At 39.8% G+C, this 115343-nt stretch carries 128 protein-coding genes (2 of these 128 cut by a window edge); 67 read left to right on the top strand and 61 right to left on the bottom strand.

What is annotated here, in order from left to right; all coding sequences use genetic code 11:
- From MKZ10_RS11470 to MKZ10_RS11440, 7 genes are all read left to right on the top strand, one after another.
- Window positions 1-125, top strand: partial view of an HAD-IIIA family hydrolase gene (locus MKZ10_RS11470; RefSeq protein ID WP_342505089.1) — the final stretch only. Its footprint begins 316 nt before the window's first position; only the last 125 of its 441 coding nucleotides appear in the window; the start codon falls outside the window, past its left edge; the stop codon is at window positions 123-125.
- Between the two features lie 701 nt (window positions 126-826).
- Window positions 827-1261 carry an NUDIX domain-containing protein gene (locus MKZ10_RS11465; RefSeq protein WP_342505088.1) on the top strand — a complete coding sequence of 145 codons (435 nt, stop codon included), beginning with the start codon at window positions 827-829 and terminating at the stop codon, window positions 1259-1261.
- A 125-nt stretch (window positions 1262-1386) separates the two neighbouring features.
- Window positions 1387-1833, top strand: a complete 447-nt coding sequence (locus MKZ10_RS11460) for a histidine phosphatase family protein (protein ID WP_342505087.1) — start codon at window positions 1387-1389, stop codon at window positions 1831-1833.
- Window positions 1834-1897: 64 nt separating this feature from the next.
- Window positions 1898-2407 (top strand): GNAT family N-acetyltransferase, encoded by a 510-nt coding sequence (locus MKZ10_RS11455; protein WP_342505086.1) that lies wholly within the window; start codon window positions 1898-1900, stop codon window positions 2405-2407.
- A gap of 43 nt (window positions 2408-2450) precedes the next feature.
- A complete protein-coding gene (locus MKZ10_RS11450) occupies window positions 2451-2726 on the top strand; it encodes a histidine kinase (protein ID WP_342505085.1) in 276 nt (91 codons plus the stop codon).
- A 148-nt stretch (window positions 2727-2874) separates the two neighbouring features.
- Complete coding sequence (locus MKZ10_RS11445; protein ID WP_342505084.1) at window positions 2875-3429, top strand: YdcF family protein; 555 nt, start codon at window positions 2875-2877, stop codon at window positions 3427-3429.
- Window positions 3430-3545: 116 nt separating this feature from the next.
- The gene (locus MKZ10_RS11440) at window positions 3546-4022 is read left to right on the top strand and encodes a DinB family protein (RefSeq protein ID WP_342505083.1); all 477 of its coding nucleotides are present in this window, start codon (window positions 3546-3548) and stop codon (window positions 4020-4022) included.
- A 47-nt stretch (window positions 4023-4069) separates the two neighbouring features.
- Here the strand turns inward: MKZ10_RS11440 and MKZ10_RS11435 are convergent, their stop codons facing one another.
- Window positions 4070-4489 carry a DUF3888 domain-containing protein gene (locus MKZ10_RS11435; protein WP_342505082.1) on the bottom strand — a complete coding sequence of 140 codons (420 nt, stop codon included), beginning with the start codon at window positions 4487-4489 and terminating at the stop codon, window positions 4070-4072.
- 169 nt (window positions 4490-4658) lie between these two features.
- Here MKZ10_RS11435 and MKZ10_RS11430 point away from each other — a divergent pair, with 169 nt between their 5' ends.
- On the top strand, window positions 4659-5015 hold the full coding sequence (locus MKZ10_RS11430) for a DUF3139 domain-containing protein (protein ID WP_342505081.1): 357 nt from the start codon (window positions 4659-4661) through the stop codon (window positions 5013-5015).
- Window positions 5016-5019: 4 nt separating this feature from the next.
- On the opposite strand, the gene MKZ10_RS11425 is transcribed toward MKZ10_RS11430, so the two are convergent.
- The gene (locus MKZ10_RS11425; RefSeq protein ID WP_342505080.1) at window positions 5020-5349 is read right to left on the bottom strand and encodes a DUF3889 domain-containing protein; all 330 of its coding nucleotides are present in this window, start codon (window positions 5347-5349) and stop codon (window positions 5020-5022) included.
- Window positions 5350-5456: 107 nt separating this feature from the next.
- Here MKZ10_RS11425 and MKZ10_RS11420 point away from each other — a divergent pair, with 107 nt between their 5' ends.
- The 7 genes from MKZ10_RS11420 (at window position 5457) to MKZ10_RS11390 (ending at window position 11584) form a co-directional block, all read left to right on the top strand.
- On the top strand, window positions 5457-5963 hold the full coding sequence (locus MKZ10_RS11420) for a DUF4275 family protein (RefSeq protein WP_342510167.1): 507 nt from the start codon (window positions 5457-5459) through the stop codon (window positions 5961-5963).
- A 198-nt stretch (window positions 5964-6161) separates the two neighbouring features.
- Window positions 6162-6488 carry a hypothetical protein gene (locus tag MKZ10_RS11415; protein ID WP_342505079.1) on the top strand — a complete coding sequence of 109 codons (327 nt, stop codon included), beginning with the start codon at window positions 6162-6164 and terminating at the stop codon, window positions 6486-6488.
- Between the two features lie 700 nt (window positions 6489-7188).
- Window positions 7189-7644, top strand: coding sequence for a GNAT family N-acetyltransferase (locus MKZ10_RS11410; RefSeq protein ID WP_342505078.1), 456 nt, complete (start codon window positions 7189-7191; stop codon window positions 7642-7644).
- Between the two features lie 138 nt (window positions 7645-7782).
- Window positions 7783-8337, top strand: coding sequence for a GNAT family protein (locus MKZ10_RS11405; RefSeq protein WP_342505077.1), 555 nt, complete (start codon window positions 7783-7785; stop codon window positions 8335-8337).
- A gap of 84 nt (window positions 8338-8421) precedes the next feature.
- Window positions 8422-9129 carry a DNA alkylation repair protein gene (locus MKZ10_RS11400; RefSeq protein WP_342505076.1) on the top strand — a complete coding sequence of 236 codons (708 nt, stop codon included), beginning with the start codon at window positions 8422-8424 and terminating at the stop codon, window positions 9127-9129.
- Window positions 9130-9488: 359 nt separating this feature from the next.
- Window positions 9489-10967 (top strand): serine hydrolase domain-containing protein, encoded by a 1479-nt coding sequence (locus MKZ10_RS11395; protein WP_342505075.1) that lies wholly within the window; start codon window positions 9489-9491, stop codon window positions 10965-10967.
- A gap of 110 nt (window positions 10968-11077) precedes the next feature.
- Complete coding sequence (locus MKZ10_RS11390) at window positions 11078-11584, top strand: GNAT family N-acetyltransferase (RefSeq protein WP_342505074.1); 507 nt, start codon at window positions 11078-11080, stop codon at window positions 11582-11584.
- Between the two features lie 146 nt (window positions 11585-11730).
- Here the strand turns inward: MKZ10_RS11390 and MKZ10_RS11385 are convergent, their stop codons facing one another.
- A complete protein-coding gene (locus MKZ10_RS11385; RefSeq protein WP_342505073.1) occupies window positions 11731-12366 on the bottom strand; it encodes a pentapeptide repeat-containing protein in 636 nt (211 codons plus the stop codon).
- A 174-nt stretch (window positions 12367-12540) separates the two neighbouring features.
- Between MKZ10_RS11385 and MKZ10_RS11380 the strand changes: the two genes are divergently transcribed.
- From MKZ10_RS11380 to MKZ10_RS11360, 5 genes are all read left to right on the top strand, one after another.
- Window positions 12541-13359 (top strand): sugar nucleotide-binding protein, encoded by an 819-nt coding sequence (locus MKZ10_RS11380; RefSeq protein ID WP_342505072.1) that lies wholly within the window; start codon window positions 12541-12543, stop codon window positions 13357-13359.
- 40 nt (window positions 13360-13399) lie between these two features.
- Window positions 13400-13723, top strand: a complete 324-nt coding sequence (locus tag MKZ10_RS11375) for a hypothetical protein (RefSeq protein ID WP_342505071.1) — start codon at window positions 13400-13402, stop codon at window positions 13721-13723.
- Between the two features lie 160 nt (window positions 13724-13883).
- Window positions 13884-14417, top strand: a complete 534-nt coding sequence (locus tag MKZ10_RS11370; RefSeq protein ID WP_342505070.1) for a sigma-70 family RNA polymerase sigma factor — start codon at window positions 13884-13886, stop codon at window positions 14415-14417.
- Window positions 14418-14420: 3 nt separating this feature from the next.
- On the top strand, window positions 14421-14840 hold the full coding sequence (locus tag MKZ10_RS11365) for a PadR family transcriptional regulator (RefSeq protein ID WP_342505069.1): 420 nt from the start codon (window positions 14421-14423) through the stop codon (window positions 14838-14840).
- A complete protein-coding gene (locus MKZ10_RS11360) occupies window positions 14827-16128 on the top strand; it encodes an FtsW/RodA/SpoVE family cell cycle protein (protein WP_342505068.1) in 1302 nt (433 codons plus the stop codon). Before MKZ10_RS11365 ends, MKZ10_RS11360 begins: the two co-directional genes overlap by 14 nt.
- A gap of 324 nt (window positions 16129-16452) precedes the next feature.
- Here MKZ10_RS11360 and proC read toward each other — a convergent pair whose 3' ends face one another.
- The 3 genes from proC to MKZ10_RS11345 all read right to left on the bottom strand — a co-directional run bounded on the left by proC (window position 16453) and on the right by MKZ10_RS11345 (window position 19860).
- The gene (gene proC / locus MKZ10_RS11355; RefSeq protein ID WP_342505067.1) at window positions 16453-17262 is read right to left on the bottom strand and encodes a pyrroline-5-carboxylate reductase; all 810 of its coding nucleotides are present in this window, start codon (window positions 17260-17262) and stop codon (window positions 16453-16455) included.
- A gap of 327 nt (window positions 17263-17589) precedes the next feature.
- Complete coding sequence (locus MKZ10_RS11350) at window positions 17590-18702, bottom strand: hypothetical protein (protein ID WP_342505066.1); 1113 nt, start codon at window positions 18700-18702, stop codon at window positions 17590-17592.
- A gap of 24 nt (window positions 18703-18726) precedes the next feature.
- Complete coding sequence (locus MKZ10_RS11345; protein WP_342505065.1) at window positions 18727-19860, bottom strand: SPFH domain-containing protein; 1134 nt, start codon at window positions 19858-19860, stop codon at window positions 18727-18729.
- Between the two features lie 145 nt (window positions 19861-20005).
- Between MKZ10_RS11345 and MKZ10_RS11340 the strand changes: the two genes are divergently transcribed.
- From MKZ10_RS11340 to MKZ10_RS11310, 7 genes are all read left to right on the top strand, one after another.
- Window positions 20006-20950 carry an MBL fold metallo-hydrolase gene (locus MKZ10_RS11340; RefSeq protein WP_342505064.1) on the top strand — a complete coding sequence of 315 codons (945 nt, stop codon included), beginning with the start codon at window positions 20006-20008 and terminating at the stop codon, window positions 20948-20950.
- Window positions 20937-21689 carry an SDR family NAD(P)-dependent oxidoreductase gene (locus tag MKZ10_RS11335; protein ID WP_342505063.1) on the top strand — a complete coding sequence of 251 codons (753 nt, stop codon included), beginning with the start codon at window positions 20937-20939 and terminating at the stop codon, window positions 21687-21689. The genes MKZ10_RS11340 and MKZ10_RS11335 overlap by 14 nt, the downstream gene beginning before the upstream one ends.
- Window positions 21690-21710: 21 nt before the next feature.
- Complete coding sequence (locus tag MKZ10_RS11330) at window positions 21711-21875, top strand: DUF6440 family protein (protein WP_342510164.1); 165 nt, start codon at window positions 21711-21713, stop codon at window positions 21873-21875.
- 195 nt (window positions 21876-22070) lie between these two features.
- Window positions 22071-23324 carry a UV damage repair protein UvrX gene (locus MKZ10_RS11325; RefSeq protein ID WP_342505062.1) on the top strand — a complete coding sequence of 418 codons (1254 nt, stop codon included), beginning with the start codon at window positions 22071-22073 and terminating at the stop codon, window positions 23322-23324.
- Window positions 23325-23506: 182 nt separating this feature from the next.
- Complete coding sequence (locus MKZ10_RS11320) at window positions 23507-24496, top strand: phosphotransferase (RefSeq protein WP_342505061.1); 990 nt, start codon at window positions 23507-23509, stop codon at window positions 24494-24496.
- Window positions 24497-24580: 84 nt separating this feature from the next.
- On the top strand, window positions 24581-25129 hold the full coding sequence (locus tag MKZ10_RS11315) for a MepB family protein (protein WP_342505060.1): 549 nt from the start codon (window positions 24581-24583) through the stop codon (window positions 25127-25129).
- A gap of 29 nt (window positions 25130-25158) precedes the next feature.
- Window positions 25159-26151: a S66 peptidase family protein gene (locus MKZ10_RS11310; protein ID WP_342505059.1), complete on the top strand. Its 993-nt coding sequence runs from the start codon at window positions 25159-25161 to the stop codon at window positions 26149-26151.
- 633 nt (window positions 26152-26784) lie between these two features.
- Here MKZ10_RS11310 and MKZ10_RS11305 read toward each other — a convergent pair.
- On the bottom strand, window positions 26785-27408 hold the full coding sequence (locus MKZ10_RS11305; protein WP_342505058.1) for a cupin domain-containing protein: 624 nt from the start codon (window positions 27406-27408) through the stop codon (window positions 26785-26787).
- A 173-nt stretch (window positions 27409-27581) separates the two neighbouring features.
- Here MKZ10_RS11305 and MKZ10_RS11300 point away from each other — a divergent pair, with 173 nt between their 5' ends.
- Window positions 27582-27917 carry a YolD-like family protein gene (locus MKZ10_RS11300; RefSeq protein WP_342505057.1) on the top strand — a complete coding sequence of 112 codons (336 nt, stop codon included), beginning with the start codon at window positions 27582-27584 and terminating at the stop codon, window positions 27915-27917.
- 6 nt (window positions 27918-27923) lie between these two features.
- On the opposite strand, the gene MKZ10_RS11295 is transcribed toward MKZ10_RS11300, so the two are convergent.
- A complete protein-coding gene (locus MKZ10_RS11295) occupies window positions 27924-28373 on the bottom strand; it encodes a DUF4362 domain-containing protein (RefSeq protein WP_342505056.1) in 450 nt (149 codons plus the stop codon).
- A gap of 248 nt (window positions 28374-28621) precedes the next feature.
- On the opposite strand from MKZ10_RS11295, the gene MKZ10_RS11290 reads away from it, so the two are divergent.
- From MKZ10_RS11290 to MKZ10_RS11270, 5 genes are all read left to right on the top strand, one after another.
- Window positions 28622-30376 (top strand): ABC transporter transmembrane domain-containing protein, encoded by a 1755-nt coding sequence (locus MKZ10_RS11290; protein WP_342505055.1) that lies wholly within the window; start codon window positions 28622-28624, stop codon window positions 30374-30376.
- The gene (locus MKZ10_RS11285) at window positions 30376-32163 is read left to right on the top strand and encodes an ABC transporter ATP-binding protein (protein WP_342505054.1); all 1788 of its coding nucleotides are present in this window, start codon (window positions 30376-30378) and stop codon (window positions 32161-32163) included. The genes MKZ10_RS11290 and MKZ10_RS11285 overlap by 1 nt, the downstream gene beginning before the upstream one ends.
- 275 nt (window positions 32164-32438) lie before the next feature.
- The gene (locus MKZ10_RS11280; protein ID WP_342505053.1) at window positions 32439-33149 is read left to right on the top strand and encodes a cytochrome c biogenesis protein CcdA; all 711 of its coding nucleotides are present in this window, start codon (window positions 32439-32441) and stop codon (window positions 33147-33149) included.
- A gap of 23 nt (window positions 33150-33172) precedes the next feature.
- The gene (locus MKZ10_RS11275) at window positions 33173-33499 is read left to right on the top strand and encodes a thioredoxin family protein (protein ID WP_342505052.1); all 327 of its coding nucleotides are present in this window, start codon (window positions 33173-33175) and stop codon (window positions 33497-33499) included.
- Between the two features lie 17 nt (window positions 33500-33516).
- On the top strand, window positions 33517-34011 hold the full coding sequence (locus MKZ10_RS11270) for a cytochrome c biogenesis protein CcdC (RefSeq protein WP_342510163.1): 495 nt from the start codon (window positions 33517-33519) through the stop codon (window positions 34009-34011).
- A gap of 182 nt (window positions 34012-34193) precedes the next feature.
- Here the strand turns inward: MKZ10_RS11270 and MKZ10_RS11265 are convergent, their stop codons facing one another.
- Entirely contained in the window at window positions 34194-34601 is a 408-nt protein-coding gene (locus MKZ10_RS11265) for a DUF2621 family protein (protein WP_342510161.1), read from the bottom strand.
- 237 nt (window positions 34602-34838) lie between these two features.
- Here MKZ10_RS11265 and MKZ10_RS11260 point away from each other — a divergent pair, with 237 nt between their 5' ends.
- On the top strand, window positions 34839-35435 hold the full coding sequence (locus tag MKZ10_RS11260; protein ID WP_342505051.1) for an SCO family protein: 597 nt from the start codon (window positions 34839-34841) through the stop codon (window positions 35433-35435).
- Between the two features lie 41 nt (window positions 35436-35476).
- Complete coding sequence (locus tag MKZ10_RS11255; RefSeq protein ID WP_342505050.1) at window positions 35477-36145, top strand: lytic transglycosylase domain-containing protein; 669 nt, start codon at window positions 35477-35479, stop codon at window positions 36143-36145.
- A 45-nt stretch (window positions 36146-36190) separates the two neighbouring features.
- Here MKZ10_RS11255 and MKZ10_RS11250 read toward each other — a convergent pair whose 3' ends face one another.
- A complete protein-coding gene (locus MKZ10_RS11250; RefSeq protein ID WP_342505049.1) occupies window positions 36191-36445 on the bottom strand; it encodes a GlsB/YeaQ/YmgE family stress response membrane protein in 255 nt (84 codons plus the stop codon).
- Window positions 36446-36562: 117 nt separating this feature from the next.
- Window positions 36563-37108: an isochorismatase family cysteine hydrolase gene (locus MKZ10_RS11245; RefSeq protein WP_342505048.1), complete on the bottom strand. Its 546-nt coding sequence runs from the start codon at window positions 37106-37108 to the stop codon at window positions 36563-36565.
- Window positions 37109-37276: 168 nt separating this feature from the next.
- Here MKZ10_RS11245 and MKZ10_RS11240 point away from each other — a divergent pair, with 168 nt between their 5' ends.
- The 5 genes from MKZ10_RS11240 (at window position 37277) to MKZ10_RS11220 (ending at window position 43574) form a co-directional block, all read left to right on the top strand.
- Window positions 37277-38449, top strand: a complete 1173-nt coding sequence (locus MKZ10_RS11240) for an amino acid deaminase/aldolase (RefSeq protein ID WP_342505047.1) — start codon at window positions 37277-37279, stop codon at window positions 38447-38449.
- Window positions 38437-39759, top strand: a complete 1323-nt coding sequence (locus MKZ10_RS11235) for a D-arabinono-1,4-lactone oxidase (RefSeq protein ID WP_342505046.1) — start codon at window positions 38437-38439, stop codon at window positions 39757-39759. The genes MKZ10_RS11240 and MKZ10_RS11235 overlap by 13 nt, the downstream gene beginning before the upstream one ends.
- Window positions 39760-40033: 274 nt before the next feature.
- Window positions 40034-42748 (top strand): aconitate hydratase AcnA, encoded by a 2715-nt coding sequence (acnA, locus tag MKZ10_RS11230; protein WP_342505045.1) that lies wholly within the window; start codon window positions 40034-40036, stop codon window positions 42746-42748.
- Between the two features lie 80 nt (window positions 42749-42828).
- Window positions 42829-43254: a thioesterase family protein gene (locus MKZ10_RS11225; protein ID WP_342505044.1), complete on the top strand. Its 426-nt coding sequence runs from the start codon at window positions 42829-42831 to the stop codon at window positions 43252-43254.
- Window positions 43254-43574 carry a hypothetical protein gene (locus MKZ10_RS11220; RefSeq protein ID WP_342505043.1) on the top strand — a complete coding sequence of 107 codons (321 nt, stop codon included), beginning with the start codon at window positions 43254-43256 and terminating at the stop codon, window positions 43572-43574. The genes MKZ10_RS11225 and MKZ10_RS11220 overlap by 1 nt, the downstream gene beginning before the upstream one ends.
- A 12-nt stretch (window positions 43575-43586) precedes the next feature.
- On the opposite strand, the gene MKZ10_RS11215 is transcribed toward MKZ10_RS11220, so the two are convergent.
- A complete protein-coding gene (locus MKZ10_RS11215) occupies window positions 43587-43880 on the bottom strand; it encodes a hypothetical protein (RefSeq protein ID WP_342505042.1) in 294 nt (97 codons plus the stop codon).
- Between the two features lie 38 nt (window positions 43881-43918).
- The gene (plsY, locus tag MKZ10_RS11210; RefSeq protein ID WP_342505041.1) at window positions 43919-44521 is read right to left on the bottom strand and encodes a glycerol-3-phosphate 1-O-acyltransferase PlsY; all 603 of its coding nucleotides are present in this window, start codon (window positions 44519-44521) and stop codon (window positions 43919-43921) included.
- Between the two features lie 287 nt (window positions 44522-44808).
- Here plsY and parE point away from each other — a divergent pair, with 287 nt between their 5' ends.
- The 3 genes from parE to MKZ10_RS11195 all read left to right on the top strand — a co-directional run bounded on the left by parE (window position 44809) and on the right by MKZ10_RS11195 (window position 50766).
- A complete protein-coding gene (parE, locus tag MKZ10_RS11205; protein WP_342505040.1) occupies window positions 44809-46782 on the top strand; it encodes a DNA topoisomerase IV subunit B in 1974 nt (657 codons plus the stop codon).
- Window positions 46779-49208 carry a DNA topoisomerase IV subunit A gene (gene parC, locus MKZ10_RS11200; RefSeq protein ID WP_342505039.1) on the top strand — a complete coding sequence of 810 codons (2430 nt, stop codon included), beginning with the start codon at window positions 46779-46781 and terminating at the stop codon, window positions 49206-49208. Before parE ends, parC begins: the two co-directional genes overlap by 4 nt.
- A gap of 340 nt (window positions 49209-49548) precedes the next feature.
- Window positions 49549-50766, top strand: coding sequence for an MFS transporter (locus MKZ10_RS11195; protein WP_342505038.1), 1218 nt, complete (start codon window positions 49549-49551; stop codon window positions 50764-50766).
- Window positions 50767-50781: 15 nt separating this feature from the next.
- Here MKZ10_RS11195 and MKZ10_RS11190 read toward each other — a convergent pair whose 3' ends face one another.
- Window positions 50782-50955, bottom strand: a complete 174-nt coding sequence (locus tag MKZ10_RS11190) for a Zn-dependent hydrolase (RefSeq protein ID WP_342505037.1) — start codon at window positions 50953-50955, stop codon at window positions 50782-50784.
- Window positions 50956-51192: 237 nt separating this feature from the next.
- On the opposite strand from MKZ10_RS11190, the gene MKZ10_RS11185 reads away from it, so the two are divergent.
- From MKZ10_RS11185 to MKZ10_RS11160, 6 genes are all read left to right on the top strand, one after another.
- Window positions 51193-51627, top strand: coding sequence for a GNAT family N-acetyltransferase (locus tag MKZ10_RS11185; RefSeq protein ID WP_342505036.1), 435 nt, complete (start codon window positions 51193-51195; stop codon window positions 51625-51627).
- 395 nt (window positions 51628-52022) lie between these two features.
- Complete coding sequence (locus MKZ10_RS11180; RefSeq protein ID WP_342505035.1) at window positions 52023-52613, top strand: PBECR4 domain-containing protein; 591 nt, start codon at window positions 52023-52025, stop codon at window positions 52611-52613.
- 350 nt (window positions 52614-52963) lie between these two features.
- Complete coding sequence (locus tag MKZ10_RS11175; protein WP_342505034.1) at window positions 52964-53188, top strand: hypothetical protein; 225 nt, start codon at window positions 52964-52966, stop codon at window positions 53186-53188.
- Between the two features lie 144 nt (window positions 53189-53332).
- Window positions 53333-53719: a hypothetical protein gene (locus tag MKZ10_RS11170; RefSeq protein ID WP_342505033.1), complete on the top strand. Its 387-nt coding sequence runs from the start codon at window positions 53333-53335 to the stop codon at window positions 53717-53719.
- Between the two features lie 38 nt (window positions 53720-53757).
- Window positions 53758-54144 carry a hypothetical protein gene (locus MKZ10_RS11165; RefSeq protein WP_342505032.1) on the top strand — a complete coding sequence of 129 codons (387 nt, stop codon included), beginning with the start codon at window positions 53758-53760 and terminating at the stop codon, window positions 54142-54144.
- 21 nt (window positions 54145-54165) lie between these two features.
- Entirely contained in the window at window positions 54166-54645 is a 480-nt protein-coding gene (locus MKZ10_RS11160) for a hypothetical protein (RefSeq protein WP_342505031.1), read from the top strand.
- A gap of 421 nt (window positions 54646-55066) precedes the next feature.
- On the opposite strand, the gene MKZ10_RS11155 is transcribed toward MKZ10_RS11160, so the two are convergent.
- From MKZ10_RS11155 to MKZ10_RS11145, 3 genes are all read right to left on the bottom strand, one after another.
- On the bottom strand, window positions 55067-55342 hold the full coding sequence (locus tag MKZ10_RS11155; RefSeq protein WP_342505030.1) for a hypothetical protein: 276 nt from the start codon (window positions 55340-55342) through the stop codon (window positions 55067-55069).
- Between the two features lie 53 nt (window positions 55343-55395).
- Entirely contained in the window at window positions 55396-55614 is a 219-nt protein-coding gene (locus tag MKZ10_RS11150; RefSeq protein ID WP_342505029.1) for a hypothetical protein, read from the bottom strand.
- A gap of 417 nt (window positions 55615-56031) precedes the next feature.
- A complete protein-coding gene (locus tag MKZ10_RS11145; RefSeq protein WP_342505028.1) occupies window positions 56032-56463 on the bottom strand; it encodes a hypothetical protein in 432 nt (143 codons plus the stop codon).
- Between the two features lie 276 nt (window positions 56464-56739).
- Between MKZ10_RS11145 and MKZ10_RS11140 the strand changes: the two genes are divergently transcribed.
- Together MKZ10_RS11140 and MKZ10_RS11135 are read left to right on the top strand one after the other, a co-directional pair.
- Window positions 56740-57525: a hypothetical protein gene (locus tag MKZ10_RS11140; RefSeq protein WP_342505027.1), complete on the top strand. Its 786-nt coding sequence runs from the start codon at window positions 56740-56742 to the stop codon at window positions 57523-57525.
- Between the two features lie 18 nt (window positions 57526-57543).
- Entirely contained in the window at window positions 57544-58428 is an 885-nt protein-coding gene (locus tag MKZ10_RS11135; RefSeq protein ID WP_342505026.1) for a DUF3307 domain-containing protein, read from the top strand.
- 70 nt (window positions 58429-58498) lie between these two features.
- Here the strand turns inward: MKZ10_RS11135 and MKZ10_RS11130 are convergent, their stop codons facing one another.
- The 12 genes from MKZ10_RS11130 to MKZ10_RS11075 form a co-directional block, all read right to left on the bottom strand.
- Window positions 58499-59845 carry an amino acid permease gene (locus tag MKZ10_RS11130; protein ID WP_342505025.1) on the bottom strand — a complete coding sequence of 449 codons (1347 nt, stop codon included), beginning with the start codon at window positions 59843-59845 and terminating at the stop codon, window positions 58499-58501.
- A gap of 142 nt (window positions 59846-59987) precedes the next feature.
- The gene (locus MKZ10_RS11125) at window positions 59988-60161 is read right to left on the bottom strand and encodes a PspC domain-containing protein (RefSeq protein WP_342505024.1); all 174 of its coding nucleotides are present in this window, start codon (window positions 60159-60161) and stop codon (window positions 59988-59990) included.
- A gap of 191 nt (window positions 60162-60352) precedes the next feature.
- Window positions 60353-61054, bottom strand: coding sequence for a DUF3221 domain-containing protein (locus MKZ10_RS11120; RefSeq protein WP_342505023.1), 702 nt, complete (start codon window positions 61052-61054; stop codon window positions 60353-60355).
- Between the two features lie 113 nt (window positions 61055-61167).
- Window positions 61168-61605: a GNAT family N-acetyltransferase gene (locus MKZ10_RS11115; RefSeq protein WP_342505022.1), complete on the bottom strand. Its 438-nt coding sequence runs from the start codon at window positions 61603-61605 to the stop codon at window positions 61168-61170.
- A 21-nt stretch (window positions 61606-61626) separates the two neighbouring features.
- Window positions 61627-62178, bottom strand: a complete 552-nt coding sequence (locus MKZ10_RS11110; protein WP_342505021.1) for a GNAT family protein — start codon at window positions 62176-62178, stop codon at window positions 61627-61629.
- A 21-nt stretch (window positions 62179-62199) separates the two neighbouring features.
- Window positions 62200-63006, bottom strand: coding sequence for a GNAT family N-acetyltransferase (locus MKZ10_RS11105; protein ID WP_342510158.1), 807 nt, complete (start codon window positions 63004-63006; stop codon window positions 62200-62202).
- 317 nt (window positions 63007-63323) lie between these two features.
- Entirely contained in the window at window positions 63324-63419 is a 96-nt protein-coding gene (locus tag MKZ10_RS11100) for a putative holin-like toxin (RefSeq protein ID WP_342505020.1), read from the bottom strand.
- Window positions 63420-63507: 88 nt separating this feature from the next.
- Window positions 63508-64269: a DUF4184 family protein gene (locus MKZ10_RS11095; protein ID WP_342505019.1), complete on the bottom strand. Its 762-nt coding sequence runs from the start codon at window positions 64267-64269 to the stop codon at window positions 63508-63510.
- 233 nt (window positions 64270-64502) lie between these two features.
- Window positions 64503-67673: an ATP-binding cassette domain-containing protein gene (locus MKZ10_RS11090; protein WP_342505018.1), complete on the bottom strand. Its 3171-nt coding sequence runs from the start codon at window positions 67671-67673 to the stop codon at window positions 64503-64505.
- Window positions 67674-67763: 90 nt separating this feature from the next.
- On the bottom strand, window positions 67764-68777 hold the full coding sequence (locus tag MKZ10_RS11085) for a DUF1835 domain-containing protein (RefSeq protein WP_342505017.1): 1014 nt from the start codon (window positions 68775-68777) through the stop codon (window positions 67764-67766).
- Window positions 68778-68810: 33 nt separating this feature from the next.
- Complete coding sequence (locus MKZ10_RS11080) at window positions 68811-69308, bottom strand: GNAT family N-acetyltransferase (RefSeq protein ID WP_342505016.1); 498 nt, start codon at window positions 69306-69308, stop codon at window positions 68811-68813.
- Window positions 69305-69973 (bottom strand): HAD hydrolase-like protein, encoded by a 669-nt coding sequence (locus MKZ10_RS11075; RefSeq protein WP_342505015.1) that lies wholly within the window; start codon window positions 69971-69973, stop codon window positions 69305-69307. Before MKZ10_RS11075 ends, MKZ10_RS11080 begins: the two co-directional genes overlap by 4 nt.
- A 1114-nt stretch (window positions 69974-71087) precedes the next feature.
- Here MKZ10_RS11075 and MKZ10_RS11070 point away from each other — a divergent pair.
- Complete coding sequence (locus MKZ10_RS11070) at window positions 71088-71300, top strand: cysteine-rich CWC family protein (protein WP_342505014.1); 213 nt, start codon at window positions 71088-71090, stop codon at window positions 71298-71300.
- 384 nt (window positions 71301-71684) lie between these two features.
- Here MKZ10_RS11070 and MKZ10_RS11065 read toward each other — a convergent pair whose 3' ends face one another.
- On the bottom strand, window positions 71685-71780 hold the full coding sequence (locus tag MKZ10_RS11065; RefSeq protein WP_340737902.1) for a putative holin-like toxin: 96 nt from the start codon (window positions 71778-71780) through the stop codon (window positions 71685-71687).
- Window positions 71781-72325: 545 nt separating this feature from the next.
- On the opposite strand from MKZ10_RS11065, the gene MKZ10_RS11060 reads away from it, so the two are divergent.
- Window positions 72326-73597, top strand: a complete 1272-nt coding sequence (locus MKZ10_RS11060; RefSeq protein ID WP_342505013.1) for a LysM peptidoglycan-binding domain-containing protein — start codon at window positions 72326-72328, stop codon at window positions 73595-73597.
- A 93-nt stretch (window positions 73598-73690) separates the two neighbouring features.
- On the top strand, window positions 73691-74383 hold the full coding sequence (locus MKZ10_RS11055; RefSeq protein WP_342505012.1) for an aspartate/glutamate racemase family protein: 693 nt from the start codon (window positions 73691-73693) through the stop codon (window positions 74381-74383).
- A gap of 448 nt (window positions 74384-74831) precedes the next feature.
- Here the strand turns inward: MKZ10_RS11055 and MKZ10_RS11050 are convergent, their stop codons facing one another.
- Window positions 74832-75500 carry an HAD family hydrolase gene (locus MKZ10_RS11050; RefSeq protein ID WP_342505011.1) on the bottom strand — a complete coding sequence of 223 codons (669 nt, stop codon included), beginning with the start codon at window positions 75498-75500 and terminating at the stop codon, window positions 74832-74834.
- 177 nt (window positions 75501-75677) lie between these two features.
- Here MKZ10_RS11050 and MKZ10_RS11045 point away from each other — a divergent pair, with 177 nt between their 5' ends.
- Window positions 75678-76007 (top strand): hypothetical protein, encoded by a 330-nt coding sequence (locus tag MKZ10_RS11045; protein WP_342505010.1) that lies wholly within the window; start codon window positions 75678-75680, stop codon window positions 76005-76007.
- A gap of 23 nt (window positions 76008-76030) precedes the next feature.
- Here the strand turns inward: MKZ10_RS11045 and MKZ10_RS11040 are convergent, their stop codons facing one another.
- The 4 genes from MKZ10_RS11040 to MKZ10_RS11025 are packed head-to-tail and all read right to left on the bottom strand — an operon-like array spanning window position 76031 to window position 79881.
- Complete coding sequence (locus tag MKZ10_RS11040; protein ID WP_342505009.1) at window positions 76031-76525, bottom strand: (2Fe-2S)-binding protein; 495 nt, start codon at window positions 76523-76525, stop codon at window positions 76031-76033.
- Window positions 76522-77352: an FAD binding domain-containing protein gene (locus tag MKZ10_RS11035; protein ID WP_342505008.1), complete on the bottom strand. Its 831-nt coding sequence runs from the start codon at window positions 77350-77352 to the stop codon at window positions 76522-76524. Before MKZ10_RS11035 ends, MKZ10_RS11040 begins: the two co-directional genes overlap by 4 nt.
- A complete protein-coding gene (locus MKZ10_RS11030) occupies window positions 77349-79670 on the bottom strand; it encodes a xanthine dehydrogenase family protein molybdopterin-binding subunit (RefSeq protein ID WP_342505007.1) in 2322 nt (773 codons plus the stop codon). Before MKZ10_RS11030 ends, MKZ10_RS11035 begins: the two co-directional genes overlap by 4 nt.
- Window positions 79671-79689: 19 nt before the next feature.
- Window positions 79690-79881 (bottom strand): hypothetical protein, encoded by a 192-nt coding sequence (locus tag MKZ10_RS11025; protein WP_342505006.1) that lies wholly within the window; start codon window positions 79879-79881, stop codon window positions 79690-79692.
- 161 nt (window positions 79882-80042) lie between these two features.
- Here MKZ10_RS11025 and MKZ10_RS11020 point away from each other — a divergent pair, with 161 nt between their 5' ends.
- Window positions 80043-80384 (top strand): hypothetical protein, encoded by a 342-nt coding sequence (locus MKZ10_RS11020; RefSeq protein WP_342505005.1) that lies wholly within the window; start codon window positions 80043-80045, stop codon window positions 80382-80384.
- Window positions 80385-80404: 20 nt separating this feature from the next.
- On the opposite strand, the gene MKZ10_RS11015 is transcribed toward MKZ10_RS11020, so the two are convergent.
- Window positions 80405-81283, bottom strand: a complete 879-nt coding sequence (locus MKZ10_RS11015; protein ID WP_342505004.1) for a YIEGIA family protein — start codon at window positions 81281-81283, stop codon at window positions 80405-80407.
- A gap of 152 nt (window positions 81284-81435) precedes the next feature.
- Here MKZ10_RS11015 and MKZ10_RS11010 point away from each other — a divergent pair, with 152 nt between their 5' ends.
- Both MKZ10_RS11010 and MKZ10_RS11005 read left to right on the top strand, forming a co-directional pair.
- On the top strand, window positions 81436-82434 hold the full coding sequence (locus tag MKZ10_RS11010; protein ID WP_342505003.1) for an XdhC family protein: 999 nt from the start codon (window positions 81436-81438) through the stop codon (window positions 82432-82434).
- On the top strand, window positions 82431-83048 hold the full coding sequence (locus MKZ10_RS11005; RefSeq protein WP_342505002.1) for a nucleotidyltransferase family protein: 618 nt from the start codon (window positions 82431-82433) through the stop codon (window positions 83046-83048). Before MKZ10_RS11010 ends, MKZ10_RS11005 begins: the two co-directional genes overlap by 4 nt.
- A gap of 14 nt (window positions 83049-83062) precedes the next feature.
- Here MKZ10_RS11005 and MKZ10_RS11000 read toward each other — a convergent pair whose 3' ends face one another.
- The 4 genes from MKZ10_RS11000 to MKZ10_RS10985 form a co-directional block, all read right to left on the bottom strand.
- Window positions 83063-83863 (bottom strand): DUF4097 family beta strand repeat-containing protein, encoded by an 801-nt coding sequence (locus MKZ10_RS11000; RefSeq protein ID WP_342510156.1) that lies wholly within the window; start codon window positions 83861-83863, stop codon window positions 83063-83065.
- Window positions 83847-84587: an EcsC family protein gene (locus MKZ10_RS10995; protein WP_342505001.1), complete on the bottom strand. Its 741-nt coding sequence runs from the start codon at window positions 84585-84587 to the stop codon at window positions 83847-83849. The genes MKZ10_RS11000 and MKZ10_RS10995 overlap by 17 nt, the downstream gene beginning before the upstream one ends.
- Window positions 84588-84668: 81 nt before the next feature.
- Window positions 84669-85355: a TIGR02206 family membrane protein gene (locus MKZ10_RS10990; RefSeq protein ID WP_342505000.1), complete on the bottom strand. Its 687-nt coding sequence runs from the start codon at window positions 85353-85355 to the stop codon at window positions 84669-84671.
- A 17-nt stretch (window positions 85356-85372) separates the two neighbouring features.
- On the bottom strand, window positions 85373-85768 hold the full coding sequence (locus MKZ10_RS10985) for a DUF5412 family protein (protein WP_342504999.1): 396 nt from the start codon (window positions 85766-85768) through the stop codon (window positions 85373-85375).
- Between the two features lie 341 nt (window positions 85769-86109).
- Between MKZ10_RS10985 and MKZ10_RS10980 the strand changes: the two genes are divergently transcribed.
- Window positions 86110-87275 (top strand): IS3 family transposase gene (locus MKZ10_RS10980; protein WP_342504998.1). Its coding sequence is split into 2 segments (ribosomal slippage): window positions 86110-86386 and window positions 86386-87275, totalling 1167 coding nucleotides; the frame shifts between segments, so codons are not numbered across the junction.
- A 93-nt stretch (window positions 87276-87368) separates the two neighbouring features.
- On the opposite strand, the gene MKZ10_RS10975 is transcribed toward MKZ10_RS10980, so the two are convergent.
- The 13 genes from MKZ10_RS10975 to MKZ10_RS10915 all read right to left on the bottom strand — a co-directional run bounded on the left by MKZ10_RS10975 (window position 87369) and on the right by MKZ10_RS10915 (window position 101665).
- Window positions 87369-88946, bottom strand: a complete 1578-nt coding sequence (locus tag MKZ10_RS10975) for an FAD-dependent oxidoreductase (protein ID WP_342504997.1) — start codon at window positions 88944-88946, stop codon at window positions 87369-87371.
- A gap of 86 nt (window positions 88947-89032) precedes the next feature.
- Window positions 89033-90337 carry a DUF4179 domain-containing protein gene (locus MKZ10_RS10970; RefSeq protein ID WP_342504996.1) on the bottom strand — a complete coding sequence of 435 codons (1305 nt, stop codon included), beginning with the start codon at window positions 90335-90337 and terminating at the stop codon, window positions 89033-89035.
- Complete coding sequence (locus MKZ10_RS10965) at window positions 90338-90835, bottom strand: sigma-70 family RNA polymerase sigma factor (RefSeq protein ID WP_342504995.1); 498 nt, start codon at window positions 90833-90835, stop codon at window positions 90338-90340.
- Between the two features lie 175 nt (window positions 90836-91010).
- The gene (locus MKZ10_RS10960) at window positions 91011-91508 is read right to left on the bottom strand and encodes an HAD-IA family hydrolase (protein ID WP_342504994.1); all 498 of its coding nucleotides are present in this window, start codon (window positions 91506-91508) and stop codon (window positions 91011-91013) included.
- Window positions 91509-91536: 28 nt separating this feature from the next.
- Window positions 91537-92145: a transglutaminase family protein gene (locus MKZ10_RS10955; protein ID WP_342504993.1), complete on the bottom strand. Its 609-nt coding sequence runs from the start codon at window positions 92143-92145 to the stop codon at window positions 91537-91539.
- A 158-nt stretch (window positions 92146-92303) separates the two neighbouring features.
- On the bottom strand, window positions 92304-93434 hold the full coding sequence (gene yfkAB, locus MKZ10_RS10950; RefSeq protein WP_342504992.1) for a radical SAM/CxCxxxxC motif protein YfkAB: 1131 nt from the start codon (window positions 93432-93434) through the stop codon (window positions 92304-92306).
- Between the two features lie 126 nt (window positions 93435-93560).
- Entirely contained in the window at window positions 93561-95423 is a 1863-nt protein-coding gene (locus tag MKZ10_RS10945; RefSeq protein WP_342504991.1) for an ABC transporter ATP-binding protein, read from the bottom strand.
- Window positions 95420-97144: an ABC transporter ATP-binding protein gene (locus MKZ10_RS10940; protein WP_342504990.1), complete on the bottom strand. Its 1725-nt coding sequence runs from the start codon at window positions 97142-97144 to the stop codon at window positions 95420-95422. Before MKZ10_RS10940 ends, MKZ10_RS10945 begins: the two co-directional genes overlap by 4 nt.
- A 38-nt stretch (window positions 97145-97182) precedes the next feature.
- Window positions 97183-98202: a HAMP domain-containing sensor histidine kinase gene (locus MKZ10_RS10935; protein ID WP_342504989.1), complete on the bottom strand. Its 1020-nt coding sequence runs from the start codon at window positions 98200-98202 to the stop codon at window positions 97183-97185.
- Window positions 98199-98873 carry a response regulator transcription factor gene (locus MKZ10_RS10930; protein ID WP_342504988.1) on the bottom strand — a complete coding sequence of 225 codons (675 nt, stop codon included), beginning with the start codon at window positions 98871-98873 and terminating at the stop codon, window positions 98199-98201. Before MKZ10_RS10930 ends, MKZ10_RS10935 begins: the two co-directional genes overlap by 4 nt.
- A 183-nt stretch (window positions 98874-99056) precedes the next feature.
- Entirely contained in the window at window positions 99057-99434 is a 378-nt protein-coding gene (locus MKZ10_RS10925) for a sporulation protein (RefSeq protein ID WP_342504987.1), read from the bottom strand.
- Window positions 99435-99437: 3 nt separating this feature from the next.
- Window positions 99438-100673 (bottom strand): AI-2E family transporter, encoded by a 1236-nt coding sequence (locus MKZ10_RS10920; RefSeq protein ID WP_342504986.1) that lies wholly within the window; start codon window positions 100671-100673, stop codon window positions 99438-99440.
- 32 nt (window positions 100674-100705) lie between these two features.
- Complete coding sequence (locus tag MKZ10_RS10915) at window positions 100706-101665, bottom strand: LCP family protein (RefSeq protein WP_342504985.1); 960 nt, start codon at window positions 101663-101665, stop codon at window positions 100706-100708.
- Window positions 101666-101891: 226 nt separating this feature from the next.
- Between MKZ10_RS10915 and MKZ10_RS10910 the strand changes: the two genes are divergently transcribed.
- Both MKZ10_RS10910 and msrA read left to right on the top strand, forming a co-directional pair.
- Complete coding sequence (locus tag MKZ10_RS10910; protein WP_342504984.1) at window positions 101892-101990, top strand: YjcZ family sporulation protein; 99 nt, start codon at window positions 101892-101894, stop codon at window positions 101988-101990.
- Window positions 101991-102128: 138 nt separating this feature from the next.
- The gene (gene msrA, locus MKZ10_RS10905) at window positions 102129-102659 is read left to right on the top strand and encodes a peptide-methionine (S)-S-oxide reductase MsrA (RefSeq protein ID WP_342504983.1); all 531 of its coding nucleotides are present in this window, start codon (window positions 102129-102131) and stop codon (window positions 102657-102659) included.
- A 72-nt stretch (window positions 102660-102731) separates the two neighbouring features.
- On the opposite strand, the gene MKZ10_RS10900 is transcribed toward msrA, so the two are convergent.
- The 7 genes from MKZ10_RS10900 to MKZ10_RS10870 all read right to left on the bottom strand — a co-directional run bounded on the left by MKZ10_RS10900 (window position 102732) and on the right by MKZ10_RS10870 (window position 109194).
- Window positions 102732-103196, bottom strand: coding sequence for an NUDIX hydrolase (locus MKZ10_RS10900; RefSeq protein WP_342504982.1), 465 nt, complete (start codon window positions 103194-103196; stop codon window positions 102732-102734).
- A gap of 134 nt (window positions 103197-103330) precedes the next feature.
- On the bottom strand, window positions 103331-103852 hold the full coding sequence (locus MKZ10_RS10895) for a nitroreductase family protein (protein WP_342504981.1): 522 nt from the start codon (window positions 103850-103852) through the stop codon (window positions 103331-103333).
- 91 nt (window positions 103853-103943) lie between these two features.
- Window positions 103944-105863, bottom strand: a complete 1920-nt coding sequence (thrS, locus tag MKZ10_RS10890) for a threonine--tRNA ligase (protein WP_342504980.1) — start codon at window positions 105861-105863, stop codon at window positions 103944-103946.
- A 628-nt stretch (window positions 105864-106491) separates the two neighbouring features.
- Window positions 106492-106995 (bottom strand): GNAT family N-acetyltransferase, encoded by a 504-nt coding sequence (locus MKZ10_RS10885; protein WP_342504979.1) that lies wholly within the window; start codon window positions 106993-106995, stop codon window positions 106492-106494.
- A 151-nt stretch (window positions 106996-107146) separates the two neighbouring features.
- Window positions 107147-107563, bottom strand: a complete 417-nt coding sequence (locus MKZ10_RS10880) for a hypothetical protein (protein WP_342504978.1) — start codon at window positions 107561-107563, stop codon at window positions 107147-107149.
- A gap of 193 nt (window positions 107564-107756) precedes the next feature.
- Window positions 107757-107927, bottom strand: coding sequence for a hypothetical protein (locus tag MKZ10_RS10875; protein WP_342504977.1), 171 nt, complete (start codon window positions 107925-107927; stop codon window positions 107757-107759).
- Between the two features lie 67 nt (window positions 107928-107994).
- Complete coding sequence (locus tag MKZ10_RS10870; RefSeq protein WP_342504976.1) at window positions 107995-109194, bottom strand: MFS transporter; 1200 nt, start codon at window positions 109192-109194, stop codon at window positions 107995-107997.
- Window positions 109195-109846: 652 nt separating this feature from the next.
- On the opposite strand from MKZ10_RS10870, the gene MKZ10_RS10865 reads away from it, so the two are divergent.
- From MKZ10_RS10865 to MKZ10_RS10850, 4 genes are all read left to right on the top strand, one after another.
- On the top strand, window positions 109847-110035 hold the full coding sequence (locus MKZ10_RS10865) for a hypothetical protein (protein ID WP_342504975.1): 189 nt from the start codon (window positions 109847-109849) through the stop codon (window positions 110033-110035).
- A gap of 31 nt (window positions 110036-110066) precedes the next feature.
- Window positions 110067-110501 (top strand): DUF2383 domain-containing protein, encoded by a 435-nt coding sequence (locus MKZ10_RS10860; protein ID WP_342504974.1) that lies wholly within the window; start codon window positions 110067-110069, stop codon window positions 110499-110501.
- 274 nt (window positions 110502-110775) lie between these two features.
- Window positions 110776-112383: an ABC-F family ATP-binding cassette domain-containing protein gene (locus MKZ10_RS10855; protein ID WP_342504973.1), complete on the top strand. Its 1608-nt coding sequence runs from the start codon at window positions 110776-110778 to the stop codon at window positions 112381-112383.
- A gap of 314 nt (window positions 112384-112697) precedes the next feature.
- Window positions 112698-113369: a hypothetical protein gene (locus MKZ10_RS10850; RefSeq protein ID WP_342504972.1), complete on the top strand. Its 672-nt coding sequence runs from the start codon at window positions 112698-112700 to the stop codon at window positions 113367-113369.
- Window positions 113370-113481: 112 nt separating this feature from the next.
- On the opposite strand, the gene MKZ10_RS10845 is transcribed toward MKZ10_RS10850, so the two are convergent.
- Window positions 113482-113781 carry a DUF1033 family protein gene (locus MKZ10_RS10845; RefSeq protein ID WP_342510154.1) on the bottom strand — a complete coding sequence of 100 codons (300 nt, stop codon included), beginning with the start codon at window positions 113779-113781 and terminating at the stop codon, window positions 113482-113484.
- A 213-nt stretch (window positions 113782-113994) separates the two neighbouring features.
- Here MKZ10_RS10845 and MKZ10_RS10840 point away from each other — a divergent pair, with 213 nt between their 5' ends.
- Both MKZ10_RS10840 and MKZ10_RS10835 read left to right on the top strand, forming a co-directional pair.
- The gene (locus MKZ10_RS10840; RefSeq protein ID WP_342504971.1) at window positions 113995-114657 is read left to right on the top strand and encodes a 5-bromo-4-chloroindolyl phosphate hydrolysis family protein; all 663 of its coding nucleotides are present in this window, start codon (window positions 113995-113997) and stop codon (window positions 114655-114657) included.
- Window positions 114644-115343, top strand: partial view of a toxic anion resistance protein gene (locus MKZ10_RS10835; RefSeq protein ID WP_342504970.1) — the 5' portion only. It continues 485 nt past the right edge of the window; 700 of the gene's 1185 nt are visible here — the first part of the coding sequence; its start codon is at window positions 114644-114646; the stop codon falls past the right edge of the window. Before MKZ10_RS10840 ends, MKZ10_RS10835 begins: the two co-directional genes overlap by 14 nt.

The raw sequence follows: 115343 nt of genomic DNA, 5'->3' as shown, positions 1-115343 counted from the left end.
TAAAAGCAAAGGAAGTGCACAATTTAAACCTTGAAGAATGTTATGTTGTGGGTGATACGGGTGGTTCAGATATGTTAGCTGCAAACAAAGCAGGAGCGAAAAAAGTATTAGTGAAAACAGGATAGGGAGAAGGTTCATTGACTGAATTTCGGCATGAATGGCAAGAAATTGAACCTGATTATATTGCGGATAATCTAGTAAACGCAGTTAGCTGGATTTTAAATGATTTAAACAAAAGTTAAAAATAAATGCTTATTGAACTCCCACGAAAATTAAACGCCAAACTTCGCAAAAATGACAACACTAAAGGAGCCGCAGCTCATTTATTTTTTTTAAAAGAGTGCAGCGTCTAGTTCCTGACTCAGATTATTTGTTGGATTAGGAGACAGTCTTAGTGGAAAACGTTCGAATCTACTTTCCTTTTGGAGTCATAATACACGCAGTAATCGAATCTTTATGAACGTCCATACCGCATGCATGCTCAATGATTACTTCCATTGTAAACATCCTTTCTACGGCGAATAGTATTGGAGGCCGGTGCAACAACCAGAGTAGGATTAATCTCCCATGAGTGCTTCCCGTAAGGGAGCGACATTCTGTGATGCAACGTGGTCGTTGGAGCTAGATTACCGGATGGGCTCTATGGCACCATAGTTGATCGACCTTCCTCTCCCAGCCGCAGTATACAATACCCGTTCGGCATACTTTTCATCCTCTGTGGTGTAGCGCTGATTTTGTGCTACATGTATGGCTAACGGAACGGGATGATGGAATAAGTAGGTTTTGAAGAAGCAGGAAAAACGAATTTATTGGGGGTAATTCACAAATGTTTATTGTAAATGTTGAAGGTGCCATAAGGAAAAATGATAAGTGGCTAATAATTGAAAGAAGTAAAAGAGAAGAACACGCTGGTGGTATGCTTTCACTTGTTGGAGGCAAGGTAGATATAGAAGGGAACTCCTCCGATATATTCGAAAGAACAGTGAAGCGTGAAATTTTAGAAGAAGTCGGTGTGAAAGTAAAAGACAGGTTAAATTATGTACATAGTACGTCCTTTGTTATTGATACGGGTGAAAATGTAGTTAATATTGTTTTTCTTTGCGAACATTATTCTGGGGAGGCATTTCCAAAAAGTCCTGATGAGGTAGAAAAAGTATTATGGTTAACTACTGAAGAGATATTAAGCGATCCAAAAGCACCTGTTTATTTGAAAGAAAGTATTAAACGTGCTGAATCGTTAAATCTAACTTGTTCGTCATAATAACGTCATTATACATAATATTGGAGTGGTTAAGGTGAAAAAAGTTTATATTATAAGGCATTGTGAGGCTGAAGGGCAGCCATCTGAAGCACAACTTACAGCTAGAGGTTTTAAACAAGCATTAGATGTATCTGAATTTTAAAATCGACCGTATTATTTCAAGTCCTTATAAGCGTGCTATTCAATCTATACAACCACTTGCAGAGCAACTGAGTGTTGAAATAGAGATTGATAGACAATTAACAGAACGTGTACTAAGTACTGAAAATCTTACTGACTGGTTGGAAAAACTAAGCACATCCTTTGAGAACATGGCATTGAAATTTGAAGGCGGGGAGTCCAGTCAAGAAGCAATGAAACGAATAGTAGAAGTTGTAGAGGATATTTTTAAAGGTGAATCTGAAAATACAATCATCGTTACACATGGAAATATAATGTCATTACTTTTAAATTATTATAATGAAAATTTCGGATTTGAAGATTGGCAAAAACTTAGTAACCCTGACATATTTCTATTAATAAATACAGGTAAAAAAGTAACTTATGAACGATTATGGAGAGACGAAATGTGAAGAAATGTACCTGAAATAGTGAATTTAACCAGTAGTGATAAATTGTACGGAAGAGGAGTTAGTTATGATACATATTATAAAAGCCAATGCTAATCACGTTGAAGGAATAGCAAAAGTTTGTAGCGATGGTTATTGGGCAACATACAAAGAAACACATTCTGAAGCATACATTGAAGGAATAATTAAGGATTTTTATAATCATGATAGAATTCTAAAAGAGGTTACAGAAACGAGTAAGGAATGGGGAGGCTATTTTGTTGCAGTAGAAGAGAATGAAGTAATTGGGGCTGGTGGAGGTGGACTGGTTGGGGACAGATCTGGAGAAATTTTTGTTTTGTATTTAAATCCCGGCAGACGCAACGAAGGTATTGGCACAAAGATAGTAGACGCTATTACCAAACAACAAAAGGAAGAGTTTAACGCAACGGAGCAATGGGTTTCTGTCGCGAAAGGAAATCAAAAAGGAATTCCTTTCTATGAGGCAAGAGGGTTCGTTCTTGATCACGAACGGGATGGACATGGAAACGTTGATGGAGAAAGTTATATTTCATTAAGGTATTACCGTAAGATTTAATGTTTTTTACGGCTATGTCAAATGTGGAAGGGAGGTTAATACGATGAAGAAACATTTGAGCATGATTTCATTAGTGTTAATGTTGATGTTTATCATCTTGGGTTTTATTATCCCGCAAGTATTGAATCTCTTACCTGATTCATGGGACATATTGATAGTCATATCATTACTATTTGGTTCGTTTTTCACTGCGCTATTTAGTATGAAGGGGCATTTGAAAACAATTGCTGTACTTATTTCTTCACTTGGTATGTTAGCTTTATTGGTTCTAACTTTATTCAGTGTTGGTATCATGTTTTTTGGTGATTTTGGGACATAGACATTTTATACTACGGATATCTTTATTCCGATTGCAACTACTCATGTTGTTCTTTTTACTTCTTAAACAAACGGCAGGTAAGTTGTTTTTCGCAGCAGGCTTTAATAGCCTTAGCCAGCGTGTAAGAAAGGGAAGGGAAGAATGATTAGTGACTTATCCATTTGATTGCATTACTGACTTTGTTTTTGTGGAAACTGAAATTACTTCAGCAGATGTCATTTTAGTACCTGGCGCCAATCATCCCCAATTAATGGAGAAAGCTGCCTCTTTATATCAGCAAGGATTTGCACCATACATATTACCATCTGGTGGATATAAGCCACATGTAGGGACTACTGAGTGGAATTACTTACGGAATATTGGTATTGACAACGGAGTGCCAGAAGAAGCCATTTTAAGAGAAAATCAAGCACAGCATACGTTGGAAAACGCTCGTTTTTCGTTGGAGGTTCTAAAAAAAGCAGGCATCCATCCGAACAAAGTAATAATTGTTTGTAAAGCAGGTCATTCTCGTCGAGCACTATTATGTTATCAATCTGAATTTCCAAAAGAAACCGATTTTCTAGTATCACCTGTTATAGATAGGTATGGAATAACCAAAGAAAATTGGTTTTTATCCGAAGTGGGGATTAGTCGTATCATGACCGAGGTTGAAAAGATTGGTAAATACTTTGGTGATATTATTCCGAATTGGGTTAAGTGATACATGGAATTTCTTCATGATATTTCACTACCAAGGCAATTTGTTTTACATAAGAGGTTTTAGTAGAAAAAGCTAATTATTATTGTCATAAACAATTATTTATAGGAGTGTTTACATTGATAAAGTTATTTGAATTTAACTGGCAAGTAAGAGATGAATGGTTTGAATGGTGTTATCAACTATCAAAAGAGGAGTTGATAAAAGAACGAACAGGAGGAGTACGAAGTATTTTATATACTCTTTTTCACATTATTGAGGTTGAATACAGTTGGCTTCGCGGTATTCAAGGTAAAGAAGATTTAGTAGTTCAGTTTGCTGATTATAATACACTTGATAAAATCAAATCACTATCAGATACATTCCGGAAAGAAATAGTTGAATTTTTGAAATTGGGTTTAGATGAATTAAAAAAGGAAATTGTGAGTGTTTCTTGGGATGAAGATAAATATATTGTAGATGAAATATTACACCATATAGTTATTCATGAAATTCATCATATTGGTCAACTTTCTGTTTGGGCAAGGGAATTAGAACTTTGCCCTGTGTCCGCTAACTTTATTGGAATAAAGTTCAAACCAATTCATTCTTATTAAATGAGAGTACACATTTTTACTAACTGGGCAGTTTAGTGGAGGCTTATTTATAATTCGGGAGGGTATTCATACGTCTTTAGATGCGTGTGATTTATCAATTTAACCTCGGGTCCAGGAACAATTTCATAGGTCATTCGGTCTTTCCCTACTGGAATCCAGTGTCCACCATCGGTAGGTTCAATTTCAAATGTGATTTCCAATAGAAAGCCACGGAAATCATTGACTCTTCTTGTTTCAATTACTTCAATTTCCCATGGAGTGACTTGAGGTGAAAAATCCTTTAAAATCTCCGGGTAATAATAGTTATTCAAATCCTTTGAAATATAAGGAGTAAGCATGTTCATAAGCATATCCTGTAACTTAAGCTCTTCAGAGTCTGGTGTTGGTTCAGCTGGTGAGAGGATTGTTTTTTGAAAAGAAGTAACAAGAGTAAGGGATAGTATAAAAACGATTAACATCTTTTTCATTTTTTTGCAATACACTTCCTTACGATTTTATCTAATTTATTATATTATTACCTTTTCTGAATAAATTATGTACTTATTGAAACTAACAGCGGGTTAGTTGTTTTTGAAGGTAGGCCTTAATACCCGTAGTAAATAACCTTTGCAGGCGTATTAAAAAGGGAAAGCATCTATGAATGGAGTTGGAATGATGAGTAGAGCTAAAAGGGTCATGATAATCAGCCTATTCGTTATTCTTATCGTACTAGTCCTTACACCAATAATAGCGATTCAAGCGAATAAGTATATTTACAAAAATAGGGTGTCTACTTATCTAATTGAAGAAAAGGGCTTTGTAAACGAGGATATTGAATCGATTGTGGGAAAGTGGGGGAAGCTTCCAACTTTCTATGTAATTGTCACTTTCAAAAATGAACCAAATGTCAAGTATACCTATTTTGCTCATGGCAATGATGTAATTCAATTTAGCCATGAAATTTCTAAAGGTATTACAGAAGAAAACCTAAAGAATTATGATCCACGTTTTTAATGAATTATCTCGGGGTTTCTTGAAAAGAAATAGTGATCACTCTTTCAGTAACGGTAGCATACTCAATTCTTACAAAAACGCCGAATTCGTGGTCATCCTCCCTTAGCCAGAGCTTAAACTTTTCAATTGTCGAATACTCCTTCAATTCGCTGCCTTCATGCAGGTAGTCAATAATAGTTGCATGGGGATACTTTAATTGTGTTTCTTGCATAGCGAGCCTTCCCCATTTGGCGTAGGATGGAATTTCTTGCTGAGCATGAGCAATCGTTGGGATAGGCGTTGGTCCAGCGTTAATAATTGTAAAAATTCCAAGTGCAAGAAACGTTTTTCGCATAATGCATGCCATCTCCTTTTCCGTAGGATGCGTAATTTGTTTGAAATTATTCTATAGCGAACTTGCTGAAAGATGTAAGGTGTTTTTTAGAGGAAATAGTGGAGGTTATGATGATGAGAAACAAAATTGATGAAATAGTAGATAGATTACCAAAAGATGAGATGGAAAATGTGTATTGGTCCATTAAGTTTATAGAAGATGAGTACCTGTTCAAGAAGAATTTACTTGATAAAGGCGTAATCATTACAGAGTTATTTGAAGAAGCAGAAGAAATTAAAGATTTATGGGATAACACATTTGCTAAAAGTATCAATGAAGAAATGCGGGAATCCATTCATTATAACCAACACAAATGGCATGTTTTTAGCTATGAAAAACAAAAATGTTTGAAGGAAGTAGCAGCAAGAAAAGCTTTTGATGTTGTCCCAAAGGATGAACTCTATGTTATGTATCAAGATTTGCCCTATGTTATACAATACAGCGAAGCACACAAAGTCATTGCAGCTGATTTTGATTCTCGGCAAGATATTTATATTTTTGACAAAAACTTTACTTGGACGTATGTACACACCCACGAATCTACGTGTGGGCCGTATTTTCACAAAGTGAAATGATTATTGTGAGTTTTAATAAAATCGGATCTTGGATATTACGGTTAAATAGCAATGATTGGTTGATTGTAGGAGTGTAAAATGTTCTGTTAACCGGTATTTTTATTAAAGAATATAGGCTGCTTTTTTTCTTATTGTACTAATAGCAGGTCAGTTGGGCCAAATTTATTACAAAAATTTAACTGAATGCGGAGGAGTCTTATGCCGTTAGAAAAGGAAGTAGTAAATCTGTTAACAGGCGGTTTCATAATTGTAATCGGCATGGCGATATTAACTACGCTATTACTTTGGTTGAAAACTAGAAATAATAGTTTTGCATACACCTGTACATTATTATATTTCCTTTTATTTTCAGTTTCTATATATTTTTTCTTAAAGGCTATTTCGTTTGATTATAACCACCCAATGGCATCTGAAGAGATTTCACTTCGGATTGGGATTTCCGGGGTTGTTTGGGCGTTGGGCATTTTATGTTTAATGATGGGTATAGTTAATTTTTCTAAGACTAAAAGTAGTACAGTTTCTTGAATTAACGTGGATTATGGAAAATCATTTGATTAGACATGGTAAATAAAAGTGTGAGGAACTTGAAAGAATATCATAAATGATTAAGAGAAAGATTTTTGCTGGTGCATCGTTAATAATCATCTGAAAAGAAATGGGTGAGTTTATGGGTTTTTGGTACTTGCTTTTACTTCTAATCGGTGTTGCCATTTCAGCTAAGGGCTTCGTTAAAATAAAGACTGTGGGAGGAGCTAAAGCTTTTGTTCCCCTGTTTACAGGGGTACTATTTATTGCCGTTTCGGTATTTTTATTAACGCCCAATAGTTCTGAGATTATTGCATACCTTCTAAAACTGCAATAAGCGATTCAAACCATTTAGTTTAAAGCAATCAGGCGCTTTTCTTGAAGAAAGATCAGCGCTCAATTTTCGTGAACGGGCCAGATTACAGAATAAGGTTATGGGGGAAGTAGTTTTATGAGATTTATTATCATTATGTTTATTGCTATGATTGTGGGAGGAGCAATAGGGGTGTACGTAGATGGTAAACTACTTCGCTCAATTCTAATAGGGTTAGTAGTCTTCTTTGCGCTTTCAATATATTTTAACAAACGAAAATGAAAAATCATTCACAATCTAGCGCGATAGTTCGCTAAGTATTCGCCGTAATCGGGCCATTTAATTGCATCAAACAAATGGACTAACAAGGAGCAGGTGATATAGCTTATGAATTTCGAAATAAGAAATCTGGAAAAACATGATATCTCCTTCTTGTGGGATATGGTATATGAGTCCGCGTTTGTACCTGAAGGGCAAAAACCTTTTCCACGAGACATACTAGACGATCCATCTGTTTCAAAATATGTGGACGGATGGGGAAACCAGAGCGGTGATATTGGATTGATTGCGGAAATAAACAACCAACCCATTGGTGCCATTTGGTTACGTCTGTTTGATGAAGCACCGGAAATAGGAATGGCAGTCCTGAAGGGATTCCGAGGTAGAGGAATTGGAAAATCTTTAATGCGTGTTCTTGAAATTGAAGCGAAGACTTATGGGTATCAGAAATTATGTTTAAGCGTAGACCCGAGAAATCCAGCTCGTCATTTATACGAACAATTCGGATATGTACACGTTGGTTGGTTTGAGACTTACTGGACAATGGAAAAGGAATTAGTTTAATACAGACAGGACGTGTATTTATGATATTCATTAATCGGACCATTTGAGGGTCATATGAGTGAGTTGAATGAGTATGACGTTGTTTACCTTCTGAATGCGGAGTTTAAAAAGTGAAGGCAAGTATAGGGAGTGAAACCGATGTTTTATTATAACGTTGATAAGGATCTTACACTACAATTATTAACCCTGCAGAATGCTACTGGTCTATTTACGATTATAGACAAAAATCGTGATTTTTTGAGAGAATGGCTTCCGTGGATTGATAGTAAAAAAACTGTTGAAGATGTTCAAGATTCAATTGAAAGATGGGGACATAAATACATAGCCAATACGGCAATAAATGCCGGAATTTTCTTTAAAGGGCAGCTGGTAGGAATGGTGGCTTTTCCTGACATCGATTGGCAAGGAAAGAAGACAAGCCTTGGCTATTGGCTTTCGCCTGAGTTCGAAGGAAAAGGTACTGTCATAAGATGTGTTAATGAATTAATACAATATGCTTTCGATAGATTAGACCTAAATCGCATTGAAATTAGTTGTGCAGAAGATAATGTTAGAAGTAGAGCCTTACCTGAAAAGCTGGGATTTGTTAAGGAAGGCATTTTGCGTGATCATCACTATTTGAATGGGGATGTACATAACTTGGTTGTCTATAGCTTGTTGAAAAGTGACAGGGGAAAGGACAAAGGAAGTTAGGTTTATACTATATGGGTATTTGTGGTAATGTGCTCGATAAGCAAAATATTATGGGGGAACCCCACAAAAAGGAAGTGCTAAACGATGAATGTAGAAACGGTTATGGAGGAGCTTGAAACTCTTGGTAAGGAACGAATGAAAAAAATGTACATGTCCAATGGTGCGCATGAGCCGCTTTTCGGCGTGGCTACAGGTGCTATGAAACCAATGGTAAAAACCATAAAAATAAACCAGCCTTTAGCTGAAGAGCTTTATGCGACTGGGAACTACGATGCCATGTACTTTGCAGGTGTTATTGCAGACCCCAAAGCCATGACAGAGTCGGATTATGATCGTTGGATGGACGCAGCGTATTTTTATATGCTGTCCGATTATGTAGTGTCCGTAACGTTATCGGAGTCAGATATTGCACAAGAAGTTGCCGATAAATGGATCGCAAGTGGGGACGAGCTAAGAATGTCGGCGGGCTGGAGCTGCTACTGTTGGCTATTAGGGAGTCGGAAAGATGTGGAGTTTTCGGAAAGTAAGATGTCCGATATGCTTGATTTTGTGGAAAATACGATTCATGATTCACCTGAGCGGACGAAATCCGCTATGAATAATTTTGTATACACGGTGGGAACTTCCTATTTGCCGCTCCACGAAAAGGCAGTCGAGACCGCAAAAGCGATTGGAGTAGTAGAAATTAAAAAAGATAATAAAAAGAGCAGTTTTATAAATGTGGGTGAAAATATCGATAAAATGGTTGATAAAGGGAAGATTGGTTTTAAGCGTAGGCATGTGAGGTGTTAAAAGTAGCCTCACCCTTTAGAGAATAAAAGCAAGGAAGGGGGGGATTAAGTGCTAACCGTACTGGGTGCGAATGGCTGTGATGCATTGTGTTTGTTTGAGTCAGGATCGATGGACACATAGTCGATTGACCTTTTTCGTGAGCTGTAGCATCCAATATCGTTCTGCACCGATTTTTATCCCCCACGATGTAGCGTTGATTTTGCGCTACATGTATGGTTAACGGTAGATAGGCTTTACTGTTCTTCAACTAAATGATGGTTAGTTGAAAAGGTGACTATCAGGAAATTTGTTCGCGCGCTATTTTATGTAATAGATTATAAGATCTTGTGAAAAAGCAGCAGATAAAGAAAGGTGAAATTATGTCGAAAAAACAATTTGTAATCGTTAAAATGTTAATAATCGCCATACTACTAATGCTAAAGACAAGCACTAATGGAGTAGTATTCGCAAACGAAAATGAATTCACAAATGGTAATCGAGATATTGCTAAGATTGATGAATTTATGAAAAATGAAATTGAGAGACTGAACATTCCAGGTGCTGCATTAGCCATCGTAAAGGGAAATCAGGTTGAATACATGCGAGGATATGGTGTTTCGAACCCAGAGGGGGCAGAAATGACATCGCAAACGCCAATTGTTCTTGGATCGACTACTAAATCGTTCACAGCTCTTGCAATAATGCAGCTAGTAGAACAAGGAAAAATCAATTTAGAAGAACCGGTGCTATCATACATACCTTGGTTTCGAGTTGTAGATGAAGCAGCATCTAAAAAAATCACCATTCAACACTTACTGAACCAAACAAGTGGTCTTTCTACATATGATGGTCAAGTAGCTATATCACAAGGGGATCAAACATTAAAAGAGCATGTTCAAAGCTTGGAAATTATAGAATTGACATATCCTGTTGGTGATCAATATCAATATTCGAATTTAAATTATAACATTTTAGGTTTAGTCATTGAAGAAGTTACGAAAAAGTCATATAAAGAGTATATAAGAGAATATATATTTAAGCCACTTGAAATGAACAATAGCTATACTGACCCGAATGATGTTGAAAATAATACTATTGTGGAAGGATATCAAACTGTATTTGGATTCAAGGTGCCAACACAGCAATTAGTCCATGAAGGAACTGTTTCTTCTGGTTACATTATCTCTAGTGCGGAAGATATGGCAAATTGTATGATTGCACAATTGAATCAGGGAGAATTCAAAGGGAAAAATATTTTAGCAGCGAATGCCATGAGTGTAGTGCATCATCCATCATCATTTATCGGGAATGATACCTATTATGCTATGGGATGGGAAGTGAATAACGAAATAATCTCCCATAATGGGTGGACAGAAAACACATATTCAAAAGTATTGTTAGATGGCGAGTATGGTATCAGCCTGCAGATCAATTCAATGGATTATTTTAATCTTAATGAATACGATGCCATCGTAAGTGGGATAAACAAGCTGGTACATAATGAAGAACCTTCTCTATCTAATAGCAATCCTTTTATGAAATATGTAATTATTGATTTGGTTTTACTGATAATTGTTTCTTTAATTGTTTGGTCGGCTTTTAGAACTTTCAAACCCGGAAAACGTAAAATAACAACATCCCGTAAGATTCTAACTGGATTATCTATAGTAGTATTTAACTGGCTGCTGCCATTGATTACTTTAATTGGATTCCCTACATTATTTGGCCCTCTGTCTACGGTAAAATTATTTGCTCCTGGAATAGGGCATCTGGTATTTTTAATACCTTTACTCCTTTTAATTGTGGGATTCGTTAAATTAGGTAAAGTAATACTAAAGAAAAATACTTTGGATGCATAAGCTGAAAATCGCAAGCTGATACCTAGCAAACAAGGTGTTGAATTTTCCGAATTAAGATACTGTAAAATAAGAAGTGCTATTAAACAAAAGGGTGATCTAGGGGAGATACAGTGCACACACTAAATTTACTAAAATTTACCTTAATCGATTTCGCTGAATATTTTAGTCTCGTATCTAATGAAAGTGTTATGGCGCAAATTACAGAGTATGCTATTCCTTTTGAAGAGGCCCAAATCAATTTTCAAAAGTTATTAATACGTAATGAACAATATGAACACTTTGGTTCCTATAAAATCTACGATAATTCAATCAATGAATTTATTGGACTTGGCCATTTAACTTTGGATGAAGAAAACAGTGAAGTAGCTGAAATAGGTTATATGATAAAGCCAGAACATTGGGGTAAAGGGTATGGAGGTGAGATAGCGAAAGTATTAATTGAAAGAGCTAGGAAATCAGATGTAAAGAAAATCAAAGCCATTATTGACCCAGATAATATTGCCTCTAGAAAAATATTAATTAAGCAAGGATTTGTCTCTGAAGTAATTTGTGAAATTGGTGGGTTACCGGGGGAAATACTTTGTAAAAAACTATTCTTTTCAGATATTTACTATTGAAGATGTCACATATGTATAGCTAGCAGGGAAATTTAGTTAAAAAGATAGAATCAAAGCAGTAGCTGTTGTTAAATGTGCGAGCATACTACTTTGATACAATGTGGGAAAAGCAGATGTACAACTCTTCTACTTTTACTTTTCAGTATTTAATCAGTAACTATCAAGCCTAATAAAGAAGCGATTTGAACTGCCTGATAAGAATTTATTTTACAGCCATTAAGGTCCTCAAAAGATACGATAAGCGACTCAAAAGTAGAGTTACTTAGGTCAACCCCTTTAAGTCGCGTTTTTTCAAAGTTTGAACCATCAATTTTGCATGAGTTAAACTCGATATTTTTGAAGATGCAATCATAAAAATCAGCACTGATTAATGAGCTCTCCTGAAATTTAACTTTTTCGAGTTTTGAATTGCCAAATCCGGTTAAGTTTAATACAGAATTATCAAATTCTACATTGCCGAAGCGAGACTCTGTCAAATCTAGCCCTAATAATTTGCAATTTTTAAATACGACCCTATGTATGGATGAGTTACTTAAATTCGCATTTGAAAAATCACAATTCTCAAAAATAACGTCAGTCATTTCGATATGGCTAAAATCCGTATTGTTAAACTTACAATTTTTCACAAACATTTGAGATAATCGTGGCCTATCCAATACTTCATTTGTAAAAACGGAATCATTAATGACGCACAATTCAAGTTCTGGATCTTCTTGATAAAAAATATCTTGGAAATTCATTACAGGTAAATCGTTAGGGATTTTGGGCGAATCAATTTTCATATGAACTACCTCTTTCAAATATATAGTAAGTGAATTTGTTCAAGGAATGAACTTTACACCTTGACTCATAACTGTAAGCCATAAGAGATTATTATAAAAGACTATATTTTTGTCAGGGTTTGTGTGCACTGTTCATAAAGTGTTTGATTGGATAAACTTCGAGGGGGTTGTTTCATGAAAAAAGTACTGATACTTGGTGCTAGTGGATTGGTTGGAAAAGCGATTGTGAAGGAATGCGTAGAGGATTTTGATGTATATGGTACATATTTTTCAACAGAAACGGATCTTGCGGACGACAAACAATTTCAATTAAACATTCAGGATGAGGGAGCGATGAAAGAAATATTTCAAGTAGTTCAGCCCGATATTATTCTTTCAAGTTTACGAGGAGATTTTGAAGAGCAGTTCACATTCCATCAAAACTTGTCCGAGGCAATAACAAATAAAACAACAAGGCTTTATTATTTTTCAACGACAAATGTTTTTGATGGTGATTTGTCTAGGCATCATTGTGAATCAGATGCACCGATTGCTGAATCGGATTACGGACGTTTTAAAATAAACTGTGAAAATATGCTAACGCAATCACTGGGAAATCGTGCGACGATTATTAGAATTCCTGGTATTTGGGGAAAAAGCTCATCTCGCATGGATAATCTGAAAAAGAATCTTGAAGCAGCTGAGCCTATTCAAGCTTATTGTAATTTAGAGTGTAGCTTTCTATCGGATGTCCAGTTAGCGCGCCAAGTACGCTTCATTTTTGAAAATGAATTGACTGGAATAGTCCATTTAGCTGCAGTAGACAAAGTGAAAGAAAACACGTTCGTCGAAAGGGTAGCGAGTAGATTAACAACTCAGGACATAAGTATGCAATATAAAGCTTATGAAGATAAAGAGGCTACTTATTATTTTGGCCTTGTGTCAAATCGTGAGGACTTACCGGATAATCTTAACATCACGACCGAGGATATTATTTCTTATTTGGTTGGATGAGTTATTCACTTAGTCATATTTGGACGAGGAGGGTTTACGTATGCCGTTAGAAGAAGGTGTTCTAGAGTTATTTATTATAGGATTCTCTGTTGTAATGGGGATTGCAATTGCAGCTCTATTGTTACTTTGGCTACGAAAGAAAAATAATAATGCTGCCTATGCCTGGACGGTATTGCATTTTCTATTTTTGGGGGTTGCAGTTTATTTTTTGATAAAGGCTATTTCTTTTGATTATGAACATGTAATGGCTTCTGAAGAAAATTCATTTCAACTAGGGGTTGCCGGGGTCATTTGGTTTTTTAGTATGGTTTGTTTGGTGATGGGTATTTTTAAGTTTTCTAACTCTGGAAAATCGATGAGATAATGGACTGGAAATAATGCAGTTAGTTGTAAAAAGGATAGAGCAGGCAGAAAATTTCTGCTTGTTTCTATCTTTTTTTGCGATATATATGTTGTTTTCCGTGCCTTTAACAAAAACCTTCTACGAGGGCATGTCGTCTATTGATTAGGAGGAGGGATATTAAGTGGAGGAAGTAATTGTTAAAGCGTTTGAAACAGAAGACAGGGAAGTCCTAATGGATGAGATTATGAGTCGCTATGGACAGGATATCTTAAGGCTTGTGTATTCCTACGTGAATAATAAAGAATTGGCAGAGGATTTAACACAGGATATTTTTGTGAAATGTTATAAATCTCTTCATACATACAAAGGAAGATCATCTCTGCGTACGTGGTTGTGGCGTATTGCGATCAATCATTGTAAGGACTTTTTGAAAAGTTGGTATAACAAACATGTTGTCATTACAGAGGAACAACCGATTAGCCACCGAACGACAAAAGAAATGGTGGAAGAGGTTGTTATTCAAAAAGAAGAGGATGATCAATTAATTGCCGCGCTTATGGCGCTGCCGATTAAATATCGAGAAGTCATCTATCTTTTTTATTACGAGGAATTGTTGATCAAGGAAATTGCGGTTATCACTGTGGCTAGTGTGAATACGGTTAAAACGCGGCTTAGACGTGCGAAAGAATTATTGAAAGAACGATTGGAGGCGTAAGGAATGGAGAATCGTTTAAAAGGACTAAAAAAATCAATGGATGAGACTGCATTTAGCCAACTCCATTTTACGGAACAGCATCGCAAGGAAATTCGGACAAAAATTAGTGAAACGGATGACAGTGTTTTATTGGCGGTCATGCAGCTACTGGTCGAAGAAAAAACGGGTTATGAATTGGTGCAGTTTTTAGGAGGACGGGGCATTCGTAAATTTGAAGACAACGAAGGCAGCTTATATGCGTTGTTGCATCGGCTAGAGCAAAATGGTTGCTTACAATCCAGCTGGAACGAGGCGGCGGTGAAATATTATCAGTTAAACAATAAAGGCAATAAGTTATTACGGAAAATGGAGAAGCAATCTAGCAATAGAAGATTCGCTTTGAAAGACATCGTGAAGGGGGGAGTGACAAGTGCGCAAGAGTAGTCAATCCTTTTTAGGAGAAGTCAGGGATCAGATTAAATCAAAAGAAGCGAAAGAGTTTGTGGCGGTTGAGTTGGATTATCATCTAAAAGAAGCGAAGAACAAGTGGTTGGAAAAAGGATTAGATGAAACAGTAGCCGAAGAAAAAGCGGTCATGCAGATGGGTAGTCCGATAACGCTGGGGCAAAAGCTGAATAAGCTTCATCGACCTAAAGTGGATTGGCTGATGGTGATGTTGTTGGTTACGACGATGGGGTTGGGGTTTTTACCGATTTTGTTTATTGAAACAGAATTTCTATTGCGGTTTAACGTAAATGCCAGCTATTTTACTACACAGAAAGTTATCTATTCCTTGGTAGGTGGGATGTTGGCTTTCAGCATAATGTTAATAAATTATCGAAGAGTAGAAAGGTTTGGCTGGTTATTTTATGGGCTTGCTATGCTTTTTTTAGTGATACTGCAACTTTCTCCAAATTTACGCAATGGTAAATCTCTCCTAGTGATAGGACCCTATTCGTTGGATAGCTTGATAACTATGCCATTTTTTCTTTTAGCATGGGCTTCCTTTTTTAATCATAAAAAGTTGAAGCTTTGGCATTTAGGTTTATTGTTCATAGTTTCTTTTTGGTTCCTCTTGAACACTGCGAATCTTCCGGCAGTGTATATCTATACCGTCATGGTATTTGGGCTATTTTGGTGCAGTCGGTTTAGTCGAAAAATAAAACTTACGATTACCGGCGGAATAGTGGGCTCATTTCTTTTGCTAGTTTTTACAGCTTGGCCATCTATGAAAATGTATCAGGTAGTTCGGCTTTTGGCATTTGTCAATCCAGAACAGTATGCAGAGGGGGAGGGCTATATGATGTTGCTCCTCCAAGAACATATATCAAAGGCAGGTTGGTTTGGAAACGTACTGAATAGTGGAGTGATACCAGATGTCCACGCCGATTTTGTTTTTGCTGGCTTTACATATTACTTTGGCTGGCTAGCTGCCTTTGCACTATTCACCATTCTTGCACTTTTTATAGTGAGAATTATATTGATTGCTCGAAACGTCCATGATCCATTTGGCAAGCTGTTGTTAGTGGGCGCAGTTGCGCTGTATACGGTTCAGTTAGTTAGCAATATTGCAATGACGTTAGGATTGATTCCGATTACTTCCATTTCTTTGCCGTTCATCAGTTACGGCTTAATGCCGATTTTGCTGAATGCTTTTATAATAGGTGTTGTGTTGAGTGTTTATCGGCGGAAGGACTTGACGTCTATGAGATCGGCGCAGCCACAGCAATAGGTGGGGAAACCCGAAGAGTAGATGCTTCGGGGTTTTGCCGTTTGTTTAGATAGAGAAAATGTTTGTTTCTGGAGTGGGTAGCCAAGTTTTCCGAAAAGGTAGCTCAGTTAGTCCTCAGGGTAATCCAGTTAGCGAAATAGGTAGTCGAGTTTCGCCGAGGTAGTCCAGTTTGCTGAATAGGTAGCTCAGTTTGTCTCTGAGGTAGTCCAGTTAGCTAAATAGGTAGTTGAGTTCCACCGGGGTAGTCTAGTTTTGCAAAAAAGGTAGTTCAGTTCGCCCCTGAGGTAGTCCAGTTTCCGAAACCAGTAGCCGAGTTCATTAACCTTAAGACTGCGCACCAAGCTCCCGCGAGCGTGCTGTCGCTTTATCAATACATTCTCCAATCGCTTCTTTAAACAATCTACCTTCCAATGCTTTTAATCCTGCTTCAGTCGTGCCATTCGGACTCGTTACATTTTTCCGCAATTCCGCTGGTTCTGTGCCCGTTTCTTTCATCATCGCCGCGGCGCCTTCGAGTGTTTGGATGATAAGAGAGCGTGCGACGTCTTTGGAAATGCCTTTGGCGATTGCGGCTTCTTCAAGGGCTTCTGCCAAATAGTAAACATAAGCAGGTCCACTGCCGGATAGGGCGGTGACTGCATGAAGATCGTCTTCTTCGACTTCTTTCACGAGACCGATGGCTTCCAATAGACCGAGGACATGCTTACGCAAAGTTTCATCGACAGCATTATTCATAGCAACACCAGTTGCTGATTTACCGATTGTTGCAGAGGTGTTTGGCATGGAACGAGCGACTGGCCTTGTGCCGAGTCCATTTTCAATCGTCTCGATGGAAACGCCCGCAATGACAGATAAAACAGCTGCTTGTGTCGTAAGAAGAGGGCGAATGTCCGACATCGCCTGATGAATGTCTTTCGGTTTTGTCGCCAGTACAACTAAATCGGCTGTTTTCAATGCTTCTTTATTTTTACAAACGATCGAAATACCATATTTATTTTGTAGTGAAATCAGTCTTTCGTCATCTGATTTATTCATCACATAGACTTGCTGTGGCTCAATGACACCTTGTTTAACAATCCCTGCAATAACGGCTTCTGCCATTGAACCTGCACCTATAAATACAATTTTCTTCATATCAATCACTCCTTCATTCAAATAAAAAAACATGCGCTCTCATCCTTTAATAGAAGGACGAAAACGCATGTTTCCGCGGTACCACCTAGTTTTACTAGCTAATTATATGGCTAGTACATCTCGTTCTTTCGTAACGCGAAAGGCACGGCCGGGTTTCCACGGCAGCTCAGAAGGAGGTTCAGGGTAGGAGGGGGACTGTGGCTTTCAGCCGGTGACCACATTTTCTGTTGTCCATTTCTACCAGTACTAATCTTCGTCTACGCTTATCGTTTCATGAATTAGAATGATTATTACACGTTGTCTGAACAAAGTCAACATTCTGTCCGGTTATTGGTTTGCCTGAATGAAAAACCAGACGACACCGATGACCGCGATGGCGACTAATACGGCCAATGTTACTTTGACCGCACTCACCGGTGATTTTCCACTAACCTTGCCTGTCTGGCCATTGACAAGGAAACGATAAATTTTATTATTAAAGCTAAAGGATGAAATCCAAATAGGTAATAAAATATGCTTATACGTAATCCCTGTATAGTCGGTGGAAACACTTACTATTTGGACTTCATCGCCATGGACTTGCCCGTGAATTCCACTCCTAATCCCCTGGTCAATCATTCCTTTAGCATCTGTCCAGCCATCCTTTAGTGGAATAGAATATCTTTCTGCTAAAAAGCCCGATAGATAGGGAGTTTTATAATCAACCAGTTCATGTAGACGAAAAGGCTCAATATGATCAATCAACCCACTAGCTACATTGCGAGAAGCTTTGACTAATACATCATCAAAAAACTCACTATAACGGCCGTGTTCCGTGCGCCATCTAATTTTCCGTACCTGTTCGGTCACTTGTTTCGGTTTGCCGTCTTCCATGACAGTTCGCGTTACCATGACATAATAATACGTACCAATTCTGACGACATAGCCGGAATCCGTTTGCGAATCAAATGTCCAATAGGGAATATAGGCACCTGATAATTTATCTAATGTATACGACTTTTTTAGCTTGTTTGGGGCAAAATATCTTTTTCGTATCCACACTTTAAATTTATCAATCGCTTCTTCCTTTGGAACTTGAAAGGGCAGTACCAATGCGGGCTTGATGCCGGCGTGATGCTCACTGACGGTGATGTGTGATGAGCCGCAAAATGAACAGAAATCTGCTACCTTATCTTTATCCAATAGTGTTTCCGCACCACAGTTAGCACATTTAAACACTCTTTTTTCATCGTCCCAGCCATGATCGTCTTGTTCTAGTGCTTGTAAAAAATCATGTTCAATCGTATTGTGCTGAGTCATTTCAATTTCCCGTTCGCTTCCACAAAACGGGCATTTTAGTGTCCCACTCGTGGGATCAAATACTGCATTACCACCACAGGAAGGGCATTTCGTCACTTCTGTCTGTTCGACTGTATAGGATTCGTTTTCTTCACCTGTCATGAGACCACCCCATTTGCATGCATGTTATAGCGTATCTCCACAGTCGCCACAGAATTTTGCTGTTGGTGTATTTTTCTTGCCGCATTTCGTACAAGTTTTTTCTGTTACTTGCTGTGTGCCACATTCTCCGCAGAATTTGGCATCTGCATTGATTGGAGCTTGACAGCTAATACAAGGGACTTTCTCGGTTTGAACCGTTTTGCCACATTCTCCACAAAATTTAGCGGTTGCTAGAATTTGTGCTTGGCAATGCGGACAGTTTATTTTGGCTGGCTGTGCTGCCGCTGGTTGTTGTGGGGATGCTGAAAATGCATTGGCCATCATGCCGCCGAGAGCAGCACCTGCACCAAGTCCCGCACCAGCGCCTGCCAATCCGCCGCCTTCATTGCGAGCTGCTTCACGAATTGCTTCCGCCGCTTGGTATTGCTGATACTGATTCATGTCACCGAGTACGCCCATCGTTGTGCGCTTATCCATCGCTTTTTCGACTTCTTCAGGCAATGATAAGTTTTCAATATAGAGGGAAGTGATGTCGAAGCCGAACGCGTTGAAGCGTTGTTTCATCTTCGTTTGCCCTTGCTCGCTCAATTCATCGTAATGCATCGCCAAATCCAATGCAGGAATTTTTGACTCCGCAAAAAGATCTGTCAATCCGGACAAAATCATCTTTTTCAGTTGATCCTCAATTGCATTTGTCTCGTAAGATGCACTCGTTCCAAACAGTTCTTTGAGAAATACAGTTGGTTCAGATACTCGGTAGGAATAAATCCCATAACCCCGTAAACGAATCATGCCAAATTCAGCATCCCGCATCATAATTGGGTTAGAAGTGCCCCATTTTTGATTGACAAATTGCTTTGTATTGACAAAATAGACTTCGGCTTTAAAAGGTGATTCAAAGCCGTGTTTCCAGGATTTTAACTTCGTCAAAATCGGCATATTTTGTGTATACAAGAGATGTCGCCCAGGCCCAAAGACGTCTGCAATCTCGCCTTCATTGACAAAAATCGCGACTTGCGATTCTCGTACAGTTAACTCTGCACCCATTTTAATTTCATTGTTTTCAACGGGGAAGCGGTAGACTAACGTATTTGTACTGCTATCCGTCCATTCAATGACTTCGATAAATTGACTTTTGAAAAATCCGAATAAGCCCATGTAGACACTCTCCTAACTAAGATAATGATTCTGTGAATTTAATTTTATTATAGCATATTTTAAGAAATCAAAAGGTGACGTCCCTCTCTAAAAAAGGTACAATGAACTGAATACTCATTCATTTATACAAAGGGGACTTTTATTGATGATACATAAAATTATACTTCCAACACCATTCGCAGTTGGCGATGTTAATTCATTTCTTGTAAAAGGGGATACGCTGTCGCTCGTCGATGCAGGACCAAAAACACCCGAGGCCTACGCGGCGCTTGAGCATGGCATTAAGGAAGCGGGGTATGCATTCAACGATATTGAACAAGTCATTTTGACACATCACCATCCTGATCACGCCGGATGGATTGACGCATTTGATCGGGCAAATGTGTTGGGGCATACCTATAACGATCTTTGGCTGAAGCGGGACGACGATTTCTTCCAGTATCATGATGCATTTTACTTGGAGCGTCTTTTGGAAGAAGGGGTTCCTGAGGAATATCTCTTCTGGGTCAAGCGCATGAAGCGCTCCGCCGCGTTAATGGGGGAGAGACCGCTCGATCGTCTACTTGCCGAGGGAGATGCACTGCCTGGACATGAAGGTTGGACGGTCATGGAAACACCAGGACATGCGCAAAGTCATCTCGTTTTTTGGCATGAACAAACGGGCGAAATGATTGGTGGGGATCTTGTGCTTGAAAAAGTATCTTCTAATCCACTCATTGAGCCGCCACTTGATCCGAAGATGGGACGTCCGCGTTCGCTATTACAATATAACGCGTCATTGAAACGGCTACTAACATTGCCTATTGATATCATTTACAGCGGGCATGGCAATGACGTGCGCAATATTCATCCGCTGATTGAAGGTCGCCTGGTGAAGCAGCGTGAACGAGCGATGAAGGTGTTGGCTATGATGGACGGTGGACCGCGCACGATTTTTGAACTCACAAAAGAGTTATTCCCGGCTGTTTATGAAAAAGAATTAGGGCTGACATTGTCCGAAACAATTGGTCAAACAGATTATCTTGTCGATGAGGGGCTTGTTGTTGAAACATGTGACGAAGGCGGCGTCTATCACTATGAACAAGCGTAAATCAGTTGTCGTGACAGGCGCGACGAGCGGTGTTGGCTATGCGCTGACGAAAAGGCTGTTGCTAGAAGGTCATACTGTTTGGGCAACGGGTAGAGCACCGGATAAGCTATGGGAATTGCAAAATGCAGGTGCACAAACAGTACCTGCGGATTTGTCCGACAAAGAGGAAATGGAACGGTTGTTGGCTCACATTGGTACGCCGGATGTTGTTATTTTTTCTGCTGGTGTAGGAGCGTTCGATTATGCCTACGAAATGTCGGATGAAGTAATCGAGAATATGATGGCTGTCAACGTCGTTGCGCCTATGCAACTGACTAAGCGATTGTTGACGGGGATGATGGAACGTAAAAGTGGGCACTTCATTTTTCTTGGGTCGCAAGCCGGAAAAGTAGCGACACCGAAAGCATCCATCTATGCAGCGTCGAAGCATGCCATTATCGGCTATACCAACGCATTGCGTATGGAAGTGGCACCATTTGGTATCGCCGTTACAACAATCAATCCTGGGCCAATTGACACGCCCTTTTTGGATTTGGCAGATGATACAGGCACCTACCGAACATCACTAGGCAGGCATTTATTGGCGGTGGAAGATGTTGTCGATGCGGTGATGAAAACAGTGGCACGTCCGGTGAGGGATGTCAATTTACCTTGGTATATGGGGGTTACGAGTAAATTCCATGCTGTCGCGCCAACGCTTGTAGAACGGCTGGGGCGTAAGTATTTTATGAAGAAATGAGTTAGCTGGAGGGATTGTTTGATGAAAAAAAGATTTAAAGAAAAATTAAAAGAACACGTCAGTGGAGGCATTATTAAAATTGTAGTGGATACTGAAACAGGTGTAAATTATCTCATCACAAGTGGTCTTGGATTGAGTGGAATGACTCCGTTGCTAGATAAAGATGGGAAAGTAGTGATTGATTAATTAATGTCAAGTAGCTGGGACATCTCATTGTATGTACCATGAGCAAATAAAGCAGTACTACCGGTCCCTTCCCATTAACTGATGGAAAGGGATTTTTTTTATGTCATTTCTTGTGGAAAATCATTCCGATTGAATTTGAACGTATGTTCTGTATATACTATTGATAAGAATGAATGTTCGGAAGAGGGTATTCGTATGTATGAACAGTTACCAGACCGACAAATCGTCTGCCTTGATATGCGTAGCTTTTATGCCAGCTGTGCGGCGGTGATTGAAGGGCTCGATGTCACGAAGACCCCTATTGCCGTTATTGGCAATAAACAAAAGAAAGGCGGAATTGTCCTGGCGGCATCTCCCATGCTGAAGGAAAAGTTTCGTGTACAGTCTTGCATGCGGCTATTTGAAATTCCAGATGATCCCGCGATTCATCTTATCGAACCACAGATGGCGTTATATATTGATATATCAATGGAAATTGTCCGATTGCTAAATAATTATGTGCCAAAAGAAGCTATCCATGTTTATAGTATCGATGAAAGTTTTATTGACCTAGGTGGGACGGAGCGATTATGGGGACCTGTGGAAGAGACGGTTAAACGGATACAAGACGATCTTGAAAACCAATTTCAATTACGCTCAGCATGTGGAATTGGACCGAATATGCTGTTGGCCAAACTGGCCCTTGATATCGAAGCAAAAAAGACGGGCGTCGCGCGGTGGACTTATGAGGATGTCCCTACAAAGCTATGGCCTGTCGCACCGTTAAGTCGCATGTGGGGAATCGGCAGTCGATTGGAAAAGACATTGAACGACATGGGAATATTCTCTGTCGGCGATCTTGCCCACGCGCCTCTTGAAACGCTAGAAAAGAAATTCGGCCTTATGGGCAACCAATTATATCATCATGCGCATGGTATCGACTTGTCCGAACTAGGCGCCCCACTCGTTGAAGGACAAAAGAGCTATGGGAAAGGGCAAGTGTTGTATCGCGATTATAATAAACGAGAAGATGTACTCACGGTCATGCTTGAAATGTGCGAAGACGTTGCAAAGAGGACAAGGGAAGCGAGGAAGGCAGGGCGCACGGTTCATTTGTCTATCGGCTATTCGAAACGAGCACTGTCTGGTGGTTTTAGCCGTTCGCGTTCGATAGGCGAGGCGACCAATGAAACAATGAAAATCTATCAGCTATGTATAGCATTATTCGATAAGTTTCATGACGGTAGTCCGGTTCGGCGTTTATCGATTAGCCTAACAAATTTGGAAGATGAGCATTCCATGCAGCTCAGCCTATTCGATGATCGTTCAGAACGAACCCGGCAATTAGGTGCAACCATTGATGCACTCAGAAATAAATATGGATCGAACGCCATTCTTCGTGCAGTGTCTTATACAGAAGCCGGAACAGCTATTGAGAGAGATAAGTTGATTGGCGGGCATAAGAAATAGTGGTGTTATTTTAGAGGTATTCTCAAATTTGTGTGGAATACTAATTATTCGGGGGAGCTAGAATCGGACGAATGAAGTGCTTCTATGGAAATTAAACATAAACGATTATGTAAGGAATTATCCAAATGATTTTGCAGACATATGATGACTTCTCTATAGCGAAGAAGAACAGGAGGTGCAACATGAACTTTGTAGTAACAGAAGAAATGATATTGAATGACCTTATCGATACTTGTAAACGATATTTTGAATTTAAAGTATTAGAAGCTACACCTATAAAACGTGGATGGCTAAATTTAAAGTGGAAAATAACAACAGATTCCGGCGTTTTTTTGCTCAAGCAATACAACAAAGAAAGATACAAACTATATAATCGTGAAGATCTAATAGTAGCTTTCTCTCAACAAATGCGGCTACATCAGGGAGGGCTTCGGTGCCCTAAGCTCTATTCTTATGAAGGACAGTATCTTTTAGAATCGGATAAGGGCGAACTGTTTATGTTAATGGAATATTGTGATGGTGCTGTCATCCCTCCAGGTAAATTAAATGTTCATCAAATGTATGATTTAGGACGAGTCACCGGCAATATGCATCATTTGTTAAATGACGGTACATTTGGGCTTAAGAGAAGCCCCGAATTTATTCCCCCAAGTCGTGAGGAACGTTTAACTCATTGGGAATCTGCTTGGAATCATGCAAATAATATGAACAAATCAGATGTATTACCCATATTAGAAACACAATATAACGTAACTAAAACTATAAATCTGGCAGGTTTTAATCTGAATGCAACTGGTTGGGCTCATCGGGATCTCTGGGTGGATAATTTATTGTTTAAAGAGGAGAAAGTAAGTTCTATTTTAGATTTTGATCGAATGAAATATGATTACCCACAGCTCGATGTTGCAAGAGCTGTCATGTCCGGGGCTTTATATAAAAATAACTTTGATGTTTCTCTTGTTCAAGCTTTTATAGAAGGATATAGTGAGCACTGTTTAGTTGACAAAGGGTTCATAAGCAGCTCTTTAAAAATGTTATGGTTTATGGAAAGTACATGGTGGATAGACTCAAGCATGGATCAGCATAGTGGACCACCAGAACGTTTTGCAGAGGAAATGCTATGGCTATCTGAGAATCAACAAGAACTAGAGTCTATGTTTGGGAATACATAATGCTCGGTCATATAGTCATGGATTCTAGCGAATATGAAAACTGTATGATCCGTGGCTTCGCCCACTAAAATGGAGGATATAAGCATGAATATAAACACTTCAGAAAATCCTTGGACTTCCTCGGTCGCTATTCACAGTGACCTTCTTGCGACTAAGGAACTCATCTATAATCCTTGTGGGTTTGAGTGTTCTCAGCCACTAATAGAGGCACAAAACGCGGAATATGGGGCCTATGTCTATCGAGTGAATACCCTCTCCGTTAGATTTCGTGTTGCTAAAATTACGCCGACAAAGGTCGGGCAGTTCGTGACGTTATGGGAGAGAAGTGAGGCGGGACCAATCCAACCATATGATTTATCAGATTCAGTAGATTTATTCGTGATTAGTGTTCGTGAAGGCGATAATTTTGGTCAGTTCGTCTTTCCAAAAGCTTTGCTATGTGATCATGATATCGTCTCTGAAAATGGGCAAGGTGGCAAACGAGCTATCCGTGTCTATCCATCTTGGGACAAGCCGACGAGCCGCCAAGCTCAAAAAACACAGGACTGGCAGATAAACTATTTCTTGGAGATACCTACAAATAGACCGATAGATTGTGAGCGTGTTCAAAAGTTTTATGAGCTGAAACATTAGTAGGGAAATACAAATAAAGGGGTCATGAAATGTTTCAATACTTGCAACCAGGTGATCAAATAGGAATCTTTTCGCCATCGGCACCCGCGACAGTTACTGCACAGCTACGATTTGAGAGAAGTAAACGATTTTTAGCAAGTAAGGGATTTGAAATCGTAGAAGGAAATTTAACAGGAAAAATAGATACTTATCGTGCGGGCACGCCCAAAGAAAGAGCAGCAGAACTAAACGAATTACTACGAAATCCTGCTATTAAACTTATTATGTCTACAATTGGAGGTACAAATTCAAATAGTATATTGCCTTATATTGATTACGAAGCATTTAAAGCCAACCCTAAAATAGTCGTGGGTTATTCTGATGCAACCGCAGTATTATTGAGTTTATATGCCAAAACAGGGATTCCAACTTTTTATGGACCAGCTTTGATTCCGTCATTCGGTGAATTTGAACCACTTGTCGAGGATACCTATCGCTATTTTGAAAATATCTTTATGACATCGCAAAGTCTACCTTACGAAATTCCAATGCCCTCATTTTGGTCAGACGAGGCAGTGAATTGGGAAACGAAAACAAAGGAAAAAATGTTATATAAAAATGAATGGATTACTGTCATGGATGGTCGAGCGGAAGGAAGATTGATTGGCGGTAATTTGAATGCCATGTATGGCATGTTAAGTAGCCCATATATGCCTGAGATTCAACAAGGTGACATCCTGTTAATTGAGGACTGTGCTAAAGATACAGCTATTATCGAAAAAAACTTTGCCATGCTCAAATTGAGTGGTATTTTGGATAAAGTAGGCGGTATTATTTTAGGGAAACATGAATGCTTTGACGATTTAGGAACGGGTCGTAAGCCATATGAAGTGCTGTTAGAAATACTAGATGATGTGACCATTCCGGTGCTTGCGGAATTCGATGCATGTCATACACATCCTATGCATCCGATGCCAATCGGGCGCAATGTCGCATTGGATGCAACGAATAAGAAGGTGTATTTAACAGAAAAGTGGATTTGATGATATCGTTGGTTTGGCCAGATTTACTTATCGAAATATGAAAAAATTATGAACTCTAACCAAGCATAAGACTTTTTTCGTTCAATAAAATAAAGCATCCTCGGTATTCGAGAGATGCTTTATTTTACTTATTAGTAATATTTTAGTTTTATTACACATGAATAATTGGTAATCTTTATGAAGGGAATTATATATAAATAGACAGATGGGAACGTATGTGTGGTATAATGTAAGAGCAATTAAATAGGGATTCAAGGGGAATCAGCACTCCTGTTTCTTGTTCTAGTCATGGTCTATTCGCCTGACGGAAGGGGGTGTTGTATGTGAGCGTGTTTCAAGCAATTGTTCTTATGATTAGCTTCGGTAGCCTAATCGTTGCTGTCATCGCATTATCACAAAAGAAATAACCCGCCCTTGAGCCTCCAAGCAAATGAGCGGATTATTCTGTAGAGTTTGCTGATCGCCTTTGAAGCGATACTATTTTATTGCAAAGCCGTTTGATGGTTGCACATCAGACGGTCTTTTTAATATATGCTACTTCACTACTAGTATACGTTGTGTACTTCCGAATTTCAAGTTCGTTGCGATAGGTGTAGGGAATTTAGATTTTGATCCCACTGGCTGAATTGTTGATTAATTATCGAAGTACTGAGGGTTGAGAGAATTTTGATGAGTATATGGATGCATTTGATTGATGTATTGATAGGTGCTGTTGTCATTTGCTCTATTGCAATCGATAGGCGGTCCAATAAATGTGGATGGCTTAATGGGAGCAATTGCTTTTTCCCATTGATTTTCATCAAGACAATAGGTGTGCGCCATAATATTTGCAGGCGTTAGTGTTAAAAGGTCAGAGCCTAAAATTACTTCTGGAGTAGGTGCATTAAAAATCCCAAGAAAATGAGTGTCATCAGCCGTGGATACCATGTAATGCCACCAGCCCTGGGGTACGTTTGCTACCTGTCCGGGTGTAATCGGATAATCTTGAATTTGCTTTGTAAAAGGGTTGAGTAATGACACAGTAACAGCTCCGGAAATACAATAAAGTAGCTCTGCAGCATGTTGGTGGTAATGGGGCTCAATAACATTCCCAGCGTTAAGAAAAATATCAAGTAAAGACACATTTTCTAGCGTGTTTAATTGGTCGATACCAAGTACGTTAATAAAATTTTGATTATCTTTTTTGAAAAGCGGACTGTTATTCATATCAAAAGTGAACTGTGTTGCTGGTGACGTGTAATCGGTAGTTGAACCCATAAGTACATCCTTCCTTCATAATCTCAAATATGCGTGATTAGCACATTTATACAGGGTATGTTTGAATTCATTTTTGTGTGATAACAGCTCATAAACAATACCTTGCCAAAAGTATATAAATACATTTATAATAAGAACTAATGTTCTTGCATGATGGAAAGGAGGACGTGCAAATGATTCGTGATCGCGGGCATATCAAATGGACAGCGATGATGTTACCGGAACACTTGACCAAGCTACGTGAGTGGGTTGGGGAAGATGGCTACGAAGAAAAACCGGATATAGACGAATGGACGTTGCAAGAGTTTCAACAGCAGTTAGCTATTGCTTACCAATCGCAGTGTGAAATTCGAGTCAAGACCTGGAACAAGGGGATGCTTGCTGATATAACAGGTACCTTAACTAAGCTAGATGAACAGGCCCAGCTCATTTATGTAACGGATGGGTTAACTATGCAGAAGCTATTGTTGAACACCATTGTGGGAATTGAAACGGTTACGCTCGATTGATTACGCTTAGTGTTCATGCTCGTCTATTTGCTCTTTCAAGACAGTTAATAGCATGAAGCCTTCAGACAATGAATCCTGATTGCAGCCTTCCAGAGTATATGTAAGCACTTGTTGACCATCCCCTGTGACAAGATTCGTACAGGTCATAGTAACCTTGGCAGGATCATTTCCTCTGTTGTTATTTTTAGAGCGATCAATTTCAAAATGGATTAATGAACCATCAAAAGTCAAATTATAAAGTGTCGGATCCCCCTCGAGCGTGTAATTCGCAATCCGTATTGAATCCCGCTTATCCGATTCAATACTGTCCAAGAATAATTCAAAGTTTGGAAAGTTATAAACGGGGCCGTTCATATTAATGACATCTCCGTTTTTTACTGCTTTTTCGCTATCATACGAACAAGCTGATAGTAGTACGATTCCAAGAATCCAAAGTGGGTAAAGAAGTTTCTGCATTTTATCCCTCCAATAATTAACTAGACTCATCACCTTCACTATATGGTTTTATCACGAGTTATATTACTGTTATTATTTCGAAATCCGAATAATTTAAAACTCGGACCTTTTCTATTGTTCAGACATTTGCTAAACTATTCAAAGGGCAATTTGAATCAGTGGGAATCTAAACTCCCTGCTGTTTCAAAATTCGGATGTAATTAGGCCGAGGCATAAATTGATTTTTAAAGAAAAGTAGGGGAAGTCAAGTGAAAGTCTTAGTACAACTGAGTTGGTTTTTTAAACAACAAAAAAAGCAATATATATTTGGGGTTGTCATGCTTGTATTCGTATCGCTCTTGCAGCTTTTGCCACCGAAAATCATCGGGATTATTGTCGATGATATTACAGTAGGCGAATTGACGGCTACGGGATTGACAAAATGGCTTGTGATCTTGGGAGTGGCAGGCGCACTCATGTATGTTGCACGTTTTTACTGGCGTGTGATGATTTTTGGTTCAGCCGTTCTATTATCCCGAACGATGCGCGAAAAATTATTCAATCATTTCACGAGAATGTCACCGTCTTTCTACCAAAAAAGGCGGGTGGGGGATTTAATGGCCCATGCAACGAATGATATTAATGCTGTGCAGCAAACTGCAGGCATGGGGGTATTAACACTTGTTGATTCCATTTCAACGGGTGGATTGGTTATATTGACAATGGCCATCACCATCAACTGGAAATTAACATTGATTGCCCTCATTCCGCTACCGTTTATGATTTTTATGACGGGCTATTATGGAAAATTGTTACGTAAACGATTCCGATTTGCACAAGAAGCTTTTTCTAATTTGAATGACAAGACACAGGAAAGTATATCTGGTATTAAGGTCATCAAAACATTTGGCCAGCAACAGGAAGATATTGAGGATTTCACAAATTTATCGACCGATGTTGTCGCTAAAAATATGCGTGTCGCCAAAATTGATGCTTTATTCGATCCAACGATTACAGGAATCTTTGCGATTTCGTATATTTTATCCTTCTTTTTCGGAACAAAGTTTATCATAGCGGACGAAATGTCTATTGGTGATATGGTGGCGTTTAGTACATATCTGGGTCTTCTCGTTTGGCCGATGTTGGCATTTGGGTTCCTTTTCAATATAGTGGAACGCGGAAATGCTTCTTACAGCAGAATTAAGGAATTATTGTCTATAGAACCAGAAATCAAAGACTTACCCGGTGCGATCGATAAAAGACCGGAAGGCGATCTCTATTTCGATATAGATGAATTCAAATTCCCTGAGGATGAGCGTCCCGCCTTGAATAATGTTCACTTCACGTTGAAACGGGGAGAAACGATGGGGATTGTAGGGAAGACAGGCTCAGGGAAAACGGCAATCCTGAAATTATTGCTCAGAGAATTTGAAGGATACAAAGGAAGCGTTGTGTATGGTGATAATCCCATCAATCAGTACAAGCAGCAACGTTTACGGGAATCTATTGGTTATGTACCACAAGATCACTTCTTATTCTCCACAACGCTTTCTGAAAATATTGCGTTTACCAATCCTAAGATTGCGACGGAGAAGATTTATGAGGCGGCACGACTTGCGCATATCCACGACGACATTTTAGGGTTTACGGAAGGTTATGACACTGTGGTCGGAGAACGTGGCGTATCGCTTTCAGGTGGTCAAAAGCAACGGGTCTCCATTGCACGTGCATTGATTATGGAACCAGAATTATTGATTTTGGATGATTCATTATCGGCAGTTGATGCTAAAACAGAAGAAGCGATTTTGGAATCACTTAAACAAACACGGACAGGCGAAACGACGATTATTACATCGCATCGTTTAAGCGCCATTCAACATGCACATAAGATTATCGTCCTAGACGAAGGAACAATCGTTGAGGCGGGTACGCATGAGGAATTAATCGAAATGGATGGGAAATATAAAGAAATGTATGATTTACAACAATTAGAAGTGCTTGTTGAACAAGGAGGTGAGGAGTAATGTCAGTGGAGAAACAACCAAAACTAACGGCGAAAGATCAGTGGTTGGTCTTCAAAAGGCTATTAAGCTACGCGCTCCCTCATAAGAAAAGTATACTCATTGCACTCACCTTGTTAGTATTTACAACGATTGGTAGCATTATAGGGCCATTAATTATTCAACGATTCATTGACAATCATTTAACACCGATGAGTTTCCCAAAGGATACCATCATGACTATCACGATTGTCTATATTAGTATTCAAGTGTTTATCGTCGTGGTGTCTTATTTCCAACTGATACGTTTCCAGGATATTGCCCTGAAAATTATTCAACAAATGCGGATTGACGTATTTTCAAAAGTCCAAGGGCTTGGCATGCGTTATTTTGATAAAACACCAGCAGGAAGTATCGTGTCGCGCGTTACAAACGATACGGAATCTATCAAAGAAATGTTCGTTAGTGTCATTGTGACATTTTTACAAGCCATTTTTGTTTTAATCGGTGTTTATATTGCCTTATTTTCACTAGATGTCAAGCTAACATTTATGTCATTGATATTATTGCCTTTATTCTTAATAGTCATTGTCATTTACCGACGCTACAGTGCCGATTTTTATCAAGATATTCGTGAGCGTTTAAGCCAACTAAATGCTAAAATTGCTGAATCATTGTCTGGCATGGGGATGGTACAAGCATTTAGACAGGAAGAACGATTAGAGATCGAATTTGATGATATTAATGAAAAACATTTCCGGGCGGGGATGCGCAATATTAAATTTGATAGTGTGTTGCTAGGACCCGCGATTGACCTGTTGTATGCAGTAGCCATTGTTTTCATCCTAGGTTATTTCGGATTTTCGTCACTTGACAATGCGATTGAAGTGGGAATTCTTTATGTATTCACGACATTAATTGGACGCATTTTCCAGCCTGTTCAACAAGTAATGCAACGGCTATCTATTTTCCAACAAGCTCTTGTTTCTGCATCCCGCGTGTTTAAATTGATGGATGATCCAGATATGGAACCGGAACAACAGGATAGCGGTAATGCTGAAATACAAGATGGGAAAATTGAATTTCGCGATGTGACGTTTTCGTATGATGGAAAAATGGATGTGTTGAAAAACATTTCATTCACCGCAAATGCGGGCGAAACAGTTGCCCTTGTCGGACATACAGGTAGCGGAAAAAGCTCTATCATCAATTTGTTGATGCGTTTTTATGAATATGAGCGCGGTGAAGTCTACATTGATGGTATTTCATTGAAGGAGTTTCCAAAGCAAGAACTGCGCAAGAAAATGGGACTAGTTTTGCAAGATCCATTCCTGTTTTACGGAGATATTGAAAGCAATATCCGTTTGCATCATCAAGAGATGACCTCTGCGGAAGTGAGAGCGGCCGCTGAATTTGTTCAGGCAAATGAATTTATTGAAAGGTTACCTGACAAATATGCACAAAAAGTGACAGAGCGCGGTTCGACCTTTTCAAGCGGTCAACGTCAGCTTGTCGCGTTCGCACGGACGATTGCAACGAATCCAAAAGTGCTTGTTCTCGATGAAGCAACAGCAAACATTGACACAGAAACAGAAGTCGCAATCCAGGCAAGCTTGGAGAAGATGCGCAAAGGACGTACAACGATTGCCATTGCTCACCGGTTGAGTACGATTCAAGATGCAGAACTGATACTTGTTCTTCATAAGGGAGAGATTGTTGAACGTGGAACGCACCAGGAATTGTTAACGCAGAAAGGACTCTATCATAAGATGTATTTGCTGCAAAATGGTATTTTAGAAGATATCGTTTGAGATACAATTGGCCTACACGAACCTATTTGAGGAACGTGTAGGCCCTTTACCTTAATTCAGCAGGGGTCCAAACCCCTGCTGAATTAAGGTAAAGCCTTCGGCGGATGTCACAGATTTTGAAAGGAGTGAATTGAGCAATCTGGACGCAATCGCGTCAAGGCGCAATTGATTGTGTATGATGTTAAAATGTCATAAACTGTTCACAGACAAATTAGGCGTATTCCGACGCATCTTTTGATACGATTAGGACAGAAAAGATAGAAGGGGAGAGAATAATGGCACCAGACCTAAATCTATTTCTCGCTTTCGGCGCCGGATTTTTAAGTTTTATATCACCTTGTACATTGCCACTATATCCAGCATTTCTTTCGTATATTACAGGCATGTCACTAGATGATTTGAAATCAGATTCGAAACGCATGAGCAAAAGTGGGATGTTACACACACTGTTCTTTTTAATCGGTTTTTCACTTATTTTTGTTGTACTTGGCTTTGGTTCATCATTCCTAGGTCGATTCTTCATTGAAAATCAAGAAATTCTAAGGCAAGTGGGAGCTATTTTCATTGTCTTATTTGGTGTGATGATCGCGGGTTTATTTACACCCAAGTTTCTTATGCAGGAAAAGAAGCTACAGTTTAAAAATAGACCTTCTGGCTACTTCGGGTCCGTGCTAATTGGACTTGGATTTGCAGCGGGCTGGACGCCATGTTCCGGACCTATCATCGGGGTAATTATCAGCTTAGCTGCTGCCAATCCAGGATCTGGTATGGTATATATGCTAGCCTATGTCCTTGGTTTTGCAATACCGTTCTTCATCTTATCATTCTTTGTGACAAGGCTTGCTTGGATTCGGAAATCTAGTGGAATCATTATGAAAATTGGTGGTTACATCATGATTGCAGTCGGAATTCTGTTGTTCTTTGATGGCATGACGTACATCATCAGCTTACTGAGTCCGATTTTTGGGGACTTTACGGGTTTTTGATGGAATAAAGAGGGGGATCACTCGTGAAACAAATAGCTTCGTTTGAAGAATGGGTTGAGACAATCAAGCTGAAAAATGAGTTGCTTCTCTTCGTGAAAACCAATAATTGTTCAGTCTGCGATGGATTATACCCGCAAGTGGAAGTATTAAAAGTAGACTATCCAATCCCTTTTTATCAAGTGAATATAGCGCAAGTGCCGGAAATAGCGGGACAGTTGTCATTGTTTACGGCACCGGTCGTCTTATTGTTTTACGGCGGCAAAGAGTATACGCGATTTGCCCGATTTGTTCGGATAGAAGAGTTAAAGCAACGTTTAGCAGAGGTTATCGAACGGGGGAAACAAGATTGAGCGAATTGATCGAAATGATTTTCACAAAAGTACCCCCGGTTTATCTAATTATTGGTTCAACGGTTATCGCGTTGTTCATGGGCATACTGGCACTCATCGTTCGAACGAAAGCCGCAAAGAAGCCGGTAACAGCAAAAAGGATTATCCTACCGCCTCTTTTTATGTCAACTGGTGCGTTGATGTTTTTCTTCGAAGAATTCAGAGTCGCCCCGCTACAAATTGTGGAGGCTCTCATTGTTGGGGTGCTTTTCTCCGTCATTTTGATTAAAACAACACACTTCGAGCGGAAGGACAATGGCATTTACGTTAAACGTTCAAAAGCATTTCTATTTATCTTACTGGGACTGCTCGTTGTACGGCTTGTTGGGAAGCTCATACTAAGCAATACAATCGACGTTGGTGAGTTGGGTGGCATGTTCTGGATTCTTGCATTCGGCATGATTGTTCCGTGGCGAATTGGAATGCTAACGAAGTTTTACTCGCTTCAACAGAGGCACATCTCAGCTGAATAACCAAAAAAGGTGCTCACACAACTCTGTGGGCACCTTTTGCTGAATTAAGATCAATTACGTCTCGGCGTAATTGCGTCCAGATTTTGAATTGTGCTTGCACAATTCGCTCCCTCCAAAATCTGTGACATCCGCCGGAGGCTTAACTTACTTCAGCAGATGTAAGGGACTTTTGCTGAAGTAAGTTAAAATAGATGTTCGTAGGGAGTTAAATCGATATCCATCGATGTTAGCTTTTTACGGAGAAATTTATGGTCCCGCTTTGGTGTTGCTTGTATATAGCCACGAATGATAAGATCGTGATTGATTTTTGGCGCTTTTTCATCTAATGCAATCTCACCAATTTTCCCAGCGATCTTTTGCTTGGCAACAGGTCGGAATAATTCGGGTACTGGGATGACGAGCTCATTTAGCAATAATTTTGCTTCATCATTCCATAGATGAAGGGAGCTTTCTACATAATGCTCTTCCCAGTCAAGCGTCGATTTACCGTCTGCTTTCGGAAATACTTTGAGAAACTTCCGAAACATGAAAAAGCCGCCTATAGCAAAAAGTCCAACGAGAACAAAAGTCCATAAAATAATCAACCACATAAATAAATCTGGCAATAGTCTTCACCTCTTCCATATCTATTCACCATTATAAGAGTATCAGCAAGAAAATACACGAACAATGTATTTCTATACTTAATTTGCTCTTGTCTGCTTAAAGGGGAATGAACTTCACAAAATCGTCAAAATTTCAATAAGTGATTATCGACCAGTTTGCTTGTGAAGGTGAATTACATCCGCTATGATGAACGTATAAATAGTATAGTGAGGGATAAAAGAATGCGTAAAAAGTTATTATTACCGTATGTTTTACTTGTAGTACTTGTACTGGTCGCCTGTTCAGGGCCAGGTGGCTTTAAAGCAGATTTTGAATACCAAATCGCGCCGTTTGAATTTACAAATCAACATAATGAGCAAGTCTCGCTAGATGATTTGGAAGGGCAAGTGTGGTTATCTCAATTTATATTCACGAAGTGTACATCAGTCTGCCCACCGATGATGGTAAATATGGTGGATATCGAAGCAGAATTAGCTGAAGAAGGCATAGAAGACTATAAGATTGTGTCATTTAGTGTTGATCCAGAAGTGGATACACCTGAAGTGCTCCAAGAGTATCTCGATCGATACGATACTCAGGATCAAAGTAAGTGGGAGATGCTAACAGGTTACGCAATGGAGGATATTTCGAAGTTTGCGTTGGAATCCTTTAAGGCAATTGTAGTTGATGATCCGAACTCTGACCAGGTTACACACGGTGTTCAATTCTCGCTTGTCAATCAGCAAGGTCAAATTGTCAAAATGTATAATGGGGTTGAAAACGTACCTTACGAGCAAATTGCTAAGGATATGAAAGCGTTGATTAAAGCAGGTGCCTAAACGAAAAATGTAAGACTGGAACTGATGGGGTGGAAAGAGTCGTGGCAAAAAAGAAAAATAAAGGGTTGTCTATGAAGGTAAAAGCACTACTCATTATTCTTCTTATTCCTATAGCGGTCACCGTTTTTACATTGACTGCTATCATCTGGACAGGTTTGCAAAACCCGGAACTGATTCGGAAATCAGCAAGCGCACTGCTCGAGATGAAGGAGCATCATAGTGTGACGACGATTCCGGAAGAGTATATCCAAGTGTATAAAGATGCAGCTGAATCCTACGGTATTCCGTGGACACTGCTAGCTGCCCATCATCGAATTGAAACTCGTTTTTCGACGATGGATCCCCTTCTTTCGCCAGTAGGGGCAGAGGGGCATATGCAGTTCATGCCTTGTACGTTTGTAGGATGGGGTTACCCAGGTTGTGGTGGACTGGGCAAGGGAGAAATTCCAGAAAAGGATAAAACGAATCCAGCTATTATTAAGCAATATGGTGGCTATGGTGTAGATGCAAATGGTGACGGTATTGCCGACCCATATAATATTGAAGATGCCATGCATAGTGCTGCGAAATACCTAGCAAAAAGTGGAGCGGCTGATGGCGAGCTTGAAAAGGCGATTTTTGACTATAACCGCAGTGAGAAATACGTGCAGGATGTTCTTTATTTCTTCAATGAATTTGAGACATATCGTATTGAAATGGAAAATAAGTAAAAAAGATGGACCCAGTTTATAAGGGTCCATCTTTTTTTGTTGTCGTCATGTCGCTTTACGCATGGTTTTCATGATAAAGCTCACAATGAAGACAAGGATTATCGCACCGATTAGGGCAGGGAACACGTAAAAATCGGATACGCGCCATCCCCATTGTCCAAGTAGTTTGCCACCAATCCAGGCGCCGATAATCCCTGCGATAATATTTCCGATAATGCCGCCCGGAATGTCTTTCCCTAAAATCATACCAGCCAACCAACCGATGATTCCACCGATAATCAAGAACCAAATGAATCCCATTGCATTCCATCTCCTTTGAAGTAATTCGTAGTTGCTTCTGTAGTATTCACAATAACCTTCTTTACAATACTTTAAACAACAAATACGAAAAAATTACCAGAGATTTTTTAGAAGAAGTTAGCGAACAATCGTAGCGCCTAACGTATTTTCAAAATGACGCAATGCCCATTCATGACCCGCAGGATCGAAACTTGCGACCCCTTGTTCATGAATGACGATGTCAAAACCACGGTTATAAGCATCGACAGCTGTGTGAAGGATACAAATATCCGTACAGACGCCTACAAGATGTAACTGCTTAATTTCGCGTGCTCGTAAAAGTAGTTCTAAATCGGTTCCGGCAAATGCACTAAAACGCGTTTTGTCCATCCAATAGATGTCCTTTTTACGCGCTTCGTACAATTGTTGAAGGGAACCATATAAATTTCTTCCAGCAGTCCCTCGGATATTATGTGGGGGAAACTGTTTCGTTTCAGGATGGTGCGGATCGTCGAGTTCATGCACATCAACCGGCATGGCAACAAAATGTCCTTCATTTAAAAATGCTGTTGTCAATTCGGTAATATAATTTTCGAGTGCGATCCCCGGTTTTCCGCATGTTAATGCGCCGTCCTTCGCTACAAAATCGACTGTATAATCGATCACTAGTAATGCTTTTTTCATCTCTATCACTCCCTCGCCTCGTATATACCATCCCATTTATCATGCCATATTTAAACATTTATTTCAGCACACTTGAAAAATATTGAATAGTGGAATATCTTTGCTCGGAAATGAATAACAGAATATACTTACTATAATAATAGTTTTGCGATGAAAGGAGGTAGTTTTTTGAAAGAAGCGGAAGTGGCTTACGCAAACCTTGCTCGACCGTTTGCCTGTATAGACCTCAATGCATTAGATCGAAATATTGCATTTGTCAATGAATCATCAGGGAACAAAGGGGTGCGTATCGCAACAAAATCGGTGCGCTCAGTAGAATTACTACGTTACATAGCTGAGCATCTTACTCATCCGGCAGGTTGGATGACATTCGATCTTTGGGAAACACTTTACCTCCTTGAATGCGGATTCGATGATTTGTTGCTTGGCTATCCACAATACGAAGCGCAGCCATTGGAGTGCATCATTCCTTTTATTCGTGAAGGTCGCACGGTTATTTTTATGATTGATTGTATTGAACAGTGGCAATGGCTAGATGTAATTGGTGAGAAGCATGATATTGTATTTGAGATTTGTCTTGATTTGAATGTGTCGACTGATTTTAAATTGCTTTATTTTGGAACGAAACGTTCTTCACTGCGGACGATGCGCGATATTGAGCAGCTATTGGCCAGTGGGCGTTCGTTCACATATACGAGCATCACGGGTGTTATGGGCTATGAGGCCCAAATTGCAGGGGTGACAGATGTGCCTGTCGCTCGTTGGCAGCAATTTGTTATGAAACAATTGAAAGGAATCGCGCGTAAAAATGTCCGCCATTTCCGTAGAAATGCTGTCGAACTTGTCAAGAACAATGTGAAGACACTTCGATTTGTCAACGGTGGTGGTTCAGGAAGCATCGACTTCACATCGGGAGAAGAGGAAGTAACGGAAGTGACGATCGGCTCGGCTTTCTATTTTCCAGCACTGTTCTCGCGCTATCACAATTTGCCGCTTGAGCCGGCAGCGACATTTGCATTACGTGTCACTAGACAGCCTGAACAAGGGATTATCGTTTGTCAGGGTGGAGGTTATATTGCATCGGGTGCAGTAGGCGTCGATAAAAATCCGGTGCCGATTTGGCCGAACGACCTTTCGTATCTAAAAAATGAAGGGGCGGGCGAAGTGCAGACACCGTTAGTAGATCGACAAGGAACGGTAGAAATCGGTGACACTGTCTATTTTCGGCATGCTAAAGCGGGGGAATTATGTGAGCGTTTTGCTGAATTACATGCAAGAAGAGGGTCAGCATATGCAGGTGCCTATAAAACGTATAGAGGAGAAGGCAGATGTTTTCTATGAATAGACCGAAAAAAGTAGTCAAGTGGACGAATTGGGCAAAAAATGTCAAGGCAATTCCCGATTATTATCATTTTCCAAAAAGTATCAGCGACATACAGGATACCGTCAATAGTTGCCGAATTCGCGGTGCAACTCTACGTGTGACGGGGGCAGCTCATTCATTTAGCCCGGTAGCACAGCCAGAAAGTGATGCGATGTCACTCGATTATTTGCATGGATTAATTTCATATGACAGTGAAGTGATGGAAGCCAGACTGTGGGCTGGGACATATTTGTATGAGGCGGCGCCACTTCTTGCCTCTATAGGGATGGCGCTCGAAAATATGGGAGATATTCAGCGGCAAACAATTGCCGGAGCGATCAGTACAGGAACACATGGGACAGGACTTGCGTTTGGTTCATTATCAGATCAAGTCATTGCTTGGACATGGGTGGATGGAAAAGGAAATGTCAGACACCATAGGCGAGCGGATGACGATTTGTCGAAAGCACTCAGCTTGTCGCTAGGCATGCTAGGCGTTCTTGTAGATGTGACAATCCGAACGGTTCCTCTTTACAGTTTGCAAGTGACAAGCTACAAGCGCTCACTTGCTACAGCGCTTACTGAATGGTCGTCCGGACTTCAGAATAATCGACATTTGGAATGGTTTTATTTCCCTGGAGCAGATACGGTCCAAGTGAAAAAAACGAATAGTATTCCGCTGGTGAAACAAAGTGTGCAATCCAAAGCGGTTGATTTTATGAAAAATGGATTGGTGGAAACAGCCGCTTTCAAAACTATTTCTGAAATATGTCGCATGAAACCGGAAATGTCCCGAAAAATGACCGATTTATCAGCAAAGAGTGTTCCAACTGGCTCAAAAGAGGGTCTATATTATGAAATCTTCCCGTCGCCCAGGTTAGTCAAGTTTTCGGAAACAGAATATGCCATTCCTTTGGATAGATTTGAAGCATGTATGGAAGAAATTCATGCGTTTTTACGTGCTCATCCGTTTTTCGTTCATTTTCCGATTGAATGTCGTGTAACAGCTGGTGAGGACGCCTTTCTTAGTCCAACGCAAGGTGAGTCAACTGCATTTTTAGCCTTTCATATGTATAAGGGAATGGATGATGGACCTTATTTCAAATGGGTCCATCGATTAATGGCAACCTATGGTGGTCGACCTCATTTTGGCAAGATAAATGATTTAACGGGTGAAAAAATGCAGGAGTTATACCCTAATCTAGATCGCTTCATGGCAATTCGTGCGCAATGTGATCCAAATAGTGTTTTCATGACAAACTATTTACACTCTATCTTTATTATTTGAAGATTCTTATCGGAAATCAAACGAGTCATTACAATTACTTATGAAAGACTATAAATATAATGTATTTTACTTATGTACGTTGGTATTATATGATGGACTAGGGAAAAGACGCTTACCCGTCTTCAGGAGAAGACAGGCAAAGCCTCTGCAAATATCACGGATTTTGTAGAGAAGTTTTTCGAACCTGCTCGAAAAAATCCGGATGTAATTACGCCGAGGCGTAATTAATTTACAGCCTTTTCAGCAGTTATAGTAAAAAAGGAGGAATTTAGTAATGGCAAAAAGCAATTTGCACAACAGCCGTCAATCATTCGATTTGAATGGCAAGACGTATAACTATTACCGTCTAGCTGCACTCGAAGAAGCAGGCATCGCAAACATTTCAAAACTACCTTATTCCGTAAAAGTACTACTTGAATCCGTACTACGTCAACATGACGGTTATGTCATCAAAGACGAACACGTCGAAAACCTAGCAAAATGGGGCAAAGATGCGGACGCGGATGCAGAAGTACCATTCAAACCGTCACGCGTTATCCTTCAAGACTTCACAGGTGTACCTGTTGTCGTTGACCTTGCAGCACTTCGTTCAGCAATGGCGAAAATGGGTGGAGACCCGAACAAAATTAACCCTGAAATTCCAGTGGATCTAGTTATTGACCACTCGGTACAAGTTGACCGTTACGGAACACTTGATGCATTGCAAAAAAACATGGAGCTTGAGTTCGAGCGTAACGCGGAACGTTATCAGTTCCTAAGCTGGGCACAAAAAGCTTACGATAACTACCGTGCAGTACCACCTGCAACAGGTATCGTTCACCAAGTTAACCTGGAGTATTTGGCAAACGTTGTCCATGCAATTGAAAATGCAGACGGCACATTCGAAACATACCCAGATACACTTGTTGGAACAGACTCACATACAACAATGATCAACGGTATCGGTGTGCTTGGATGGGGCGTTGGTGGTATCGAAGCTGAAGCAGGAATGCTTGGACAGCCTTCATACTTCCCAATTCCAGAAGTTATCGGTGTTAAACTTGTTGGAGAGCTTCCAAACGGAACAACTGCAACTGATTTAGCATTGAAAGTAACACAAACATTGCGTGCACACGGCGTTGTTGGTAAATTCGTTGAGTTCTTCGGACCTGGCGTTTCTAAATTACCACTTGCAGACCGTGCAACAATTGCAAACATGGCACCTGAATACGGTGCAACTTGTGGTTTCTTCCCAGTTGACGAAGAAGCGTTGAACTATATGCGCTTAACAGGCCGCGAAGAAGAGAATATCCAAGTTGTTAAACAATATTTGATTGAAAACGATATGTTCTTCACAGCTGATAATGAAGAGCCGACGTATACTGAAGTTGTGGAAATTGATTTATCTCAAATCGTAGCGAACCTTGCTGGACCGAAACGTCCACAGGATATGATTCCACTAACAGACATGCAACGTTCATTCAACGATGCAGTTGTAGCTCCTGAAGGGAACCAAGGTTTCGGTTTCACACCGAAAGAACTTGAAAAAACGTCTACAATCAATTTTGAAGATGGGCGCACTGTTGACCTTAAAACAGGGGACCTAGCAATCGCGGCAATCACATCTTGTACAAACACATCTAACCCATACGTTATGTTAGGTGCGGGTCTTGTTGCGAAAAAAGCTGTCGAAAAAGGGCTTACGCCACCAGCTTACGTGAAAACGTCATTGGCACCAGGTTCTAAAGTTGTTACAGGATACCTGCAAGATTCAGGTCTTAATAAATACCTTGACGAAATCGGCTTCACAACAGTAGGTTACGGCTGTACAACATGTATCGGTAACTCTGGGCCACTTCTGCCAGAAATCGAAACAGCGATTACAGGTAACGATATGTTAATGTCATCGGTTCTTTCGGGTAACCGTAACTTTGAAGGACGTATCCACCCACTTGTGAAAGCAAACTACTTGGCTTCACCGCCACTTGTTGTTGCGTATGCACTTGCTGGAACTGTCGATATTGACTTTGAAAAAGATCCAATTGGTCAAGATAAAGACGGCAACAACGTCTTCTTCAAAGACATTTGGCCAACAACAGAAGAAGTACAGGCTGTTGTGAAAGCAACTGTTACACCTGAGCTATTCCGTAAAGAATATGCACGCGTATTCACGGAAAACGAAGCATGGAACGCTATTGAAACAACTGATGATTCCTTGTACGATTTCGATGAAAACTCAACATATATTCAAAATCCACCGTTCTTCGAAGGACTTGCAAAAGAACCAGCTGACATTCAAGCACTTTCAGGGCTACGTGTTATTGGTAAATTTGGTGATTCCATCACAACGGACCACATTTCACCAGCAGGCGCAATCGGTAAAGATACGCCAGCAGGGAAATACTTGCTTGACAATGGCGTTAGCCCACGTTTCTTCAACTCTTACGGTTCACGTCGTGGGAACCATGAAGTGATGATGCGCGGTACGTTTGCGAATATCCGTATTCGTAACCAGATTGCAAAAGGTACAGAAGGTGGCTTCACTACTTACTGGCCGAATAAAGAAATCATGCCGATCTATGATGCAGCGATGAAGTACCAAGAAGACGGTACAGGTCTTGCAATCATCACTGGTAAAGACTACGGAATGGGCTCTTCACGTGACTGGGCTGCGAAAGGTACATCTCTTCTCGGTATCAGAACGGTTATCGCTGAAAGCTATGAGCGTATCCACCGTTCAAACCTTGTGATGATGGGTGTACTTCCACTTCAATTCATGAAAGGCGATAGTGCTGAAACACTAGGCCTTACAGGTGAAGAAGCAATTAGCGTTAACATCGCGGAAGGCGTAAAACCACGCGACATCTTGAAAGTAACAGCAACAGCTACAGACGGTTCTGTTAAAGAATTTGACGTGCTTGCACGTTTCGACTCTGAAGTTGAAGTTGACTACTATCGTCACGGCGGAATCCTACAGATGGTTCTTCGTGATAAAATGAAAGAAGCTTAATTAGTTGAAAGGGTGTCCGAGTTAATCGGACACCCTTTTTCACGTTCTTTTTGTATAATAAATGATGAGGTGAGAGATAAGTGTATATAAGTGAAAAAGAAATTGAAATTAGATATGCAGAGACAGACCAAATGGGGGTTGTCTATCATGCAAACTACTTAGTGTGGATGGAAATAGGGCGCACGAAATTAATTGAGGATCTTGGCTTTACATATGCAGGGCTCGAAACAGAAGGCTATTTGTCGCCTGTGACAGATTTATCAATCCAATATAAGGCGGCAATGAAATATGGGCAGAAGGCTATTATTCGGACATGGGTCGAATCACATGGCAGATTGCGTACGACATACGGCTATGAAATCCTCCATGCGGACGGTACGCTTGCCGCAACAGCCACATCAGAACACGTTGTCGTCAAAAAAGAGAACTTCCGACCGGTTTCCCTTCGGAAAATCGCCCCAGAATGGGATGCAAAGTACGTCGAAATTCGTCGGGTGGCAGACTAATGGCATTTGGCATTAAGCGGGACGAACTTGTTGCTTGGAAAAAGACTGTGGGCAATGGGGAAATTGCTTTTCTGACACATTATTGGTTAGATGAACGCTTTCCAGACTGTCATACAGTCACAAAGGCAGGATGTGCAGATCTTGATAAGCTAATGGCATGGGGGAAACAATATGGCTTGAGGCCTGAATGGATCGACCACCGAAATGATTATCCGCATTTCGATTTATTCGGTAAGCATGAGCATGATATTTTACTAGCAGAAGGATTGTCGGAACAGCTCGAACGATTCGGCTTATTACACGATATAAAAAAAGCGTGAAGGCACAGTGCCTCACGCTTTTTCATATGAGTAAATGAGTTCGTCTACAGTGGGATCTACATTGACATGTAGGTTATGTTCTTGAAAATACCATTCATCTCGACGTTCAATATAGTACTGGACACCCTGATGTTCGGTTTGAACAACAGCCTCATCAGGGTCTTCCATTCTGACGCCGAGTGAAAAACCTTCATGTAATGGGCTAGCTCCACCATATCTCGCAAAAAATTGAATGCTATCTCCTGATTTAACTGCCATCTCTTCTTTAAACCAGTTTAAGGCCTCAGTTGATAAGATAATCTCCATTTGCCCACACCAACCTTTCAGTTACTGCCTTCATTGTATTACAACCACTTCACTTTTGGCTCGGTTCCTGCTCTGATACGGGCGATGTTAGCTCGATGACGATAAAAGATGAAGGTTGCAAAAAAGCCAATCATAATGATTAAGGTGAAATCCCCTGTTCTTACATAATGAATGATACTGTAGAGTAGACCAACAGTAGCCACCATCATTGACGAGAGTGATACCATTTTCGTTATTTTTAAAATAAGAAGAAACGTGATGAAAAGCAAGACAAAGGCGAACCAATTATAGCCTAACAGCACGCCGCCTGAGGTTGCTACCGCTTTGCCCCCTTTGAAGTGGGCGAAGATAGGATACATATGACCAATGACTGCAATAATGCCCGGGATGAGTGGGTGAACGTTTGTCTGTTCGAAAAAAGGCAAGACCACTAACAAAACGGCAGCTGTTCCTTTTAAAATATCAAGTAATGTTACAGCAATACCTGCTTTTTTACCCAAAACACGAAATGTATTCGTTCCACCTAAATTACCACTGCCATGTTGGCGGATATCCATTTTGTAAAATAACTGTCCGACCCATAATGCGGATGGGATGGAACCAAGTAAGTAAGCAATAACTAACAGTAAGATTGTTTCCATTTTATACCCCTTTTATATAGTTCTATAGTATTTTTAGTTTAGCAGAATAAAGAGGTTACTACAATGCCATCCTCTAGAGAATCCTACAGGTTTAGTTAAATGCTGGCAGTAAGTTTGGGTACGAACACTTGATTCAAGCAAGTATCATTTATCGAATGAGCATTGCATTAAATCGTCTTCTTCTATACAATTAGTGGAGCAAGCTTCAGGGAACGTTGATTTGACAACCTTCTAAGGAAGCGGTACGATTACATAAAAGAGAACATTCGTTTGATGGAGGTCGTAATTTGACAAAACAACAGGAAATATTTAACTATGATGATGATTCGATTCATGTACTAGAGGGTCTTGACGCAGTTCGTAAACGTCCTGGTATGTACATAGGATCTACCGATTCTCGCGGACTGCATCATTTGGTCTATGAAATCGTTGATAATGCAGTGGATGAGGCACTAGCAGGGTTTGGTTCTGAAGTGGATGTAACTCTTCATACAGATGGCAGTGTCAGTGTTCGAGACTACGGACGCGGAATGCCAACAGGGATTCATGCGACGGGGAAGCCAACTGTGGAAGTTATTTTAACAGTCCTCCATGCAGGAGGTAAATTTGGTCAAGGTGGTTATAAAACGAGTGGTGGACTTCATGGTGTTGGAGCATCAGTTGTCAACGCATTATCAGAATGGCTGGAAGTAACTATTTTCCGTGAGGGTAAAAAGTTCCGTCAACGTTTTGAACAAGGTGGAAAGCCCGTCACAACACTCGAACAGATAGGCACAACACGTGATAAAGGTACGCTTATCCATTTCAAACCGGATCCGTCTATTTTTTCTACGTTAAAATATCAATATGAAACATTAAGTGAACGATTACGCGAGTCTGCTTTCTTGTTAAAAGGGCTAAAAATAGAGCTAAAAGAAGAAGGAACGGATAAGCACGAAGTTTTTCATTATGAAACTGGAATTGAAGCCTTTATCTCTTATCTTAATGAAGAGAAGGACGTGCTGCACCCTGTTGCTTATTTGGACGGGGAATCAGACGGAATTGAAGTCGAGTTTGCATTCCAATTCAGTGATGGTTATTCAGAAACTATTTTGTCATTCGTCAATAACGTAAGGACAAAAGATGGTGGAACACACGAAACGGGTGCGAAAACGGCAATGACCCGCGTATTCAATGAATATGCGAAAAAAACAGGCTTATTGAAAGAGAAAGATAAGAATCTAGAAGGCTCGGATATCCGTGAGGGAATTTCAGCGATTGTATCCGTACGTATACCTGAGGAAATCCTGCAATTTGAGGGGCAAACGAAGGGTAAATTGGGGACAAGTGAAGCCCGTGGGATTACAGATGCCATCGTGTCTCAGAAATTGCTCTATTTTCTTGAAGAAAATGCAGATTTGAGTGCATCACTTGTCAGAAAAGCCATTCGTGCACAACAGGCTCGAGAGGCGGCACGGAAAGCACGTGAAGATGCGCGTTCTGGGAAAAAGAGAAAAAGAGCAGATACATTACTGTCAGGAAAATTAACACCAGCACAATCGAGAAACGCAGCGAAAAACGAACTGTACCTTGTCGAAGGTGACTCTGCGGGAGGATCTGCAAAGCAAGGTCGTGACCGTGTATTCCAAGCTATTCTGCCGTTGCGAGGGAAAGTACTCAACACTGAAAAAGCAAAACTTGAAGATATCCTAAAAAATGAAGAAATCAACATGATTATTCATGCCATCGGGGGCGGCGTCGGCTCGGACTTCCAGGTAGAAGATATCGCTTATGATAAAGTCATCATCATGACGGATGCCGACACGGACGGTGCACATATTCAAGTGCTACTATTAACGTTCTTTTATCGCTATATGAAACCATTGATTGAAGCGGGTAAAGTGTATATCGCATTACCACCACTTTATAAGGTTTTTAAAGGTGCAGGAAAGAGTGAGAAGCTCGCCTATGCATGGACGGAAGCTGATTTGGATGAGGCTATGAAAAAAATCGGTAAAGGTTATATGCTACAGCGCTATAAAGGGCTTGGTGAAATGAACGCCGATCAGCTATGGGATACGACGATGAATCCAGAAACTCGTACTCTCATAAGGGTCACAATTGAAGACAATGCAATATCCGAACGCCGTGTCACAACATTGATGGGTGATAAAGTAGAGCCAAGAAGACGTTGGATTGAAGAAAACGTCGACTTTGGTATGCAGGAAGAACATAATATTTTAGACAATGAATTTTTGCACGTCGAGGGGGACTTTGAATGACTTTAGAAGAACGTTACCAGGATCTACCCTTGGAAGAAGTGATTGGTGACCGATTTGGACGCTATAGTAAATACATTATTCAGGACCGAGCGTTACCAGATGCGCGCGACGGCTTGAAGCCCGTTCAGCGACGCATTATGTATGCTATGTTCCATGAAGGCAATACCCATGACAAAGCGTTCCGTAAATCAGCTAAAACAGTTGGTAACGTTATCGGTAACTATCATCCTCACGGTGATTCGTCTGTCTATGAAGCAATGGTACGAATGAGTCAGGACTGGAAGCTGCGTCATATGATGATTGAAATGCATGGCAACAACGGTTCTGTCGATGGTGACTCTGCTGCTGCCATGCGTTATACTGAGGCACGTTTATCTGCAATTGCGGGTGAAATGATGCGGGATCTCACTAAAAACACAGTCGATTTCATCCCTAACTTCGATGATACAGAGCCGGAACCGACTGTTTTACCTGCGCGTTTTCCGAACTTGCTTGTCAATGGCTCAACAGGTATATCTGCGGGTTATGCAACAGATATTCCACCACATGCATTGCATGAAACCTTAGATGCAGTGTTAATGCGCATGGACAACCCAGACGTTTCTGTTGATGAATTAATGACGGTCATCAAAGGCCCGGATTTCCCGACTGGGGCTATCATCCAAGGAACGGATGGCATTAAAACAGCCTACGAAACAGGTAAAGGCCGTTTTATTATCCGTGCCAAAACAGCTATTGAACCATTAAAAGGCGGCAAGTCACAAATCGTTGTGACAGAAATCCCTTATGACGTTAACAAAGCCAATATGGTAAAGAAAATGGACGAGCTTCGTCTGGATCGCAAATTAGATGGAATTGCTGATGTACGAGATGAGTCGGATCGCACTGGCCTTCGTATTGTCATCGAACTGAAAAAAGACATCGACGGAAATGGTATTTTACAATACTTATTAAAAAACACGGACTTACAGGTGACATACAACTTCAATATGATTGCTATTTCTGATCGTAGACCAAAGCTGATGTCACTACCGATGTTGCTAGATGCCTATATTGGGCATCAGAAGGACGTTGTGACACGTAGATCACAGTACGACATCCGAAAAGCGCAAGACCGTTTACATATCGTCGAGGGGCTTATGAAGGCTTTATCCATTTTGGATGAAGTTATCAAAACCATTCGTGGATCAAAAGATAAACGCGATGCGAAAAATAATTTGATTGCCAAGTTTTCATTTTCTGAAATTCAGGCGGAAGCAATTGTTTCACTCCAACTTTACAGACTAACAAATACTGACATTACTGAGTTACAGCAAGAAGATGCTGAGCTGCGCAAGCTGATTGAACAGCTTGACGCAATCCTGAAAAGTGATAAAAAATTGTCTGCTGTTATTCAAAAAGAGCTTATTGCGATTCGGAAGCAATTTGCAGAACCACGTCGTTCTGTAATTGTCGAAAAGATCGAAGAAATCAAAGTTGATCTTGATATTTTGGTACCGAGCGAAGAAGTCATTGTCTCGGTGACGAAAGACGGTTATGTCAAGCGGACAAGCGTCCGTTCTTACGGAGCGTCTAATGGCACAGGTCATGAAATGAAGGAATCCGATTATAGCTTGTTGGAAGCGCCAATGAATACGCGGCACCATTTGCTATTATTCACATCGGCAGGGAACTATCTCTATCAGCCTGTGCATGAATTGCCGGATATTAAGTGGAAAGATCTTGGTCAGCATATTTCTAGTATCATTGCATTAGAACAGAATGAATCGATTATTGCTGCCATTGGGCTTGAAAACTTTGATGAAGAGTCGTTCATATTGACTTCATCGAAAAATGGAGCCGTTAAACTGTCTAAATTAGCGGATTATCAGGTGCAGCGCTATTCAAGAACATTTAAAACGATGGGTATTAAAGAAGGCGACCAAATGATAGATGCACGTCTTGTTACAGGGACAGAGGATGTTATTCTGTTTACACATCAGGCTTATGCACTCCGTTTCCCACTTGCTGAGCTGTCCGTAACAGGTATACGCACAGCTGGTGTTCGTGGTATTAATTTGAAAGACAAAGATTATGTAGTAGCGATGGAAGTCGCTCAAGATGACGGGGCTTCCATCTTAGTAGCAACACAGCGCGGAACCGTGAAAAGAATGGGCTTGAAAGAGCTAGATAGTGCAGCGCGAGCACAACGCGGTGTCGTTGTACTGAAAGAGTTGAAATCAAATCCTTATCGTATCGTTGGAGCTAAGATGGTAACGACCGATGAAATTGTTGTATTGGTAACGGATAAAGGTAGTAAATTAGCTATTGTTGCGGGATCATTGCGTCCAGTCGATCGTTACTCGAATGGTAGTACGTCGGTGGATGAGAAAAAAGATGGCAGTGTCATGCATATTTATAAGGATCCAAAGGCAGAGGTTGAATAAAGAAGGGAAGTCACGGGGATAAATTCCTCGTGACTTTTTTGTAGTGTAAGTCGTAATAATTGGATACTAGGAGGTTAGATTTCTAGCGAGATGAAGGGATGTTATTAAGTTTGTGGGGAACGTTGCTTGGTTTCGTGAATACGTTGTTTACTTCACTGAACGTTGCATACTTTTAATAAAGCGTTGTCTAGTTTTTAGGAAATGTTGTTAGGTTTGCGAAGAATGTTGTTTAGTTTCATGATTACATTGTTTACTTCACGAGGATAAAATTACCGTGACTTTTTTTCATGCCTCCTTTATAATAGTTCGAGAAGCGAAATAATAGAACGGGGATAGATTTATGTGGAAAAATCGTAATATTTGGATCATTTTAACGGGGGAAATGATCGCGGGGTTAGGGTTGTGGACCGGTATTATTGGAAATCTTGAATTTATGCAAGAAAAAATCCCTTCAGATTTCATCAAAGCACTTATTATGTCAGCGGGTCTATTAGCCGGAATCATTGCGGGCCCTCTAGCTGGAAAGGTCATTGACCAGTCTAGGAAAAAGACGGTTCTGCTAATATCAGGCTTCGGTAGGATGATTAGTGTTGTCTTCATGCTGATTGCCATCTCAACGGGATCTGTTTGGTGGATGGTTGCCTTTATGATCAGTATCCAACTAGCAGCTACTTTTTATTTTCCAGCGCTACAGGCGGTAATTCCACTCGTTGTGAAAGATGACGATTTGCTAACCATGAATGGGCTACACATGAACGTCGCGACCATCGCGCGTGTCGCGGGAACTGCATTAGCAGGCATCATGCTCGTTTACTGGTCATTGGCGTCGTTGTACTGGGTATCAATGATTGCTTACGGTGGATTGCTTATATTCACGATGATGCTGCGCATTGATGAAGGAGAGACAAGAGAGGCTAAAGTGAAAACCGCGGGCGGCAAAGGTGGCTTCATGGAAGTATTTCCAGTGTTGAAAGCTTATCCAGCTGTCGGAATGACATTAGTTATGACACTTATTCCATTATTGTTCCTAGGATCATTCAACCTGCTTGTTATTAATATTAGTATTATCCAGGATTCAGCATCCATTAAAGGACTTATCTACACATTCGAAGGAGTTGCCTTTATGGTCGGTTCCTTTGCGGTGAAGTATATTTCTTCAAAATGGAGGACAACAACGATTCTATTTTTCTTTGCAACAATGGTAGCCGTTGCTGAATTCATGTTATTTTTCGTAGACAGTACTGCCATTACATTAAGCGCTTTTGCTGTTTTAGGCTTTTCATTGGGCTGTTTTTTCCCAACAGCTATGGTTATTTTTCAGAAACAGATGCCGAAAGAGTATCACGGCCGATTTTTCTCCTTCCGCAATATGTTGGAGCGGGTTATGTTCCAGGTAGTGTTATTGTCGGCAGGTGCTTTCCTCGATATTATTGGGCTCCAGTCGATGGTCATCGTGTTCGGATTGATTAGTGTCAGCATGACAGTTTTGTTCTTTGTACAGATGAAAAAACGTAATATTATATTGGAACAACCGAAAACCACCGCAGAAAGTACTTAACTTTTCTACGGTGGTTTATTTTACTGATTGAGCTAAAGTTTCCTTAATCAAAGTTGGTGTTATAATTACCCCGGAATTAACGATATCGAGAGCCTTTTGTTGTAGGGAAAGGCTTAAATATAAGTTTTCTAATTGCATATTTTTTAATACGCGGTTAAATTCAGGAGAATCTAATTGAATTTGTTTCATACTAAACGACTCCTCTCTACTATTAATTTTAAGCTGAAATATAGGATTTATCCACTGAATCATGTGAATTTAAATTTCTATAGATACAAAATTCGATATACTTACATAGTGTGTTGAAAAATCTGTTTAGTTCCTGTTTCAAGCTACATGTATGTTTGCTTTGAGTTCTCGTTTTTCAAGTTGAATGTAACGTTGTCTGATCAAATATGTAGAGAAAAACTAGAAAGGAGCAATAAAATGGTATCCATACGATATGCAAATGAAACTGATCTAGCGAATATAACTCCTCTTATGACTGAACTAGGATATGAATCAACGGAGGGGGAAGTAACTAGTAGATTATCTAAGTTAAGTAGCAACCCTGATTATCATACGCTTGTTGCGGAAACGGATAATCAAGTGATTGGGCTACTGGGCCTACATATTGGATTAGCATACGAATTTAATGGGTGTTATGGAAGAGTTATTTGTTTAGTGGTAAATCATCAATATAGAAAAAATGGTATTGGAAAACAGTTGCTAGCGAGAGCAAAAGAAATTGTAATTGAGCAAGGGGGAAGCGCAATCGTTTTGAATAGTGGAAATAGAATTGATCGAGAAGATGCTCATAACTTTTATTTTAAAAATGGCTTTACTGCTAAAAGTACAGGCTTTGTAATGAGATTTAGCTAAATTCTATGTATAGCCCCAGGAGTGTGCTAAATAGCCAGCTAAAAAACTTACAGAATGCATTAAGATATTTCCAGTAGCCTAAATGCATACAATGGAGTTAACCATTGACCTTGAATAAGATCCTTTTCGAAGGAAAGGCTAATGGACATCAGGCTGCCCTTATGGTATCCTGAGATTAGAAATATGGTGATGATTAGGCACCGTGAAAACTTGATACTCATTCCAGACTTCGGGCGCTGGAAGTTGGCAAGCAACATAAAAACTTGATACCCTTTCCGGACTTCGGGTGCCGGGAGTTGGCAAGCAACATAAAAACCTAATCATTATATTCAAAAAGAGGGGTGGAAGTAGTCATACTTTCATCCCTCTTTTTGATTGAAAATAGGTGATTTCATATGATGAATGACAAAAGAACAATCGAAAAATTACTTCAAGGGTTAGTTGCATTTGAAAAGGTAGTAGATACAGAAATTCATTACGTTTACTTTAAAGAAGGCACTTATTATGAACTTATTTTCAAACCACAAAAATCTAATTTTATGCACTTGTGTGGTATAGAATATAGAAACCCGAAGAGTAAGCAACCAATGAGACCCGCACAATTCTATTCAGCTCTCAAAGCAAGAAAAATATCACCCGAAGGTATTTTAAAAACTACATTTACTGATCAAAAGTTGCAAGCTATCAGTTGTTTAGATGATTTAACGAAATGTACTGTTCGCATAATCGATGAGAGAACGGTTTATTTGAATTTATCATTTGATAAAGGAATACGAAGTCAGAAACAAATTTTCTGCCTGGCACTTATTCGGACGCATAATGACTTATACGCACCAAATTCACTACTAAATTTAAAAACTTCAAAAGGAACTACCATTAAAAATGGTTATCCTGTTCACTGTATTTATAAGGTCGATTCTCATACACTTAGTAAAATAATATTGTGCCAGACAGATGAATTTGGTGAAAGGGCATATTTTAATTAATACATATTTTAATTAATACATATTTTGTGAAAAGATGCAGAATGATTTTAGCTTCATGAATACAAATGACTTACTGTCAGGTCCGACTCTTATAAAGAGTGTATATCTATCTTTATTATCAGACCTCGTTAGTGCATATGTGAGATAGAAAACTCGCACTCCATTTACAGTTTAACTAGTGGTATATTCCCGTATCTCTCATTCAAGTGGATGTGCTTATAATTAGGATTACATTGATTGGACCGGGTGGCTTCTACAGGCCAGACATAGCGTTTTATACTGCAAATTAAGTGAGGTCAGATGGACTAAATCAGCTACCTAAACAGTTATATCCCGATAGCACGGCCATTATGAATATATTACAACAGGTCGCTGGTCCGATTGGTGCAGCAATAGCGATTACGATTATGTCGATTAGTACGACGAATTATGTGAATGTAAATGGTAATACGGTAGCAACACAGCTAGAAGGTTCGATTCAAGGTGTGCAAAACTCGATAACATTCGGATTAATCATTGCGATTATCGGATTTATATTATCGTTAGTCATACGGAACGTAAGGCAAGAGAAATAAACACAAAAACCGTTCTAAAAGTGCTGCTAAAGACTTTTTACGACGGTTTTTTTGATAGTTTTAAAGGGATAGCTTCAAAATAATTCCTGTAAACCGATAGAAGAATTTACTGGAAAATTCAATAAATAAAAGGAGGTAATCGAGGTGAACATTCAATTCACAAGTGTTGCTACAATGGGATATGTCAATACACTGAAAAACGAAGAAGCAAAAGAGCAAAATCTTTCACATTTAATGCTGGATGAGGAACTGAAGAATAACAAACCCAAATTCGTAGTTAGAAATGAAGGGGGATACATACGTAAATATGTTGTGAAAGCCAATGGCGATGAAATCATGATTATGGAGACAAAGCAAAAGGAGAATCTTGATGGCACAGTGGAAAATGAATCGGGAAACTTAGTTGATATGTCTCATGATAAGTTGATGAAACAGCTTGAACTGTCTTCTGACCCTCAGAAGCAAGAAAGACAGGCAAAGGCGACTTGGGAGAAAGCCAGCGGGATTACAAAATATAGAACAGGCATTTGAATCTCGTTAGAATAAATTGGAGAAGAGGGGTATTATTAATGTCTGTTAAATTTGATAGTCCGGAGATGGAAATAAGTAAAAATCTCTTTATGCTTAGAGGAGCATATGGCTATAAAGGATTCTCTGAACACCTAGGTGGAAATATGTACAAAGTGGATAGTAAAGCTTTTCAGGAAGCTATAGAAAATGCTATTGTACCTATGGGCGCGAGTAAAGTTTCATCACTATCATTTGGGCAAATTAAAGTGTTAAATAACACTTTAGGTGGTAGTTCAATGATACCTTTGCTGAACAGAATGGGAGAGTTAGGAATGATGGATTTTCGTGAAGGAATGGTAAGTCCTGAGATTCTCAATAGAGTCCGGAATAGACTTCAAAGTAATTCGTATACTTCAACAATTAATGCTTATAAAAGGTCAATTTGAGATAATAGGAGGTAAAATCATATGGCTATCAATGCTATCGCACCTTATCAAACAACACCCTTATATACAAAAAATGCGACTACGAAACCAGCAATGGGTGGGGAATTGGGATTCACTATGCCCGAAGCAGTAACTGCTACACAAAAATCTTCAGCTCTTTATGAGGAGATATCGGGTAAATATGATGTTCGAAATGCTACTTTCGAAGAGCTTAGTGAAATATCCAAAATATTGTATGAAGCAGGGGAAATCACTCTGAAGGAACATGCTCTTATAACATTTGATTTTGGACGAGCAACTGACTATTTAAAACAAAATGCTCCAGGATATGTTTCGGCTGATTTTAGTATGTATAAGACGGCAGCTAATAGCAACGGTCAAAGAGACTGGCTTGCCGAGTTCGGTGCAAGAGCAGCAGACCATTTTAAGTTTGGGAACTTAGTCGGCTATCAAACGAATTCAAAGGTTTTTGCGATCTTAGAAAAACTGGCTACTAAATAATGTGTGGAGGCCACTAAAGACCAGTTTTCGGGAATTTACTGAGAGCTGGTCTTTAATCGTGGTTTGAAATAAAAATGAAAGTAATGATTACTAATCAATATAGGAAAACTTTTCGTTTTATCTCACTGTTTCAAGTATACTTATTCAACGATACATAGCTTCTGATAATTTATATTATGTCAACTTAAATATTTTTAAACTAAAAAGAACCATAATTTACAGGTCCCTTTTAGTAGTTCTTTTCATTATCAATAAATTGCACACTATACTCAATCACATCATTAATAAACAACCTATTCTTTTTTTGCAAACACCTTTACATCAGCTAATAAATCTCTATCATACTTCGTATTGTATTGAATTCAATCTATTGGTCTCATCTCTTTATGAAAAGAAATCTCTGTCTGTTCCAAAATATTTTCTAGCCATTCTCAAGCAGATAGCTGACATGAGTATTTTTGTCTTTAGCTTTCATTTTCAGCGTATCTAAAATCGTTTTACTAATATTTGTACAGAAAGATGTTCTTGAACTAATGGCTGTATGAATTAATTTTCCATCTGCCAATCGCCACATTGGTAAGGCTCTTTGATCGTCGACATAATAAGGTTCAACAGAATGTTGTGTCATGTACACTCTTTTATATACGAGAAAATCATCAGAAGATGCATCTTTATAGATGAAGTCTGCAAGCTTCAATAATTCGAGTTTTCCCCTTACCCATACGCGGTAAATAGTATTCCCAGTTTGTCCTACTCATGTGTCCATACTTTGAAAAAATTTTCATTCACTTTGTTTTTCCTAGACTGACCTGAGTATTGCTCTCTATTCATCGGTATCATATGCTTGTGCAACACATTCCAGATGGCCCGATCAGATAGTCCGATAATCGGTTCCATTTCTTTATAGGACATACCGTTTTTGTACATATGAATAATGGCTTCATCTGTCACACCTGGGTTCCTTGGCATAGGCTTACTCCCTTCTTACAGAGAGGAGGAACTAATGTTCTTATTGCTGAATATACATCTTTGTCATAAATTTAGCAATTGAAAAGTCTGGACTTTATTTCTTTAGTTTAATTTAATCGTTCCAAATATCGCTTGAATATCAGCATTCACTTCCCACGATTGTTCTGAAGTTCTAGAGTTTCAAAAATATGCCCAAATCCAGCACAAAGAACAATTGTTCTTAAAAAAGAGATAAACCCTCTTTTTATCGATTTATCAAGAAAGAATCCTATATTTCTCCCGTTGAACAGTAAAATAGTGCATATTCCACGATAAATACAAATTCACTAACCTGAACAAATGTTCGGGTTTCGCGAATTAGGCATCTAAACTATAAAAAATAGTAGAGCAAACCAAAAATTAGGTCCGCCCTACTGCTTATTCAGTCTGTGAGAGTTCCTTATATGCGAGCACCTTCAATGCTAACATTTCCTCATCCGTTAGCTTGCCTTCAATGTCATTGAGTAACTTTTGCTTCTCTGCCGCCGTTAAGCCGCTTTGAGCTTTCGACTGAAGCTCCTGCAACTCTGTTACATTGAACTTTTTCACCAGTACACGTACGGCCTGTTCTTTCGTTTGGAAGGGTAGCGTGCTGCTGTCCACATTTTTTCCCTCTTCAATAAATGCCTTTAGCTGCGGATCATTGTTGATTTCTTGCTTAATACTTTCAAGTTGACCGCTATCATCCAACTCCACGGCGACCTGTTCCATGACTTGATCCGCGATGATTTTAGGTCCGAAATAGTACGCTGAAAAGCCTAGTATCGCAATAACAACAACGATTCCAAACAGTACCTTTATGAATTTCAACTCAGCTCACCCTTTCATTACGAAATCCCTTATAAAGGATACTACACAGTATTTGTCCGATGTACAAGAAAGTAAGAGGTAGAAAATGAATTATTCATTGGTATGGCAATGCTTTTGGAGTGATTATTTGTACACCGTGTAATTTCGTCTATATAGAAGAATTCCAATTTAGTTTGACTAGATAGACGAACTAATGTTATATTCGTTTAAATAGACGAATTAAAGAGGGTTGTTTTAAGCTGTCATTTACTACAAGTCAGTTGAAAGGAGATTAATATGACTTATCCAGTTTCTGTTTTTATTATGGATGTAAGCAATTCTTCCAAGGGAGACATTGGCGGTGAATTAAGTAAGTATCTTCATCAGTTAGAAGAAAGGATAGCTGTTTGGACGAAGGGTATCACAACAACTCAAGTTATCCATCGTTCAGGTGATGAGATTGTGGTCGTCAGTAGTGGCTATGCAACGGCTTATACACTTGCCTTTTACATTAATCAAATATGGGCATTCAAAGATCATAAACCCTATTTTGGCCTCTCGTTTGGCGATATTCAGGAAGATGTCAATGCTCTCAATATTGAGACTTGGATTCATCCCTTTATGAAGCAAGCAAGATATGCCAACGACATGCTGAAACACCAAGAACAAAATAAGGACCAATTCAAGTTTGAGTTAGCTGATTTTCTAAATGCAAAATCCTTTGAAGGCTATCACCTCTTTAGAAGCCAATTTGAGACCTTATTAAATATGATTTTAAAATTACAACAAGATCAAATAAAAGAACAAACAGCTATTCAGTCACTTGTCTGTTCTTTGTTTCTCGTCCTTAACCAACAAAATAAAATAAGTCATTATCTTGATCGGTCTGCATCCACTATTTCAGGCCATTTAAAAAAAGGAAAATATGAATCGATTACAAGTGCATTTAATGACATTGTAAAAGTACTAAATTCGTTGCAACCTGAAAGCGAACATACTCAACAAGTAATCAACGATCAACTGCAACAGAATATCAAACGGATTGTGAGCAATCATCTTCATGAATATTTTTCAATTGATTAGAATAGGAGGGCGGAAACAGTGATTGTATTACTGCTACTTCTTGCGCATTTAGTAGCTGACTTTTGGCTACAAACAGATGCGATGGTAAAAAACAAGATGAAGAATTTAAAAAAGCATATGTTCCACCATCTACTTACAACAGGATTAGCACTCGTAATCATCTGGGGGTATTTTTATCATTTCACGAATATATTCAGCTATCTCTTACTTCCCTTAGCCTTTATTGTCGTGTCACATCTAGTGATTGATATACTAAAATTAAAGCTTCTGGATACTATTAAAGCAAAAGACAGTAACAGTCTAAAAAAGTTATGGTTTTTCTTAGTAGATCAACTATTACATATTACGATGTTGCTCATCACCTGCCTTCTCTTCTTTCAGATGACGGCGCCGAAGATGGTGACCAGCATACTTCAATTGTTCAGTGAGGAGAATGGAGTTAGCAGTTTAGGCGTGGTCAACACGTTTCTTTTTATCGTCATTCTTTTTATTTTAGCTACAAGTGTGAGTGGTCATATTATAAACTTATTAGTGGGCACACTGCCATCTGAATTTGCAAATTTCGAAGGAGAATTTACGCTTAATCATCAATTAACAGAAGCAAAATCTAGTCGTCAGTCTAAGAGTGAGAGTAATTTCACTGAGCAATATCATTATTTTACCTATTCCAGTCCCCTACCATCACGCGGAAGGTTAATTGGCTATGTAGAAAGATTACTAGTGATTTCATTGACGATTGTAAGTGCGTATCCATCCATTGCATTCATTATTGCGGCAAAGTCGATTGCACGTTTCAAACAGTTAGATGATCGTAATTGGGCTGAATACTTCTTATTGGGTACATTATCTTCCATATTGTTAGGATTAGTGCTTGGTTTATTTGCAAAAAAAATCATCATGTAATGGTCTAGAAGAGGTGTGTAAAGTTGTTGTAAAGGACCGTTGCGAGTATGAGTAGCAACGGTCCTCATTATTAGTTCCGAACTCCCCGCATCTGATAAATCCCAATCAGCAAAATAAACCAAACAGGCGTGACGAACAACGCGATACGTGTATCCTCTGCCAGTGCTAGCACAACTAATACAAATGCTAAGAAAATCAAAATCAAGTAATTAGAAAGCGGGTAAAGTGGCATTTTAAATTTACTTCTTCTCGCTAAATTTGGTCTCATTTTACGGTACCTCAAATGGCTGATAATCGTAATGGCCCAGATGAAGATGAAGCACACTGTCGAAATACTGGTAATAAGCGTAAATACGCCTTCTGGCATGATATAGTTCAGTACAACTGCAATCAGAATGACAATCGTTGAGAAGAATAATGCATTGGAAGGTACTTTATTCCCCGTTAATTTCGTGAAAGGAATTGGTGCATGCTTATCTTTTGCCAGTGAGTAAACCATCCGGCTCGTACTGAAAATGGCACTGTTACACGCCGAAGCTGCTGACGTTAAGACGACAAAGTTAACGACACCGGCTGCCGCTGCAATACCAACCGCCATGAAGACCCGGACGAATGGACTTTCCGCTGGATTAATAGCATCCCATGGATGAATACTCATGATAACAGTCAATGCACCGATGTAGAAAATTAATATCCGAATCGGAATATTGTTGATTGCTTTTGGAATGACTTTTTGCGGGTTCGCTGTTTCCCCTGCCGTTAACCCTACCAATTCAATACCTGCAAAGGCGAACACGACCATCTGGAAGGATAAAATAAAGCCCGTCATACCATTCGGGAACATGCCGCCATGACTCCATAAATTAGAGAGGCTTGCCGTCCCTACATCAGTGGTAAATCCTTTGAAAATCATATAACCACCGATAACAATGAGTGCCAAAATCGCGATGATTTTAATCAAAGCGAACCAAAATTCCATTTCGCCAAACAGTTTGACAGTTGCGAGGTTCATAAAAAGCAAAATGAATAACGCAATCAGACCTGGCATCCACTGAGGCACTTCTGGAAACCAAAACTGGGTATAGAGCCCAACTGCTGTTAAATCAGCCATCGCAATGGAAATCCAGCAGAACCAGTATGTCCACCCAGTGATAAACGCCGCCATATTACCCATATAATCTTGCACAAACTCCACAAAGGAATGGTATTTTAAGTTCGATAATAATAGTTCGCCAAGTGCCCGCATAATTAAAAAACAAATAATGCCTGTAATCAAATAAGCAAATAAAATCGAGGGACCTGTTAAATGGATTGATTTTCCCGCCCCGAGAAATAGCCCAGTTCCAATTGCCCCGCCAATTGCAATCAGTTGTACATGGCGATTTTTCAAGCCTCTTGCTAACTCTTGCTTCTTCAAACAATTACCTACTCTCTACTTTCATTTTTAAATGACATGCCTTTAGAATTCTACCGTACAGACGATGAAAAAATACCTTTGATTAAAGAAAATAAACATACAAAAAAGAGTAGTGCTGGCACTACTCTTTTTTGTATGCTTATTAAAGTGAATTCTTAGGTAAAAATAACGCAAATATTAAATAGACAGCAATGGATCCAGGTACAAAAACAAATAGTAATCTAACAATCAATGATGGTAAATTGAAAAAGTCTGCCATTCCTCCACAAACCCCGAATAGAATCTTATCAGATGATGATTTCGTTAGTTTGTTCAATGGGACACCTCGTCTCTGCTATGTATTAGCTATTATTCTATTACACAATGAAGGAACTGCATAGCCTTCACTAGAAAAAAAGTCCATATTAGAATCTAATCATCCGACCAATTTATATTGTTCACCATTTTTAATGATCTAGTAGCTATTATGCCTACTACTTTATGTTTCTTGTTGATAATCTGGAGGAATCATTCGGTAATGTCTACAACAAAAGTAAACGAGGCCTCGCCATTCGACCATTTCGCTACGACTTCGTAGATAACAAGGCCGTTAGTAGCTGGCAGTGTGATTTGACCATCTTTTACAGTGGTGATAGTCCGTTGTTCGGCGTCCCAGATATAAACACTTAGGATAGGGTTTTGCTCTATTACAATATTAGCTTTGTTATTTGCTTCTACGACAATGGGCTCAAAATTTTCTGCGATTTGTGTCGGTCCCTTAGCATCTGTTGTTACAGATTCGTTTCCCCTTGTCCACTCAAATCCGCCCCTCACCATATCATAGTTCGTTTCACCAATTGTCACGACCCCAGTTGGATTAGGTGGAAAGCTATGATTACTAAAATCGAATGGGTGTAATGAAATCCCTTCCTCTCCGAAAATTTCAATATTTCGTGCTGTTGCTTGAGCAGGATATGATTCTTTGATACCTCCATCTATCCACACGAAAACCTCTTGATTCACCTCATACTTTGTGATGTCGCCAAAACTGGGTAAAGTCAGCCAAATAAGACCATTGTCTGGATCATCGACCAACAAACGGTTTCCAGTTACATCGACTTCGGTAATGAACCCTTTCCTTTCAATTTCCCCCTTAATTTCATTATCCTTTGCGGTGCAACCAACCAAGGTCAAGCAGACTACCAGCAGCATAACAAGGTATTTTTTCATAGATGGCATTCCCCCTTTTGTTGATTAGACGAGTCTTATGTATAAGCGTTACACTACATCTTCTCCAACTCCAAATACAGTAACTATCAAGGAGAGTGAGCGACTATTGTTCTTTAAATATTAAAAAAGTAAAAGTAATTCGTTTCTTGTGCAAATCCAATTTTCTCATACAATCTCTGTGCCGTTACATTTTCTTTCCCTGTCTCAAGCAAAACTCCCTTTGCACCTGTTTTCTTTGCAAAAGCAATCGCTCTTCGCATTAACGCCTCACCAAATCCTTTGCCACGCCCTTGTTCTTTCACATACAAATCATTCAACACCCATGTCTGCCGCATACTGATAGATGAAAATGATGGATAGAGTTGAACAAAGCCGATTGCTTCATTGTCATCAAAAGCGATAAAGACAATGGACTCTTCGTTGCTCAATCTATCATTCAGGAAAGTCCTCGCGCTATCCAAATCAGATGACTGCTCATAAAATAGCCGATACAAGTCAAAAAGCTCAGTTAACGTATCCAGGTCATTTATTGTTGCTTGTACTATCGTCATATAAAAATCCTCCCAAATCCATTAATTCTGTTCACTTTGCCGGTCCTCCGCAAGCATTCCATAAACAACATGATCCACGTAATGATCATACAGCCATTCAGCCTGGCGAATACAGCCTTCCTCTGTGAAACCTAGTCTCTCTGGGATTGCTCGACTTTTCTTGTTTTCCACCGCCGCGCGAATCTCCACACGGTTTAAGCCCAGTTCAACAATTGCATGATTGACAAATGCCCTAACCGATTTAGTCATTACCCCTGAGCCTTCAAAGCCCTTACCCAGCCAGTAGCCTATACTTGTCGATTTATTGTTCCAATCAATCTTGTGAAATCCAATAACACCCGCAAGTTGCCCTTCAACCCAAATACCTGCCTGAAAGCCATTGTTATCACCGAATTGTTTCATCGTCGAAGTGATAAATGATGCTGTATCTGCGGAGGACTTCGTATAATCAATGAAGGGCAACCACTCTTTTAAACGTTCACGTGATTGATCTGTTAACTTAAATAATGGCTCCGTGTCTTGTAGCGTTAGCATTTTCAATGTTGTCTTTTCATCAATCTTAAGTGTAAACATCCAAATCTCTCCTTATTACTATTATTGCCGTACCCAAATCGCCTTCGTATAGGCAATTTTCAATCCGGCTTTCTCCATATTGTTTTGACTAACCGACCCAAATTTAGCTTGCCCGACAACTAACCTGCTGTGTAGCGTCGAAGCTTGCTGAATACGCTGTTGAATCAAAGCATTTTGCACACCCTTATTGCGTAAATGTGGAACAGTAGCTGCCGCAGCAAGAGTAGCAATCCCGTCCTTCACGAACAACACACCAATTCCCGCAGGTTCATCGTCAACACTAGCAAGGTAAAAATTCCAGTGATCATTGCTGTGCAGGATTGCATTATTATGAGCAATCCCACTTTGTAAAAATGCAGGCATTTGAAAACCTTGAGCATAAATTTCCGCAAATAAATCAAATTCATGGCTCTCCACGCGGCGGATAGAGATTCTTTCATCAACTGCTACGGCGTTTTGTATGGGCGAACCATACAGTGACGTATGGAAATCAGATTGATAAAATCCAGCCTGCTGAAGATGTGCTAACAAATCTGGCGAGGCGTGTGCAGGTGTCAACTCAAATCGTACAGATATCTCTCTTTCCTCATAAAACTGGATAAGTTGATCCACAAATTGCTCATCCCCATCTGTTAACCCTTTCACCGTATTAAAAGAGGGACCAGGTATGTTTTTGACAGAAAATGCAGTGGCATTGCCAAACCGCTGTATGTCAACATCCATTGGGTTCCCTTCAATGGCTTGCATAGCTGTTAGCCGTGAATGTAAGGCGTCAACTTCGGATTGTTCAATGGTTTCTGCTAGTGCTTTTGTTAAAATCAGGCTCATCATGATCACGTCCTTACACATTTTTTATTTGTATAGTGTGAATGGTTAGATTTTTGGTAGTATACTATGAATTGATAAACTACACAAGAAGGTTTTTCCATATATTTGATTGCTCTTTATATAGTTTATAAATCAAATACACGAATCAGTTGCCATAGTCATGTTGTAAACGTATAATGAATGTACAGTTTGATTAGAATAAAAAAGACCGCTTGATGCGTCAACATCAAAACGGTCAATGTAATAGTTGGTTCCCATTGTGGGGTCAGCATCACACGAGGAAATAATCCACCTGAGCGGCAAAACTCAAGGGTGGATTATTTCTTTTGCGACATATTATAAGCTAATGCAATCACAGCAACAATTAATGTTGCAAAACTAATCATGATCACAAGCGCTTCGAATGTAGTCACTTTGCAGAACCCTTGAAAACCTATTCTATTACTTGCTTTAATACACCACACGTACGTTCCCTAGACTCTATCAGATTATAAAAAAAACTTATCGTGATATGATATTTTTCATCCAAGGGACTATATGTTTAATTACTAAAGAACTAACCAATAAGCTCAATAAAAAAGAATCTATCCATCTGACGACTACTATCCCGTAACTCGTAATTGAAATATAATCCATCAGATACCATAGGAACAAAAATACTACTGCCAAAAGTGATAAAGAAGACCAGAAAACAAGTTTATTCTTAAAGGAAACATGCATACCCTTATGATTTCTCTGTGACAAAGCACTGACATAGATATAAATCAAAATGATTGTCAGCCCCACTAATGTACTTCCATGTTGTAAAAATTTGTACAAGGGTATTGAAAAGCCATAAATAGTAGTATTAAAAGTGAAGAATTCGGGGAATTTTACTACCATATATCCATTTATATGTGTGAAAGAATCCCATATAACATGTGTTAACATCCCAAACAGTGCTGAATAACAAAATATCACTGCTTTTACAATACCATTAGAATGTTCTCTTTTTGTATGAGAATCTTGTAGACAATTTGGTAAGTGATTGAATAAAGTTTCATGCACAAATATACGATAAATAAAATAGGTGAGTATCACTAGCGGTAAGTTAAACCAAGCGAACCCAGTAAAGGTATGTCCAATATCCCCTATTGGTCGCCCCCTCAAAAAGTATTCAAAATCAGGAGCCATACTTCCAAACACCAATGCAGAAAAGTGTATATATCTACTTTTTCTTGAGAATGGTAGTACAGCTGCTGGGTGAGCAAAAGTTAGTGGCATTGCCGTCTACACTCCTATTTTCAGGGAATCAATCTTCTTCATTCCACTGATACATGCTGATTTCAGTAGCTTCCATACGAAAGGATAGTGAAAATCATCAACTGCTTTGTTTCATTATATCGTATTAGCTGAGTGTTACATCATTTATTACCGTAATCATTCCTTAATATAGATAGAACAAGGCGACCACTCCTATTTTTGAGAGTAGTCGCCTTGTTTTGCTATGTTCTAATTTATTTACTTTGTTCAAGATATTGGTAAACTGCCATCATTTCTTGCTTATTCAACTCACGAATACGTTTGAAAATTTGAAGGTCTGCAACAGCCTCAAGGTGTAAGCCTTGCGTAACAACTTCACTTACTGTCCCCGTTAGCCATGTATGCACGACTATGCCCTCGACGATTTCCTTACATCCTTCATCATTAATGCCCGTCTCATGACAGCTCACACAAGGGATCGTCAATTTAAATACACCATCGTGGAGATTATCTTCTGTAATGACTTTCTTCCCCTTACAGAAAGGACATGGATGACTCTTTTTAATTTTATTAATGAGTGTGATTATTTTTTTATAACCAAAGGCTTCGTAGACATATGTCAGCTTTTTGTATTTCCCATTGGTGAAATACTTATCAATAATCGTTTCTCTCGTTTCAGTGATATTGTCAAAATCACAGATAGTCACCCGATTATTCTTGCTGATTGCTTCGATATTGCTGCTAATATGGTCCCAGAATGGCAAAGCATTTTGTAAAACCATTTCATAATGAGCGAAGCTTCCCTGCTCCAGTTCGAACATTTTCAGCGCGACCTGTGTTTCTCGAGGTAACAGAGACACATCTTCCGTCAACGTTATATCTCCGCCGACAATGGCTTTCAATTTTTCTAGTCCCTGCAATTTTCCAACGGTTTTTATCACTTGATCAATAGGCTGCTGAATAATCTCACGAATATCCGTATCGCCAAATTTTAGCGCTTTATGATGATTGAGTACAGTTCCTTTACACACTTGACAGTAAATCATTTCTTTAGATTCTTTTATTTGCTCTTTAATCATCGATTTCGATACAAATATATAGCGCCCAATGATGAGGTTAAAGCCTTCCCAAGTCCTCCGTGCCTTGCCTTCTTTATCATAAAACGACTTTTCCCAATACCCATACAAAAAGGTATGTTTTTCTTCTTCCGTCATATCATTAAAACTTTTACTAATATCCTGACCAAGCTCATTTTTAATTTCATCAAAGAGGAATTGCAATTTTGGATATTGGTAGTATTTTAATACCTCCATCACGTCTGGATGCAATAGACCATCCCAGAATGGTACGGTTTTGTCCTGAATAACAATATCTATATCAAATTTTTCAATCACTCGGCGACCCGAGCAGGATGGACAATGATTATCTTGACGATAAAAATCGAAGCTATTCGTATTTTTATTGGTCGGATGCGCTGCCACAATGTGGTTGATCAAGCCACCTATTTCATAGAGAAAGCTATATTGACTGTACAAATGACGTTCCAGGTCAATCGCAATGACAGGCGCAATGGTGTCAGATTCATATTCACCATAAATCAAACGAGCCATGGAGGATAAGCTTTTTAAGATGCCACCCTTATAGATATTTTCTGCATGTTTAAAATAGACAATCTGATTTTCTGTTAAATAATGAACGCCCGTTTGTTGATGAATCGTTGAAGTAATTTGCACAGGAGCAACAATAACCTCACTGTTTTGTCCGCGATAATACTCTTCATGACTGACAACATCAAGACGCTCTACTGGTGCAAGCTGTCTTTTACCAAAATCAACGATAAAATCGGAGTTTTCCATCATATAAGCATTATGTTCGATCATGATGATGGAAACAGATTCATCCTGCAAAATAACCCTAATACTATCGATGAATTGATTTAAAATATTTTGTGATAACCCTTTGGAAGGCTCGTCAAAAATAAACAGCGTATGGGGATTGCGGGAGTTAGCAAACAGCTCAGAAACTAAATGGACACATTGAAATTCACCCGTCGATAAGGACTGTGTCTTTCTTTCCAACGTTAGATAACCAAGACCAAGCTTAATCAATAAACTCAAGCGTTTATGGGCGATGTCCTCATTTGGCAATTCATCAATAATATCTTCAATCGAGCGCTGAAAAATAGCATCAATGTCTTCACTATACTTTTTGAGTTTCTGTTTAATATCAAGAAACGTCGCAACCGTTGACCGACTCGTAATCGATTGGTTTCGATTTTGTCCAACCATAACGAGTTTATCTTTTGGATAGCGCTTCAGGAAATCTTTGGAGATACACTCATTGACAAGAGTTGATTTACCACAGCCGGACTCCCCGGTAAAAGTAACAAGTCTGTTTTTGGGAATCTGAATTTCAGGCATTTGAATATTACGACAGTAAAGATCGTGGAATTGATAGTATTCTGTTGGCGTTGCCGGATTTCGTTCCCAAGTAATTGGTTTTGGACGTGGCGATTCTTCAACAATTTTCCCACCGTATTTCCCACTGCCTGGTCCAAAGAACAATTGTTCATCCGTTGCATCGAGTACCGTGTCAGAATGATCAATGAGCCAAATTTGATTTTTATAGCCCAATTGTTGAATCTGTTCTAAAATTTTCAATAGCGTTTCGTGATCAAGACCCACGGAGATTTCATCAATAATAATCACGGTATTTTCACTGGTAGCCATAAATTCTGCCAAGTACAGTCGTGTTAATTCTCCACCTGATAATGTCCCCATAATGCGATTTAACGTTAAGTAGCCAATATTCATATTGATGATATTTTGAAGAATATGTTGTTTCGCTTCACTAATATGTAAAACTTCCGCAAGTGAAAGAATGGATTCAACGCTTAAGTTGTTGATATCAGAAATACTATGAGGTTGACCCAGTAATTCTATCGTATTTTGCTCAACATCTGGATTATAGCGCTTGCCCTCACACTTTTTACATTCGATATTTTTCATAGTACCTCGCCCTTTACAAGCTGGACACCAGCCTAATTCATTATTAAAGGAAAAAGTTTCTGGAGAAAGATTAAATTTTTCAGCGAGTCGCATGCGGATGTCTTTAAAAACGCCCGTATGTGTGCCAATCGTTGAACGTGGATTGGACGAAATGGCTGACTTTCCAAGAAAAAGTACTAGAGGCATGTCCTCCATCTTGATAGCACTAAAGTTGGTCTCCATAATAGTAGGGAATAAATACTGATATTCAGCCTTTGGTAATAAGGAAACGAGGCGTTTCTTAGATTCTTCCCCGATTGTTTGACAAAAAGTTGTTTTACCAGATCCAGATAGACCAGCAATGCCCAAAGATTGTTCTACTGGCAATACAGCGTCTAATTGGTTAATATTGTTCGCAATTAATTGATTGATATTCATCGTAACATTCTCTCCATTCCTACAAGCAGTATTGCCATGTTTTCTACATTATAAATGAAAATGGTACTTTCCGCATTCAGGTGAAGCGTCTTAAATCCTTACCTTCACTTGATACAACCGCATGGCCATCAAGTCTCCCTCATAGTCGAAAATCCCCTGTTCGATTAAACAACGAAGGCGGTACTCAATCCATTCAATCCCCCTGTATTGCTCCATATGACCACACACTTCACCGACAACACGTGCAGCTTTAATAAAATCGAATGTAGCTTCTTCCGCATGCATCCTTTTTACACAGTCGATAATGAAGACGTCATCACGATCTATGTTCGTATTATGCCGGAGTTCATTATCCTCCCATGTTCGAATGTGGTAGGATTCATCAGATAGCATGCTCCAGCCTTCCTTACATAACACCTCTCGCTGTGCTTGCCTCACTGGCCTCATGTCACAGTGCTCGTAAAAAAGTAATAGCTGCTCACTGGAAAGCTCACGTGATGTCTGCGGGTAATCCTCCTTTGCCAATGCAGGATATGTATGGAGTTCATGAAAAGCTGCAAAGGTATTGAGGATGAAAATGGTATTCCATTTATCTTTCAGCAATGCGAGGACAAGGCGTAATCCAGTTTGTTCATGTGCGTTATCGCCCGTCCAAATTACAATATCTTGATAGGAGGGAATCGCTTTGATTCTTTCAATAACATCCATCATTCCCGGCAAATATGTATCATGTTCGGCATCTGGCAATCGATCTTTCAACCACTGAAAACGCGCTTGAATCCCTTTCATTGTATGCAAGTCTTTCACTGGACCAACCGATAACATATCGGATAACACAAGGACCTCTTCAGTTTCCTTATAAGCATTGTCGTGAAATGCAACTCGTAAGCTACCTGCTGTCGAATCATCAAAAACAATATGTACGGTTTGTGCCTGACCAGCTGGTGATGCGATCATAAGCGATTTTTTTACTTCGCGTAACTCATTGACAAACTGTGCTGACTCATTTGTTTCAGCTTGTAAAAACAGTTGAAAAAGCAATGATTTCGCTTCTGGTTCGCTTAATTTTGTAATGGCTTGTTTGAGCTGGTTGGCTTTGTCCAATTAGATCTCCCCATTTCTAAAGTGTAACTAATCTCATACAAACAACACCATATGCTCTTCATCATAATAAGTATCACCTATTTTTAATGCCTTTTTCTCTGAACCAAAGACCTCAAAGCCTAATAAGGCATATAGTTTTTTGGCAGGTTCGTTTGTCGTCACAACTGTTAAATACACCTGTTCTACGCCTGCCCAATCGTTTGCTACCTGAATAGCTTCTAACATTAGAGACTTGCCAATGCCTAATCCCCGTTGCTTTGGAGAAACATACATAGCGATAATATTTGCGCGATGTTGGAGTTTAGTCAAGCTCTCTCTAAACAACGTAACCACTCCAACAAGCTGATCATCTACAAAAGCCCCTAAAGTAATGGAATCACTAGATTGAAACCTACTTATGTATTTTTCAACTGGGTGATCCTTCTCTTCTTCATAACTTGAGCCAAATGCCTCGGGATTATTTTGCAAAGCCTTCAATCTAATAGTTAAGTAAGCTTCGGCATCTAAGGGATTTAAACGTCTAATTTTCATGTAATCGAGCTCCTTCTGACAGCTACAAGGTCCTTTAATTGTGCTAAATCATCAATAACTTCATCGGCTTGCGCTAGCTCGTCCTCCTGTGCAAAATCAAAATGACAGCCAATTGCTAGTAAGCCATTGTCTTTTGCTGCTTGAATATCAGACAAACGATCTCCAACGACAGCACCTTGTTCTACCGCATACTTATCGACGATTGTACGAACCAAATCTGATTTGTTTTGTGATTCAATTTGTTGGATACTAAATGTTTCCTTAATCCAGCGATCTAACTTGTAATAGTCGACGATTGCTGCTAAATATTCCGGCAGACCATTACTAGCAATAAATAGTGAATAGTTTTTTGTTGTCAGATAGTCTAAGACTTGCTCCACGTTTGGATACAGTGCACCCTTACCTGTGCGGATGTTTTCAATTAATTTCTCAAGAAAAATAGCATTTACTTTAGCGCGTATGTCATTCGTTTGATTAGGCAGTAGGGTCTCCCAAACCACTTGCAAAGGTACGCCCATAATCTCGCGATACTCCTCAACGGGTGCTTGTTTATCCCATAGTCCACTGGCCCTCAAGTAATGAAAGGTTTTTTCCAATGAAATTTCTAATATCTTATCTGTTTGAAATAATGTGCCATCCATATCGAAAATCATTGTATATGACATAATCCTTTCAACCCCTCAGTAAAATAATAATAAAAATTTCAAAATAGTTCTTGTTGTCTTATAATAAATCTATCACATTTTACCATACGCTGGATGCTATGCGAAATAAAAAATAGTGAACTAGTCGCCAAAGGAAACTGTAATGAAAAGGACTATCAATAATCCGATAGTGCCTGTTAAGCCGCGAGTAGATTGTTTAGTCAGATAATTTTTTAATCAAATAGGTACAAATTTGTTGTCAGAGATGTTTTTTAAACGTATACTAAAGATATAGTTTGAGTAGAATAAAAAAGACCGTCCGGAACTGGAATTCCGAACGGCCAATGTAATAATAGGTTCCCTACAAGGGGGATCGACACTTATGGAGTGAGAATAACCCATCCCAATGAGCCCTAACTCAAGGATGGGTTATTTTTTATGGTTAAATGTGAGCATCAATACAACTAATGTCGCAAAAGCTACCGCGAACATTAATGATTCAAATACTGACATTGGCATCACCCCCTTTCGTGGGGAGTGAGCTGACCATCCTTGAGTCACCTATTCTATTACCTTACCATTATAGTACACGTATGTTCTTGCAATCTATCGTTAGTCCATTGCAATATTATTAGCGCATTTTGTTTGCTGCAGTTTCACTACCATTTTTCTTTATTGGCCGTATCCAACATTCGTCACTTTCCATAGTTCACCACATGCTTCTTCATGATCATTACCTTCCTATACATATATTCGTAGACAGTTCAAAAATAGTTTGAATTAGTTTAATACATTTTTTAAACCTAGTTATGATTGTCATTATAAATAAAAAAGCACACCGCCTGTGAAAAGCGATGTACGGCCATTCATTTATCTCGACAGAATTTACATACCTGTACGGTTTTAGTTGAATCTGATTTATGGGCATACAATAACTTGACTCTTTTCCGACTACACAAAGGGCAATCGCCTCGTCCATTAGATGGCAGTCGGTTTAATACTTTTCCACGATTTCTTTTCGCCACAGTCATTCACCCCTACTGTAAGTTTGTTTATTCTCTCTAGTAGATGTTGGGTTTCTGAAAAGATTGACGGTATAATGAAGTCAAATTTGAAAAAGTAAAGGTGATTGTTTATGACGTTAGAAATACATAAGGCAAAACTTTGCCCACTCTGTCAAAAAAATAATAAATGTGGGTTGACCAGCAATCCTTCAGCAGGAGTATGTTGGTGTTTTAAAGCAGGCTTTCCAAAGGAAATTTTCGAGTTACTGCCAGATGAACGTGAAAAGGTTTGTATTTGTGAAGTTTGTTTGGTGGAATTCAAGTCTCAAAGTACCATACATTAACGTACCTCATTCAGATTGATTCGGGTCGTGATAATGACTAGGAGTACTTATGAGAAATACAATTAGGTACGCACATAAGCACCTTCTGTTATTTGATAACTGGAAAAGCTGAAAATTAAATAACACTCTTGTTTACATAATAATATTATAAGACATTTTCATTTCAATCAAGAGCGTCTACTAGATCTTTCATTTCAAAAATCTACTAAATTTTCTAGCAAACTTCGAGATTTCTACGTATAATATGTTTAGATGATGATTATAGTAAAATGACCGCCCGATGCGCCAACATCGAACGGTCCATAAATAAGGTACTAGGTTCTTTTTTCTGGAATCGGTATCGCCGATAAAATAATCCACTTGGTCGCTAAACTCATAAGTGGATTATTTTTTTTGAGAGATTTTCTCTGCTAGTCCAATAACCGCAACAATTAATGAAGAAAAACTTATCATCAGTACAATCGTCTGGAATATAGTCATTTGTAATCCCCCTTTCAAATTCCAACAGTTTACATTCTCTCCCATAATATCTCGCATACCATATTTCAATTGCTTCAAACAATAAAGTTTTCTATGAATAAAATACCTAGATTTAGAATATGTTAACTAAGACTGCTGGGTATGCTTGAAATCATGATTAATGAATGGAAAGCCCCCTCTCTTTTAAGATTGCAATCACTAAAATCCCTGAGAAATCAAAAGTTGCTTATTCTAATCGATTCCCCTACTTCATACATACGTTCTTGAAGTGCTTTTCAGAACAACTTTCCCTTTAATTAACAATTAATTCTGTGAATCCATATCCTATGCACTAATAATTTCTCTAAATGAATAGCTGCAGGAAAGCTTTCCTCTATTCCCTACTTCTAATAGCTACAATAATCCAATCAATAATAGTATTATGTTAACTAAAATCCTGTTTCATTCCCTCATTTTACGCTTTCGGTATTGCAGTCTCCTTTACAATTGAAGAATTAACTCGCAGTATTCACTAAATAATATGAAAAAGATAAGGAGTGAACTACATGCAGATCCATGTGGTACGTCCGGGAGAAACATTATGGTTGATTTCTCAACGGTACGACATCCCAATGACTGAAATCGTCATGGCGAACGAGTTGGAAAATACGAACAAGCTAGTGCCAGGTATGGCCCTTGTTATTCCAACATCATCTGGGACTTACTATGTCCAGTCTGGTGAAAACTTGGCGGAAATTGCGCAACGCTATGGTACAACCATTCAAGAAATTGTACGGGCAAACCAACTTCAAAATCCAAATAGGATTGTAGCTGGTATGCGTTTAACCATTCCTATCCATAAACCAGCAATTGATGTGAACGCTTATACCATTAACACAGGAGAAACGGGTGCCAGGGAGCTTCAAGAACTAGGTCGGTATTTAACTTATTGGATGCCCTTCGTCTATAGTGTGCAAGAAGATGGTAGTTTATCTACGCTCGATGACACAGCTATGCTCCAATCTGCTGCGGCTGAGCAAATTGTTCCTGTGATAGCAATCACGAATTTCAGCGCAACAGCTGCTGGATCGGGTCTTGCACATACGATCCTATCAAGTCCTGAACTTCAGGAAAAGGTATTAACGAATGTTCTAAACGTTATGAAAGAAAAAGGGTATAAAGGATTAAATGTAGATTTTGAAAATGTATTTCCTACTGATCGTGAAAACTACAATCAATTTTTGCAAAGGGCTGTTGAACGATTGCACCCTGAAGGCTTTTTTGTCTCAACAGCACTAGCGCCTAAGGTTAGCGGTGAGCAACAAGGATTATTGTACGAAGCACATGATTATGAAGCACAAGGAAAAATTGTTGATTTTGTTGTGTTGATGACCTATGAATGGGGCTATCGATTTGGTCCGCCACAAGCCATTTCCCCACTTAATCAAATAAAGCGGGTGCTGGATTATGCAGTCACAGTTATTCCGAGGGATAAGATTTTCTTCGGTTTTCAAATTTACTCACGTGACTGGCTAGTTCCCCACGAACAAGGACAGGAGGCGGAAACGTTTAGTTCGCAAGAAGCTATGCGCAGAGCCATTCAATATGGTGCGACAATCCAATATGACCCTATCGCTCAGTCGCCGTTTTTCCGCTATACGGATGCCCAAGGGAGAAATCACGAAGTATGGTTTGAAGACGCTCGTAGCGCCCAAGCAAAGTTTACGATGGTGAAAGATTATAACTTACGTGGAATCAGTTACTGGGTGCTCGGCTACCCATTCCCACAAAATTGGTTGTTACTTGAAGACAACTTCACCATCCGAAAAAGGGTATAATGTGATTGTCAGTGCGGAAATTCAAACGTATAATACTGATATAGATTGAATAATCACGATAAAATATACACTTCTATTTGGAGGAGATTTTTCATGAAAATAATCGGTCTTATTGGTGGTATGAGCTGGGAGTCATCGGCTGAATATTATCGTATTCTGAATGAAGAAGTGAAAAATAGAGTAGGTGGATTGCATTCAGCGAAGTGTGTTTTATTTAGCGTAGACTTTGCTGAAATAGAACGTTATCAAGTCGCTGGCGATTGGGAAACCGCCGGCAAAGTATTAGGTGACGCGGCGCAATCTTTAGAAAAAGCAGGAGCTGAAATGATCGTTCTTTGTACAAATACAATGCACAAAGTGATTGGCTACATTGAAGAACAGGTAAATTTGCCAATTCTACATATTGCCGATGCTACCGCTACGCAAATTCGACAAGCCGGAATCAGCAAAGTTGGGTTACTTGGCACGAACTATACAATGGAGCAAGATTTTTATAAATCACGTATAGCGTCTAGAGGTATTTCAGTTTTAATCCCCAATCAAGAAGAGCGCAAGGTTATCAATCAAGTCATTTTTGAAGAATTGTGTTTGGGCAACGTACAACAATCATCTCGGGATTATTACAAAAAAGTAATCCAACAATTAGTTGACGAAGGTGCTGAAGGGATTATATTGGGCTGTACGGAAATTGGTTTATTAGTTAAGCAAGAAGATGCGCACGTACCATTGTTTGACACTACAGTAATCCACGCTGTTGAGGCTGTTAATCGAGCGTTGGAGGAGTAATTATAACCAAACAATGCCATGCAGTTGTCAGAACCCTATTTCCAGCGTATAATAAGCTGTAAGATAGATGATAATAAAAAAGATCGTCCGATGCGCTAACATCGAACGACCAATGTAATAGCAAGATCCCTACAAGGGAAATCAGCTGAATGAGGAATAACCCATCCACTCGAGCCGTTCAACTCAAGGATGGGTTATTTTTGTTTAAACGTCAGAATCAAGACAACAAATGTTGCGAAAGCTATCGCGAACATTAATGCTTCAAATACCGACATTGGCATCACCCCAGGCCCGCACGATGCGGGTCATGCAGACGTTGCCACAGGATGTGGCGAACTTAGTCTGCCATCCTTTAGTGAGCCGACCACCCTCAAGTTACCTATTCTATTACCCTTCAATTATACCATACGTATGTTCCGTGATATATAATAAATGATAAACTGAACAATCATTGCCCAACTAACGCCCCAATAATTAAACATACCTCCATTAAATCCTCTACGACATAATCAGCCTTAACATCAGCCCACTGCGGATCTTTCTTCCAAACACCTAGCATACCAACGTCTTGAGAAGCTTTCACATCATTTTCCGGATGATCGCCAACAAATAGACATGCCTTTGCAGGAACATTGAGCTGCTGTAATGCTTTCTCAAATATCCGAGGATCCGGTTTTTTAATACCTTCAGTCTCAGATATTAAAATTGTTTCAAAATAATGCCCAATGCCGAGCGCTTCAATATTATCCATCTGGAATTGCCCTTTTCCATTGCTGATGATTCCCAAGGGGATAGATTGATCGACAAGCGATTGCAGCATTTTGTGAAGGTTTGGAAAAGGAACACAATAATGTTGAAATTGTTCTACATAATCTTGCAGTAATTGCTCCCACGTTAACCCGACTATGTCAAATTCAGCAACCATTTGTTGATAGACTTTGTCTTTCCAAACATATCCACGATAATCTAATTCGATAAACCTGAGGATGAATTCCTCTTTTCCAATATGTCCAACATACTCATGTAAACGCTCATACTGTGAATCGATAAATCGCTCGATAGATGCGTCTCGATTTAATAATGTGCCATCTAGGTCAAATAAGGCTGCTTTAATCATTCCCATACTCCCCCATCTGTATTTATCAGTAAATTCAATTATACAGTTATAAGGGGAGAATAATACTGAATGTTTTTAAGTGAACTCAAGTAGATCTTTAATAACCCACTACCCCATGACTAAAACCCAGCCTCTTCACCCACACTACAAAGGACATGACCGAAAGGAGTCCTTTAATTGAAACAGCAAACACAGCCAAATCCCACACAAATCGACCAGCAATTTCAAACACTTAAGAAACAAGCGCTTCAAACGATGCAGCAAGCTGTGCAAACATTACAGCAAAGTAATACAACCAACGACTTACAAGCCGTACAACAAGCCCAGCAACAGCTCCAACAGGCCTCACAGCTCATGAATCAGATGCAAGGCATAGCCGTCACCGAGTCGACCACGGCTATTCAGCAACAACTCGAACAAGTTCGCCAACAAATTGAACAAGCAGCACAAACGTTACAGCTCATTCAATCATTAAACAGTGGGAATAATAGCTTCAAAAAAGGGTAAAAAAAACCTATCATCGGCGAATTTCAATTCGCCGATGATAGGTTTTTATTTGATTGTAACACACTTTTCACTGCTTCTTTAATCTCCTGATACCCTGTACACCTACAAAGATTCGAGGCTAGCCATTCGTCGATAGTCGCATCGTCTGCATCGGGATGTTGTTCAACAAGCGCATGACAGTTGGCGATGAATCCTGATGTACAATACCCACATTGAATCGCCCAATTATCGACAAACGCCTGTTGCAACAGTGAATCTTTTAATCCTTCATTCGTTGTAATCGACTGGTGCACGGTTTCAATCGTTAAGGAAAGACATGAATGCATCGGTTGCCCGTCGACGATGACTGTGCAAGCTCCACAATCCCCGTTTTCACAAGCCGGTTTAGCAGCGGTTAGCCCGAGTTGCTCGCGTAATGTGTAGAGCAGCGTATCGGCGGATCGTATAACAGCGCTGTGAGTTTCTCCATTGATGTGTAATTGTACGATTTTTTTTGCTGAATCATTTGAAGTGATCATCCATTTCCCTCCATGGCTTCCAATGTATCTGTTAATACATTTTTTAAGACAAATTTACGGTACCCTGCAGTTGCGTGGATATCCTGCACCACTGGACCCGGAAGATGATCAATTACCTGCTTGATTCGCTCCTCTTTGGAAATGCTTGGATCATTTAATAACGTCTCAATTTTTTCTGACCTAAATGGAAATTCACACACGCCACTGAAAGCTGTCCGAATCCGTTTATCCTTCTCTAATGCTGCTACGGTTACAATTGGGTACCCTGTTTTCGACATTCTTGTCCGCTTGATTGTACTAAAAGGCAAATCGATATAGGATTGGTCAACATGGATTTGCACAAGGAGCTCGCCTTCGTCTAGCCCCTCGTTTAAGATTTGTTCCAAAGGAAGAATCTTCTCGCCTCCCTTTCCCCCAATCATTCCTTTTGCATCCGCTAATAAGAAAGGCAAAACGCCTTCTCGATAGATGAAGTGACTATTGACATTGCCCCCAATCGTGATTTTATTTCGTGAAGTATGATCTGCTATGCGTTGCACCGTCTTACCCAATAAAGGAAATAGATTGGATTCCACAATAGTTGTCAGCGAAACCGCTGCCCCAATGATCAATTCAGCTCCAATGACCTCTAATGTCATACATTCAGGAATCCCTTTAATATCAATCACCACATCTGCCCTTTTTTTATTCGTTCGAGCGAATGTAATGAATTCTGTCCCTCCAGCATAGAAGATTGCCTGTTTGCCTGTGTGAAGAGCTAGCTGAAAGGTTTCAACTGCTTCACTGAGCGTGGATGGTTTATAATAATCAAAGTCAAAGGCAATCATTGGCTGCCCTCCTTTTTTGTTTTCCAGATGAATTCTGGCGTAAGGGGCAAATTGTTTAATTCTACTTGCGCAGCCGCTGATAACCCATTCGCAAGTGCTGATCCTACACCTATCACGCCATATTCGCCAATGCCACGAGCCCCATACGGTCCATCGACGGCTGGTGTTTCGACAAAGTCAACGAGGTACTCCGTCGGCTGTTCACCAAACCGGAGCATTTGATAATTTCGTAAATCGGCATTTTGCATAATGCCCTTGTCATCAAACATAAACGTTTCACTACTCGCTAAACTCAAGCCCAAATACATACCGCCTCGCATTTGTTGGGTAGCTGTTGCGGGATTCATAATCGTTCCCCCATCCAGCACGGTAACTGCTTTTAATAGTTTGTACGTACAATCCCGTTCGTTATACGCAACCTCGATCGCTTGTGCGCCAACAGACCACCAAGGTCCAGGGTTACCGAATCCCGTCTCTTTGTCTAATGGAGTTAGATGTTTCTGTGTATGTTTGCCGACACCGACAACTTGTCCCCCAACAGTATGGCCACTCGGAAATGTATAACCTAGGGCAATAGATTGAAAGGTTACACCAAACTGCGGATTCGACTTTACAAAAACGCGTCCCCCTCCAACATCTAGATCATCCTCTGCACATTGCAGGACAATGGCTGCTGTTTTCTTCAATTGTCGAATGGCATCTTCTGCCGCTGCAAGCACCGCACGTCCCGCTAAAAAAGTTGTGCTACTTGCTACTGTTCGCCATTGATGGGGGTCGTATTGTGTATTCACCTCCATCTTCACATGAATTTTTGACATGTCGATTCCCAGCTTTTCCGCAACAATTTGTGCCAGTACTGTTTTTGTCCCCTGTCCAAGTTCTACTGCCGCGCAGTTCAAATTAAGAGAACCATCCGCTTCAAATGTAAGAACAGCAGCCGATTGGGCATTTGTTGCCGTTGATGATGTTTTCCAAAATAAACTGATTCCCTTATGTCCACCACCATCTATATCCCAGTCAATTAATTTTTTCACTCGAGTGAGGCATTTTGCCGCATCGCCAACCGTATTGGCGGTGAGAACGGTTTGAGTCGGTGTCGTATCTCCTGGTTTAATGACATTGATGAGCCGCAATTGGATTGGATCCATCTGCAACTGCTTGGCTAATTTGTCCATTGTCCTTTCAACGACAAATGTTAGTTCAGGATGTCCATAGCCCCTTAGCGACGTTGCATACGGATGATTGGTGTACATACAATATGAATCACACCAGACGTTTGGTATATTATATGGTCCCGTGCAATCGACAGCCATCGCCCTTGTAATTCCAGCAGCCTGATCCGTATAGGCTCCAGAGTCAACTAAAAACGTGTATTGACCTGCAAGTATCTTCCCCTCTTTTGTCACGCCGAGCTTAATGACTGCGTCAAGCCCAATATGACACGGCGCCGTTATCAAATCCTCTTCCCGTTCATACTGTAATTTGACCTTTTTTCCACCGACAGCTTTTGAAGCTAAATAAGCAAGTGGTTCTAATTGAACCGTTCCTTTCCCACCGAATCCGCCACCAACTATGGGCACATGCACAATAATATTGCCTACTTCAATATTGAAAAACTGATTCAATACTTTTTTGATTGTATAAGGGGATTGGGTACAGGAATGGACAGTTACTTTTCCAGCGGAATTGATTTCAACCTGCGTACTTCGAGTTTCTAACGCCGCATGATCTGACAAATTAAAGGCATATGTTGCGGTTATTGTTTCTGTGCATCCTGCCCATGCCTTGGCAAAATCCCCTTTCCGAATTTTATTGTGACTACCGATATTTGTCCCAGGAACAGGATAGACATCTGAAATGATTTTAGTATAGTCACCAGAATTGTCATGGATTAACGGTGCATCCGTTTGAAATGCCTGTTGCACAGAATTCACAATAGGTAGCGATTCATACGTTACTTTTACTTTGCTAGCGGCCAGCTTTCCTTGATGTGCATGATCCGCTACGATAATTGCAATAGGTTCTCCATAATAGCGTACCTTCTTAAATGCCAACGGCGGTCTGTCGGCTAAAAGTGGACCAATATGGAAAGGGAAAACGTCTCCCGTAATGATTGCACGCACTCCAGGTACTTTCCAAGCCTCCGTCGAATCGACCGATTTGAGAATGGCGTGGGCCTCTGTGCTAGTCACAAGTTTGGCATGTAGGATGCCAGGACCTACTAGATCACCAACATATTTGACATTGCCCGTTGCCTTATCAAGCGTATCGATTCGCGCAACAGGCTGACCAACAGTTGTTCGCGCTGTATGTTCCATTCATGAACGCCTCCCTTTTTTAACGGGCAACAATAATAATTGTCCCCTCTTCCACTTCATGTGCAGCAGCATCCATAATTTTCTCCAAAGTTAAGCTCACCTTCTGCAAGTGCTTTTGATCCTGTACAATAAAAATAGGTGCGCCACCCCCTTGGAAAAATTCAGGTTTCATCGTAATAATCGCGACAATTTCAGCGTGTTGATTGCCCAATATATAAACTCCCTTTCGTATAACTAGTAGTTTAACCAAAGCAGCAACCGATTATAATAATCACCGCAACTTCTACGGTATATATAGTCCGCTATCCTCTACCATCTTCACGATTCCGAACATAGTTTAGGATACATAAACAAATGGGAGGAGGAACTTGCATGTATTATTTTCACCCACATTGGATAGCATCACAAAACGCCCCAAATCCATTCCCACCAGTCAATACGCAACGACTACATGCATCAGCAGAAAAAATGCTTGAAGTCATTAAACAATCCCAACTGTTAATCAATAGCATTGCGGATTCGCCCGATTTTGCTCATGGCCTCATGGATGCTGCTCAATTATCCGACCAAAAGAAAGTGGACGAATTAATCCAATCAACAGGGATTACGACTAAGGCTACGACTACATTTTCGCCAAGTGGAATTCATATTGAACTTGACAATGCCAAAACACCAGGGGAATGTTGTAAATTACAAATTGCATTGCGTTGGTAGGGTGTTCCAGGCTCAACTCCTTATGACTTCCCTTTATCGGCTTCCTGTGGCATCCGGATCGCGCTATCCAGCACGGGGACCTTTTCTAATACCGTCTTAATTTGAGCGAAATCTTTTTCCCGCGGCAAAAAGAACAGCGCAATTCGCCCATCTGCCATATCTCTTTTCGATAGCGGAATCAACGCTGGTTCACCTGAGTCAAGATAACAGCCCAGGACAGTAGCAACATGGTGTAACATTGCTTGCCGCTGCCCAAGATAAGACAACGTGACAATGCTATTTTCATTTTTCGGAATGATGATTGCACCAACTGCTTTTTCAGTAATAATTTTTCTCGTATCCTCTAACCCAACATTTTTAATAAGAATATCTCCTACAAACAGCGTTGGTCCTTCAAAACGAATATCCGCTTCTGTGACATCTGCGATTGCACTCAATAGTTTGCCCGACATCTTAAACTTCACAATAATAAGCATGACAATTCCGCCTATAACGCCCAACCAAATAGAAAAGACGGAACACAATGTCGTCACCAGTGCTGTGAACATTACTAAATAATTTCGACTTTCGAACGCTTGCGCCATCCCTTCAATAAATGGTGCTCCACGTTTTACAAGCTCATTCGTATCGATTTTTTCAAGGGAATCCCTTTCCATCTTCCTGATTTCACGAAATTGCGTCGCGGCGAGACCAAGAAAAGTCACTGCAGCCCAATCAGATTCTAAAACCGAAGGAATCGCTACCGCGCCAATAAAAGCTGCAATAAAGCCGAGCGAAAGGTGAATAATTCGACCTGTTGGATATGTCGGGTATTGCCGAAAATCGGTGCGCAATAAAACTGTTCGTCCCACAAAGCCAAAAATGATGCCCATTACGACCGGAAGTAAATAACTGTCCATCACAACTACTCCTTGTATATTATCTACTGCATCTTTATCTTTTATAGACTAACCATCACAACAGCTGATTATAACGCCATCCTTAATTTCGTAAAACGACTAAAGTAAGAAGTGAACGGAGATAGTTGGAAGTATGAAATGAGGTGAAAGAGTTGCAAACGATCCAAAAAATGATTGATATTATTTTGAATGCAGACGGGCCTGTTGTCCTTGCGATGATTGTCAATGTGGTAGGTTCAGCCTATCGAAAAGAAGGATCTTGGATGTTATTTCAACGAGATGGAACGCAATTCGGGGTCATTAGTGGAGGGTGCCTTGAAAATGATTTACAAAGCCGCGCAAAAGACCTGTTCGAAACTGAGAAAGTGGAAGTTGTTCAGTATGATTTAAGTGCCGAGGATGATCTTGGGTGGGGGCGTGGTGCGGGTTGTAATGGGGTTGTATCGGTGCTAATACGGGATATCGATCAAGAATTCAGGCGATTTCTCTATGTAACACATCAACAATTACTAGCTAAAGAACCTGTTCTTTTCATTCAATCCATGAATATTTTTAACGACTATGGCGGGATTACACAGAATGGTCATCGGTATGGCAACCGGAAAGATGACTTACCAGTTAAAATAGATACCACAATTCCTTTTCAGCACCAAGCAGGACAAGAAAATATTAGCGATTACCGCTTTTTTTTTCAAATGCTATGGCCTGAACCATCCCTTTATATCATTGGCGCAGGCGCTGACGCCCGACCACTTGCCCGACTTGCCCAAAGTGTCGGCTATACAGTTCACCTACTGGATTGGCGACAATCGCTGTGCAACGAAACCCATTTTCCAACAACATTATCGTTTCGGATTGGGGATGTAGGACAATTGCTTGAAACGATTCAATTCAGTCCGCTCGATTCAATTGTAATAATGACACACGATTTTCAACGCGATATGAAAATCATTCAACAAATTCGTCACATCCCGTTATTGTATCTAGGTATTTTAGGTTCAAAAAAAAGAACACGACGGTTAGTAGGTGAGGAAATTCCCGAATGGATTCATTCCCCAATCGGGCTATCAATCGACGCAGATGGACCGGAGGAAATCGCTGTTAGCATTGTAGCGGAACTTATTGCCGTGAGACGGAGGAAAATGACATGAAAATCGCAGGTATTTATCTTGCCGCTGGAAGTAGTAGCCGGATGAGAAGCAATAAATTAAAACTCAATGTCGGGACAATGACACTCGGGAGCTTAGCGCTTGAAACGGCTTTGAAGTCGTCCCTTGATGAAATTTATATCGTCATAAAAGAGACGGATGATGCAGTGTGGCTTCCTACTGACATGAAGTTGAACACTAAATGCACAATCGTACCATGTCCCAACGCCCATGATGGTCAGTCTGAATCATTAAAATGCGGTATTCGACGGGCACAAGCCAATCATATGGACGCCGTTCTTGTCATGCTGGCGGATCAGCCTTTTATTACTGTTCAAATGCTCGAAGAAATGATTGCCTGTATGAAGACCAATCCGACATGCAGATTCGTCGCGACAACTATTGAACAAAACATTATACCGCCCGTTTTACTGTCTTCTTCTATGTACTCTGAACTCCTTAGCTTACGCGGCGATGTAGGAGCTAAAGCCCTCTTGCAGGGAGAGTTTCTTCAAAAGGGACAAGTACTGACCTGTCTCGATAAAAGGCTCGTCTTCGATGTTGATACGCAAGAAGACTATCAAACACTTCTAACGAATAAAGAAAAAACGAAATGATAGCCCGTTGGCTATCATTTCGTCACAGTAATTCTACCATTATCTGTTCGTAACTTGATCAAATTCTCACCTTTGCCAAACGTTACATGCTTATTTTCCTGTCCAAATAGTTCGACTTGGCCATTGTCCGTTTTTGCGTCGATTATCGCATTTGTAGGCTCTGTTTCCGTTTGAATCTCAATTCGTCCATTATCTGTTTCTAAGTCGATGGATTGATCTAAACTGTTTGTAATAAGGGTAACTTGCCCATTATCTGTCTTCGCCTTAATCTTACCTTCAATATCTTCAAGGAGTATTTTTCCATTATCTGTTTTCACATCGACAGTCTTTGCAGTTACTTGTTTCAATTCAATCCTACCATTGTCTGTATCCAGTTTAATGTCTTGTGCTTGTAGCTGATCTGCAATGATTCGTCCATTATCCGTTTCAACCTGCAGTCGTTCATACTGTTTTTTAGGTAACTGCACTGTTAGCGTTAAGTCTAGTGAGGAGAACCCGAATTGTGTAAAACCCTTGCGTTTCTCCTTAAACTGTATAGAAAGTGTGTCTCCTTTTACATCCGCTTCGAAAATAAATTTCTTATTTTTCTTCGTTTTACCTGTATACTCAACAGTTGCTACCGAATCCGTCGTCGGTACAATTTCCACGGCTGCATTGTCGGTCGAAATCGTAATATTTGAAAACGAAAGATCATCAATCACTTTTTTGCTGTCACTTTTTTCAAAGGCATTCACCTGTTTAAACAGGAATGAAATACCCCCTGCAACTACTAATACAAGTACTAAAGCAATGAATAACTTATTTTTGAAAATCATCAACACTATCCCGCCTTTCATTTAATAGGCGAAGTCGATACGAATTCATCGCTACTTCACCAAGTTGGTCGAGCAAATTATAATTGGCAAACGCACCAACGATTGCCCCGAAGCCAGGTATTAATTGGAACATCTTCACCAAATCAATATGGTCCCGGTATTCCTGCTGAAAGTCCTGCCAATCCATATCAGCAATCAAGTGCTTTTGTTGTTCCCAGTTTTCAATGATTGGCAGTGTTTCTTTTCGTGTTTCCTCACTTGAAAAAGCGAGATGGAAAATATGCAGGATGAAGAGGCGTTCCTCGTATTCATTGGTATCAAAGCCATAAACTGCAGCCGCTTCAAAGAGAAACTTCATTTTAATGGATAATAGCAAGGGAAAATCAGCCAAACCAAGCATAATCCCGCCGGCTCCGGTTCCGGCGCCCTCAATGACAGCTGTTTTACGGAAATTCGTCAATTTTTCTTTAAAAAGCTCATCACGCTCATACAAACTTAAGCTCGTTACTTGCTTCTTCTTAGTTGTCAGATTCGATCCAACCAGCGTTGCTTTCACCATGTTTTTTATGCTCTCCGTTATGACGTTATGAACCTTTTCCGGAATCAAGCCATTTACCTTTCCTTGTGCTTTTTTAGAGGCACGACCTATGGGACCAGATCGTCTGGTCATTTTCTGCTTCCAAAAAACTAACTCATCTTCTACCTTCGCGATATAATCTATCATTTATTTGCACCCTTCCACTGCTTACAATTAGTATAAACTTAGTGAACCTTCAAAAAAATGGACCTGAGAAGTGATTGTATCTCAGCCTTCAGACCTAGTTCTCCATTTCCTGAATCCCAACCATAGGCCAGTAAACATGATAAATGCAACACCTTCAAGTGATAGAATATACCACGGGTAAGGTCCTAAAAAGTCTAGTAAACTTCCATTGTAAGGCTTCTCTCGTAAAAACATATAATTTCCTTGAAACAGGTAATTGACCACAAATAGTAGTGGCAGCAGCAAATTTAAAGCAAGCATCGTCTTCACAACGCCTTTAAAAGTGGGCCTATAGCCTTTCATCCATGTGAAATACAGTGCCGTTAGAATAATGCCGATATGCGTATAAAAGAAGTGAAAATACCTGAAATGAGGAAATCCGAGATCTAATACCGGGGTTAGCATTGCTTGAATAGCACCGCCAATGCCCGCAAAAAAGACAAAATCAATGAGGTGCCTATTCCCCGTCCACAAAAGAACAATGGTGACGAGTAAGCTAATGCTACATAATTCTAGTGGCAACGAGCTGGCGAGCGTCCATCTATCGGTCACCATCATCCAAACATGATACAAAACTTCCATTGCCAATAAAGACAGTGCAAAAAGACGTTCATACTTCCGTGGCACTGTCCCTTTTTTTCTGAAGATAAATACTACTACCATTGCTAGAAGCAGCACAGCGATTACTGCGATATGAGCTACTGAAAACATAACGAAAGAGCTTGTCATCTCATCCCCCATTTCTGTCATTTTGTTGGATACACGATGCTCACCTTACCTCTCTTGTTTTTCATTTTAATCGTTTTTGCCGAAGTTGGATAGACTGTTAACTGTCTATCATCTGTCCACTCCACGTCAAATTCCTTTTCCGAGACAAATGTATTGCCATTTTTATTTTTAAGGATTTGGTCTTTCTTTAATATGGAAAGCTGATAAGAAACAGAAGTCGTCGCACCACAGTCTCTTGTAAACACATATGCTGTATACGTTCCGTTTGGTGAATCGTTTGCAGACAGTACTTCATTGGCGCAAGCACCAGCAAAAAGGGAATGAATAGTTAAAAAGAATAAAACAATTATTCCAATGAGGCAAAGCAGCATAATTCCCAAAATTTTCAAGGTTATTTTTAGTATTTTACGCATAAACACCCTCCTTACCAATAAGACGCAAATTAATACAGAAAGTTCACCGTGACATCCGCCGGAGGCTTTGGGCCAACAAGATGTTGGTCACTCAGACGTTGCCGCAGGATGCGGAGAACTTAGTCTGAGTTCCCCTATTCAGCCGGAGTTAGGACTCTCACTGAATGAAAAGCATTTTACATCCATCCCACCACTTATGCTAATGGAGGTCTTCCGCTGGATTCAGAAAAAACACCATCACACAGTTTGCTCCTTGGACTAACCTAAATTAATGAGACAATATAAAACACCTTCGGAGTGGTACACTTGTAAACAAGTACTTACATCGGAGGTGTTTTTGCGTGGGCAAAAACGTATATTCAAGCGAAGTTAAATGGGCAGTTGTTAAGGATAAATTAAGTGGTGAATTGACGAACAAGCAGATTATGGAGAAGCACGGAATTAAAAATGATTCACAGATTAAGACTTGGATGAAATGGTACCGTTCGAATGAAATCTATCGATTTGATCAGCCGATTGGTAAACAATACACTTTTGGTCACGGTCCTGATTTCTCCAGCGAAGAGGACAAACGAGAACGTCAATTTTCTCATTTAAAGATGGAGAATGAAATTCTAAAAAAGTACATGGAAATCGAAAGGGAGTTAAAAAAGAAATAGTTCTACAGATTGTAGAGAAATCTAAAAAGAAGTATACGATTAAGGCTATCTTGTCCGCGCTAGGAGTACCACGGGCGAACTATTATAGGTGGTGTCTTCAAGGCATCGATAAGTCGCTTTCAGTAGAAGAGGAAGCGATTATGGAACTATGTAAGAGCACTAAATATCGGAATGGACATAGAAAAATAAAGGCAATGTTAAAACAGAAATATCACATTGAATTGCATCGCAACACCGTTCAGACTCTAATGCAAAAGCATAACTTGCAGTGTCGTATTAAGCCAAAACGGAAGTGGAAATCTCAAGGAGAAAGTATCATAATTGCCCCTAATCTTCTTAAGCGTGATTTCACCGCTAGCGAACCCAACAAAAAATGGGTAACAGACATCACATATATCCAATATGGCAGTACAACAAAATATCTTTCGACCATTATGGATTTATTCAATAATGAAATTGTCGCTTACAAATTATACGATCATCAACAGACACCACTCGTAATTGACACGTTAAAGGAGGCACTGGCTATTCGTAATCACCCCGAAGGTGTGATTGTGCATTCAGACCAAGGAAGTCTTTACACGTCTTATGCGTATCAGGCCTGCATTAAGGATAACGACCTTGTCAGCAGCATGTCGCGTAGGGGAAACTGTTGGGATAATGCGGTGATTGAATCTTTTCATTCGAACTTGAAGTCTGAGGAATTTCAATATGTTAAATTTAATTCGTTACGCAACCAAGATGTATTTGAGCGGGTTATTACTTATTTAAATTATTATAATGAAGAACGTATCCAAGAAAAATTAGGCTACCTAACACCCATAAAATATGGTGTCAAAGCAGCCTAATTAAGGTGTTTTATATGTGTCTCATATCGCTATGTCAGTCTACCTGGCGATGGTGTTTCTAATTCCTATGGAATATTCACTTCTACTTTGCTGTCAATAACCAGAATCCTCCGACGTCAGGTTATCCAGCATTGTATAATCATATTTCTGCAACGGTTTTTCCGCCGGCCCTTCCATGACTTCCCCTGTGAATGAAAACCTAGAGCCATGACACGGGCAATCCCAAGTGCGATCCCCACTGTTCCATTCAACCTCGCATCCAATATGTGTGCACGTCGTATCAACGATGTGTAACTCACCGGCATCGTCCTTATAAGCGCCTTTTCGATGTCCATCCAATGTAATAACGGCACCTTCCCCGTTTGCTAAATCTTCAGGAGTAGTTTTAGGCGAATCTAACTTCCCTTTAATTAATTGGCCGACAACATTTGCATTTTCGACTAGGAAGTTTTTCAAACTTGGATTTGCGTAAAATCGGGATGGTGTATACAACTTTTGAAAAGGATTGTCTTTCCCCACAATCATATCCCGAAACAGCAGCGCGGCCGCAGTACCATTGGACATTCCCCATTTTCGAAAACCTGTTGCGATGAGGATATTCGGTTGCCCAGAGGTTAGTTCACCAATGTAAGGCAGTTTATCCAACGTGATAAGGTCTTGAGCTGACCAACGATAGATAATATCATCCAATCCGAAAACTTCTTCACCGAAAGCCTCCAACGCTTTGTAATGCTCCATCGTATCTATACCTTGCCCCGTCTTGTGATTCTCACCTACAATCAGCACGATTTCCTCACCATCTACCATGACAGAACGAAGAGAACGTGTTGGCTCATCCGCACTTATATAGATGCCACCTGGATACTTTTTCTTCGTCTTAACAGCTAATGCATACGAACGATCCGCATGCATTCTTGTCGAATAAAGCCCCAAGCCCTCGTAAAACGGAAAATGGGAGCAAGTAAGGACATGCTTAGCGGTAATTCGGCGTTCCTCACGAGTCAGAACAACCGGCTGTTCCCCAGTCTCAATATTCACGGCCGTAGTGTTCTCAAAAATCAATCCACCCTTTTCGGTGATATGTTTGATTAAATGAACTAAATATTTGGTAGGATGAAATTGCGCTTGGTTTTTCATGACAAGGGCATTTTGTATCGCTATATCAAATGGGATACTGTCAACTTGGCCACCTTCAATCCCGAGTGTCTCGTAGGCTTCCGCCTCTTTTTCAATCTTACGTGCATATTTTTCAGTCGTAGCGTATATATACGCATCTTGTACGCTAAACTCGCAATCAATTTGATGTTGTTCCACCGTATTTTTAATAAATTCCAGCGCTTCACTATTCGCCTCATAATATAAACGTGCATGACTTCTTCCGATATTATGAATGAATTCATCATAGATTAAATCATGTTGTGCAGTAATTTTCGCGGTTGTATGTCCAGTCGTTCCGTTCAACACTTTATCGGCTTCAATAACAGCGACCTTTAATCCTTCATTCACCAACAGATAAGCGGATGTAATTCCCGTAATTCCCGCGCCCACAATAACAACGTCCACCTGTAGATCCTCTTGTAAACTTGGAAACTCTGGAAATTCAACATCCGCTCTCCAAAAAGATGCAGGGTCATGCGGCAACTTTCCCGTTCTATGATTTTGATGGGTCATTCTAATCCTCCAATAGTTACTTTGATACTCAAAGGATTCCCATCCACCATATGGAATATACACGGTTCATTGCTTGAAAAAGGACATCATTCATCCAATGGGATATCAATTTCCATCTTGCCATCCAAATACAGTGGATAGCTATTGATATGCAGACGAATTGGATTCACTGCATTATCAAAATCAAAAGTATAAATTGCTGTTACATTGGATTCTTCTTCACTAAAACGTGTTGAGATTGTATTACTACTAAACTCATTACCCTCTTGGTCCACAATCCCGAAGAATAACTGTCCATTGGACTTTGGATAAGTGACTTCCAATGTATTGCGTGATGGTACTTGAACAGTAACATCCAGTTCACTCGGCATATATATCACTTTCTGTTGTTCAAAATCGACCTCGATATAGTCAGAGCCTTTTGGAAGTGCTTCAATTTTGTCTATTACTAACGTTAGTTTTTTCGGCTGCCTGAAGTAATTACTTTCCATAAATATGGCCACTTCACCATCACGCAAATTACCGAAACCCGCACCACCACCTCTTGGTCGACCCCAATCTTCACCATTCTCATCAATCAAGCGAACCGATGTGAATTGTAGTAATTGCATGGTATTTTGTTCGTCAGCGGCTAGTTTGATTTCTGCACGTAACGGCGAAATTTTAAGCTGTTTAATATCAATTGTTTGACCATCTACAATAACAGATTGGTTCAAGTCATATACTTTTGGCTGTTCAATTGGCCTGGTAAGTGTGAATGGCACGGTGAACTTGGTGTTCGTTCCATCACTTAAGTGCAAATTAAATTCAAATGTTTTATTGTCATACGATAAATCATCAACGGACATAATTTCAACTTTTGCTTCATGTATAGTCGTTTCATCCACTGGATGGCTACCGTAACTCGTTGCAACACTAAGTGGAACACCTTGTTGAGACACTTCTATAGAAACTAAATCCACTTTGGAAAGGTCAAAGAGAGATTCAAGCTTATAGAATATCATCATACCTGAATGATCTGCTATAGCCCCTTGTAAAGTCAGAGTGTAATCCCCCTGCGTTACGCTGATTCCAAGTTCCTCATAGTAATTATTTTCGACAATGTCACTAATTCCTTTGTCATTGGCAATTATGTCTACGATAGAAGCAAACCCTGGAATTTTAGAAACTGCTTGTGCAAATACGGGAGATACACGAATTGACGTCACAAACAGCAACAGTACAAGTGCAGCGACACTAGCGACTGAATACAAGCGTCGCTTTCTCCTCTTGGTCAGCCGATGCTGATACACAGCCTCTACACGAGCTTGATGTAAGGCTTCTCTAGGGATTTCAATCGCTTCTAATTCTTCAGTTAACTTCTGCCAATCCTGCTCGTTCAAGTTAGTCATTTACAGTTCCTCCTTTCCAATGAGTACGCGTAATCTTTTCAATGTCGTGTGTAGCCTTGATTTCACAGTACCTTCGGGAATTTGTTTCAGCTGTGCAATGTCCGCGTTCTTCATATCCTGGAAGTATTTCAAGTAAATCAATTCCTGTTGTTCGATGGGCAAACTGGCGATGATATCTGCCATTTCAAAAGGTTGCTGATCTATCGATGCAATATCTACATCGTGATTATAGACATATTTCGCTTGCTTCTTTTTCATATCCAAACAAATATTGATCATAATTCGGACAAGCCATGTTGCTATGTATGTTGGTTCTTTGACGGTATGAATCTTTTTTAAAGCGCGATACGTTAGCTCTTGTACCGCTTCAACGGCATCATGCTCATTTTTCAAATACGCATAAGCTGTGCGATATAGCGTCTCCTCATGTCGCGCCAATAGCTCCACTAATGCCTGTTCATCCCCCTCAATGGCCCGTTTCGCCAACTCCATTTCCATACCTTCACCCCCTGTTATCTATTAGACAGTTTAACATGCCAAATCGTTCATTTTATTTTCCCAATAGAAAAGAGTTGCACTAAAAATAAGTGCAACTCGCTTTTTATGGAGATAAGATAAATGATAATCGTTAGATACTATAATGAAAATTAGTAGAACTGGTCACGCTTCTTAATTATAACTTGGCAATCTTTTTCTCAAGCTCATCCATAGAATGAATAACTGAATCGGCATATTCATATTCCCCAATACCTTCATCTTCACTCAGATAAATTGTTTTCAGTCCAACTTCTTTTGCGACTACTATATCTTTCACATAATCATTTCCAATCATCACACATTCTCTAGCTGATAAATTTAATTTATGTAGAATAGATTCAAAGAATTCAACTTGGGGTTTATGATAACCGAGCTCTTTGGAAGTGAAGATTTCCGTGAAATAGTGGTTAATATGAGCTCTTGCCAAAGCTTTTCTTACTAATGACGCACCTGATGCCCCCGCATTCGTAGCTAAACAAATGATGTATTCATTATGTAATGTCTGCAATGTTTCCTCTATTCCCGGAACAGTTTCTACATGCGGCCACTCAGCCATAGGCCCCGTGAATTCTTGGAAATCCTTCATCACTGTGTCGCCCCAGTCAAAGATCAAAACTTTTATATCATTTTTCATTTACTAATCCTCCTCCAAATTCTCATGATTATATGGATTGTGGTAAATGATATTTATACATCTCCAATGCATCTGTATGTTCCTCCAAAACAATCATTGTTTTGGAATTTGGCTTTACATAAATAAATGGATAGTCCTTCTCATCAAATTCTTCTTCAATAGCAAAAGCCAATTGTTCTGTATCAATGGAAAATTGAGCGTCGACTCCTGTTTTGTTTCCCCTAGCATCTAATCGAATCCATCTCTGTAACGTTTCAAGATAAACAGCATTTAACGCATGAATTGAATACCCTTTTTCAGGTGTATCAAACAACATTAATCGTTGATAACAAAAACCAGTAGCTATACCTTGTGAACGCAGTAGTGCCGCCAATAAATTTGACTTTGCGTAGCAAATTCCTTCTTTGTAAGTAAGAACATCAGAAGCTGTGCATGTCACTCGCTTGCTTTGGATATCCCAAGAATGCGCAATTTCATCACGAACAAATTCAAATGCAATTTCTACTTTTTCAATTTCTGTTTGAGATGGAGTGAATAAGTTGGTTACTTTTTGTTGAATGATTGGATTGTTGTAATTGACTTCTTTTGATTCAGCTAAATAATCACTAAATCTAGTAGATTCACATATTAATTGCATCGGCTTCCCCCTCTTTTTTAGATTTGGATAAATAATAGTATACACCTAAAGTGAAAATATTCCTCAAATTCACACAAATATCAAGCAAGGCCTACAAATCGAAAACGACACAACCATGAGTATATAATTACTCATAGTCGTGCCGTTTTAAGTTTAGATTAACGCGTAATCTTCGCTGCTCTCTTCGTAAAATCCATCCCTGGATAATATGCCTCTTTCACCAATAAATTTGGTCCTAGGCAGTTCACTGCTGGACAATGACAGCCAAGCGTTTTCGCCAACGGGCGTTCCATCCAGCGATCGAGCATTTGAGGCAATGAATCGGTTTGAATATTACCCATTGGTGGCGTATCGCCAAAGTCCGTAACAATGACATCACCTGTGAAGATATTGACGTTCAAACGTGAGCGGCCATCAGGGTCATTGCGCACCGAAACATTTTTGCTGTTGTAAATCCGTTGCAACAACGCCAAATCCTCTTCATTATCACTGCATGGGTAAAATGGTAGTGTGCCGAATAGCATCCAGACGTCTTCATCACGCGTGTCTAACAGCTGATGGATGGCTTTTCTTGTTTCATCTAATGACAGCACTTCAAGCTGTGAAGCGAAATCGCTTGGGTACATAGGGTGTACTTCGTGTCGTGCACATTTCATTTCCTCGATGATTTGTCGATGAATATGTTCAAGATGCGGCAGTGTTCGTTTATTCAACATCGTTTCTGCCGAAACCATGACGCCTGCCTCAGCCAATGCACGGCTGTTGTCAATCATTCGCTGAAACTGCTCAGCGCGGCGCTCACGCGGCGGTTTGCGTTCCATATTGGCGAAACCACCATCAATGAAGTCATCAACCGTACCCCAGTTATGCGATATATGTAAGACATCCAAATACGGAGCGATGGCCATATAACGATCGAGTGGCATCGTCAAATTCGAGTTCATTTGCGTGCGAATTCCATGTTCATGGGCATATTTTAATAGTGGCAAGACATATTGTTCCACCGATTTTTTGGAGAACATCGGCTCGCCGCCCGTAATACTGATGGTGCGTAAATGAGGGATTTCTTCTAAACGAGAAATTAGCAAGTCCATCGGTAAAGCGTCCGGATCTTTATGCTCCAACATATAGCCAACTGCACAATGCTCGCAGCGCATATTACATAAATAAGTTGTCGTAAACTCAATACTCGACAATGTCAGTTTGCCATACTGTTGTACATCTAAGTATGCTTCCCATGGATCATGCTCAGGTGTCATTTTTGTTAGTGATGGTACAATCTTTTTCATTTTTCAACAAACTCCTATATATAAAGTAATCTCCTAAAATAGTATGCACGCCAATTCAAAGTTACGCAAGTACATAACAAAACCCCATCTGGGAAAATAACTTTCCTAGATGAGGTGTCATTAGTATTACACTGCTGTTTCCTCAGAAAACTGACTGTTGTACAAATCTGCATAAAAACCATTGTCTTCAAGCAGCTTATGATGTGTCCCTTGTTCAATAACTGTTCCTTGATCCATAACAATGATCAAATCAGCGTCACGAATTGTGGATAGACGGTGAGCGATAACAAAACTTGTTCGTCCTTCCATGAGACGGTTCATGGCTTGTTGGATGAGTAGCTCCGTCCGTGTATCGACACTCGACGTTGCTTCATCCAAAATCATGATAGGCGGATTTGCAAGAACAGCTCGCGCAATAGTGATCAATTGCTTTTGTCCTTGTGAAATATTAGAAGCTTCCTCATTTAAAACGGTGTCATAGCCCTCTGGCAATGTGCGGATAAAGTGATCAGCGTGAGCTGTTCGGGATGCCGTGAAAATCTCATCGTCCGTTGCATCTTCTTTACCGAACGCAATATTGTCTTTAATGGTCCCGTTAAAGAGCCATGTATCTTGCAATACCATACCGAACGTTTTCCGCAAATCTTCGCGCGAGAGCTGACGTGTATCGAGTCCGTCAATCGTAATTTTGCCACCATTCAATTCGTAAAAACGCATCAATAAATTAATCAATGTCGTTTTCCCGGCACCCGTAGGTCCAACAATAGCAACCGTTTGGCCAGGATTCACATCGATGTTCATATTTTTAATTAATAACTCTTCCCCGTAACCGAAATCGACCTGTTTAAACGCAACCGCACCTTCCGCACGTGATAAAGTCACTGCTGACACTTCTTTCACTTCTTCTTCCTCGTCAAGCAATTCAAAGACACGCTCCGCTGCCGCAACTGTCGACTGAATAACATTGGCAATATTAGCTGTTTGCATAATTGGCTGCGAAAATTGACGCGTATACGTAATAAACGCTTGAATATCCCCGATTGATATGGTGCGTTGTGTCACCAATATACCACCGACAACACAAATCACAACATAGCTTAAATTACTAATCAACGACATCATCGGCATAATAATACCTGAAATGAATTGAGCTTTTCGACCGGCATCATATAATTGTTCATTGACTTCATCAAATTCAGCGACTGATTTATGTTCATGGCCAAACGCTTTGACGACTTGATGACCTGTATACATTTCTTCAATATGGCCATTTAACTGACCGAGTGTCTTCTGTTGTTTGGCAAAGTGCTTCTGTGATCGTTTCAAAATGGGAAGAATCCCAAACATTGATAACGGTAAACTGACAAGTGCAATGAGTGTAAGTACTGGACTAATATATAACATCATTGCAAGAATCCCTACAATCGTCACAAAAGAAGTAATAAATTGTGTCAAGCTTTGTTGCAACGTACTCCCAATTGTATCAATATCATTGGTGACTCGACTTAATGTATCACCGACGGGATGACCATCGTAATATTTAAGCGGCAATTTCTCCAATTTCCCATTGACGTCTTCTCGCAAATCATAAACTGTCTCTTGTGCCACACTCGACATAATGTATTGTTGAATATAGCTAAACAAACTACTAATAACATAGAGACCACCTAATAAAAGGAGTAAATTTCCAATGACATGAAAATCGATTGCTGCTCCAGGCACACCTGTAAATTTACCATACGCTCCTTCAAATAATTCGGTAATCGCGTTCCCCATTATTTTTGGACCCACAACCGAGAATACTGTACTCAAAATAGCTGCAAACAATACAATAAGTAACTGATTTCGACGCGGTTTTAAATAGCCAATCAGGCGCCGAAGCGTCCCTTTAAAATCCTTGGCCTTTTGTTTACCCATCATCATATGTCCACCACCGCCAAATCCGACTTGGGCACCGCCTTGAGGGCGTGATTTTTTGTCCTCACTCATGCAGTTTCCTCCTCTGAGATCTGTGATTCAACAATTTCACGATAAACATGATTCGTTTCCAACAGTTCTTTGTGTGTCCCGATTCCAGCAATTTCTCCTTGCTCCAAGACGATGATTTGGTCGGCATCAATAACCGTACTGACACGTTGGGCAACAATCACAACCGTTGCGTCCTTTGTTTCAGCCTTCAACGCAGCTCGTAATTTTGCATCCGTTTTATAATCGAGGGCAGAAAAACTATCGTCAAAAATGTAAAGATCAGGTTGTCGAACGAGTGCCCGTGCAATGGATAGCCGTTGTTTTTGGCCACCCGAAACATTCGTTCCGCCTTGTGTAATCTCAGCCTCATAACCGTCTTTCATCTTGGTAATAAAATCTTCTGCTTGTGCAATGCGGGCTGCATGCTCGATTTCCACCTGTGTTGCATCTTGTTTCCCAAAACGAATATTTTCAGCAATCGTTCCCGAAAATAGCAATGCTTTTTGTGGGACAAAACCAATTTTCGACCGCACTTCTTCTTGAGACGATTCACGGATATCAACCCCATTAACGCGAATCGTTCCGGAAGTCACATCATAAAACCGTGGGATTAAGTTAATTAGCGTTGTTTTCCCAGCCCCCGTTCCACCAATAATGGCTGTCATCTGACCAGACTTTGCCGTGAAACTAATGGCTGATAATGCCGATTCTTCGGCTCCTGGATAGCTGAAGGTTACATTGTCGAATTCAAGTGTTCCAGGCTCCTTGTCTGCTTTTTTCGTCCCCTCATCCAAAAACGTCGGCTGCATAGCAAGTACTTCATTAATACGATTAGCTGATACCGAAGCCCGAGGGATCATGACAAACATCATCGCTGCCATCACAAGAGCGAACATAATTTGCATGACATATTGAATAAAAGCCATTAAATCCCCTATCTCCATGCCAGCGTTGTCAATGCGAATACCACCGAACCAAATAACACCAACAACCGTTAAGTTCATTACCAGCATCATCACAGGCATTAAAATCGCCATCACTTTATTAACCTTGATAGACACTTCTGTTAAATTCTTATTGGCTTTTTGCAAACGAACTTGCTCTTGTTTTTCATGATTAAAAGCACGAATCACACGAATCCCTGTTAAATTTTCACGCAACACAAGATTCAAGCGATCCAGACGCGTTTGTACCTGTTTAAAAAGTGGTACCCCTTTATAAAGAATAAATAGGACAGAAGCAATTAAAACAGGCATCGTTGCCACAATAATTAATGATAACTTTGCATCCTTAGACACCGCCATGATTAAACCACCGACAAACATAATAGGCGCGCTAACAACCATACGTAGCATCATAATGACCACTTGCTGCACTTGCGTAATATCATTCGTTGTTCTGGTAATCAATGAGGCCGTGCCAATTTCATCAAAATCTTGCAAAGAAAAACTTTCGACATGTCTAAATACTTTCCTACGAATATCACGACCAAGCCCCATAGCAGCCTGTGCAGAATAGTAGCTTGCAGTAATCGATGCAGCCGCACCTAATGCCGTCACTAGCAGCATGACGCCTCCGATTTTCCAAATGTACGGGATATCTCCGATAATGACCCCTTTGTCAATAATATCTGCCATCAGCTTCGGTAAAAATAAATCCGATAGGGATTGAATGAAAACAAGTCCAAGGATCGCAACAACAATCCATTTATAGACGGATAAATTCTTCAGTAATTTTATCATTCCCCAGACTCCTCTTATTCTATAATTTAATTTCTCCCTTAGGTATGCAAAGTAACTGTAAACATGGTACCTTCATCGACAGTGCTCTGAACATCAATGGAGCCTTTGTGCATATCGATAATTTTCTTCGTAATGGACAAGCCGAGCCCACTGCCACTGAGCTTGCGATTCCGTGATGGATCCGTCTTATAAAAACGCTCAAATAGATGCACTAGATGTTCTTCCGCTATGCCGATTCCTGTATCTATAATCTCGACAATCGCCTCATTGTCACGCTGGTAAAGGACAATTCTGAGTGTCCCCTCATTCGGAGTGAACTTAATGCTATTAATAATGAGATTAATCCATACCTGACTCATCAGCTCTTTATCGGCAGTGATTATCACTTCATCCAATACAACATCCAGCTCTAGCGATTTCGCAAGCCACTGTGGTTCGCAGGATAATAAAATGTCACGGAGTTGTTTATCCAATCGATAAGGGACTGGCTCAAAGGGATGATGCAGCGATTCGATGGATGTCAGCTTCAATAAGTTATCGCTTAGACGAGCTAATCGTAGGCTTTCTGTCTCAATAATCCCTAAATAATGCTCTCGTTCTTCAACTGTTAAATGATTTTGCTTTAACACATTGGCAAAACCATTAATGGAAGCAAGAGGTGATTGAATTTCATGCGAGACATTCGAAATAAATTCTTGGCGCATCTCCTCTATCTGATTCAACTCAAGGGCCATTTCATTTATGCCATCTACGATTCTGCCAAGGGGGTGATTTTTTTTATGTTCGAATTGATTGGCTAATTGGATGGTATAATCACCTTTGGAAATTCGCTTCATAGCGTCAATCATTGAAGTGAAAAAATCCATTTGTCTTCGAGGAGCGAGTCGTGAAAATGTCCACATTGTGACCATCATCAGTAAAATCATAGCAATTAACATCAGTAAACTTTTAAAGTAATCATTTACCAGTAGGTTCATCCATGTGATAATTGCATAGGACAGCGACCAATTCATTAGTAGAAATGCAAACATTATTACTGTCCGAAATATTTTCTTCATTCCATTACCTCCAGGCGATAGCCTAATCCACGAATGGTGCTAATTTTAAAGCTACAAGAGACTTCTGGGAAACGCTCGCGCAGCCGATTAATATGCACATCAATTGTTCGGTCTGTTCCTTCGTAATCATAACCCCAAATATCCTCAATGAGCTGCTCGCGTGAAAAAGTTTTACCTGGATAACTTGCTAATTTAAACAGTAGTTCAAATTCTTTTAATGGCAATTCAACAGGTTGACTGCCCGACAGTACTTCAAATGTTCTGCGATTCATCAGTAGTTCGCCGACTTGGACAGTTTGCGAAATGGCAATGCGATACCGTTTTAGTAACGCCTTTACCCGCGCGACGAGTTCTGTAGGCTCAAATGGCTTCACCAGATAATCATCCGTTCCCAGTTCAAATCCTTTCACCTTCTGTGTAGTGTCCCCTTTAGCTGTCAGCATCAGCAAAGGAATATCATACTGCTTACGGATTTCACGACACAGTTCCCATCCGTCCATATTGGGCATCATGATATCCAATATGACAAGATCTGCTTTAAATGACTCTAGGGCTGCCAAAGCTTCCACTCCGTCACATGCTTCTACAATTTCAAAGCCTTCTGGTCGAAAAAAAAGTCCGACCAGCTCCCGCATATGTGGATCATCATCGACAATTAATATTCTCACCATGTTCCCCACCCGCTTTCCTCACTGGCAACCGCTAGATTTCTGCAATACGTTCATTCTAGAATAACTATGTTAACTCAATATAAACAATCAGTAGTTAATTTCATTAGCTCAAATTGCAGCTCTTTAAGGTATCCAAATGAAAAGGAACGAAAACGCACCTGACTAATGCAGGTGCGTTGTGGTTTACTCATATGTAATTGCATCTTCATCCTGAATATGAACACCGTTTTTCAAATAAACTGTCGTTCGTAACATTAGTGTACGTTCCTCATCTTCCATTTCCCATCGCTCGTCGGGTACCATTTCAAAAGGTATCATCCATGTTTCCTTCGATTTCATATCGCTCATCATTTCAATCGATTGCTTCGCGATAATATCTTCATCTACTACCGATCGTTTTAATAAAGCAATTTCGATATAATCGACAAGCTCTTCACTTGCTTCCCCTTCGATATAAATCGTACCAGAAAGCGTTTCGCCGAATGCAACGTTCGGCCCATCAATATTTGTATTTACGTTCATTTCCTTATATTCAATTGTGGACATAAATTGCCTTACCATATGTCATTCCCCCGATTCCTGACTTTCTGCCATTTCATACTGCATATTTTCAGTTGCTACATATTTATTATACCGCAATTTAAACAATTTAAATAAATGATTGACGACCACTTTTAATAATGCATACCCTGGTATTCCAAGAACTACTCCAGCAACTCCAAATAGCGAACCTGCAGTTAACAATACAAATATAATAGTAATTGGATGAACTTGTAGTGATTTCCCCATAATTTGTGGGGAGATGAATTTCCCTTCAACAAGCTGAACAATCGTCCAGACGATTGCCAACTTAATCAGCATAAACGGTGATGTAACAATAGCAATAATCACTGCTGGCGTGATAGCAATCAGCGGTCCAAGGTACGGAACAACACTTGTAAACATTGCAAGTACGCCTAGAAGTAGCGCATATTCCATATCAATAATAAAGAAGCCAATAGATACCATAATCCCAATACAAATCGCGACCAAGATTTGTCCTTGAATGTATGAACTAATTTGATGATCCGACTCACGAAGAATGAGCGTTGCTTCCTTGCGCATACGAGGCGGCAGCATCTTCACAAAAAATCGAGGCAATTTTTCCCCGTCTTTCAAAAGATAAAACAAGATAAATGGGACTGTTATAATGGCAAGAATAATTCCCGTAAAAGCGGAAATGAACGAAGTGATACCACTCGCAATTCCGCCAATCGTATCCGTGAAAAACTTCCCAATATCTCCTTGACTCGTTTCAAGAATCGTATTGATATTAATATCCAGTCCTTCATAATAGGAAGCAAAAATAGAGGTACGTAAAAACGTATCAATATTTAGTAATAATTGACTGAAATAAGTTGGAAATTCTTCAACAAGATTATGAAATTGCTCTTTTAGAAAAGGTAACACCAGAAAAACTAACGCCGTAATTAGTCCAATTGCTCCAATTAATAAAATGAGAATTCCCCAGATACGTGGTATTCGCATTTTTTCGAGTAAACGTAATAATGGTCTGAGTAAGTAGTAAGCAATTGTAGCAAGAATGACTGGTAATACAACCGTCGAGAAAAAGACAGTAATCGGATAAAATATAAAAGAAATTTGATTGAACAGGAGAATGATTAGACCGATTAGTAAGATTGAAACGAGGACGAACAATGTACTTCGTCCTCCAAGAAAGCGAATTATATTTGATGTTGCGCCACTTTCCTTGTTGCTCACTTTATCTGCCGTCGATTGTTGCTTTCCACTAAGTCCCATTGACATCCCCTACTTTCGTTAAAAATAGACTATTAATCGAGCTGCATATTGATAAATTTTGTGATTGCAGCTTTATTTTTTTCAATATCCAACTCGATGACAGAGCCGGCATGTGCATAAGAGTTGAATGAATACGAACCTTCTATTGGAACAGTCATCGTTTCCACATCTGCTCCTTTTTTCATCAGAAGGGAGAGAACACGCGAAATTTCATCTTTTGTTGTCAAATCTGTATTGATGAATCCGGATAGTGCACCTGCAAGCTTTGGTATATGTGCAATCATACCTGGCCGCAATACCTCGTCTTTCATCGCTGAAATGACTTCTTGTTGTCTAGCTACTCGTCCAAAATCACCTTCTGCATCTGCGCGGAAACGTGCATAACCAAGTAACTCTTTGCCATTCAATTGTTTTTTACCAGGCATCAATGTGACACCAATTTTTTCAGACATTTCTTTTTTGACGTCAATTTCTACACCATCCGGAAAGGCAATGTCAACAATCGATTCAAAGTTTTTGAAATCAACAATAGCATAATGGTGAATAGGAACCCCAAACATACCTGTTATCGTATCCTTAATGGTCTGTACTCCGTTAAGGTAATAAGCAGTATTCAGTTTGTATGATTTATAACCAGGAATGTCAGCGTAAATATCACGCATAAACGAAATGACACGTATCATGCCTTCACTCTTATCCCAAGATAATACCATCATCGTATCCGTCCGCGAATTGCCGCTACCATCATCATCAACGCCGAGTAGTAAGTAATTTTCAATCGATGTATATTTCGGATCCACCGCATCTCCTTTAAATGCTCCTGGATTAATGCCGTTATCCTTCGATAGCGATTTACCCGCATTATATTGAATAAATGAATAGAGTCCAGCTGCTATAAAGCATAGTGTCGCTATTGTAAAAATGACCCGACCAAGGCGAAGTTTTTTCTTTCTTCTTCTTTTGGGTATAGGTCCTTCATAATGTTCATCCATTTGATTGATTCCTCCAAAATATGATCTCCCTAATTAAGACGTACGGGAAGCGTCTTGGTTGCGTATGGTTGTGACCATTATACCATGATAGACGATTTTGACGATTCCTTTAGTTATTACGGTTTAGTTTATTTCAAAAAAGGAGATTCACGGCGTATTCCCCAATTCGTCCTGTAGGTCATTGCATATGCTACACAGATGTACGGAACGAAAGGCGGTGTACAATATGGGACGCGAATGTCATGGAGGCGAATCTAATTCATTTTCTTTGATTGTAGTATTATTCATTCTTTTAATTATTATCGGTGCAAGCTTTCTTTACTAATCAAACTTGCTCATCCACTCTCAACCGCTCACGAGTACCCTTATACTGTAAGAGCGCAAAATTTGCGCTCTTATTTTCATGAAATTATTCGGGGTATGCTATAATTCTAGTATGTATAAATGAAAGGAGATGTTCGCTATGACTGAGAAAACAATTGAAAAAGCCGTGTTTGCCGGTGGTTGCTTCTGGTGCATGGTAAAACCATTCAAAGAGTGGGATGGTATCCATGATGTCGTGTCTGGTTATATGGGCGGACATGTCGACAACCCTACATATGAAGATGTCAAAAAAGGAGATTCTGGTCATTTGGAAGTTGTCGAAATCACTTATGATCCTGCCGTTTTTCCTTATGCCAAACTACTCGACGTATTTTGGCAGCAAATTGATCCCACAGATGCCGATGGTCAATTTCAGGATCGTGGACACTCGTACTCAACAGCGATTTTTCATCACACAGACGAGCAGCGTCAAATCGCTGAAACATCTAAAAAACAACTTGACACAAGTGGTACTTTTTCAAAGCCAATCGTTACCCCAATCCGACCAGCAGAGACGTTTTACCGCGCGGAGGAGTATCATCAGGATTATTATGTGAAAGAAAAAGAACATTACGAGGAAGATCGTGCGCGCTCTGGTCGCGATGAGTTTATTGACAGTCATTGGGCTTGAATTACAATAATGGGTAAGGAAAACGGTGTAATTTGCTGATTTCCTTACCCATTATTTAGTTATCACTTAAAATTATTTCACTACAAAATGCTGTATATGGGGCTGTGATTTTTGTAGTGAGGCACGCAAACATACCGGATGTAAATCAACCTGATCCAACCCCTCAAGAGGTATCCATTGAAAAATTAAACGCTCACCTTCAATGCCATAGAATGGTTTTTCATCAAAGGACGCAAAATTTTTCTTGGCTGTTACATCATAATAAAAACCAATTTCATGAAAATCCCTTTCACGATATTCAAAGAAGTTCTCAATGACCAAGGACATTCTGTCAATCTGTATGTCAATCCCCAATTCTTCACGAAACTCTCTTCTCAGGCTACTTTGCGAATCCTCCGCAATGGACACCCTTCCCCCAGGCAGTGACCAATTTGACTCGTTGACATCACGATGCAACAAAACATGCCCATTTTCTATCCAAATCCCCGCTACACGATAATTAAAGACGGCTTGTTCTGTTTGAAAAACGACATCCATGCATTTCATCTCCTTTTGATTCATTTTGTAACATAGTTTTTGCGATATGCTCACAACTCTACAATTGTACAAATGAAAAGACACCTGCTAGGAACTTAGAAAGCTTGTTCCAAGCAAGCATCGTTTTGAAAAGTTTAAAACGATTCATAAAATACAATATCTTCGCGAACTAACATTTTTTTCTCTTCTGGCTTTTCAATCGGAAAACCAAGCCCTAGAATCGCGACAACTCTACGATCTGACGGGATATTTAGAGCCTCCCGTGCGTATGTTTCACGAATTCTTGATTCTTCTACATCCTCCGAATGATAGACGGCACCAAAGCCTACACCAAGCTGTAAATCTGCTGCAGTTAGCCATATAAATGCCGTCGCAATCGAAGCGTCCTGTAGCCAATACTTACTAATATCTGGTCGACCCGTCACAACAATTGCTGCTTGTGCCGTAGCCATCCATTTTATGAAGGGAGTCGTTTTTTCTAAATGATCCAGTTTTTCACGATTTTCTATGACGATAAATTCTCGAGATGCTAAATTATTCCCCGAAGGCGCATAATACGCAGCATCTACAATTTGATCCAGTAGCTCTTTGGGAATTTTTTTCGCTTGAAAACTCGTAATCTCACGCCGTGAACGAATAACATCTAAAACAGACAACTAAATCCCTCCTATTCAGATTGGTAAAGTATCTTCCAACTTAATTATATAGATAGCTCCGACTATTCACAATGACTAGGAACTGAAAAATTTAAAGTGCACGCTGCTCTATTTGTTGTGTAATCAATAACCTAAAGTTTTCGCTGAATAAGCTCTCCGGTGTTTGACGTCCAAATTTCCTAATATTCACTGTGCCATTATTCACTTCATTGTCTCCCAGAACAAGCGTATAGGGAACCTTATGCAATTGAGCTTCTCTGATTTTATAACCTAGCTTTTCATTTCGGTCGTCAATGTCTACCCGAATCCCTGCGTCTCTTAACATAGACCGTACGCTTAATGCATAATCCAAATGAATACTCGAAACAGGGATAATTTGTACCTGCACGGGTGCAAGCCAAATTGGGAAAGCACCTGCAAAATGTTCGATTAATATACCAAAGAAACGATCGATGGAGCCAAAAATCGCACGATGAATGACAACTGGACGCACCTTTTCATTGTTTTCATCAATATACGTCAGGTCGAACTTTTCAGGCATTTGGAAATCGAGTTGAATTGTTCCGCATTGATGGCTACGACCTAGCGCATCTTTAATATGGAAGTCGATTTTAGGTCCGTAAAACGCACCGTCCCCTTCATTCAGTTGATAGTTAATCTCTAAATCATCCAAAACAGTGCGCAACGCATCTTCCGAATCATTCCACATCTCGTCACTTCCAAGAGACTGCTTTGGCCTTGTTGACAGTTCAACCGAATAGTCAAAACCGAAAGTTTGATACATCTCATCAATCAAATGAATTACCTGCTGAATTTCGCTTTGGATTTGGTCCTGCCTCACAAAAATATGCGCATCATCTTGGCAAAATGTTCGCACGCGTAACAATCCGTTTAGCGCACCGCTAAATTCATGGCGATGAACCTGACCAAATTCAGCCATTCGAATCGGCAAATCACGGTATGAATGAAGGCTATTTTTAAAAATCAGCATATGCCCTGGACAGTTCATCGGCTTCATCGCAAATTTTACGTTTTCCACCTCTGAAAAATACATATTCTCATGATAATGATCCCAGTGGCCTGATTGCTCCCACATCCGTTGGTTCATCATGAACGGCGTGCGAACTTCGGCATAGCCTGCTTTCGTTTGAACAGCGCGTGAAAAGTTCTCTAGTTCTGTACGTATCACCTGCCCATTTGGTAAATAAAAAGGCATGCCTGGCGCTTCCTCAGAGAACATGAATAATTTCAATTGCTTTCCTAGCTTTCGATGATCCCTTTTTTCCGCCTCCTCCAAAAACGATAGATGCTCATTCAAATCCTTATTTTTCAAAAACGCAATGCCATACACTCGCTGCAACACTTGATTGTCGCTATCCCCACGCCAATAAGCACCTGACACATGTGTGAGCTTGAATGCTTTTATCCCTCCAGTTGACGGAAGATGTGGTCCGCGGCAAAGGTCTATAAATTCCCCTTGTTGATAAAGAGATATTTTCTCGTCCGCCGGAATGTCTTTTAACAACTCCAATTTAAACAATTCACCACGCTGCTCAAATAGTTTTTCAGCCTCTTCATATGTGACTTCCATTCGCTCGATTGGTAAATCTTCTTTGATAATAGCTTGCATTTCTTTTTCAATCATCGCTAAATCATTGTCATTGAGGTTAGTTGGTAATTGAAAATCATAGAAGAATCCGTTGTCAATCACAGGCCCAATGCCTAACTGCGAGTCACCATATAGTCTTTTAACTGCCTGCCCTAACACATGTGCAGTTGTATGTCTTAACATCTGGAGTCCTTCATCCGAATCCTTCGTAAACAATGTGATTTCAGCATTTTCCTCAATACAATGTGATAGATCACATAGTTGCCCATTTACTTTTCCCGCCACAACATTTTTTCTCAAGCTTGAACTTATGGATTGTGCAATATCCGCTACTGTAATGCCTGACGGAAATTCCTTTCGGCTACCATCTGGAAATTGAATCTCAATTTGTTTGTCATTCATCTTCAAAACACCCCATCTAATTTTTTGTATAAAAAAATACCCGTCCCAAAGAAAGGGACGAGTATAGCTACCCGTGATTCCACCCAAATTTCTAACACCATCCAACAATGGCGTTAACTCATGGCGCTGTAACGTAGCATTAACGGTAGTAGCTACTTGATTTCACTAATACAGCTCGAAAGGGGTAAATTATTTTCTGTGTTAGGAAGTTCTCAGCACTACTTCCCTCTCTGGAAACCATCAAAATAATTCATGTCTTCGTCATCGCTTTTATCGTTATTTAATTATATTTCTATACAAATAAACACACCCATCCCTATGTAAAGGGACGAGTGTGTTTGCTCGTGATTCCACCCAAATTTTAAACACCATCCAACAATGGTATTCGCTCATGGTGCTGTAACGTAGCATAGACGGCTTACCGCAGCTCAGAAGTGGTAAATTATTTTTCTACGTTAGGAAGTTCTCAGCAATTCTTCCCTCTCTGGAAACGTTCAAAACAATTCATGTCTTCATCATCGCTTTTACAAAATATTGCTCAAAATTGAATTAGTTAATACCTTACAATAAAGAAAATAGATTAGCAAGCTTTTTTTAATTGACCCCTATACAGTTTATGTAATTGGTTTTAAAAATGATACTTGTAACAAGGTTCTTCTTGCTGTGTATCATCAAACCATTTCACGCCGATAAAAGTAAAGCCTATCTTCTCTAACACTTTTAAAGACCCTTTGTTTTCAAGACTCGCAGAAGCTGTGATCACTTGTACTCCCCCATGATTCCGGGCAATTTCGATACATGCACTTGCGGCTTCCGTTGCAAATCCTTTGCCCCAAGACTTTTTACTGTAATGATAAATTAATTCTACTTTATTTACTGAATCTATAATATTAAATCCAGCAGCACCTATAATTTCATTCGATGCTTTATCTTTCACCGCATAGACAGATAAGCCATGTGTTTCCTGACATTTCCTATAAGCATCGATAATTCGAGGCAACACATCATGCGAAGAAGCCCCGTCGCAAAATACCATCACTTCTTCCTCTCCCCAAAATTCTTTTGCAGCATCTTGGTGGGAGTCATCCAACGTGTATAGAATTAGCCGACTAGTTTCATAAATTATTTCCACATTTTTCACCTACTTGCTTATTGTTATTTCAAGTATAGCGTAGTACTCCCCTCTGTAACCAAGACAAAATGAGCTTGGACAATTTGCCTCAAGCCCATTTGACCCAAAAAACTTTTCCAGTCAAGATAATAACTGGAACATTATTGTGAAATCAAATAAAAGGAATATCCAATTTCATCAGGTCTTTTTGGTTGAAAGTTAAACCAGGTAACGTGAAAGTTGCTGCGTTGATTGCAAACGTATTGGCAATGACATTTGGACTTCCAGGGTGGAAGATTCTAACTTCATAGTGGAATGGACTAACGTTTTGACTCAAATTGACGTGTTCGTTCGGTTGGAGTGTGACTAATTGGTTTAACAGAACTACTGGAAAGCCACTATTCCAGTTAATAACTTGTACCCTTACTTCAAAGGTTTCAATGGGGTCTAAGTTTGCGACTTCAATATGTGCTGCTGTTTGGTCGACAACTGTGTTTAATACACCCGTTGTTAACACCTGACGTTTAAATCGGTGAACTTGTCCACAACATTTTGAACGATGACATGCCCCTGAACTAATATTACGCATATTCTCTCCTCCTCTCTTTATTTATTTTCCTAACACTACTAGTCTATTAATAATATTGGACAAGACTTAGGCAATCGAACATAGCAAAATATTCTATTTCCAAGACCATGAGTCCATCTGACTACACGGTTTTCCGAATTACAAAAAAAATAAAACACCGTTCGATTATGAACGATGTCTAAAACGCATGTATTTATTGTACTTTCAGCCTAATTTCTTCTCGTTTCTCTGAAGGGTCTTCAGTAGGGTCTGGCTCATCTTCATCGACACCATTACAGCCAAACAAAAAGCCCACTGACAAAACAACGGTTAAAGGGGCAAGAAAGTGCTTTTTATAGCTCCTTCTAATTCTTCCATTCTTCATCTACTTCTGTTATCTTGTCCTATTTCATCTAAAAACAAACCTAGAAAAAGTTCTAAGTTCGTTTCATTCAAGTGGTTTTGCGTTTTTTATCACCAATCAAAAATGTCAATACTACCATCATTGTATATAACAACATCATAATGACAAAGGTATAATGATGATTATCCGTCCAATCAAAGACAAGTGCAATGAGCAGTGGCAATATTCCGCCCATGATGAATCCACCTGTCTGCATCATCGCGGTCCATGCACTCGCTTCTTCAGCAGTCTCTGTTTCGTCTAATGGCAATAGTAACGCAACTGGAAACAAACCACCGAGTGGAATACCCATGATGAATGCGCCAATCCACATAAGGGAATGGATACCTGTCCAGAACAGAATAATCGACGTCATCCCTGCGATAAGCATGAGTAACAGCCAAAATTTCCGCGCAGAAAAACGTTGCATCAGCAACGGCAGCAAAATATTTAAAAAGATTTGGACAGTCGTCATCACACTAAGGAGCGTCCCCGCCTGCAACAGTGTCATGCCAGCAGACGTTGCGATGGGTGCAAGCCATGTAATGATTGAAAAGAATGCAGATGATTGCAGACCAAAAAATAATAAGAATAGCCAAGCTTTCCTTGATTTCCATGGAGACCTTACCTTTTTGCGTTCAGCTTTTACGACAATAGTATCAAGTTGACGGACCTCAACCTGGCCTGGCATCGCTAAAAACCATGCAACTAAGCCAACAAGTGCTAGCACAGACCAAATGCTCAGCGCAAATAGGTAAGAGCCGGTCGTATCAAAGAATACAGCCGTAAGCCCAGCACTTGCAGCTGATCCAACTCCCATGCCGAATGAATAAATAGCAATGACGGATGCCGCTCGGTCTGGAAAATACTGTTTGATCATCGCAGAAAGAAGCGGGCCCATTACAGCAATCGCAATTCCGACAATGAATGCAGTACCAATCAGTACTGGATAACCTGGTATGAAACCGCGAAGAGCGGTCATAGTTCCAACGAGTATAATCATCACGGTCATGGTGCATTTTAAACCAAATGAACGATTCAAAAACGGAGCCAACATAGCGAAAATCCCCATGCAAATGACCGGAACAGATGTCAGTAGACTGACCTGTGCATTGGATAATACTAATTGTTCTCGAATCGTTTCGAGCATCGGCCCGATAGATGTAATCGCTGGGCGCATATTAATGGAGATGACAAATATCGCTATAATTATGAGTGCTGCATTTCTTCTGTTTATTTTTGTTGACATACATACTTTCCTTTCATTTCATTAAAATAATGATGGCTGATGAACAATAAGCATACCACTCGATTAACCTTTTTCTCCATTCAATTCACTTTGCCTCCCACTTAGTTCCCGGCTCTTAGGTTTTATATTGTGCTTACAACTATCCGACACATTTCTTTTAATAATCAAAGATAGCTGCCCCGCAATGAGGAAGCCATCTTTAATCTTGTAAACTTCATCGACGTCTGGGATCCGTTATTTTCTTCCCCAAATCTGCTGCCTTTACCACCCGCGATTAAAGTTTCTGCGATTAGACTCTCTGCAACAACATCTCAACTCAACATCACGATTGTTAGCAAAACGATTTCGATTATCCCAATCGCGATCAAACCTTACTTCGCGACACTCACAGATCAACTCTTCCCGATTTCTTCGTCTGCGATCTTCAAAACACATATCTTTCACCTTCTCCCTTTTTTAGAAAGTCGGCCGACCTTCAACATAGTATATGGACGAGCACGTGTAATGATTGGACGACCTGTTTAGTAACAAGTATTTTTATTTCCAATTGAATAGAACGTACTTTTCTATTTACCCACGAGTTAATAATAAAAATTCAACAAGCATAAAACCTTCTAAACTGAGCATATTACGCTCTAGGAGGTGAACATCCATGAGTAAAAACAATAAAAAGACCATGAATGAAAGAACTCATAATGGCTCCGAAATCTACAAAAAAAATAAAAATAGTAATAGCAACAATAACAACCTAAATGAAGAATTTGCTGATGCATTTGATACTCAAGCAAATAACAATGTTACTAGTCAAAACAACCAGCACCGATTAAACAAAAATAAATAATAGTTGGATATGAAGGGTGAGGAGTTTTAATATGCAAACTAGTGTGATTAAAGAATTAAATACCTTTCTGGAAGGAAACTATATGGCCATACAAGCCTATGAAAAATACATTCATCATATCGATAATTCAGATATAAAACAGACCCTTCAAAAAATCCAACAAGACCATAAAGAACATGCAATTTTAGTTGCAGAGAGAATACAAAATCTTAGTGGTGTACCTGTTGATGATGTAGGCATGATGGGAAGCATTGCTGAATTAATGAATAAGATAAAAGGTCCAACTAAAGATATTGTTCCCATTTTGAAAGATGCTCTCGTTGGTGAACATAGGGGTATTGTAAAATCTAAAGAGCTTCTTGATGGAGACTTAGACCCCGTGAGCTTAGAGCTTGTAAAAGCTATTTTGAATCACGATCAAAAACATGTTGACTTATTAGACGAACTTATTTCGCTAAATGGATAGTTGAGCTCAATGCTGCACTTCCTACAAAAAAATCAATCTAACGAACATCTTTTGATGTTCGTTTTTCTTCTTCACTTACTATATAGTTTCATTTAAAAAGTTTGAAATAGAATCATTTATAGCGTTCAATGAAGCCATTAATTATTGGGTTTGGGAGACGAATTGGGTGGACATTCAATTTCACACTCCCTGAAACCCTATAGCACACGCTTTCTTGCTTCTACGTTTTATTACGTGCTATAATAGGAGCATTGTGAATTTAGGAGGATTTTGAATGATAGCAGTTAGTAATGTAAGCCTTCAATTCGGCGATCGCAAGCTGTTTGAAGATGTGAATATACAGTTTAATCCGGGTCATTGTTATGGTCTAATTGGTGCAAACGGTGCGGGTAAATCGACGTTCTTGAAAATTTTGTCGGGTGAGCTTGAAACGCAAGAAGGAAACGTCATCATGAACAAAGATGAGCGCCTTGCAATCCTGAAACAGAACCACTTCGAATATGAAGAAAGCGTCGTACTGGATACGGTTATTATGGGCCATAAACGACTGTATGATATTATGATGGAGAAAAACGCTATCTATATGAAAGAAGATTTTTCTGATGAAGATGGTATGCGTGCTGCTGAACTTGAAGGTGAGTTTGGCGATTTGAATGGTTGGGAAGCTGAGTCTGAAGCTGCCATCCTTCTACAAGGTTTAGGTCTAAAAGAAGAGTTCCACCAAGTGAAGATGGCTGAACTAGATGGTTCTGATAAAGTAAAAGTGCTTCTAGCACAAGCGCTATTCGGTAAACCTGATGTCCTTCTTCTCGATGAGCCTACCAACCACTTGGACTTGAAAGCCATCCAATGGTTAGAAGAATTCCTTATCAACTTTGATAATACAGTTATCGTCGTATCCCATGACCGTCACTTTTTGAATAAAGTATGTACACAAATTGCGGATCTCGATTTCTCTAAAATTCAAGTATACCCAGGTAACTATGATTTCTGGTATGAATCTAGCCAACTCGCGCTGAAAATGTCACAGGACCAAAACAAGAAAAAAGAAGAAAAAATTAAAGAGCTTCAAGCATTCGTTGCACGTTTCAGTGCCAACGCTTCGAAATCTAAACAAGCGACTTCACGTAAGAAAACACTTGAGAAAATCGAGTTGGATGATATTAAACCATCATCACGTCGTTACCCATTCGTCAACTTCCAAATCGGTCGTGAAATTGGGAATGACGTCCTGACAATCCAAGACGTTTCGAAAACACAGGATGGAAGAGTAATGCTGAAAGATGCATCATTCACGATGAACAAAGAAGATAAAATCATTCTTCTTGGAAATCCACTTGCGAAAACAGCCCTTCTTGAAATTCTTGCTGGAGAGGCTGAACCGGATGCTGGTACTGTTAAATGGGGAGTGACAACATCACGTGCATACTTCCCTATCGACAATAATGAATACTTCCAAGGTACTGAACAATCGCTTGTTGAATGGTTGCGTCAATATTCACCCGATGATCAAACCGAAACATTCTTGCGCGGTTTCCTAGGACGCATGTTGTTCTCAGGTGAAGAAGTGAACAAAAAACCATCTGTTCTATCTGGTGGAGAAAAAGTACGTTGTATGCTTTCTAAAATGATGTTAACAAGTGCAAACGTTCTTCTTCTCGATGAGCCGATGAACCACTTGGATCTCGAATCCATTCAAGCACTCAATAATGGTTTGATTTCATTCAAGGGCGCTATGCTCTTTACATCACATGACCAACAGTTCATACAAACAGTTTCCAACCGTATCATTGAAATCCATGATGACGGTACAATTTTTGATAAAATGATGGGCTATGATGAATACCTAGAATGGAAAGAACAACAAGAAAAAAATAAGTAATAATCAATCATGCCTCGGCGTGATTGTGTCCGGATTTTGAATTGAGCTTGCTCAATTAACTCCCTTCAAAATCCGTGACATCCGCCGGAGGCTTTAACTTTATTCAGCAGGGGTTTGAATTCCACTGAATTACAAATCTAATTCGCATTCATCTTACCATTTATAGAAGTACGGAACTTCTTCTGAATGAAGTTAATAACAAGCCGCTTCTCCTTTTTCATTCTAGGAGAAACGGCTTGTTTTTGTTTCGTATATGTAACTCAATTGCATAAATTTCGTCTAATGGGACAAACCATCTAAAAGGGGTGATTGTTGTGCGGAAAATAAAAATTTTCCTCTGTTTTCTAGGTGTTACATTATTATTCGTAGGATGTTCTAAAAACAATGTAACTTCGCTCGATAATTCTGGTTCTGGTCAAACTGGAATTATTCCAAAAGATGCGGAAGATAAAGAGGTAGTAAGCCCTTCCGATATCGTACTGCGTAACTTTTTCTTAGCAGACGGCTCAAAAGCGCATTATCAAGGAGAAGGCAATGAATTTGCGGAGTTAGATATCGAAGTTACGCAGCCGTTTGAAAATTATGTCGTCATTTATGAAAATAATGGTGGCTCGCTTGTCCGATATATCTACAAAATTGAAAAGGATCAAATCGTTGTTGTAGAAAAGAAAATGGTCGAAAGTAAAGCAGACTTCCCTGCTTTGAAAGAGTTAGATGCGATGACCCCTATGGGTATTTATCTAAAAACACCGTTTGTCAAAGGAACAACTTTCGATGATTGGACTATTATTGACACCGATGTAACCTTAGTAACTCCTTATCAAACGTTTGAACATGTTTTTGTAATTGAGGAACAAGCGCGGGACATTGTCAATCGCAAATATTTTGCTGACGGCTTTGGTGAAGTAAAACGAGAATCCATTATGATAACGGATGATGGTGGCGAGTATATTGTTACATCCACATTGAAAGCTGTCGATCAGTGAATAGCGTAGGAGGTGTTGCCATTACAGGGCGCCTCTTCCCTGATTCACTCATTACAAAAATTCAATTCCTGCTTATTATTTTTGTAATGAGTGAATAATTATTTCATTCTTTCTATACATCTGCTACACGAAAAGCTGTCGGCTTCCCATCCTTCATAAAAATCACTCCATGATAAAGTTGTAAATCCTCATCACACGCCTCGCAAAAATCCTTTTCACATTCAGTCCAAAACGCAAAAAAGCTATCTTTTTTCATTGCTTCAAATGGATATTTATTGCGTAATTCCAGCAATAGCCCCTCACAATAGTGTAACGCCTCTTGCGCGCTGTCGAATGCTAGACGGGAACGAATCGTTTCTTCCCATCCTGCAAACATCCACCAAGGCTCATAATCTGCTTTCATATAAATCACTTCAAACAATTTGAATCCCTCCCTATGTAACTCTCAGGTGAATGTCCTTCATTTTAACAAACTCCCTCACGATGTCCAACATATTGCTTTACAACACTAATGCTTCTGCTAACTATATAGTGTGTTTATCGGGTATAATTGAACTAGTGGCATGAAACTTTAACCGTTTTAAAACGTATACATGTTAAGAGGTAAAGGGGGCCCGAGAATACCATGAAAGAAATCCAACATTTTTTCATTAGACATTTCATCACTGCACCCATTAGCTTTGGATCATGGCTCTATTTAGTGTTTGGTGCAAGTATGAATGTTTTCGCAGCAACAGGTCTATGGATTGTGATTTATTTAGGTGGGACCTTTTCAATCAAGCAGATTCAACTAACCTCTAGCATTAAAAAATTGGGGATGTCCCGCTCCGAATACAGTCATATAAAAGGGCAACTTACTGATGCGAAAAGAAAAGTTAAACGATTAAACGGTCTCTACGGACAAGTACGATCTGTTCAGGCCTTTAAACAAGTATATGAAATGAATGGTCTTGCTAGAAGAATTCTTGGCATTGTTAAAATGAATCCAAAGAAATTTTATCATGTTGAAAAGTTTTTCTATGCCCATCTTGATTCCGCAGTCGAATTGACTTCGAAATATGCTTTACTTGTGAACCAGCCGTTAAAAGACAAAGAACTTCGAATCGCCTTACAAAACACACGTGAAACACTTAGTGATGTTAACAAGCAGTTAGAGCAAGATTTACGAAGTGCCCTTGCACCCGATCTTCAACAGCTTCAAATGGAAATTGATTTTGTGGATATCACAATGAATCAAGACAAGCCACTTCTCGAAATGAAAGGAGATTCCACTAATGACCGAAAATAATGAAGTGAAAACAATGGATGACCTACTTGATAATCCATTTGATTTTCAAGAACCCCTTCTTCCAGAAGAGATGCAAACAAAAAATAATGAGACAAGTGTCAGTCCAAAGCTTATCGACCGGCTCTCTATCGAAGAAAGAGAAAAAGCTCAACAGCTTGCTGCCCAAATTCCTGTCGGGAACTACGAGGCTATTCTTACATACGGTGCCAGTGCACAAGGTGAGCTATCCAAGTTTTCTCATAAGATGCTCGATCATGTGCAGAGTAAGGATATCGGTCCCGTCGGTGATGTGCTAAAGGATTTGATGAATCGACTTTCTGAAATTGACCCTGATGATTTATCACAGAAAAAGAAGTCAGGTCTCAGCCGTTTGTTCAATAAGGCTACACGCTCCGTTCAAGAAATGATGAGTAAATATCAAAAATTAAGCACTCAGATTGATCGGATTGGCATCCAGCTAGAGCATTCAAAACGCGGACTTATTGAAGATGTTCATATGCTTGATAATTTGTATGAACAAAATAAAACCTATTTCCAAGCACTGAATGTCTATATAGCTGCGGCAGAGTTAAAGCGTGACGAAATCGCCCACAACATTATTCCTGATATGCGTAGGAAAGCAGAGTTGTCAAACGATCAAATGGCTTTCCAAGAAGTCAATGACATGGCACAATTTCTAGATCGTT

Origin of the sequence: Sporosarcina sp. FSL K6-2383 (assembly GCF_038618305.1) — a bacterium.
GTDB lineage: Bacteria > Bacillota > Bacilli > Bacillales_A > Planococcaceae > Sporosarcina.
Note: the sequence above shows the minus strand (reverse complement) of the source record. Positions and strands in the feature narration are given on the sequence as shown.

Excerpts from the sequence above, each read along its gene's own strand:
- MKZ10_RS11465 (WP_342505088.1), top strand. The coding sequence starts at position 827 with ATGTTTATTGTAAATGTTGAAGGTGCCATAAGGAAAAATGATAAGTGG.
- MKZ10_RS11460 (WP_342505087.1), top strand. The coding sequence starts at position 1,387 with ATGTATCTGAATTTTAAAATCGACCGTATTATTTCAAGTCCTTATAAG.
- MKZ10_RS11455 (WP_342505086.1), top strand. The coding sequence starts at position 1,898 with ATGATACATATTATAAAAGCCAATGCTAATCACGTTGAAGGAATAGCA.
- MKZ10_RS11450 (WP_342505085.1), top strand. The coding sequence starts at position 2,451 with ATGAAGAAACATTTGAGCATGATTTCATTAGTGTTAATGTTGATGTTT.
- MKZ10_RS11435 (WP_342505082.1), bottom strand. The coding sequence starts at position 4,489 with ATGAAAAAGATGTTAATCGTTTTTATACTATCCCTTACTCTTGTTACT.
- MKZ10_RS11430 (WP_342505081.1), top strand. The coding sequence starts at position 4,659 with ATGAATGGAGTTGGAATGATGAGTAGAGCTAAAAGGGTCATGATAATC.
- MKZ10_RS11425 (WP_342505080.1), bottom strand. The coding sequence starts at position 5,349 with ATGCGAAAAACGTTTCTTGCACTTGGAATTTTTACAATTATTAACGCT.
- MKZ10_RS11420 (WP_342510167.1), top strand. The coding sequence starts at position 5,457 with ATGATGATGAGAAACAAAATTGATGAAATAGTAGATAGATTACCAAAA.
- MKZ10_RS11415 (WP_342505079.1), top strand. The coding sequence starts at position 6,162 with ATGCCGTTAGAAAAGGAAGTAGTAAATCTGTTAACAGGCGGTTTCATA.
- MKZ10_RS11410 (WP_342505078.1), top strand. The coding sequence starts at position 7,189 with ATGAATTTCGAAATAAGAAATCTGGAAAAACATGATATCTCCTTCTTG.
- MKZ10_RS11405 (WP_342505077.1), top strand. The coding sequence starts at position 7,783 with ATGTTTTATTATAACGTTGATAAGGATCTTACACTACAATTATTAACC.
- MKZ10_RS11400 (WP_342505076.1), top strand. The coding sequence starts at position 8,422 with ATGAATGTAGAAACGGTTATGGAGGAGCTTGAAACTCTTGGTAAGGAA.
- MKZ10_RS11395 (WP_342505075.1), top strand. The coding sequence starts at position 9,489 with ATGTCGAAAAAACAATTTGTAATCGTTAAAATGTTAATAATCGCCATA.
- MKZ10_RS11385 (WP_342505073.1), bottom strand. The coding sequence starts at position 12,366 with ATGAAAATTGATTCGCCCAAAATCCCTAACGATTTACCTGTAATGAAT.
- MKZ10_RS11380 (WP_342505072.1), top strand. The coding sequence starts at position 12,541 with ATGAAAAAAGTACTGATACTTGGTGCTAGTGGATTGGTTGGAAAAGCG.
- MKZ10_RS11375 (WP_342505071.1), top strand. The coding sequence starts at position 13,400 with ATGCCGTTAGAAGAAGGTGTTCTAGAGTTATTTATTATAGGATTCTCT.
- MKZ10_RS11365 (WP_342505069.1), top strand. The coding sequence starts at position 14,421 with ATGGAGAATCGTTTAAAAGGACTAAAAAAATCAATGGATGAGACTGCA.
- proC (WP_342505067.1), bottom strand. The coding sequence starts at position 17,262 with ATGAAGAAAATTGTATTTATAGGTGCAGGTTCAATGGCAGAAGCCGTT.
- MKZ10_RS11350 (WP_342505066.1), bottom strand. The coding sequence starts at position 18,702 with ATGACAGGTGAAGAAAACGAATCCTATACAGTCGAACAGACAGAAGTG.
- MKZ10_RS11345 (WP_342505065.1), bottom strand. The coding sequence starts at position 19,860 with ATGGGCTTATTCGGATTTTTCAAAAGTCAATTTATCGAAGTCATTGAA.
- MKZ10_RS11340 (WP_342505064.1), top strand. The coding sequence starts at position 20,006 with ATGATACATAAAATTATACTTCCAACACCATTCGCAGTTGGCGATGTT.
- MKZ10_RS11335 (WP_342505063.1), top strand. The coding sequence starts at position 20,937 with ATGAACAAGCGTAAATCAGTTGTCGTGACAGGCGCGACGAGCGGTGTT.
- MKZ10_RS11330 (WP_342510164.1), top strand. The coding sequence starts at position 21,711 with ATGAAAAAAAGATTTAAAGAAAAATTAAAAGAACACGTCAGTGGAGGC.
- MKZ10_RS11325 (WP_342505062.1), top strand. The coding sequence starts at position 22,071 with ATGTATGAACAGTTACCAGACCGACAAATCGTCTGCCTTGATATGCGT.
- MKZ10_RS11320 (WP_342505061.1), top strand. The coding sequence starts at position 23,507 with ATGAACTTTGTAGTAACAGAAGAAATGATATTGAATGACCTTATCGAT.
- MKZ10_RS11315 (WP_342505060.1), top strand. The coding sequence starts at position 24,581 with ATGAATATAAACACTTCAGAAAATCCTTGGACTTCCTCGGTCGCTATT.
- MKZ10_RS11310 (WP_342505059.1), top strand. The coding sequence starts at position 25,159 with ATGTTTCAATACTTGCAACCAGGTGATCAAATAGGAATCTTTTCGCCA.
- MKZ10_RS11305 (WP_342505058.1), bottom strand. The coding sequence starts at position 27,408 with ATGGGTTCAACTACCGATTACACGTCACCAGCAACACAGTTCACTTTT.
- MKZ10_RS11300 (WP_342505057.1), top strand. The coding sequence starts at position 27,582 with ATGATTCGTGATCGCGGGCATATCAAATGGACAGCGATGATGTTACCG.
- MKZ10_RS11295 (WP_342505056.1), bottom strand. The coding sequence starts at position 28,373 with ATGCAGAAACTTCTTTACCCACTTTGGATTCTTGGAATCGTACTACTA.
- MKZ10_RS11285 (WP_342505054.1), top strand. The coding sequence starts at position 30,376 with ATGTCAGTGGAGAAACAACCAAAACTAACGGCGAAAGATCAGTGGTTG.
- MKZ10_RS11280 (WP_342505053.1), top strand. The coding sequence starts at position 32,439 with ATGGCACCAGACCTAAATCTATTTCTCGCTTTCGGCGCCGGATTTTTA.
- MKZ10_RS11265 (WP_342510161.1), bottom strand. The coding sequence starts at position 34,601 with ATGTGGTTGATTATTTTATGGACTTTTGTTCTCGTTGGACTTTTTGCT.
- MKZ10_RS11260 (WP_342505051.1), top strand. The coding sequence starts at position 34,839 with ATGCGTAAAAAGTTATTATTACCGTATGTTTTACTTGTAGTACTTGTA.
- MKZ10_RS11250 (WP_342505049.1), bottom strand. The coding sequence starts at position 36,445 with ATGGGATTCATTTGGTTCTTGATTATCGGTGGAATCATCGGTTGGTTG.
- MKZ10_RS11245 (WP_342505048.1), bottom strand. The coding sequence starts at position 37,108 with ATGAAAAAAGCATTACTAGTGATCGATTATACAGTCGATTTTGTAGCG.
- MKZ10_RS11235 (WP_342505046.1), top strand. The coding sequence starts at position 38,437 with ATGTTTTCTATGAATAGACCGAAAAAAGTAGTCAAGTGGACGAATTGG.
- acnA (WP_342505045.1), top strand. The coding sequence starts at position 40,034 with ATGGCAAAAAGCAATTTGCACAACAGCCGTCAATCATTCGATTTGAAT.
- MKZ10_RS11220 (WP_342505043.1), top strand. The coding sequence starts at position 43,254 with ATGGCATTTGGCATTAAGCGGGACGAACTTGTTGCTTGGAAAAAGACT.
- MKZ10_RS11215 (WP_342505042.1), bottom strand. The coding sequence starts at position 43,880 with ATGGAGATTATCTTATCAACTGAGGCCTTAAACTGGTTTAAAGAAGAG.
- plsY (WP_342505041.1), bottom strand. The coding sequence starts at position 44,521 with ATGGAAACAATCTTACTGTTAGTTATTGCTTACTTACTTGGTTCCATC.
- parC (WP_342505039.1), top strand. The coding sequence starts at position 46,779 with ATGACTTTAGAAGAACGTTACCAGGATCTACCCTTGGAAGAAGTGATT.
- MKZ10_RS11195 (WP_342505038.1), top strand. The coding sequence starts at position 49,549 with ATGTGGAAAAATCGTAATATTTGGATCATTTTAACGGGGGAAATGATC.
- MKZ10_RS11190 (WP_342505037.1), bottom strand. The coding sequence starts at position 50,955 with ATGAAACAAATTCAATTAGATTCTCCTGAATTTAACCGCGTATTAAAA.
- MKZ10_RS11185 (WP_342505036.1), top strand. The coding sequence starts at position 51,193 with ATGGTATCCATACGATATGCAAATGAAACTGATCTAGCGAATATAACT.
- MKZ10_RS11180 (WP_342505035.1), top strand. The coding sequence starts at position 52,023 with ATGATGAATGACAAAAGAACAATCGAAAAATTACTTCAAGGGTTAGTT.
- MKZ10_RS11175 (WP_342505034.1), top strand. The coding sequence starts at position 52,964 with ATGAATATATTACAACAGGTCGCTGGTCCGATTGGTGCAGCAATAGCG.
- MKZ10_RS11165 (WP_342505032.1), top strand. The coding sequence starts at position 53,758 with ATGTCTGTTAAATTTGATAGTCCGGAGATGGAAATAAGTAAAAATCTC.
- MKZ10_RS11160 (WP_342505031.1), top strand. The coding sequence starts at position 54,166 with ATGGCTATCAATGCTATCGCACCTTATCAAACAACACCCTTATATACA.
- MKZ10_RS11150 (WP_342505029.1), bottom strand. The coding sequence starts at position 55,614 with ATGCCAAGGAACCCAGGTGTGACAGATGAAGCCATTATTCATATGTAC.
- MKZ10_RS11140 (WP_342505027.1), top strand. The coding sequence starts at position 56,740 with ATGACTTATCCAGTTTCTGTTTTTATTATGGATGTAAGCAATTCTTCC.
- MKZ10_RS11120 (WP_342505023.1), bottom strand. The coding sequence starts at position 61,054 with ATGAAAAAATACCTTGTTATGCTGCTGGTAGTCTGCTTGACCTTGGTT.
- MKZ10_RS11115 (WP_342505022.1), bottom strand. The coding sequence starts at position 61,605 with ATGACGATAGTACAAGCAACAATAAATGACCTGGATACGTTAACTGAG.
- MKZ10_RS11110 (WP_342505021.1), bottom strand. The coding sequence starts at position 62,178 with ATGTTTACACTTAAGATTGATGAAAAGACAACATTGAAAATGCTAACG.
- MKZ10_RS11105 (WP_342510158.1), bottom strand. The coding sequence starts at position 63,006 with ATGAGCCTGATTTTAACAAAAGCACTAGCAGAAACCATTGAACAATCC.
- MKZ10_RS11095 (WP_342505019.1), bottom strand. The coding sequence starts at position 64,269 with ATGCCACTAACTTTTGCTCACCCAGCAGCTGTACTACCATTCTCAAGA.
- MKZ10_RS11090 (WP_342505018.1), bottom strand. The coding sequence starts at position 67,673 with ATGAATATCAATCAATTAATTGCGAACAATATTAACCAATTAGACGCT.
- MKZ10_RS11080 (WP_342505016.1), bottom strand. The coding sequence starts at position 69,308 with ATGAAAATTAGACGTTTAAATCCCTTAGATGCCGAAGCTTACTTAACT.
- MKZ10_RS11075 (WP_342505015.1), bottom strand. The coding sequence starts at position 69,973 with ATGTCATATACAATGATTTTCGATATGGATGGCACATTATTTCAAACA.
- MKZ10_RS11070 (WP_342505014.1), top strand. The coding sequence starts at position 71,088 with ATGACGTTAGAAATACATAAGGCAAAACTTTGCCCACTCTGTCAAAAA.
- MKZ10_RS11065 (WP_340737902.1), bottom strand. The coding sequence starts at position 71,780 with ATGACTATATTCCAGACGATTGTACTGATGATAAGTTTTTCTTCATTA.
- MKZ10_RS11060 (WP_342505013.1), top strand. The coding sequence starts at position 72,326 with ATGCAGATCCATGTGGTACGTCCGGGAGAAACATTATGGTTGATTTCT.
- MKZ10_RS11055 (WP_342505012.1), top strand. The coding sequence starts at position 73,691 with ATGAAAATAATCGGTCTTATTGGTGGTATGAGCTGGGAGTCATCGGCT.
- MKZ10_RS11050 (WP_342505011.1), bottom strand. The coding sequence starts at position 75,500 with ATGATTAAAGCAGCCTTATTTGACCTAGATGGCACATTATTAAATCGA.
- MKZ10_RS11040 (WP_342505009.1), bottom strand. The coding sequence starts at position 76,525 with ATGATCACTTCAAATGATTCAGCAAAAAAAATCGTACAATTACACATC.
- MKZ10_RS11035 (WP_342505008.1), bottom strand. The coding sequence starts at position 77,352 with ATGATTGCCTTTGACTTTGATTATTATAAACCATCCACGCTCAGTGAA.
- MKZ10_RS11030 (WP_342505007.1), bottom strand. The coding sequence starts at position 79,670 with ATGGAACATACAGCGCGAACAACTGTTGGTCAGCCTGTTGCGCGAATC.
- MKZ10_RS11020 (WP_342505005.1), top strand. The coding sequence starts at position 80,043 with ATGTATTATTTTCACCCACATTGGATAGCATCACAAAACGCCCCAAAT.
- MKZ10_RS11015 (WP_342505004.1), bottom strand. The coding sequence starts at position 81,283 with ATGGACAGTTATTTACTTCCGGTCGTAATGGGCATCATTTTTGGCTTT.
- MKZ10_RS11005 (WP_342505002.1), top strand. The coding sequence starts at position 82,431 with ATGAAAATCGCAGGTATTTATCTTGCCGCTGGAAGTAGTAGCCGGATG.
- MKZ10_RS11000 (WP_342510156.1), bottom strand. The coding sequence starts at position 83,863 with ATGATTTTCAAAAATAAGTTATTCATTGCTTTAGTACTTGTATTAGTA.
- MKZ10_RS10995 (WP_342505001.1), bottom strand. The coding sequence starts at position 84,587 with ATGATAGATTATATCGCGAAGGTAGAAGATGAGTTAGTTTTTTGGAAG.
- MKZ10_RS10990 (WP_342505000.1), bottom strand. The coding sequence starts at position 85,355 with ATGACAAGCTCTTTCGTTATGTTTTCAGTAGCTCATATCGCAGTAATC.
- MKZ10_RS10985 (WP_342504999.1), bottom strand. The coding sequence starts at position 85,768 with ATGCGTAAAATACTAAAAATAACCTTGAAAATTTTGGGAATTATGCTG.
- MKZ10_RS10975 (WP_342504997.1), bottom strand. The coding sequence starts at position 88,946 with ATGACCCATCAAAATCATAGAACGGGAAAGTTGCCGCATGACCCTGCA.
- MKZ10_RS10970 (WP_342504996.1), bottom strand. The coding sequence starts at position 90,337 with ATGACTAACTTGAACGAGCAGGATTGGCAGAAGTTAACTGAAGAATTA.
- MKZ10_RS10965 (WP_342504995.1), bottom strand. The coding sequence starts at position 90,835 with ATGGAAATGGAGTTGGCGAAACGGGCCATTGAGGGGGATGAACAGGCA.
- MKZ10_RS10960 (WP_342504994.1), bottom strand. The coding sequence starts at position 91,508 with ATGAAAAATGATATAAAAGTTTTGATCTTTGACTGGGGCGACACAGTG.
- MKZ10_RS10955 (WP_342504993.1), bottom strand. The coding sequence starts at position 92,145 with ATGCAATTAATATGTGAATCTACTAGATTTAGTGATTATTTAGCTGAA.
- yfkAB (WP_342504992.1), bottom strand. The coding sequence starts at position 93,434 with ATGAAAAAGATTGTACCATCACTAACAAAAATGACACCTGAGCATGAT.
- MKZ10_RS10945 (WP_342504991.1), bottom strand. The coding sequence starts at position 95,423 with ATGAGTGAGGACAAAAAATCACGCCCTCAAGGCGGTGCCCAAGTCGGA.
- MKZ10_RS10940 (WP_342504990.1), bottom strand. The coding sequence starts at position 97,144 with ATGATAAAATTACTGAAGAATTTATCCGTCTATAAATGGATTGTTGTT.
- MKZ10_RS10935 (WP_342504989.1), bottom strand. The coding sequence starts at position 98,202 with ATGAAGAAAATATTTCGGACAGTAATAATGTTTGCATTTCTACTAATG.
- MKZ10_RS10930 (WP_342504988.1), bottom strand. The coding sequence starts at position 98,873 with ATGGTGAGAATATTAATTGTCGATGATGATCCACATATGCGGGAGCTG.
- MKZ10_RS10925 (WP_342504987.1), bottom strand. The coding sequence starts at position 99,434 with ATGGTAAGGCAATTTATGTCCACAATTGAATATAAGGAAATGAACGTA.
- MKZ10_RS10920 (WP_342504986.1), bottom strand. The coding sequence starts at position 100,673 with ATGGGACTTAGTGGAAAGCAACAATCGACGGCAGATAAAGTGAGCAAC.
- MKZ10_RS10915 (WP_342504985.1), bottom strand. The coding sequence starts at position 101,665 with ATGGATGAACATTATGAAGGACCTATACCCAAAAGAAGAAGAAAGAAA.
- MKZ10_RS10910 (WP_342504984.1), top strand. The coding sequence starts at position 101,892 with ATGGGACGCGAATGTCATGGAGGCGAATCTAATTCATTTTCTTTGATT.
- msrA (WP_342504983.1), top strand. The coding sequence starts at position 102,129 with ATGACTGAGAAAACAATTGAAAAAGCCGTGTTTGCCGGTGGTTGCTTC.
- MKZ10_RS10900 (WP_342504982.1), bottom strand. The coding sequence starts at position 103,196 with ATGGATGTCGTTTTTCAAACAGAACAAGCCGTCTTTAATTATCGTGTA.
- thrS (WP_342504980.1), bottom strand. The coding sequence starts at position 105,863 with ATGAATGACAAACAAATTGAGATTCAATTTCCAGATGGTAGCCGAAAG.
- MKZ10_RS10880 (WP_342504978.1), bottom strand. The coding sequence starts at position 107,563 with ATGCGTAATATTAGTTCAGGGGCATGTCATCGTTCAAAATGTTGTGGA.
- MKZ10_RS10875 (WP_342504977.1), bottom strand. The coding sequence starts at position 107,927 with ATGAAGAATGGAAGAATTAGAAGGAGCTATAAAAAGCACTTTCTTGCC.
- MKZ10_RS10870 (WP_342504976.1), bottom strand. The coding sequence starts at position 109,194 with ATGTCAACAAAAATAAACAGAAGAAATGCAGCACTCATAATTATAGCG.
- MKZ10_RS10865 (WP_342504975.1), top strand. The coding sequence starts at position 109,847 with ATGAGTAAAAACAATAAAAAGACCATGAATGAAAGAACTCATAATGGC.
- MKZ10_RS10860 (WP_342504974.1), top strand. The coding sequence starts at position 110,067 with ATGCAAACTAGTGTGATTAAAGAATTAAATACCTTTCTGGAAGGAAAC.
- MKZ10_RS10855 (WP_342504973.1), top strand. The coding sequence starts at position 110,776 with ATGATAGCAGTTAGTAATGTAAGCCTTCAATTCGGCGATCGCAAGCTG.
- MKZ10_RS10840 (WP_342504971.1), top strand. The coding sequence starts at position 113,995 with ATGAAAGAAATCCAACATTTTTTCATTAGACATTTCATCACTGCACCC.